We start from the raw sequence: 115,343 nt of genomic DNA on the forward strand, positions 1-115,343 counted from the left end.
CGTCTTTAAACAGTTTGCGCAGCGGCTCAATCAACTCAAACTTCAAGTCCTCAGGCAATCCGCCCACATTGTGATGCGACTTGATATTAGCCGTGCCGCTGCCGCCACCAGATTCCACCACATCGGGGTACAAAGTCCCCTGTACCAGGAACTTCACTTCCCCACCGCTGGCGCCAATCTCTGCCACGACCTCACGTTGGGCGGCTTCAAAAGAGCGGATAAACTCGCGACCGATAATCTTGCGTTTCTGTTCCGGTTCGCTCACCCCCGCCAGCGCTCCCAAGAAGCGGGCGGACTCGTCTACAGACTTGACCCGGATTCCCATGTTGGCGGCGTAGTCTCGTTCCACTTGCTCGCGCTCCCCCGCACGCAGCAAACCGTGGTCTACAAATATACATGTCAGCTGGTCACCGATAGCCTTATGAACCAGGGCAGCCGCCACGGAAGAATCCACCCCGCCAGACAATCCGCAGATAACCTGGGCATCGCCCACGCGCTGGCGAATCTCCTCCACCTGAGTGTCGATGATGGATTGTGGCGTCCACACCGGATCCAGCCCGACTAGGTCATGCAAAAAATGCTCCAGGATCCGTTGACCGTAGGCACTGTGACGAACTTCGGGATGCCACTGCACTCCATACAGCCCTCGTTCAGGATTCTCAAAGGCTGCTACCTTTGTATCATCCGTCGCCGCGGTAACTTGAAAATCGCTGGGAGCAGCCGAAACCGCATCCCCATGACTCATCCAAACTACCTGTTCAGAAGGGGTTCCTTCCAGCAGCCGACTGTCCGGAGTCACTTCCAAGTTGGTCCGACCGTACTCGGAAGTTCCGGTAGGGCTAACAGTTCCCCCCAGGGCTTGTGCCATGACCTGAAACCCGTAGCAAATGCCCAGTACCGGCACATTTGCCTGAAAAACTGCCGGGTCAAAGGTCGGAGCCCCCGGAGCATAAACAGAGGACGGTCCACCTGAGAGAATGATGGCTGAAGGCTGTTTATCCAATATTTCCCGGGCGGTCAGGTTATGTCCCACAATTTCCGAGTAAACTTTCGCCTCACGAACTCGGCGCGCAATAAGTTGGGCATATTGCGCACCAAAGTCGACAACTAAGACGGGTCCTACGGGTTTACCGTGTTGCAAGTTTTCAGCCATGGGTTAATCCTAAAACATTTCTTCGCTATAAATTGACTCCGAATTTCCCAGACTTTATTCAGGGATATTTCGTTGATATTTCAACGGTTTTCGCTAATGTAAAGGCATTAATTGTCGATACAATAATATGTAGGGTCAAAGGATAGACCAATGACATAAGGGAAAGGAGACCCGCCATGAGTCAGGTACCAACTTACTTCGAAGCTGACGTTCGACTGGATCGCAACTCCCCAGTTCCGCTCTACCATCAGATAGCTCAGCCGATTGAAGAATTGATTCTTTCTGGTCAGCTTACCCCCGGTACGCGCTTGGAAGATGAGCTTTCCATGGCACGACGCCTCAATGTCTCTCGCCCTACTGCTCGTCGAGCCCTCCAGCAGCTGGGTGACCATGGACTGCTGGTACGTCGCCGTGGTGTCGGCACTCAGGTAGCTCCGACCCGGGTACATCGCCCTAATGCCCTCTCCACCATCTTTGACCAGATGAAGGCGGACGGGCACAAGCCGTCTACGGAAGTTTTGTCTTACGGCGCCTCCCCAGCTAACCAGGAAGTCAGTGCGAAACTGGAGGTGGCTCCCGGCACCAACGTAACCACTATCCGTCGCCTGCGCATGATTGATCGGCAACCCGCGGGGCTCATGTTTGACATGATTCGTTCCTCGATTGCTCCGGCTGCCACCGCCTTAGAACGTGATTCTTTTGAAAGTGCCCTAGCCGAGCGTGGCGTTGTCGTGACGATGGCTCGTCAAGCGGTGTCTGCCCGCAAGGCCTGTGGTCCAGAGGCTCAGCTCCTGAGGATTCCTGCGGGTTCCACGGTGCTGAGCATCCAAAATGTCTCTTATGACGAATCCGGAAAGATTGCCGCCTACGGTGAATATTTGTTCCGGGCAGACCGCTTTGCCCTAAAGAACACACTCTTCGCACACTAGATTCTTCGAACCCCTTCTTCGCTCTGGCATCAAATGATGTCAGAGCTGGGTTTTTTATCGACTGTCGAGAGCGTTACTTTCCGGAATGTGAACGTGCCCTCGCCCCGTAGACTGTCGAAGGGCCACTGTGCTACGCCTTCACAAGTGTGGGTTAGGATTTGACCGGTTAGGGCAGGTTTTATGCAAAAAACTTCATCAGTCTGGGATAGGTTTGGGTTATCTGTGAAAACTGCAGCGCTGATTATCCATTTTTGAGTGTTTCGGCTTTCAGCTTCATCCCATCCTGCAGGCCAACTCACGGACATGTCAGCTGGGGGCTCCAGCGACGGGCGCGCCCCGGCTTGGGTAACCACACCCAAATGCTTTTGCCCGTCTTTCAAGGTCAAGTTCTTTCCGCAAGCTGTATCCGCGAGGGTGCAATATCCATCTGGCGTGTGCTGGACTCGCCAGGGTCCCTTTCCTACCGCGTCCAGTCCAGGTATCTCATACAGACCGGGAGACACGGTACTGCCCGCTATTGTGGGCACGGGGGGATAACTCATCCGGACGGCGCGCCAATCATGATTGCGTTTAGTGCCGTATTTACCCAACTCAGCGACCAGCATCAAGGAATCTTGAATGGCTTCCCAAACCTCATGCTCGGTCTGCCGATAGGACTCATCAGGCCAGATTGAAACTCGCAAGCCTCGCTGCCCGCTTGCACCGTCCCGTGGTGAGTCGGAGAGGTATTGATTGCCGATAAAAGTGCGGGCATCCCAGTTGCTTTCCCACAGTGCGGGAGCATCGACTCGATACGGGGGATGAGATCTGGACCAATATAGAACCTCGCTGTTATTAATAACCTCGTGTCCCCGCTGTCTAAAATCTGCTATCCGCAGACCTTCGTCTTTCCAGTATTCAATCAAAATATCGGTATCCAAATGCACCACGGAAGTTTCGCGTACTCCATCGTTCCAGGTTCGTAAACGCCTGCCCTGCCCTTTTACAAACTGGTTAACTTGATTAACAAAAGAGTTAAAAACATCGTATTCACTAGCATCGGGTCCGAAGTTCTGATGGGCATATTCCGCGAGGTACGGATAGTTAGTGAAGGAATCGTGAATCATGTATTCATCTGCACCCATATGCCACCAACGACTGGGGAAAATACGCAGGTATTCAGCAACTATCTGGAGATAGAACTCAATTGCTTGCGGATTGGTAATATCTAATCTGCCCTCCGGGTCTACACTTCCATCGGGTCGCCGCAAGGCATATTGCGGATAGTTTTCTAGCCAAATTCCCATATGCCCGGGCGCATTCACCTCGGGAATAACTTCAATCCCGAGTCGTTGCGCTAACGCTAATATCTGCGATACTTGCGATGAAGTGTAATAATGCCAGGTATTCGCGCGTTCCCAACGCGGTGATTTGAGTTTCAATTCCCAAATTAGCGTGTTTAGTTCGAGTTCATGCATCCGCTCCAGCAGAGCCTCAATAAACTCTATCGAAATACCAACTTGCGAAGCGCACAAAGTCACGCCACGCTCCGGGAAAGCAAAAGTCATGTTGTTCTCGCCACCTCTTGTGAAAGTTCTGAACCTTAGATAGTAGTCACCGCGGTAGGTAAGGAACGAAAATCAACCTTTGACCGAACCGGCAGCTAGACCGGACTGCCAGTACTTTTGCAGACCTAAGAACAGGATAATCAGCGGGATTACCCCGAACAGAGCACCCATCATAACGGCACCTTTTTCTGGGTTAAAGTAACTCATCATCCCGTACAGTCCTAAAGTGACCGGTTTCAGAGTATCGGTCGAAATCATCATCAAAGGCAGCAGGAAGTTGTTCCAGCAAGCCACAAAGATGAACAAGAAAATCGTGACCATAGCGGGAGCAAGGATGCGCAATACTATGGTAAAGAAAATGCGCGCTTCCGAAGCTCCATCAATACGTGCGGCTTCGATTAGTTCGGTAGGAACCGAAGTTTGCGCGTAAACTCGTCCCAGGAAAACCCCGAAAGGGGACACACAACACGGCACGATAATGGATGCCATAGTGTTAGAAATCCCCAGATGTAAAAAGACGATATACATCGGTACCGTCAAAAGCGCGGCAGGCATTAACAATCCCGCCATGATGATACCCGTAGACAAGTTCTTTCCCGGGAAAGTGAACTTAGCCAAGGAATATCCCGCCATAACCGAAATCAGAGTTCCGATTGCGGCTGAAGCCGTGGAATAAAGCAAAGAGTTCGCTACCCAGCGCCAAAAATTGCCTCGAGTCCAGCTCATTAACTTGTCATAATTGACGCCAATCGCCTCGATAAGACTTTTACTCTCAGTGTCCTCACCATGCGTTGTAAACCACAATCCAAACGTGTTAGCCAGCTCCGCGTTAGTCTTTGTGGCTGAGATGATGACCCAATAGACCGGGAATATGAAATAAAGGAGTACCAGAATCAGCATAAAGGTGGTAATTCCGCGGGAAATCATGGAGGGAGCAATAGCCCGAGGCGGCATTCCTTCTCGAGACGGAATATAGTCGAAGCCTTGCGGAGAATGCTCAGTCACCATATGCGAAAGTTTAGAATTACGATTCTTAATCATTTCCGCCCACCTTTCGATCGACAAAGAAGTATCCCACTGCCAACACACCGGCAATGAGCGCCATGACAATCGCCACCGCAGAGCCAGGTCCATCTCCGCTGGGAGTTAAAGTTCCCATAGTGGTGTTATATGCCATCATCATGGGCGTATAGGCTTTACCCATCCAAGTTTGAGTCGAGCTGATGACTGTTGGTTCGTTGAATAGCTGTATAGTGCCCACGATAGAGAGCAAGACTGCCAACAGCGCCGCTGGTCGCAGCAGAGGCATCTTTATTCGAGTCATAATTTGCAGCCCGCTGGCGCCATCAATACGCGCCGCTTCGGAGAGTTCCTGCGGGATTGCCTGGAGCGCTGCCAAAAAAATCAGCATGTTATATCCGGTATAGGTCCAGGTCGTCATGTTTGCCATAGAAGCTAACACGACGTTCCGGCTCAGAAAATTGACGTTAATCCCTATTGCCGCTAAACCCTTTACCAGGGGAGAAACCTCCGTGTTATACAGGTAGAGCCATATCATTGCCGCCACGACACCGGGGATGGCAAAAGGCAGAAAATAACCTAATCGATATATCGTCGCATGTCTCACTAAGAATGAATCCAGCACCAGCGCCAAAACCAAGGCAGCAATAATCATTACTGGAACTTGCAAACACGTATAGAGGATGACGCGACCAATCCCCATCCAAAAATCATGAGAGGTGATGACGTATTGATAGTTTTGCAGTCCTACAAATGTGTTAGCAGACTCGCCCCCACCGTACGCACCCCCACCGGTAGTCTTAAGCTGAAAAAAACTGGAGTATATCGATACCAGAATGGGAACCAGGAATACCAGAACAAATAAAATTACAAAGGGAGCTAAAAAAGCCCAACCCGCACGAATTTGGATTTTTGCCTGCGGTGATGTCTTTCGCCGTGTCTTCCCCTCGCTCCGAGACTCTCTAGACAGCGACGATTGTTTTTCCGGTGTCGTCAGCCGTGCTGACGTTGTTTCCTCAACTTGTTTTTTCATTCTGGTTCCCCATCAATTTGGTTCAAACAGAGTCATGGGTGTTCGCTGAAACTAACTGCTCAGTGAACACCCATGACTCAAAAATTTCGCTTTTTGTTCCGTTGGGAACAAAACACGCTACTTTTCAGAAACCTTCAAATTCAGATTGCTCAACGTAGACTTGGCGGTATCCGCGTTCCAGCTGAAGATATCAGCCACTTTACCGGAACCATCCGCAGCCTTAGCAGCAACTTCAGCGTTTGCCTGTACTGCCGACCAACCCGGAATGTAGGTGAAGGGTTTCATCGCACTGTTAGCTTTAGCCAGCTCTGCGAACACATCCTGACCTCCGTAGAATGCGGAGACCTTTTCGGGGGTAGTCATGGTGCCCTTGGCGGCTACTACCAGACCTTGAGAAACCAGAGCATCAATCTGCGTGTTGAACCAAGCGTTGAACTTCATAGCTTCTGCCGGGGCAGCGCATCCCTTGACCACAGCCACGCCGGAACCACCGTCAGGACCGGACGCAGCCTCATCCCCAAATTTCGGAAGTTGAGCTACTGCCCACTTGCCTTCGTTCGGAGTGCCAGCCATGTCACCTGCCAGCAGCGGAGCTTCCCAAGCTGCTCCGATGGTGCCAATCAGGTTGTTGTTCAAAGCTGCTTTCCAGGATTCTTCATCCCAACGCTGCACGGTAGCTGTCGCTTTCGCGTCAAGGAGTTTCTGCCAGAAGTCAGCCACCTTCGAGGAGCCAGCTCCAGCAGTATCAATCTTCCACGCATCACCGTCGACCTTGAACCACTGATCGCCAGCAGCGGCGCTCAGTGCCGGAAGCATATTACCGGCTTCATCGGTCTGGAAGTCCACAATGAACTTGCCCTTTTCAGCAGCCTTCTTGGCGGTCTCCACGAACTCGTCAGCGGTGGTGGGAACAGTCAGACCTAGTTCATCAAAGGCTGCCTTGTTGTAGTAGTACACCAGCGGACCGGTGTCCTGAGGCAGTCCAAAATATTTTCCATCGATACTCATGGAATCCAGCGGACCAGCGGCAAATTTATCGCGGTACTTATCGATTTCTCCGGAAACATCCTCTACCAGCTGTTTCACATAAACTTCAGCTAAATCTGCATAACCGACCTGTGCCAGACACGGCGCCGTGCCTGCTTTCACGTCAGTCTCAAGTTTCTTAATCAGCTCTTGAGCTTTACCATCGAATTTAACAGCTTCGACCTGAATATCCGGGTTATCTTTATTCCATTGCGCGACTACCTCGTCGACTTTGGTCATGCCTTCCCCGTCAGGCAAACGGTGCAGGTATTTAATCGTCACCGGTTTACCGGAAGCACCCGTATCGCCTCCCTTGCCTCCATCAGAGCACGCAGTCAGACCGGTCAAAGCTAGTGCCCCAACGCCCGCAAAAATCGCAGCAAAACGCAGTTTAGACGTTAATTGCATGTTTAATCTACCTTCCTCGGTTATTTATGAGCATGGCTTAAGGAAACCACACTTTAAATACAACCACAGTTTTTCCACCTTGGGGAGGGTTTTCTAAATTATTTCAGACAGCTTCCCAACGGGATTCTCGTGCCCCTAAAGTGACTTGGAAAGGCTTCGGTCCTCTCACATTGACACTCTGCGCAGTATCCGAGTTGTTATAGACAAAAGCTTTGTGAGCCTCCGGGTAGAAAGCCACCTCTACCTCTGGTCGATCCGCAAAATAGTTCTCCGTAAGGCGTTCCTCCGCGTGACCTGCCCAATAAATTGCACGATGCAATAACCGTGAGTTCACACTGTTGTAGGGTAGCCCCGCAAAGTAAACCGACCGACCTTTGCCATATTCGTGAACACTCAAGTCAACCGAACCGTCGATAAATTGCAATACCTGACCACCGGTAGGAATGATGCTCCCCACTCCGGGACCAATATCGAGCAGCGCTTGTTCCCGTCCGGGTTGGGGCTGCGACTCCACTTCAAGGACGTTAATCTCCTTTAATCCCCTGCCCCGACTGCGTTGTTCCAGGGCGTCAAATCCCTCGATAATAAAGTGGCTTTCGGCTACGTTAACGTACCTGTCCGTAGACAGCGTCCAACCAACTTCCTGATCCACCCCCAAAACGTCGCTCAGCTGGAAGAACGCTCCACTTCCCTCCACGAAACAGGCACTGGGCTGACCGACACCGATGAAACCGCCACCATCAGCTACAAACTCACGAATTCGCGCCGAAATATCGGGTCTAGCCCAGTAATCTCCCCCAGAAAATGCTGTGTTTGCCTGACCGGCATTGATGAGCACATCGACATCCGCGAGGGCTCCGCGAGACACATCGTTAAAGTTAATAAAACTCACCGTGAACGGCAGTCCTGCCAGTGATTCCAGCACGCCTTCGTAGGCATAAGTTTGGAAATACGGCTTGGCATGAGCCACCATCGACGTCATCCAGGAGCGCTTTTTCCCCCAAGCATTTAATACCGCCACTTTAATTGTGGACACTGCCGGTCTCGCACCCCCGCTGACCTCGTGGAGAGAACGGAATTCATCGGTGATTTCTGAGACTCTCTGGACAAACTTAGGGAATTTCACGGGCAGGGACAGGTATCCACCGTATCCCATCCGATCCAAAGGATTACGCACAATCGCGCGACGGGCTTGGGACCAACGCGCCTCTAGCTCAGGCACCGGGTCGGCTCCCTCGAAGAACACATCCGGGAAAAAATACGGCAGGAAACGCCCCTCATGATATTTCACCCCCGGAATATCAGAAATCATCCGACATGTCGCCGCTGACCCCACCGAGCCAACGACGGCGTCCAAACCTATGGAAGGGAAATCATCCCCGTAGGGTTCGGTTCCAATCCAGTGATCGCCCAGAAACATCATGGCTTCTTTACCAGACTGGTGAGCTTTGTCCACCATAATGCGCGCCTGCTCCGTGACGAATTCACCTAAAAACTCCATCCAATTGAGGAATGGCGAGCGAGGAAGCCGGAAAGGCGAGTTATAGTAACCCTCATCAACGAAATCCTCCGGAGTCAGCGCATACCCATATTTAGATTCAAATTCAGCCAGCGCTAACTTTGTTACGGAACCGAGATAGCCAAACCAGTCGACCATTTTTTCTTTTTCTCGATTGTTAAATACCAACGTGAATTGATAGAAAAAGGTCGTAAATCTCACCACGTCCACGTGTGGATGGTCCTTTAGCCATTTGTCCATGTGGGCTTGGGCATATTCCCAAGTTTCGGGATTACGGATGTCATAAGGTTGTTCGCGTATCCGCTGCGGATCGTCTTCCCAGTGATTCGTGATGTAGTTATACATTTGCACCGGATCCCAGTTTTGCCAAGCTAGGAAATCTACCGTATAGACGTGACCTGCTGCGGGCTTTGCGATACACACCTGGGTGTCCGCTCCCTTTCCTGTCAGACTCCACTTTTCAGAAGGGAGGGTTTCCCCGGTGGTGCGATCGATTACTTGCCAGTAGCGCTGGAGGTCAGCTTGAATATCCGGCTCGACCTGTTTATCCAGGTAACCATCCATGACAGAGATACGCAGCGGTTCCTCACCCAGGGCCGGGCAACGCTGACTCATCAGGAAAATTTGTGGCCTGTCCTGGGGATGAGCAGCAGCCCAATCATTATCTCCGCGTCCCACGAAATAGGTTTCATATACTTTCGCCCCCAATTCAGAAGTTATGGGGGGCAGCTTGGTTCCGTCCGAGTTGCGTACCGCATCAGCCCCCCAAAGCCTGGCTACCTGACGGATTTCATCGTCCATTCCATTTTCAATGGGCAGAGTAACGCGACCGGACATACGGATTCCTTTCTGAAATTGTCATCCCGCTGAGCAAAATTTTTACTAAGGCTACACCCCAAGACTGCACACCGGTCAGGTTTTCAACGGATTACCAATACCGGATTTAAATCTGTCTGGGAAAACGTTAGTAGGATTATCTCTAGACTTAGTCTAATCCCACCGGGGGTTTCCAAACCCTGACCAAAGAATTGGAGCTGGACGTGAGCGACTTCAAAACCTTATTTCTCAACGGCTTGACTAAAAAAGCTGCGGGCAGTCGAAAACGCATCGTGTTACCGGAATCAGACGATGATCGCGTGCTGCAAGCTGGCGCTCGAGTCTTGCAAACCGGCGCTGCGGACATTGTGTTCCTAGGAGAAACGGAACAGATTGCGCAATCTGCCAAACGACTGCACCTAGACCTGGACGCGGCTGAAATAGTTAGTCTCCACGATGGCGAAAAGCTGACACGATACACCGCCAAGCTGGTGGAACTGCGCTCGCATAAGGGTATGGACGAAGCCACTGCGCGGGAGACTCTGAAAGATGTTTCTTTCTTTGGCACCATGATGATTGTCTGCGGGGATGCCGATGGCATGGTTTCAGGAGCGGCTCACACTACCGCCCACACCATTCGTCCCGCGTTACAACTCATTAAGACCCAGCCCGGCGTGAAACTGGTTTCGGGGGCTTTCCTCATGGTTTTCGACGATCATTTTGACCTATATGCAGATTGTGCAGTGACGATTTCCCCGGACGCCGCCCAGCTGGCAGACATTGCGGTGGTTTCCGCAAAGACTGCGACCCAGTTTGGCTTGGAACCGAAAGTTGCCATGCTGTCCTATTCCACGCTTGACTCCGGTTCGGGTCCGCTGGTTGACCTGGTCCGGGAGGCGACGGCAAAAGCCCGTGCGGCAGCCCCCGAGTTATCCATCGACGGTCCGCTCCAGTTTGATGCCGCAGTAGTCGAGTCCGTGGCTGCCCAGAAAGCTCCGCACTCCCCCGTTGCCGGACAAGCAAACACGTTCATATTCCCCGATTTGAACTCCGGAAACATCACCTATAAAGCAGTGCAGCGCACCAGTGGCGCGCTGGCGGTGGGACCTATCTTGCAAGGACTAAACGCCCCGGTCAACGACTTGTCACGCGGAGCCACCGTGGATGACATCAGCAACACCATCATCATTACCGCTATCCAAGCCCAAGGCTAGGCTCCCGCGGAAAGAAACCCCACGAACGCCCTTGTGAAGAGAAAAAGGAACAATCATTATGCGCCACCAAACCATTTTTGTGATTAACTCCGGCTCGTCCTCCCTGAAGTACCAGCTAATCGAACCCATCAGCGGTGACGTGCTGGCCAAAGGTCAAGCGGAACGTATCGGCACCGATCGAGGGGAAGTTACCCACGAAGTCCATGCCAGCAAGTTCAGCGCGGCACTGCCCCTTCCGAGTCACAAGGAAGCCTTGACCCAGATTATCGAGATGTTCGCAGCCCACGGACCTGACTTGCAACACGTAGATTTATCCGGTTTTGGTCACCGTATCGTCCAAGGTGGCTGGCATTTCAAAGGACCGGCTATCGTGAACGATGATGTCCGCGCCAAGATTGAGGAACTGTGCGACTTGGCGCCTTTGCACAATCCCGCCCACCTCATCGGCATCGACACCGCTATGGAACTGTGGCCCGACCTGCCCCACGTAGCTGTTTTTGATACCGCATACTTTGCCGGTCTGCCCGAAAAATCCCGCAGCTACGCCCTCAACAAGCAGGTGGCGCATGACTACCGTATCCGTCGCTATGGCGCTCACGGTACCTCCCATGAATTTGTAGCCAACAAAGTCTGTGACTACCTGGGCGACGACACTGTCAAACAAATCACCCTGCATCTGGGAAATGGTGCGTCCGCCTGCGCAGAACTGGGGCGCCTGCCCATGGACACTTCTATGGGTTTGACGCCGCTGGAGGGTCTGGTCATGGGCAGCCGTACCGGCGATATTGACCCCGCTGTGGTGTTCCACCTGCTGCGCAAAGGAATGAGCGTGGATGAAGTCGACACCCTGTTTAACAAGCAATCCGGTATGAAAGGTATGTGCGGAGATAATGATATGCGCGATGTCTGGAAACGCCGTGACGAGGGCGATTCCGATGCCCTGCTGGCTTTGCAGACCTATCAGCAGCGCTTGTTGAAGTACATCGGTGCCTATACTTTTGAGTTGGGCGGCTTGGACGTGCTGACTTTCACCGCCGGCATTGGCGAAAACGATGACCGCATCCGGCGGCGCTTGTGTGAAAAACTCGAGTTCATCGGGGTCAAGATTGACCGCGAACGCAACGAAAATCGTGACCGTTCCAAGGCAATTTGGCGCATCTCTACCGATGACTCAAAAGTGCTGGTACTGGTGGTACCCACCAACGAGGAGCTCGCCATCGCGCGTCAGGTGGTTCGTTTGATTTGAGACATCTTTATGGAGTGAGCCTTGGATATGCCGAAATTCACTCAGTTTCAGAAAACCTGGCATCGACTCGGTATCTGGCAGCCGCGGAAAACTGCCCAGTTTAGTTATAATCACTTAACTGTCAATATACTTAACATCATGAGTGAGGTTACTAAAGTCGATAAGGAGCGCTCGGCGCTGAGTGAACAGTTGGTTTACGAGTTTCACCGCCTGGTGTTCTCCGCTAACAATTTGATTGCCAATATCTCAGCCGACTTAGGAATGCACGGCAAGGATGGCGATGGTCTGCTGATGATTTGGCGTTCCGAGATTGCCGGAAAGCCCCTCTCGCCCTCGGAACTCGCCGATGGGTTGCACATTACTCGCGCTGCCGCCAGCTATTTGGTGGATCGTTTGGTCAATCTGGGATACATCAGCAGGCAAACAGATCCAGAAGATCGCCGCCGGGCAGTGCTGCGGATTGCGGAATCTGGAGACAAGCTGGGTCACAACTTTGTCGGTTCCGTAAATGTGGACCTGAATGGCGTGTTCGCCGACCGTTCTAACCAGGAAATCAAACAGTTCACGGAGATGCTGTCAGAATTCACCGACCAGATTGGCGAGTCCCACCACACGAAATCTTCTCCTAAACCCCACAAAAACCAGTAACCTCTGAGGAAAACTTGCCTTTTCCCACAGCTCCGCTAGAGCCGTCTATTAATTTGATTAAGTTTCTTAACTATCAATATACTTAATCACATGACCGTGATTACTACCATTGATGAACCCGCAGCTGCCCCGGCACACAGTGAGGCAGAAACGCAAAATGACCACGAAAACCCCACAGGTTTAGCTTCGCTGGAACACACTGTGCCGAATCATTGGGGACTGATTTTGGCTCTGTACCTGGCAGGGATCTTCATGGGTGCTTTGGATATGGGCATCGTGAATCCGGCGCGTACCGTCATCCAAAACAGCTTAGGAGTCGATGACCAGGCTGGCGTCTGGGTCTTTACGATTTACACCCTGGCGTATGCCATTGCTATCCCCGTTATCGGCAAACTGGCAGACGTGTTAGGGCGCAAGCCGGTATATGTGCTAGCTATCGCCCTGTTCGGGATTGGTTCACTAGGGTGTGGATTCGCCCAAGACTTTCAATCTTTCGGTTTGCTGCTAGCCTCCCGAGTGATACAAGCCGTGGGTGGCGGAGGCATGATGCCAGTAGCTACCGCCGCTGCTGGGGTCATCGCTCCTCCCGCAAAGCGCGGTATGGCTCTGGGGCTGGTCGGCATGGTTTACGGCGTGGCCTCAGTCATTGGCGGCTCTGCAGGCTCTCTCATCATGGACATAGCTGGCACCGATAACTGGCAGTGGATTTTTTACATTAACGTGCCGATTGCCCTGGCAGTGGTAGTGCTGGGGGCACTGTTCTTGGACCGCGAGCGCGCCGAAGCGGGTCGCCACTTGGATATTCCGGGCACCGTCTTAATCGTCGTTGCTATCACTGCCCTGTTGTGGATGTTTCAGCACCTGGATTTCACCGACCTCGGTTTCTCTTTCCAGGATTCCAATGTCCGGGTTTCCCTGCTGATTTTCGCGATTGCGGGGATAGTGTTCTGGGTTACCGAGCATCGTGTCCATGACCCGTTAATCAACTTTGATTATTTCGCGAACATTCCGGTCGGGGTGACTTTGTTGCTCGGGATGGTTGCAGGCGCGCTCATGATGACCGTGATGTTCATCCCGCAGTTCGCCGAGAACTCCATGCGCCTGCCTACGGGTGATGGCGGCTACCCCACGATTATCATCGGGCTGGCTTCCGGTATCGCAGCACCGATTTCCGGACGACTCACCGATAAACTCGGTCCTCGCTTTGTGCTGGGGCTAGGAATGCTGATTTCCGCCATCTCAGGTCTGTTGCTAATCTTCTGGACTTCCCCGTATCCCGGTTTCCTGTCAACCAGCGTATCCATCTTTGTGATGGGCTTCGGACTGGGGTTCTTGATGGGAGCTCCCCTGACCTACCTGATTTTGCACCTGGTGCCCAGCCGTGACGCGAATACCGGTCAGGCGACGCTGTCCTTAACACGATCGCTAGCTACCACTCTCGCCCCAGCTATCATGGTGGGTCTGCTCGCCACCGCTATGGGTGGTCTGTCCGAAAAGGTTATGGATGTCCTGCCGAAGCCGGATATGCCTGCCCTGTCCAACACTATGGCAGCGGCTCCTGATGGAATGCCGGGGGTCGGCAATCAATCGAGCCAGGGGCAAATGCCCCCCTCAGCAGGGCAAGACTCCAGCAAAAACCAAACGTCAACCGGTAACCCCCGCGGTGACACGCAATCCTCTGTCCCTCCTCGAGACACAATCAACCCCAATTTTTCCATGTCTAACTTGCCTGATAAGTTGCTCAATCGCCTCCAGAGCGCGGATGTCACCAACATTGTGGCACGTTCCAAGGAGCTGGCGAATTACACGTTCGCCAGCCAAAGTAACGCCATGAAGAAACGGCTGGGTTTCGTCCCACCAGCTTTAGAGCAAGCCCGCCAGGATTATCTCCAGGACATCGACGCTCACGCGGACACTATCGAGTCGACGTTCCAGCTGGAGCTCAATCGGGGATTTATCCGCTTGTTCTGGTTCTATACCCTCGTGTCGCTGTTCGGAGTGCTGTTGCTGTTTGGGGTTCCCTCCAAGAAAACTCTCGACGCCCACATTATGAAGACAGCTAAAACCGCCGCCAAAAACTCACTCAGAGGGTAAACCGACCGGGCGCCCCGTATCTACGGAGCGCCCGGTTGTTGACCCGTAATTCTCGCCAAATCAGGCTGAAAGTCAGGGACTAAAACAGCTCAATCGCCGGCGGCGCCCCAAGTGCGTCCAACCGTGCCGCCAGAGTTTCTTTGGCGTCGCCTGGGAAAATCAGCACCCGTTCCGGTTCGGTTTCTGCCCGAGCATACAGCGGGTTTTCCACTCCGGCATAGCCCGGTTTCAAGTCGAAGTTAAAGATGGCCACATGAGCACAGTCCCCCACGTTCAGCACGGGCATTCCGTAGATTGGGGTGCCTTCAGCAGTGTTTGCCGCCGGGTTCATCACGTCGTTAGCCCCGATGACCACGGTCAAATCCGCACTCGCGAAATCATCGTTGATGTCTTTCATCTCCCGCAGCTTTTCGTAATCCACATCGACCTCAGCCAGCAGCACGTTCATGTGTCCGGGCATCCGTCCCGCCACCGGATGGATTGCGAAGTCCACGGTCTTTCCAGACTTTTCCAGGTAGTCCAACAGGCGTTTGACCTGGGCTTGAGCTTGAGACAATGCCATTCCATAGCCGGGCACCAGGATGACGCGCTGAGCATTTTCTACCCAGTCTGCGAACGTAGTTTCCGGATCCGCGACAGGCGCTGCGAGTGTCGGTCGGTCACCACGGGTGGTTTCGCTGGTGTCAGTCTCGCCTGCACAAGCCGAGTCGTCTGGTTTTTCCGATTCAGTTTCAGTTGGAGTTGCGGCAGCGGTGCTGACGGAAGTCTTGCCCAGCAAAATATCCATGAGATGCCGGTTCATCGCCCGGCACATGATTTGGGTCAGCAGCAAGCCAGAAGCTCCCACAATAGCCCCGATAGCCACCAGCAGCAGGTCAGAAATCGCCAAGCCGGCGATGGCTCCCGCCACCCCGGACAGGGAGTTGAGCAGGGAAATCGTGATGGGCATATCGGCTCCGCCTACCCGTACCGCCAACAGGTAACCAAACAGGTTGGCAGCCACAATCTGGACGATGAGCAGCACTGTTTGTGCCCCACCCGGACTGCTGAACGGTGGAAAAACGTAAGCGAGGGCAGCGCCTAAACTGACCAGCAGGCTCAGCCCCACCCACACGGAGTGCGCGGGGAGCACTTTCGGGTGCTGATCGAGTATCTGGTGCAACTTCCCTGCTGCAATGAGGGAACCAAAGAAGGTAGCGCCACCAACAGCGACCGCTAAACCGGCAGTGAACTGGGCAAAAGCATTGTTATCGGCGTGCCCAGTCAGGGCCAGCGCCCCGGCGAGCATCGAGGCCATACCGCCCAAGCCATTGAGCAGAGCCACGGTTTGCGGCATCCGAATCATCTGAGTTTTACGCCAAATGATGACCCCGAATAGCGATCCGACCAGCATCGCGGCATAGAGTTCGACCGCGCTGAGAATCCCGAAGTTCCACAGCGTCGCTACGATAGCCAAAGCCATCGCCAAGGCGCCCAAAAGATTTCCGCGCACTGCCGTCTGCACTCTCGACAGCATGTTTAATCCCACCAGCACCAGTATCACCAACACTACCGAAACGGCATAGTAGAGCAGGCTGTTCGGGGCTGGTGCTCCCACCAGAGCCAAAGCGTTATTCATAGTCACTCACCCTCTCCCGACTGAGCGCCTCCATCAGCAACGGACTTGGGTTTCTTGTCGAACATCCGCAGCATCCGGTCAGTAACCCCAAACCCGCCGACAATGTTCACCATCGCCAGCGCTACTGCCAGCAAGCCCAGTGCTTTTGACCCCAAACTCACCGCTAATGCGGCTGCACTGAGACAGCCCAGCACGGTTACCCCAGAAAAAGCATTCATCCCGCTCATCAGCGGAGTGTGTAACAGACTGGGAACTTGACTGATGATTTTATAGCCGACCAGGGTAAACACCACCAGTACGACCAATAACACACCTTGGAATGGAGTCATCGGTTTCTCCTTGAGTTACGGTTTTGTCAGGAATGTATTTAATTTGACTCAACGGTGGCGGCGGGACGAATCTGTCACCACATCCCGTGGTACCGATTAGGGCGACCTCACCGTGGACCGGTCGGTCGCCCTAATCGGTACGATCTCGAGTCAGGCTATGCCAGGCCCATCGCCTCGCGCGCACCGACGTGAACAATTTCTCCGTCGATAGTCGTGAGGGTCTTGGCAATAATTTCATCGCTACGATCCAGGACGATTTGACCGTCCTTCACCAGGAAGTCCACGAAGTTGGCAATGTTCTTGGCAAACATGAAAGTCGAGCTCTTCGGCAGCATACCGGGGATGTTCTTAATCCCCACCAGGGTGACATGGTGCTTGACTTCCACCTTTCCCGGAGGCGTAATTTCACAGTTACCGCCTTGGTCAATAGAAATATCCACGATAACTGAACCGGGCTTCATAGTTTTCACCATGTCCTCGGTAATCAGCCGTGGTGCCAAATGACCCGGCACCAGCGCCGAAGCGAAGATAATGTCCATATCCGGAATGACCTGTGCCAGAGCGGCACGTTCCTTGACCAGTTCATCTTCCGGCAGAGCCTGGGCATAGCCGCCTTCACCGATAGCCTTTTCAGGATCCACCCCGAGTTCTACCGGCTTGGCACCCAGAGAAGTGGCCTGTTCGGATGCCATCGGGCGAATATCCGCCGCGTACACCACCGCACCTAAACGCTTCGCGGTAGCCAGGGCTTGCAAACCGCCCACGCCCACCCCGACGACCAGCACCTTCAGCGGATCAATCCGCCCGATAGCACTGTGAATCAGGGGCATGAAGGACGGCTGATAGTTCGCCGCCAACAGGATACCTTTGTACCCGGCACAGGTACTCATCGAAGTCAGGGCGTCCAAGTTTTGCGCCCGAGAAATACGCGGCACACCATCCAAAGTCAGCGAAATGACACCCTGCGCCGCCATCTCCTTGACCATCTCGTGATTGGGTGGAGCCGCCGGGTGAATAAAGGTAATCAAGTATTGACCTTTATGCATCATCGAGACTTCGGAACGCCCTTTAGCCTCGTTAAACAGCGGTTCCTTAACTTTCAAAATCAGGTCCGCTCTCTGGTAGATTTCCTCCGGGTCACTAACCATCTCTGCGCCTGCAGAGACATACTCCGGGTCATGGAAGAAGGACCCTTCCCCGGCACCTGTTTCGACCAGAACGGTTAAGCCTTTGCCGACCATATCCGCCACCGTTTCGGGAGTGGCAGCCACACGGTCTTCACCGTTCATAATTTCCTTGGGTACACCAATAATCATCTTAAAACCCTCCGCGAATACCTCGTTGTACACACAGCTCATGGGTTCATGAGTTGGACGATACAAAGTGTACCGCATGGAAGTTGTTTTTATCAGTGTATTTAGCCCCGGATTTTCGCGTGAAGCGCGTTCAGGTGTTGGGTGTATTGTTCAGCACCAGTCTGTTCCGTAAACCAATTCCACCAACAGCTATAGGGCGCGGGCATCCCGCAGAGAACTCCCTTCGAGACGCCCGCCCGGAAACAAATCGCTAATGACTACTTCTTTGGCGGCACTTTCAAGGTGAGCACGACCTTGTCCAAGCCCTCAAAGAAATTGTTGCCCTTATCGTCCACTACGATGAAAGCCGGGAAGTCCTCGACGTCAATCTTCCACACGGCCTCCATCCCCAGCTCGGGGTACTCCAGAACCTCGACCTTCTTAATGGAATGAGCTGCCAGCTCCGCGGCGGGACCGCCGATAGAACCAAGGTAAAAACCACCGTGTTTGCGACAAGCATCGGTTACGACCTGACCACGATTGCCCTTGGCCAGCATAATCATCGAGCCACCGTGAGCTTGGAACAAGTCCACGTAGGGATCCATACGTGAAGCCGTGGTCGGACCGAATGATCCGGAGGGCATTCCTTCCGGAGTTTTCGCCGGTCCTGCGTAATATACCGGGTGGTCTTTGAAGTACTGAGGCAAGTCCCCTTCCTTTTCCAGACGGTCGCGGAGTTTCGCGTGGGCGATGTCACGAGCCACGATGAGGGTTCCGGTCAGGGAAAGCCGCGTCTTGATGGGGTATTTGGTGAGTTCGGCGAGGACGTCCTTCATCGGGCGGTTCAAGTCAATCTTCACCGCTTCGTCCCCGCCGAGTTCCGCGGCTGTGGGGTCGGGCATGAAGCGTCCCGGATCGGTGTCCAGAGCTTCGATGAACACTCCATCCTTGTTAATCTTTGCCACGCACTGCCGGTCTGCTGAGCAAGAGACTGCGATTGCTACCGGCAGAGAGGCACCATGGCGCGGCAGACGCACCACCCGCACGTCGTGACAGAAATACTTGCCGCCGAACTGAGCACCGATGCCCATGTGGCGGGTCATATCCAGGACTTGTTCCTCCATCTCGAAGTCACGGAACCCTTGCGCCTGTTCGCCGCCGTGAGTGGGCAAGCCGTCCAGGTAGTGCGCCGAAGCGTACTTCGCGGTCTTGAGCGTGTATTCCGCGGAAGTGCCACCAATGACGATTGCCAAGTGATAGGGCGGGCAGGCGGCGGTGCCGAGGGAACGAATCTTTTCCTCCAGGAACTGCATCATATGTTCGGGATCAAGAATCGCCTTGGTCATCTGGTAGAGGTAGGACTTGTTGGCTGAACCGCCACCTTTGGCCATGAACAGGAAACGGTACTCTGCTTCGTGTCCTGGGGCGGTCTCAGCATATAACTCCACCTGCGCCGGGAGGTTGCACCCGGTGTTCTTTTCCTCATACATGGACAGGGGGCTGTTTTGGGAATAGCGCAGGTTCAGTTTCGTGTAGGCGTTGTAAACCCCACGGGACAGCGCTTCTTCATCCGGACCGGGTGTCAGCACGCGTTGACCGCGTTCTCCCTTGATGATGGCAGTACCCGTGTCCTGGCACATGGGCAAGACCCCCGCTGCCGCGATGTTGGCATTGCGCAGCAGGTCCATCGCTACGAACTTGTCGTTGCCCGACGCCTCCGGGTCATCGAGAATCTTGCGCAGCTGTTGAAGATGAGCGGTGCGCAGGTAGTGGGAAATGTCGTGGAAAGCTGTCTCAGACAGGAGAGTCAGTGCTTCGGGGGAAACTTTCAAGAATTTGGTGCCATCCGGTCCCTCGACTTCGCTAACCCCCTCGGATGTCAGCTTGCGGTAGGTATAGGTGTCTTCGCCGTGCGGCAAGATGTCAGCATAGAAAAAATCGGTCACTGTTGCCCCCTTGCTCTGGTGCTTTTGTGCGATTTGATTCTAACGCTCCGGCTGCAGCGCCTTTTTTATAAGGCTTTAAACCGGAGAATTCCGGGTCTGCAGACCGTTGTGCTATGCTTCGATTTTCGCAAGTCTGACTAAAGAAAAAACGTTCCCGCTCTTCGAGCAGCGTAGCGAAAGGCTAAAGTAGAATCATGTCTGATTTATTTGCGGATTGGCGTCGCCCCACGTTTATTACCTCGGTGAATCCGGGGATGCTGGGCTATGACCGGCTCATCCGCGATATGCATCCACGAGTCGAACTGGTCGAGATTCGTCTGGATGGGGTGTGGCTGTCCCGTGGATCTTTTCAAGGTACAAAACGTGACTTTGCCGAAATCGAAAATCTCTTGCGACAAGCTCGCGAACAGGTAAAACGCCCGATTTTAGCGACTTTCCGGACCGAAGGCGGGCACGTCTCGATTACTGCGGAAGTCTATGAAAGCCTCGTGGCACAAGCCGCGAAGTGCGCTGACTGGGTGGATGTCGAGTCAAACTATCCCTACCTAGGCATGACCGCGGAACAAGCCACCGCCGCGGCCGAGAATCCCCACGTCCAAGAGGACAATGAGAAACGTTTGACCAGTTTGTTGCGCAACATACACGGCAACGGTACGGGCGTTATTTTGTCCCGTCACTGTTGGGAGCCTTCCCCGAACAGCGAAAAAGAAGTCAGCGACCTGCTCATTTATCAACTCAATTTGGGAGCAGACGTGTCCAAAGCAGCTTTTTCGCCGCAAACCCCACAACAGCTAGCAAACCTTCAAAAGGGCGGGAAGACCACTTTCCTGCTCACTCACCGACCCACGATTTTGATTGGGATGGGCGCGCTGGGTCAGCCTACTCGCCTAGCAGGTCCGCAACTGGGTAACTGGGGTACTTTCGTCACCGTAGGAGGTCCACAGTCCGCACCGGGACAACTGCCGTTGGCACAGCTCGAACTGCGCTATCCGGCATCTGGTTTTTAGGTTGCCTCCCCGATTTTCCCTAACTTTGAGATATTTCGGCTCGTGGCGAAACGTTATGTGAGGGCGCAAATTTTTCTAACCCGACCGTACAGAGACATAACAGTTCAGAATTCGGGGTTCAGTTCGCGCATCCGATTTTCCAGATTGATGAGTTTGCCAAATACTTCCGCCTTTTCCGGGGAATTGGAATCGAGACGTCGCAACTGAGCTTTCAGACTGGCAATTTGAGCGTTCAGACCCTTGCGTTCCATGGATTCTACGGCGTTTTGCACCCAAGATTCCGCCGCGATGCGAGTTTCTTCCGCGGACTGATTCGCTTCATAGAGAGGAGCCGGACGAGTCACCAGGTTCGTCAACGCTCCCACTAAAACGGATCCAGCCTGGGCTTTCACTGCCGCCGCCCACCGGTTTAGAGCCACGTTTCCCGGATGGGGTTCTCCCGCTGCTTGAGCGACCTCCGCGAGACGCCGATATTCCCCCGCACCGCCCACCGCCGCGATGACTTCAAAAATGGCTCGCAATGTGGGTTGGGTGAAGCTCTGCGGATCCAGGGTGTCGAAAGCGGTCTGGGCTGCGAAACCCGGAAACTGTAAAGCTGCTATCAGCACGTCACGTTCGACTCGCCACACCGGGTCAGTGTTTACCGCCGGGTCCAGCCGAGTTTGCGGAATCACCTGTGGGCTGCCGGACGCGTCTGACCCGGTCAGATTTCCCAGGTTGGCGCTTTTTTCAGAACCACCCGCGGCATTGCCGGGTCCCCCGAGTCCCCCTGGCTGAGAACTGCTAGCGCTGCTGGCGCGCTGTTGGGAGCGAATCCTTCGCCACACTTCATTCACTGTGTACCAAGTGTCTCTGACATTAACCCCCAGCCAACCGCTGACCTGTTTCACATATTCAGTTCGCAATGCCTTGTCACGAATTTCTGCCAGCACCGGAGCGGTGGCACGCATAGCCTCGATGCGAGCCGCGGGGCTATCTAAGTCGTATTTCGAGATGATGGTTTTCAACACGAAATCGAACAGTGGTTTGCGACCCTCAATCAGGTCCCGTACGGCTCCCGGTCCGCGCTGCATCCGTAAATCACAGGGATCTAAGCCATCGTCAGCCACCGCCACAAAAGCCTGAGAGGCAAAGTCCTGGTCAGTACGGAAAGCTTTGAGGGCTGCGGCTTGTCCGGCAGCGTCACCGTCAAAAGTGAAGATGACCTCACCGCCGCGCGGGGGCAGACCTCCAGGGAGTTTCAAAGACGAAGCGCTATCCGCAGAAGTCCCGATAAACCGACGAATCTGTTTGGCATGTTCGTCCGTAAATGCCGTACCGCAGGTCGCGACCGCGGTGGTGATTCCGGACAAATGCGCCGCCATCACGTCGGTATAGCCCTCGACGATGACACAGCGCCGCTCTTTCCCGATGTTCGGTCGCGCCAAATCCAGTCCGTAGAGCACGGAAGATTTGTGATAAATCGGGGATTCTGGGGTATTGATGTATTTCGGGACTTGCGGATCTGAATCATCCAAACGCCGTCCGCCAAAGCCTAAAACTGCCCCGGTTACATCTTTGATAGGCCACATGACACGGTCGCGAAACACGTCATAAATCCCGCGCTGTCCCGGTTTGCCCAGACCGACCGTCACAATTTCCTGGTCAGTAAAGCCTTTCGAACGTAAGTAATCGGTGAGGTTGTTCCAGCCCGGCGGCGCGTAGCCCATCCCAAAATGAGCAGCATCCTGGGAGGTGAAAGCTCGCCCCTCGACAAAATCCCTCGCTCGCTGCGCCTCCGGAGACACAAGTTGAGACACAAAAAAATCCTGGGCGACCCGATTGCATTCCAGCAATCGCTGTCGAGTTCCCGGCTCCACGCGCTCTTTCGTAATAGCCGCGCCTTCCACGTAATGCATCGTGATGCCGGCTCTCGCGGCTAAAAATTCGACCGCCTCGGGAAACGTCAACCCTTCGATGAGCTGCACAAAATCAATGGTGTCCCCACCTTGAGAGCAGCCGAAACAATGCCACATGTTTCGTACCGGCGTCACGCTAAAAGATGCTGTTTTTTCGTCATGGAATGGGCACAAGCCCAGCAGTGAACTGCCTTTGCGCTGCAGGCTCACATAGTCGCTGACCACCGACTCTATGGGAATATCACGGACCTTTTGCAGGTCCTCGGGGTCGAACTTGGAAACCATGCAATCATACTAGCCTAAGTTTTAGGTCAGACAGGTTGTGTAATCATCCCCACCAAACGCGCATGCCAAGCGCCTGCCGACAGGTCAGTCAAGCTCGCTACCTGGTCTATTACCGCCCGGAGACGACCCGCATCTCGACCCAAATGATGTTCTTCCGCGCGCAGCCACTCGGCGCGGTAAGGCTCTTGCAAGACACGCTGCCCCGTAGCTTCCTGTTCCAATAGTGCCCACACCAGGTCGGAGAGAATTTGTTTCTGACTGAGGTGGTCATGAGTCGTTTCGCGCGGAGCCATGACATAGTACACGGCAATGCCTTTCAACAGGAGTATTTCTGCTTGAGTTTCAGGAGGCACGATTACGTCCGCGTCGTAACGCACCAGGGGACGGTCTCCGTATCGTTGGCGGGTAGCGTCATGACAGGCTAGCGCAAAGCGCCCGATGAGCTGTGACGTCATATCTTTCAGAGTGGCTTGGGAACGGTAATCCGACACTGGCTCGGTGAGCCAGAAAGGCATTTGCCGCAGCCTTTCATGAGCTGCCGCTAAGTCGTCTGCGCTGAACTTGCCCGGACCGAACGACCCCGCGTACCAACGCCTCGTTATGTCAACCACGTCAACAAAGGTTTCTTCATTTTCCAAATCACCCAAGTTGGCTGATCCTAGGGCAACAGCATCCTCGACATCATGGACTGAGTAACCAATATCATCAGCGAGGTCCATTACTTGAGCCTCTATACAGCGATGATTATCGGGAGCGCCAAGCCGCAGCCATTGAAAGACCTCCCGGTCTTCGGCATAGACCCCAAACTTGGGGGAATCCGCACCGTGCGGTCCCTCCCCCCGCAGCCAGGGATATTTCGCGATGGCATCGAGAGTGGCACGAGTCAGGTTCAACCCCACCCACTGCCCTTGTGAACCGATAACTTTCGGCTCTAGGCGGGTAACCAAGCGCAACGTCTGAGCATTGCCTTCAAACCCGCCAATATCTTTAGCCAAGTCATTGAGCACCCGTTCTCCGGAATGCCCAAAAGGTGGATGCCCCAAGTCGTGCGCCAGGCAAGCGGCATCGACCACGTCCGGGTCACAGCCCAGTCCCTTACCGAGTTCGCGCCCTACCTGGGCAACTTCTAGGGAATGTGTCAGGCGCGTCCGTGAAAAATCATTGGCAATCGGTCCCAAAACCTGAGTTTTTTCACCCAGGCGGCGCAGCGCCGAGGAATGCAAGATTCGCGCCCGATCACGCTCAAAGTCCGTGCGGTTACCCCGCTTGTGGGTCTCCGTAACAAAACGTTCGTGTACCTCCCGGGGATATGCTCCAATTTCACTCACTTATCAAGCCTAACCGCTGGGTACGGTTCCGCTTCTGATTTGGCGTAAGGGTCATCGAAATCGTCTGCTGCCAGGTGCAGGGCTTTGGTCGCCGCCGCGTCGATTTCGCGGGTGTCGAGCCAGCCTTCGGGTAGTTTGACATGACGCTGAGCGCGCGAACGTCCGTGTTTGCCCTGCGCCGCCTCGGGGTAAGGGGTGTTGGGGTCGAGCGTTTGCAAAAGGTCGTACAGACGTCTCTCCAGGTCATCCAACGTCTCGACGCGAGTGAGTTCCGCGCGAGTATCCCCGCCCAGGTGGAAACCTCGCAGGTACCATCCCACATGTTTACGCATATCCCGCAGCGCCGCTTTTTCATTACCGAAATGTTCCACTAAGCCACAGGCGTGAGCGCGAATGACCTCGACGATTTCCCCCAAAGTCGGACCCGCGGGAATCGGCTGACCCCACAGAGCTGCCGTGATTTCACGAAAAATCCAGGGACGACCTTGCACAGCCCGACCAATCTCGATACCTGCGCACCCCGTTTGCGCAAACATTTCCAGTGCGTCTGAGGCAGAAAACACGTCGCCGTTGCCCAACACCGGAATATCCAGCGTGTTGACCAGCTGACCTATCCGCGACCAATCAGAGTGCCCGGAATAATACTGATTCGTGGTGCGGGCGTGCAACGTGAGCGCGGCTGCTCCCGCGTCCTGTGCTGCCCGTCCCGCGTCCAGCATTGTTTCATGACTTTCGTCAATTCCGACCCGGATTTTTACGGTTACCGGCACCTCGACCTCGCGTCGGGCTGCCTGCGATGACTCCTGCGCCGCCTGAACCACCTGACCGATGAGGTCGCCAAAATACGCGGTCTTCCACGGCAGAGCGGCTCCCCCACCCTTGCGGGTGACCTTGGGGACCGGGCAACCAAAATTCAAATCAATGACATCCACCAGATCCCGGGCAATTAGTTCACGAGCCGCCCAGGCCAAATCAGCTCCCACTACTCCGTAAAGCTGCAGCACTCGAACAGTTTGCCCCGGACCGGATTGCGCCATGACCCACGAGCGAGTCGAGTTCATCATGAGCGCTTTCGCGGTAATCATTTCGTTGACGAACATGCCCTCAACGCTACGAAACGCCCCCGTTTCGCCGTCACGACGAAGCGAGCTATCAGACTCAGACGGCAAACCTTGGCGGGAAAATGCCGCGCATAAATCACGAAACGGTGCATTCGTCACCCCTGCCATTGGCGCTAGCGCAATGGGGGTCACAAACTCCACCCCACCAATTCGCAGGGGCGGATATTTACACTGTGGATACTGTGGAGCCAAAAACGCCTCCGACCGGTATTTCTGTCGTGGAAGAGACTCGCCGCAACACTAGCAAGTCGGCAGACGATCACGCAGATACGCGAGCAGATTATCCCGCCCAATGCGTTCCTGGGTCATGGTGTCTCGTTCACGCACCGTCACGGCTTGGTCCTCCAGAGAATCAAAATCCACCGTGACGCAGTAGGGCGTACCAATTTCGTCTTGGCGACGGTAGCGGCGCCCCACCGCACCCGCATCGTCATATTCCACATTCCAGTGCTTACGCAGCTCAGCAGCGATATTGTGGGCGATTTCGGGCAGTTCGTCCTTACGCGACAGCGGCAGCACCGCCACTTTCACCGGGCTCAAGCGCGGATCGAGACGCAGCACGGTCCGTTTGTCTACCCCACCCTTGGTGTTCGGGGCTTCGTCCTCGGTGTAGGCCTCGATTAGGAAAGCCATCAGGGAGCGGGTCAGACCGGCAGAAGGCTCAATAACGTAGGGAACCCAACGCTTATCGTTGGCCTGGTCATAATAATCAAGTTTCTGACCACTAGCCTTCATATGTACGCCCAGGTCATAGTCAGTACGGTTGGCGATACCCTCCAGCTCACCCCACTTGGAGTTTTCAAAGCCGAAGGCGTACTCGATGTCTACCGTACGCTTGGAATAGTGCGAGAGCTTCTCTTTCGGGTGCTCATACAACCGCAGGTTTTCCGGCTTAATACCCAGGTCGGTGTACCACTCAAAGCGGTGATCAATCCAGTATTGATGCCATTCTTCGTCGGTACCGGGTTCCACAAAGAACTCCAGCTCCATTTGTTCAAACTCACGAGTGCGGAAGATAAAGTTGCCCGGAGTGATTTCGTTGCGGAAAGACTTACCAATCTGACCGATACCGAAGGGTGGACGCTTGCGGGCAGTCGTCATCACATTGGCAAAGTTGATAAAGATGCCCTGAGCCGTTTCCGGGCGTAGGAAGTGCAAACCGGATTCGTCATCCACCGGTCCCAGATAGGTCTTAAGCAGTCCCGAGAACGCCCGAGGCTCCGTCCATTTACCTTTTACGCCACAGTTCGGGCAGGGTACGTCATCCATACTGACATCGTCTGGGTTCTCAACGCCGTGTTTCTCGGCGTACTCTTCTTGCAAGTCGTCCTCACGCAGACGCTTGTGACAGCTGAGACATTCAATGAGGGGATCAGTAAAAGCCTTGAGGTGACCGGAAGCGTCCCACACTTTCGGGGGCAAAATCACCGAGGAGTCCAGACCCACCACATCTTCGCGGGAACGTACCATATAGTTCCACCAGGCCTTTTTGATGTTTTCCTTTAGCTCCACACCAAGGGGACCGTAATCCCACGCCGCGCGCGTCCCGCCATAAATGTCACCACAGGGGTAAACAAAACCGCGGCGTTTCGCCAAAGATATTACTGAATCCATCGTTGATGCCACTTGTGCTCCTTATTGGTGTTGCTTTTCGTAATCCCACGTTTTCTCATGTTTTCAGCGGGAGGGTACGCGCCCATTTTAGCCGGCAAATCTCCGGGAACGAATTCGGTATCTCCGCCGGACCTCCCGGTATCAAAAATAAGGGAGCAGTTTGGGTTAAATAACGAAAAACACTCGGGAAAACCGCTGCACAAATAACAGGTTCCACACTATAATTGCATTTGCCAAGTAAACACAAAACACACGACGAGGTGGGTTTATGAATCAAACTGCTATGGCTGCCGTCAATCTTAGGGCAGTTTTGCGTACACTCGAGAAGCTCCCAGAGCTCGATCCCAAGTCGAAACAGCTCTTGGAACATGTCCCGCTGACCTTACAATTCAAGGCAGCGAACGTCGGTTCAGTCCGGCTCAAACTGGGCGACGGCAAAATTGAGTTCTTCCCCGGTGGCGGACCGGCTGATATCAGCTTGGGTTTCCCCGTGCCGAGCATGGTCAACAAAATGTTCGACGGCAAAGGGATTCCGGTACCACTCAAGGGCTTCACCAAACTGAAGTATCTAACAGGTACGTTCACCGAGATTACGGACCGGCTTTCCTATTACTTGCGGCCGACCCCCCAACTGCTGCAGGACCCCGAGTTCGCCAGAATCAACTCCCTGCTGACCCTGCACGTCGCGGTCTATGCGATGGCGGAGATTGCCAACCAGGACCCCAAGGGTATCCAGGTCGCCAAAGGAATGCGCGACGGCACCATCGGACTAAAGATTGCCAACGGTCCCGCTTTGACCATGGTTATCAATGACCATCACGCGCGCATCGTCGACGGCGATGCGCCCAAGGCCGCAGGCCCCAACGGACGTCACGCCTTTATGGTCTTTTCTGATTTGGATACCACCGGTCAGGTCCTGCGCGGCGAGCTCGCGTCCTATCCCGCTATCGGTCGTGAGCTGATTAAGTTGGGCGGATATGTTCCCCTGTTGGACAACATGAACAAGATCCTCGGCATGGTGCCGTTCTACTTGAGCTAGAAAACGCGCGTGAGGAAGGACTATACAAAATGATGAAAACTTACGAACACACCAAGAGCCACGAATGGTACGAGCGCGCAGTTGAGGTCATTCCCGGTGGCGTCTACGGGCACTTGGGACCGGCGGAAGGCTGTTTCATGCCTATCAGCGCTTACCCCCTATTCGCCTCGAAAGCACAAGGTGCCTACTTCTGGGATGTGGACGGCAACAAATACGTTGACCTGATGTGCGCTTACGGTCCGATGGTTCTGGGCTACAACGACCCCGACGTGGACAAGGCCGCTGCGGAACAGGCAAAGATTCTAAACTGTGCAGTGCAGCCCGGCACTCTCATGGTCAATCTGGCAGAACTGATGGTGGACACAGTAGATATGGCAGACTGGGCGTTCTTTGCCAAGAACGGTGGAGACGCCACAAACTACGCCCTGATGGTGGCGCGCGCCGCCACCGGACGGGATAAGTTCATCGCTGTCAATGGCGGCTACCACGGCGTGATTGGATGGACCCAAGGCTGGGGCGCCCCCGGCGTAGGCAAGAAAGAAGTCGAGGACAAACTGCTGGTGGATTGGGGCGACACCGCCGCGGTGGAACGTCTCGCGGCTGAATACAAGGGCGAGATTGCCGCCTTTATCGCCACCCCGTACCACCATCCGGTCTTTGAGGACAGCATCTTGCCACCGGCTGGCTACTGGAACAAGATTCGTTCTATCTGCGATCGCGAAGGCATCGTGCTCATCGTTGACGATGTGCGCTGCGGGTGGCGCCTGGATATGAAGGGTTCCGACTACCACTACGGTTTCAAAGCCGATTTGGAGTGCTTCTGCAAGGCTATCGCCAACGGACACAATATCTCGGCAGTGACCGGTATCGAGTCCCTCAAGGACGCTGCCGCCTCCGTGATGTGTACCGGTTCATACTGGATGAGTGCCCCGCCGATGGCAGCGGCTATCGCCTGTATCACCAAGATGCGTGAAATCGATGCGCCAAAGATTTGCCACGACCACGGCGTGAAAATCATTGAGCGCCTGACCGAGATTGCCAAGCATCACGGCTTTGATTACCGCTTCAGTGGCGAACCTGCCCTGTTCTTCCACCAAATCAGAGGTCTCGAAGACAAAGCAGACCCCAACCTGCTGCTGCACCAGGCCTTCGTGGGTGAATGCGTGAAGCGTGGCGTGTTCATGACGAACCACCACAACCACTTCACGAACACGGCTCTCACCGACAAGGACATCGACTTCATCGCAGACGTGGCTGACGAAGCGATGGGCGTAGTGAAAAACAAGTCACGTGAGATTCTGGCTCAAGCCTAAGCAAAGGAGGAAAGATGGCTTTATCGGCTAAAGAACACAAGGAACTCGAAGAAACCGCTAATCGGCTGCGTCTGCTCACCCTCGATACGGTGAATTGGGCAGGTGGCGGTCACATTGGCGGTGCCATGAGCTCCATGGATGTACTGACGGTTCTGTATCATCACGAGATGAACTTCAGCGCCGACAAGATGGACGACCCTGATCGCGACCGTTTCGTGCTCTCCAAGGGGCACATCGGTGTGGGGATGGGACCGGTCCTCGCCGACTTGGGGTGTTTCCCCAAGGATTGGCTGCCGACCTATTCGCATATCCTCTCGCACCTGGGCATTCACTTGGATGCGGGCAAGGTTCCCGGTCTGGAAGTTTCTACAGGTTCGCTGGGTCACGGTCTGTCTCTGGCTGTGGGCATGGCACTCGGGGCACGTCAGCTTGGCAAAGAATGGCGTACTTATTGCCTGATGGGAGACGGTGAATGCAACGAGGGCTCCATCTGGGAGGCCGCTATGAGCGCCGGTCAGTTTAAGGTAGACAACCTGGTAGGCATCGTAGATGTCAACCACGCCATGATTGACGGCATGACTGCCGATGTCATGGGTCTGGAGCCTTTCGCGGACAAATGGCGCGCTTTCAACTGGGAAGTCATTGAGGTCAAAGGTAACTCGATACCCGATTTGGTCGACGCTTTTGATCGGGCGCGCACTATCAAGGGTAAGCCCACCATGCTGCTGATGGACACGGTGAAGGGCGAAGGCATCGACTACATGGAAGGCGACTACACCTGGCACTACGGCGCTGTTGATGACGAAAAGTATGCCAAGGCGGTCGAATCTCTCAAGCGACACCTGCAGAAACGACTCGAGCTAGTGAAGGGAGCCTAAACATGGCTGGAGGATTAACTTACACTTCGATTGACGCGGTTAATCTGACCACCGCGGAGGTATACGGTCAGACTTTGGTGCAACTGGGCAAAGAAGACTCCACCATCGTGGGGCTTTCGGCAGACTTGGCAAAATCCACCAAGATTTCCGTGTTTGCCAAAGAGTTCCCCGAGCGTTTCTATAACGTAGGTATCGCGGAACAAAATATGTTCGGTATCGCTGCAGGGTTAGCAAAAGCGGGGCTGCTACCGTTCGTGTCTACGTTCGGGGCGTTCGCAGCCCTGCGCGCTTGCGAACAAATCCGCACCGACATCTGCTACCAGAATCTCAATGTAAAGATTATTGGTACGCACTCAGGATTGTCTTTCGGGGCTGCCGGTACGACCCACCATGTCACCGAAGACATCGCTATTCTGCGTAGTTTCGCGAACCTGGTGGTCATGTGTCCGGCTGATGGTCTGGAGGCTGCGTACTGCGTACAGGCTGCTTATGAGCACCAGGGTCCGGTCTATATCCGTCTGAACCGCGGATTTGACCAGATTGTCTACCGTGACGAGATTCCTACTTTCGAGTTTGGCAAGGCAAATACTTTGCGAGAAGGCACGGACCTCACGTTTATCGCGACCGGATCTGGCGTGTGGCGCGCCCTGCAAGCTGCTGACATCCTCGCCAAGGAGGACGGTCTGAGCGTGCGCGTGCTGGACATTCACACCCTGAAGCCGATTGATGAAGATGCCATCGCCAAGGCGATTACCGAAACTCGGCGTATCATCACCGTTGAGGATCACAACATCATCAACGGTCTGGGAACCGCGGTCGCTGATGTTGGCGCTACCACCCGCAAGGGCTTCGTGTTAAAGAAGCTCGGTATCCCTGACGAATTCTCGGTCATCGGTCAGCCTGAGGACCTGTACTCTCATTACGGCTGGGACGAAAACGGTTGTGTGGTCGCCGCTCGTGAAGTCATGCATATGGACTTCGAGGAGGACGACGACTGGGAAGACGAGTTCTAAGGTAGAGCGCCATGACTAAAGAAACGAAACAAAGCTCCGCCCCGCCTCAGGCAACTCAGACCGACAAGGCGTGCGGAGAATCTTGTGAAAAGAAAACGAAAGCCAAGCCGTTCCCGATGGGTCCCAATTCCAGCATTGACGACGAAGTTCGGTACGCCAACGTGGTGTTCCTCAACGCGGTCATTCCGCTGTTGAAACCAATTGTAGCCGAAAAGCCGGAGTTGGCGGCAGCCTTTAAAGGCAAGGAAGGCGTGGTCCAGATTTCTTGTCTGACCCCGGCGGGCACGTCGATAGACGGACGTCCGGAACGTTACGCCACGCACCTGATTATTCACGGTGCGAGCATTACGCCGAAGCTGGGCGCACACCCGCTGCCGAACGTGGAAATCGAGTTCCCTTCCCCCGAGAAGCTCAACGACTTCTTTAAAGGCAAGGTGAACCTGCCCAAGATTCGCGGGGGGCTGAGCAATCCAGGACTTTTGGTCGCTACCGTGAAGGCTCTGTTGGCGATGTCCAGTCTGCTGGGCGCAACGGCGGCACCCAAGATTGAGGATGACCGGAAACTGCTGACGAAGTGCATGTTCTACCTGCTGACCACCGGCATGAGCCAGCTGAATAAGGCGGGGCATCCCGGTGTGCATGCGTGGACGGATCCTTCGCCGGATCGCGTTTACGCCTATGTCGTGGATGGACATCCCGAACTGGGTGCATACATCCGCATCAAAGCCGGGAAGTCAAAGGCATTTCGCGGGGAATACACACGCAGCGCCGCGTTCTTTACGATGCGCTTCGACTCGGTAACCTCCGCATTAGGGACCTTACTGCAGACAGATGACCTTCTGGATGCCCAGGCATCGGGTCGCATGTCGATGGAAGGTTCGCCCGAATACGGTGCCGAACTAGGCGCGCTGATGATGGCGGTGGGTGACTATGCGAAGTAAAGCAGCCAAAACAGTCAGTTGCAAGCGACGTTTTATGAAGACAACCTGCCGGAAAGCGACCAAACTCGGCGCGTTGGTGCTGCTGGGTTACGGCGTAAAGCTGGCTGTGGACAACGCACTAGAGCTGAAAAAGCTGGGCAAGGAAGAATTCCTGGAACGCAAGCAGCGGGAATGTCGCAACAAAATGAACAGCATCGGTATCAACTGGGGTCTGGGTCATGTTGGCGTTACCGTGGCGAACTTCGAGCGCGCCGTCCAATGGTATGACCGGGTGTTCGGGCTGAAACTGATGAACTATCTGGAAATCACTGGCGATGATTTGAAGCCTGTCGAGCGGTTGTATCACGTGGAGGGCATTAAGCGAGTTCGCCTGGGCTTCATGTGTTCCCGTTCCGGCAACATCCTGGAATTGTTCGAGTTCGATCCGCCCGTGGTGACGGACGAACGCGAGACTTGGAATCGACCCGGATACTCCCACATCGCCTTCCATGTCTCCAACGTGCCCGGTTGGGTGAACCGCCTGCGTCGGGAAGGCGCGGAGTTCATGAATGAACCGGTGCATTCTTCCGGTGCTGATTGGGCATTCTTCCGCGACCCGGACGGGAACCTCGTCGAGCTCATCGATCTCCACGCGGCTCGTCTCGGTTTGGGGCGCCTCGGCGTGCTCATTGGTACCGTGATGAAGCACACCGCACTCAAGGGGTTCTACCGCAAGGTTTGAACGCCGCGCTCTGTGACTAAAATTCAACCGTGTGGGCTGGGGTTTTCCTTAGCCCACACGGTTTTTATCTGACAAAGGCACGGGTTTGAGGCTCGGTCGCGACAATGGTTCTCGAAAAACTTCTCCCATATATCATCGAGAAGACCAATGTCATCTACCCTGCCCTGCTGAAGTGGGTGAAAACTCGCCTTCAGATGGTTTCGGGTCCACGGGGTGGCCAGGGGAATACACGATTTACGCGAGCTGCGTATCTGGCGTACTGAGCACCAAACTTTTGCTGCAACCAGCGTTCTTCGGTGTGTTTCAATAAAATACTCAATGCGAGCCAATAAACGAACGGCAAGGCCATCAAACACCAGTTTGTTTGTGAGATCAGAATACCGGTGTTGAGCAGGAAGAAAGCTGTGTAGACAGGATGACGCACCCAAGCGTAGATTCCAGTGGTCATTAATTGACCGGTTTTGACGCTTTCTACCATGTGCGAGCCAAACACGGCTAAGCACCACACGGTTATAGCCTCCACCATCAAAACAATGCCAATCAGAATCAAAAGTTTTCGGATCCATAAGTTATCAATCGTCCCAATCCTCAGCCATCCCAGATATCTGAAAATGGTTGCGGAGATCGTGACGATGAAAATACCAGAAACGTAGAATGGTCCTACCCCAAGCACGGGCAGGTGGGAGGGGGATGCCTTACTCACGAATCTATTTTTGCATACCTCAGCCCGACAAATGAACTTGTAACAGCAGGTCATAAACCAGGCAGACAAATAAAAACCACGCTACTCACACCAATCACCCAACAAAATCCGGTAAAATAAAGCTGCAAAAATTTACAGTTTAAAACCAAATATAATCAACTGCTGTCAACAACTTTATATAAGCAGTAAGAATACCGACTAGATCCAGCCCTGGGAGAATCTTATGAACTATTTGCGCAGCGAGTATCCTCGCCCCCAATTCGAGAGAGAAAATTGGCAGAATCTAAATGGGACATGGGATTTCCGCTTTGACGATGACGATAAGGGTCTGCGGGAGCGTTGGTATATGCCAGACTCTCCTTTCCCTATGCAGATTAATGTTCCCTTTGTGTATGAGTGCGAGCTGAGTGGTATTAATACTCGGGAGCAACATGACATTATCTGGTACAAACGCAACTTTGATGCTCCGAGTTTAACCCCACAACAGCATTTATTACTGCATTTTGGGGCAGTTGATTATCAAACACAAGTTTTTTTAAACGGGCAAATGGTAAAAGAGCACACCGGCGGTGAAACTCCGTTTTCCGTCGACATCACACCTTTCCTTACCGAAGGAACCACTCAAAACCTTTGTTTACGCGTTTATGACCCGCTGACTAACCAAGAAATACCGCGCGGGAAACAGTTCTGGGAATTCAAACCCAAAGGAATCTGGTACACGCGGAGCAGTGGAATCTGGCAAACAGTTTGGACGGAAGTTGTCAACGAACAGCGCATTGAGTCTTTAGCCATTAAGCCAGCCCTGGACAGCGGATCTGTTGAGTTCACAGTGCATACGAAAACCAGCTCCTCAAATACCTGGCTAAAGGTACAGATTCATTACCAAGATAAATTATTCGTTGAGACACAAATCAAATGCGTCGGTCCCACGCTGAAGTTTTCTGTGGATATTTTCGGGTCAGATATTTTTCGTACCGGATTTCATGGTGCCGATGAATACATATGGAGCCCAGAATACCCCAATCTATTTACAGTAGAGCTAACCTTATCGGATATTAATTCAAATCTCGAGCTAGATTCCGTCCGCAGCTATTTTGGAATGCGAAAAATCCATACCGAGAATGGAATTATTTATTTAAATAATAAGCCCTACTATCAAAAGCTAGTTCTTGACCAAGGCTATTGGCCGCGAAGCCTGCTCACCGCCCCTACCGATGATGACTACCGACTTGATATTTCGCTTGCGAAAGAGATGGGATTCAACGGTTGCCGCAAGCATCAAAAACTTGAAGATCCCCGTTTTCTCTATTGGGCAGACCAACTTGGGTTTCTAGTCTGGGAAGAATGTTCTTCTACCCCGCTATTCACCACAGAGTCACAAATAGCCATTTATGATTCTTGGAAATCTGTTTATCAACGCGACCGTAATCATCCGTGTATCGTGGCATGGGTGCCTTTGAATGAAAGCTGGGGAGTCCCACAAATTCATTCGAACCAGCGACAGCAGCATTGGGCACAAGCCCTGTACCACCTCTTGCGGTCACTAGACGACACTCGTCTGCTGAGTTCCAACGATGGCTGGGATCAAACAATCACCGATATCTGCGCCATCCACAATTACAAGCTGGGTAAGGATGCAGACGATTCCGAATTCGCCCAGTTTTGCGAAACTTTAACTTCCAAGGAAGCGTTAGTGTCCCAATTTGTCAGCGGTCATCCTGTGTACGCTACAGGGTTTGGCTACCGAGGAGAGCCCATCTTGATTACTGAATGCGGAGGTATCGGATTTGCCACCAATCAGATTTCAGATTGGAGTTACCTCGGTGTATCTTCAGCGGCAGAATTTTTAGCCACTTATCGTCGCCTAATTTCAACCTTACGTTCTTCGCAATACGTGCAAGGCTTCTGTTACACCCAGCTCACGGATGTCGAGCAAGAGGTCAACGGACTGCTGACCTACGAACGAACACCTAAATTCGATTTAAAGGAACTCCGACAGATCAACGCGATTAACGATTTACCTAGTCAGAATTTAACCTAACTCGCGCAACCTAAGCGTCTCAACGATTACCAAGCAAACTGCGAAACCCTACAAAACCTAGCAGATTATGAGCAAATTGAGTCGGTCAGGCAGCAGGTAAGAGTCGGGCGCCCCTACCGCAACAGCGATAGGGGCGCCCAAAAATGAAATCTTCCTTTTACATCACCTAACGCTTCCCCCGATTTGCGCTCATCAACGCATTAACCCGTCGGTTCGCTTCAGTCAGGCTTGATGGTTCGCTTTCAAACGACATCACACTGGCCATTGCCGGTTTCATGAGGGCATCGACCTGTGCCCAACGATCAACCACCAGCGAGGGGACGGTAGTTTTGTCTTCCAGATGAACTGAGAAGGCGCGAGCGTCATATCCCATATCTTCGAAAGTTTTAATCGCCTTATCGGTCGACGTAGTAATGGCGGGGAATACGGTCCCCTGCTCAGCAATCACATCCTGGCATTTTGCTGACCCCAGATATTTAACCCAGCGCCAAGATTCTTGAGGATGCTTAGTTCCCACCCAAATTGAATCTGCCAGACCATTAGTAACTGAAGCGCGATGTCCATCAGGTCCAATCGGGGTCGGAGCGACTTGAATCGGTAAATCAGTTGCGTTATCAATGGTAGAAATATTCCAGGAACCTTCTAACAAGGTCGCGTACGATCCCGACCCCAACGACTCTACTGTCCCCACTCCTGAAGTAGCAACTGACAACGGCGGCATATAGCCTTTCTTGATTAAGGAAATCCACCATCCGATAGTTTCTTGGAATTTCGGATCATCGTAGTTAAAGTGCATTCCCCAAGGGTTTTTCTCGGTCCATCTCCATTCTCCATTGGACAGGGCATAAGGCGACCATTGAATCTGACCGAGACCGCCACCAGTGTCGTTGTAACCGGTTCCATAAACTTTCACATGTTTCTTATCAAAGCCAGGTTCATCGCCGTGAACACCATTCACGTCAACGGTCAGACGAGCCAAAAACTTCTCAAAACTGCCTCCGTCCTGAGGATTCCACTCGAGTTTCCATAAATCGTCTTTGGTGTAACCAGCTGCCTTAACCATGTCTTCGTTGTAGAAAATAGCCTCGGTGTCCCAGTCTTTGGGAAGACCATATCGATGTTTTCCATCTGCTGATTTCCACTGATCGGCCAGACCTGCCGCATAATGACTCAAGTCGTAGTTATCCCGCTTAACGTAAGGATCGATATCTAGAAGCTGTCCCAAAGCAGAGTACTTACCGAACTGAGAAGTATGGTCAGTAAATACATCGGGCGCATTTTCAGCCACCATCGAGGCGGTAATTTGCGTCCAATAATCGTCCCATCCGAACTGTTCAATTTGGATATGAACATCGGGATTTTCTTTTTCAAAATCCGCCGCGCATTGCCGGTATCCGGGAAGTTGCCCGGAATCCCACAGCCAATACCGCAGGGTGGTTTGCCCTGGTTTACCGCTGACTTGAGAGCTACATGAAGTTAATCCGACCGTTAAGATGCCAGCCAGTACAACAGCAAGAGCTGCGACCATAAACCGTCGCCCGGATACAGCAATCACAGAATTTTTCATGTCGAGCCTCACTTAATTCCAGAGAATCCAACAGAGTTCACGATCCTCTTTCCGAGGATGGTGAACAAAATGATAATGGGAAGTGCGGATACCAGAGCCGCCGCCATCAGTGCGGTCCAGTCTGGTGAACCTTGAGGCTTTTGCGACCGGAAAATTCCCAGGGCAACCGTCAATACCCGGACCCGATCAGATTGTCCCACTAACAGAGGCCACATGTAATCGTTCCAAGCATTGATAAAGGTAAGAACCGCTAGAGTGATAATCGGGGCAGAAGTCATAGGGCAGATAACCCGGAAGAATACCTTGAAGGGACCTGCCCCATCAATCATGGCAGCCTCGTCAATCTCTCGCGGGATTCCCAGGAAAAATTGCCGGAGGAAGAATATAGAGAAAGGGGTCATAAAGAAAGTGGGAAGCACAATGCCGGCAAAAGTATTTAGCAGTCCCAGTTGTTTAATCAAGACAAAGTTCGGGATAGCAGTAAAAATTGCCGGAACCATCAACGCTGACAGGAAAATCGCGAATACTACTTCCCGACCTCTCCACCTTAATCGTGAAAAAGCATAGGCCGCCATAGCTGAGAACAAGGTTTGTCCCACCATTACAGTAGAGGCCACTATGCAAGAGTTACGCAGATATAACCAGAAGTTTATAGAGGCACCAGCTCCCCCCTGGACCAGAGATTCTTCCGGAGTGGTCATACCGAATACTCGCCGATAGGCATCAAAAGTCGGATTCTTTGGCCAGATAGTTCCAGGATGTGCCAACAGTTCAGTGTTGGTCATGAGAGAAGATCGCAACATCCAAAGGAAGGGGAACACCGTAATAATCAACAGAATAATCAAGCAGCCCCAGGCGCAATAAAATCCCAGCCCATGATGTTTCTTTGAGCCAATTTTTCCGGTGTGCCCCATATGAGGGTGTTTATCCGTTTGTTTGGTAGCAGTTTTCAAAGTTGTGGTAGTCATTTTTAGTTCCTCACAGTTCATCTGATTCGCCGGCACGCATCAGCCGCAGCTGAATGAGTGAGATTCCAAATAACAGAACGAACAGCACCATGGCAATAGCAGAGGCGTATCCAAAGTCAAGTTGCCCAAATGCCAAATCCCAAATGTAGTAATAAATAACGCGAGTAGCATTAATCGGACCACCTTTGGTGGTAATCGCAACAGTATCGAAGATTTGGAATGATCCGGTGATGGTAACGACCATGACCATTGCTAGCACCGGTCGCAATAGAGGCAAAGTGATGGAGAAGAATTTGCGTATCTCTCCAGCTCCATCAATATCAGCAGCCTCCCACACCGTTCGATTGATGGTTTGCAAACCCGCAAAAATCAGCAGTGCCGTGTAACCCATGTGGCGCCACACGTTCACAAAAGCAACCGTGGGAATCGCCCAAGCAGATTCTCCAAAGAAAGCCACTCGGTCGAGACCAATCCAGTTAAGCATTTCATTGACAATACCGATTTGGTAGTCCATCATGAAGTACCAAACCAAAGCTACCACTACGTTCGCTATGAAATAGGGAAGCAAAGCCATCCCTCGAATTAGCGTTGAATTTGTCAATCTCTGTAGCAACACTGCCAGCCCAATAGCAATAATGGTTTGGAAACCAATGTTTAGCACCACATAGTAAACCGTCACTTTTACGGCATTCCAAAACAGAGGATCAAAAATCAGACGCTGATAGTTTGCCAGCCCTGTCCACCTGGCCGGGGTTAGCACCGCATAGTCCGTGAATGAAAAATAGAATCCACGCACTGCGGGTAAAAGGTAAAAGAAAAATAAACCAATTCCGGCAGGAATCAGAAATATCAACGCGTATCGCGCTTGACGTGAAATAATCACGGGACGTTGTTTCCTCGTCGAAACAACATCTGAGGATGTTTCCATCCTGGTCTCCTTTCTTAACATGAAAAAATTGGATAAAAAATGGATTATCTAGCAGATACTTCTAATAACACTGTTTGCAGGGGATTTAAATCCGGGAAACGAATTCCAGAGTGTTCAAGGACACTCCCCGGCAGCTCTAAGCCTGTTCCCCACCAAGGTACGGAACCCTGTCCGTTACCGATTTCTGATTCGACACCTTGTGGGAGCAGTTCGCGTACTCGATAAGTAGTTGTGGCTTCCAGACCTGGCAGGCATAGTGCCGGCGAAGGGCGTTGGGGGGAGCTATGTAAACGGGTCACCGCATAGACTGCACGCGTTTGATCAGCGGATACTACCCCATGCACCCAATATCCCCGGTCAGGGTGATCTAGATGAACGACTCGTCCGGAGTGCAACATCGGGCGCAGCTCCTTGTGAAGCGCTACCCAGCTGGCGAGTTCTTTAAGCTCTGACGCACTAGCCGTTGTCAAGTCCCATTCAATTCCCATGTGAGAGAACAATGCGTTAGATGCGCGCAACGACAAATTTAAGGTTCGACCGGTCTGGTGCGACACGGGGGAAGCCACGTGGGAGCCGATTAGCTCTGGGGGAAGCAGCAAACAGGTACCCGCTTCTATCTGCTTACGCTCAATCGGATCTGTACAGTCAGATCCCCAAATTCGCACCGCATATTCCATTATCCCTAAATCGATGCGTCCTCCTCCTCCTGCACAAGACTCAATTTCGAGATGCGGATGGGCTTCTTTAATATCGCGCAGTAAGCGATAGGTCGCTAGTGTTTGCTGATGGTACACCGGACAACCGGTAGTGGGAGAAACCGCTTCGTAGAGGTCACGATTGAAGTCCCACTTAATATATTCAATCTGCGTTGAATCCAAGACTTCCAGCATTTGCCCCTTAACATGCTCAAAGGCTTTGGGATTGGTCAGGTCCATGACCTGCTGATAGCGCGCTTCTTGCGGACGGTGGGTACGTGGAGAAAGCATCCAATCTGGATGTTCGCGCGCCACTTGGGAGTTAGGGTTCACCATTTCGGGTTCAAACCACAAGCCGAATTGCATCCCTTTACTGTGCACCGCGTCAGCCAGCGGAGAAAGACCGTCAGGCCACACTTCTGCGGACACAGTCCAATCCCCCAAACTTGAGGTATCGTCACGGCGTCCCGAGAACCATCCGTCATCGAGCACAAAACGTTCTGCCCCGGCTTCGGCTGCCAAATCTACCAATTTCAGCAAACGCGGCAAGGACTGGTCAAAGTAGACCGCTTCCCAAGCGTTGAGGGTAACGGGGCGTTCGGTAGCAGGATGGGCAGTCCGACTGCGGACAAAACTATGCATCCGGGCTGCTGCCTCATCGAGACCGTGTCCCCAGGTTCCCACAATCCAGGGTGAGCAGTACTCTTCACCGCGTTTAAGTACCACCTCGCCAGGGAACAGCAATTCTCCCGCCAATATGCCCTGATAACCCTGCGTGTCTTTTTCTGCGATAGTGCGAGTATTGCCCGACCACGCCACATGCACATAGTGAACGAGTCCGTCCTGCCAAGAGGTATTCGGCTGGCAGGTGCCATGAATGCTGGAAATAGTATGTCCGCGAGCAACATTAATTTCTCGCTGGTGAGAGCCAATAGTGAACTCATGCTTTTGAATATCACGTTCTCGCAGATGGTGCCCCGTTTGGTCCAATACATAGGTTTCACTTGCCGGAGTGGGCAGCCCCAGCAGTAGCGATTGAACCTCGTAGCCGTCAGCTCCGGTATTAATCACTTTCGCTTGCCCGCGGATGACCCCAGAGGGGGTGACTTCTACCGCAATGGTTAAATTAATATCGGCTTCTTCGTCATGGAGAGTTACCGTTACTTCCGAGGGCGCTCCATTGGTTCCCTGACCATCGGTTTGGACATCAATCGGAATGAAAGCAGAAAAGAGTGCCCCTGACTGCCGAGATCCAATCAGACCAGGAGTTCCAATCCACCCCTCACTTTGTTGCGGAACTAAAGAAAAGAGCGGCGGAATATCTGAAGTCCCCGAGACCACCGCAGAATACTGCGACTTTGAGATTTCTTCACACTGCGCCGAACTGAGATACCCGAGATCGGTTCCCCAATAAATAACCTGAGGAACTCCCCGTTCTGTAATGCGTAAACAGAGCGATGTTCCCCCATTGCGTAAATGAATTAAACGTGAAAAATTCGCCATTGAACCCTCCCAGGATTTTTAGCCGCCGCCACCTCGCGCCGACATATTTTCACTACTAAAGATAGTAGCGCATATGTAAACTGGGAACAAGGAGTTTTGAAGCACTTTCCACATATTTTGTTCCGGTTCAGTGTAAAGACCGCTGCTACCCAGAGGGAAAAGGAAACTATGACGCGACTTTTTGACGACTCGTCACTAGCTACTGCTGCCCACATTCTGGCGCACGGTCCCCTTTCTCGTGCCGACACCGCCCGAGACCTAGAACTATCTCCCGCTACGCTGACGCGTTTAGTACGTCCGTTGATGAAGAGCGGGATGATTACCGAAGTGCGTTCTGGAGTCTCAAAAACCGGCATGGGGCGCCCCACCCAACTATTAGCGGTGCCCCCAGATCAACATGCTTTCATCGGGGTTAATCTGACGGGAACGATGATTCATTGTGTGCGTACGGACGCCAACGCACGGATTTTGTCGCGGGAAGCAGTGCCGGTAGAAAGCCACGCCCCCGAAGATTGCTTACACCAGCTCTGCGCTGTCATTCGTAGACAAATCGGAAATCAAGATGATTCCCAGTTGGAGGGAATTGGGATTTCCTTAGGGGGAAAAATAGATTCCTCTAGGATTAAAGAAAATCGGTTTTTAGGCTGGCAAAACGTTGATTTACATAGCATCACCTACGAAATAAATTCATCTTCACACCCGGATATTGAGTTCGTTAACGATGTCACCGGCTTGACCATGTTAGAGCAATGGTTCGGACTCGGTCGCAAATGTGAAGACTTTGTGGTTGCCACTATTGGGGCTGGCATCGGGAACGGCATGGTACACAATTTAAGAGCGGTGCGTTCTCCTCTCAGCGGACTGGGAACCACTTCTCACATCCCTTTGGCAGGAGCTCACGGGGTCTGCCAATACGGGCACGTGGGTTGTGCTAATGGCGCTTTAACTTTGCCAGCAGTTTTATCGCGCGCACAGGCCGGTAGAGCAATCACCAACAGCGATTCTGCCCCCACTTCTGCTGAAGAGCTCATCAATCTGGCAGATTATGGCGATAAATCATGCCGCCGCGCAATTATAGAATTCACTGAGAATCTAGCTATTTATGTGCAAACGGTAGCCTCAGCGGCGTTAGTACTTGACGTAGTTTTAGACGGAGAGGGCGTGTGCCTCCTGGAATCACGATGGGCTGATAACTTTGACAAACATTTGAAATCATATGGTCGCCCTAACGATCCCCGGATCAGAGTTCATCGGCGCTCAGGTAGCTTCGACCGCTGGGCACAGGGTGCCGCAGTAGCGGCGATTGTAAAATGGCTAATCCGCACGACCGGCAGCACGAAATGGTGATACACGCAGAGCAACCCCGCTTCTGGGCACAATGATTCCGTCCAATTGCAGCTAGCACCCATTGTTGGTTTCGGTAGGTAAAGTGTGCTGATTTTCTCCCGCGTATGTGAGCTGTAAGGATGACGGTTCTGACGGAAAATTTAATCATGCATCGAAATCAGACTCTTAACCTGACAGAGATGACCAAATTTCAGACGCCATCAGCAGGAATCACCTGCGCGACTCACGGACAGGTCACGGACGACCTGGAGTCGACGAAATACATTTAGTCATCTCTGTGACCTTCGGAGCCTAGTCTGCACACGATAGAAACTGTGGCTAATACCGTGCCAGCGCAAATTGCAAAGAACTTTACAGCACGTAAAAGCGATCAAACAGGGTTTGGAGCTTTTCCACGACTCGTTGGCGCAGACTGGCGCGGTCTTCAGCAGCAGCGCCGAACAGAGGCACGTTAGGCAACATTGGGATTATCCCCGCGAGTGCGGAGACCACCAGACAAACCAGTGGGAGCAATCCGAACCCCTAGGCTCATCCCCGCGAGTGCGGGGACCACTGAGAATTATCCCTGTTCAAGACGCGACCCTCAGTCTCATCCCCGCGAGTGCGGGGACCACTAGATGAAGCTAAAAGGCAAGCGCTACAACGCGGGCTCATCCCCGCGAGTGCGGGGACCACGCTGAGGAGGCTTTGAAAGCGTCCGCGCTCACAGGCTCATCCCCGCGAGTGCGGGGACCACTCTGTAGATTTCTACCAGGTTGAAACCGAGGACGGCTCATCCCCGCGAGTGCGGGGACCACTACACCGTAGCGCTCGATAGGGTCGCGTTCACCGGCTCATCCCCGCGAGTGCGGGGACCACAAGTGGGCGATTCATCAATGGATTCTCAGGGGAGGCTCATCCCCGCGAGTGCGGGGACCACCAAGGTTGATTTCGCCAAATCCTGACCTCATTAGGCTCATCCCCGCGAGTGCGGGGACCACTTTCCCTCTCGCTGCTATCGTGGGTGTTATGGGGGCTCATCCCCGCGAGTGCGGGGACCACAGCTTACTGCCAGACCCCGCCGCTAAAAGCTGCGGCTCATCCCCGCGAGTGCGGGGACCACTAGCCGGGTCGCTATCGATAGCTGTGAGTAGCCGGCTCATCCCCGCAGGTGCGGGGACCACCTCCACCGTTCTCATTAGTGGTTTAGTGCGCCCGGCTCATCCCCGCAGGTGCGGGGACCACCTCCCATAGCGCGCCCTCAATGCTCTCGATGAGGGCTCATCCCCGCAGGTGCGGGGACCACTGTGGCAGCGCGGGCATTCGTTTTCCATGATTGGGCTCATCCCCGCGAGTGCGGGGACCACGTGCCCTGTCCCCAACGGCGTATCGTGCGTTCAGGCTCATCCCCGCGAGTGCGGGGACCACGCGTAGTCGGTTACTGCGTCCAGCATTGACCCGGGCTCATCCCCGCGAGTGCGGGGACCACAATGGTGGCTCAGTAAAACCTTGCGTGTTATGGGGCTCATCCCCGCGAGTGCGGGGACCACCCCAGCGAGCAACACAAAACCTAGCAAGCCCACGGCTCATCCCCGCGAGTGCGGGGACCACTTGGTGCCGAAAGACCGCCCGGTAGCGTGGGAGAGGCTCATCCCCCGCGAGTGCGGGGACCACTGCTCGCTGGGTTTTTCGTGTTTATCGGGCTGAGGCTCATCCCCGCGAGTGCGGGGACCACGGCTTTTTCTTTTTCGTGTCTTAGGTGGATTTGGGCTCATCCCCGCGAGTGCGGGGACCACCCATTCGCTAAGATTCGCGAACTCGGCGGCTTGGGCTCATCCCCGCGAGTGCGGGGACCACGTTACCCAGATAGACATTAAACCAGACAAACGGGGCTCATCCCCGCGAGTGCGGGGACCACAAAAAACATGGAACGCTATCAAGGCCTTCTTCAGGCTCATCCCCGCGAGTGCGGGGACCACTTAGGCATTCTTGCGCGGCTTTAACGTTGAGTGGGCTCATCCCCGCGAGTGCGGGGACCACTGTTGGGGCCGAGTTGGGGGCGGCTCCGGTTGGGGCTCATCCCCGCGAGTGCGGGGACCACAATTTTAGATAGCCTACAAAGATTGCTTTGATGGGCTCATCCCCGCGAGTGCGGGGACCACTGGATTGTTGGATAACTATTGAACATAAGGGTGGGCTCATCCCCGCGAGTGCGGGGACCACTAGATGAAGCTAAAAAGCAAGCGCTACAACGCGGGCTCATCCCCGCGAGTGCGGGGACCACGTTGGGGTTTTTGCTGTTGCTGGGACTGCCACGGGCTCATCCCCGCGAGTGCGGGGACCACATATAGCCGCGCTGAAAATACGCTTTTAGCGTGGGCTCATCCCCGCGAGTGCGGGGACCACGCGTCTCGTCTGATGGGGCATACGAGATTGAGAGGCTCATCCCCGCGAGTGCGGGGACCACTGCTGGTATTGCCCAGGCGGTCTTTATCGGGGGGGCTCATCCCCGCGAGTGCGGGGACCACAAGCCGCATGGTATCTCGACCAGCTGAAAACAGGGCTCATCCCCGCGAGTGCGGGGACCACTTAGCGCCGGTGAAGTTGAGTACGGCTGGAGGGGGCTCATCCCCGCGAGTGCGGGGACCACAACACGCACACCCCTATAAACTAAAACCAGTGGGGCTCATCCCCGCGAGTGCGGGGACCACCGACCGCCGGGGGTGGAGAAATACGGCAGCGGGGGCTCATCCCCGCGAGTGCGGGGACCACTGACTAGGAACGAGTTTAACGAGCTTGGAACCCGGCTCATCCCCGCGAGTGCGGGGACCACTCGGCAGCGGTAAGGATTTCGCCGTCATGAAAGGGGCTCATCCCCGCGAGTGCGGGGACCACGGATGTGATTGCGAAGCCTCGGGGGGCGATTTGGGCTCATCCCCGCGAGTGCGGGGACCACGCTCGCGTAAAGTTGGGGGGTAGGTTTGGGTCGGGCTCATCCCCGCGAGTGCGGGGACCACACTTAGTGAACAGCTAATTCACTACGTATTTAACCAGTGTACATACAACTGCTAATTTCTGAAATCGGTTCCGTGCTGTACTTAATACAATCCAAATCCGTATCCGCAGGAGCTTTGTATATCCGAACGGAATCTAAACACCTCTGCGCTTTCTTCCCTGGTGTCTGGCTATAGACCATCCGGTTCTGCGCGAGTAATACTGTTGTCCATCCCCCGATGGTCTCATCATTAGGGTTACCCCATCGAAGTCTGTGGGTATCCAACTGTGGCGGTGGGTGCGGAACTCCATTCCTTGCTCGTTGTTGGACGAAAAAATCAGCAGAGCGCGTCCATCTTTGCACAGGGCTACCGTGCGTTCCCATAGCAGATCGCGTACACGCGCACTAGGGTTTCCGACAAATACTCCAGGCGCAATTTCGATTAGCCACTTTGTGAGGTCTCCGCGAAGCCCTGCTGGAACTGCAGTCACGTTTAAAACCATCATCGGAGCACACTATCCTCATCCGCCCAGTTAACCCCCGCAGCGATGACTTCAAGTTCATCCCACAACAACAGATTTGCATCTATATATGCGTCGTCGGTAGGAATCTCCATGACATACTGTAAATCCCTGACCATTCGCTGCATGAGCCTGGTAGTCACTACTTTGTCGCGAATCCTTTTTCGCACATTCAATTCATCCCCCTCCGCGCTGGCGGCAACAGCCTCAAAGGCAGCCGGAATAGAGATCTCCGCCTTGTATAAATCCGCAACATCATAGACAAAAGCACGATCGGTGCCACTGTGAATAATTCCCAAGGAAGGAATAAAACCTAAACCGACCACAACCGCATGCGCAATTCCATAGAGAGCCGCAGCCCCTTCAGTCAGTGCACAGTTAATGGGGTCGCCCGCACCAAAATCGTTCGGATCATAAGAACGCCGTGTCCACGGAACTCCGGTACGTCTGGATTGTTCCGCATAAATCCTCTTCATTCTGGCACCTTCTCGCCCACGTAACTGGGAAAGGGGCAAATTCGAGACATCCTCACCGGGGAACCTCATACTGTACATGCGCCTGGCGCATCGCAGCCGAGAACGCTGATTCGCCCAGAGTCGTGCATGGGCTTCAGCCATTCGAGAAGTCTTGGCAGCAGGTCTTCCGTGGGCGTAGTAGCGCACTCCTTTCTCTCCGACCCAAACGGCGGAGCAACCGGCGTCACCCAGTAAAGCCATCGCAGCGTAGGTAACTTTTGTCCCTGGTCCTAAGAGCACCACTCCCACTTGGGTTGCGGGGATATGCGCTATGCCTCTGGAGTCTTGAATGGTCAAAGCGTTGCCTTCCCGGTTGAGGATCGCCCGTTCGACGTAAAGAAAAGACAGGCGATCCTCCATCCGGGAAAGACTTTGGCGTTGCAAGGGCGTGCTGCCCGGAGTGTTCAGCATGACTGTTCACTGAATGCGTGCCAGGGTTAGCAACCCACAACCGTATCCCTTGGCGCGTCCTACTCCCCCAACTAAAGTTTGACGGAGCTTTTCAGCGTCAATTACCTCGAGATATCCTCGATAACGGACCTTGACTAAATGCACCTTGGGACTGCTTTCAGCGGAAAAGTTCCTTTTGAATGAGATTGATTCCCTCTCTCCCACTTGAGCAGTACTTTCCTCTAGCGTGCCGAAACTAACTCCCATAGACTCTGCTTTGGAGTGAAGCCAGGCAAGTTGATCCGGTGCGCTCAAAAGCGCGACCACTCTGCCGCGTTGTTCCCCACCTCGCCTCAGAGACTTCGTCGGGTTAGCAACCAGTTCAAAGTTCCATTGTTGACCTTTCTTTAGCTGTCCCAACAATCGGTCGTATTCCGCGGACTGTGCCGGACGCGTATCCCAGCCAGCCTGCTCTACGATATGTACTGCCGTTGGTTTTTCCGGTCCCACGATATACAGAATATTTTCGTGGGAACGCTGGTCCAAGCGCCACAGGACGCGCCCCTGATTCTGGTTCATATCAGGAGGAAAACACGCGCATACCGCCGCATGAACTGCTTGTGGATTAGTCAATAGCTTTCTTCCCTGCCGGCGAGCCGGATTGAGCAGAATTTTCGTGAAGGTAGCCATCAGGAAATCACCGCCTCAAAGAAAGGATCTAGGCTGGTGCCGTATTCGTTTTTTATTTCCTTTGCACCTGCGTAAACAACTGTTCGCCAGCCGTAACGGCGGTGCTCTTGAGAAAACGAGATGGGCACGTCCTGGCGTGGTGTCCCAACTTCGCCGGGTTTACCATCCCGATAGATTGGCAGCAGGACTTCCTCACCTCGTTCTTTCTTATGAGACAAAGTCGCGTGCCATTCCTCGTGTTCCATAAGGGCAGTGACCACGTTGCCTTCGACAATCCCTAAATCAAGATTTGCTGGGGCGGGACACGAGCGTCTCCCTAGGAAAAGTGGGTAGGCAGGCTGGTACAGATTTCCTTGCAATCCTTCCAGTATCGAGCGGTTTTCGGCACCTATTGCAGCTACAAAAGCAGCGTCTGATAGGAAATACCGAGAAACCAATTTAGCCGATGCATCAGGATCTTTTTGCCATGGTTGCGAAGTCTGATAGTCACGCAACAGCGCCCCTGATTGGTCGACCCTCACGGCGTAGTCCAATCGAACCAAATCTTCTAACGGATCGGTTCGGTGGCGTCCTTGAGCAGCCGCAAGCAATCCAATAACTCCAGATTTGGAGGGAGTGGAACCGGTCGCGCGCGTGGTGTAACGCGATTCATCACCCCAGGATTGCAGAGGTCCTTTCAGCAACAATAGAAGTGAATAGGACATCGCTTATGCTACTTCCTGGGAAGCCAGAACTTCCACAATCAGGGAAGTCAGTTCCGGCACAGTGACCTTGTGAGCAATATCCTCTAGCTTCGCAGCATAATCTTTCGGATCCACCACGAACGCAGCCAGTGGTTTCATCCCATAGGCATCCTCGATAGCGGTTTCCTCGTTCGCCAAGACCTCAACAGCAGCTTGGACACGACTCCCCCGCTCGCAGGCAACAGGTTCTTCAAAAGCGTTGACCAGAGACACCGAACGGGTATCCCGCACCGCCACATATACCAATTCAGGCAGAGTGTTGTTTGCGAAAGTATTCTGTTTCCCGGTCGGCATGGACTCGATAAATGCTCGCACGAACAACGCGGAAGCTTGACGCGCAGCCTCCACATCTCCCAAGTTTTCCGCTAGGGCTTCTACATTTACGGAAGCGAAACGATACAGGGTAGAGGACATCATCTGCACGGTGCCAATCATTGCCGCTCCCGTTTCTTCCCAATCCTCCGTGACGTCATCTACTGCCGTGAAATAGTCAAATTCGGGCTCTGACTCATGCACCCCGATAGCATGAGCCACCTGCACGGCAGCATCGATATTGTAAGTGGGAACGTCGGCCAGCATCCGCCCAAACATCGCCATATCAATAGAATGTGCGGTGTCCAGAATACCCTGGGCTTCTGACTTGGTGAATTTTTCGTCTCCCTTTTCCACAATAGCGCGAGCCGCACGTTCTATCTGCTGGGGGCTTAAGAACAACAAGGCTTTAGTGGTCGGATAACTGTGTGCATCTCCTTCAACTTCGTCCTCGGTCTTTTTAGGATCTTCTAGGGAAATTCCGTCCTTACTCCCAGTAGCTTTGAATAATTTCTTCAGTCCTGCAACTGCATCATCTTCGGACATCTCAGGAGAAAATTCCATTGCTTTCTTAATAATGACTTCAGGGAGGTTGCGCGAACGTTTCCCTATTGATTCCGCTCCGGCTACATGCTCAAAAAAATTGCGGATTGCACGTTTCCAAGCCTGCGATGATACGCGCTGTCGAGGCACACCGCCGAAGACTGCCGTCTTCGGGGCGCCGGTATCATCGCGGTTAATCAAGCTGGGCGGAACGGTTTGGAGGGCATGAATATCAATAATCAGTGTCATGGTATTACCTTTCTAAGTTGTCAGATGTTTTTGTTTCAGAGATGGATTCAGTTTGGAATGAGCCGTTAGCGAAATCTCGACCCCAGCGTAGCTGTACACCGGGACGACGTTTGGGGTTCATGAGAGCGCGAAGGTCGCTCGCAAGCTTTCCATAATCGCAAGGAAGTTCTTTGGAACGCAACAAGGAAACTAACGAACGAATCTGCAAGAGACGAGATTTCTCGTCCCTCGCGAGCAACATGGCATCAACTCGAGACTTTATCGAGTCGCTAGTACCTGTCGCATATAGCCTTCCACACGCTCTAGCAAAGCTGATTTCGGCAGTGTGCATAGGTTTCGTGGCTGACTGCATATGTAAGCCGAACAGAGTCAGTGCTGCAAAAGCTGCCTGTTCCGAAGGAGAAGGCTGATCCGTTTTTCCAGCCAACTTCTCAACAAAGTCTCCTCTCATGATGAACAATACTTTCCCCAGAGCTAACGGATTATCCATAATGTTGAGGCTCGAGCTTTTCCTCAATTCAGCGAGTTGAGCGCGGGCGAGATGACTCTGTGGCGAATCATAGGGCATGAAAAAATTTTCCTGCAGCCTATGACAGGTCAACGAAATCGCATTTCTGAGGGCATCAGAATTCTTCGGCTCTTTACTTATCGGAGTATCGTCACTCATGATTTACCTTCCTTTCCTGTTCGATTTCATTCTTATACTGCTTAGACGTGAGGGGCAGTACCTGATCTAGGTACCGCTGTAGTTTTTGGTAGTAAGTACCTGCCGAGACAACTTTTTTCGTCCCCTCACCGTTGGAATCCGTGACGATTTTTCCTACCATGGCTTTGGGACCAGCGCCACGCAAGAGAATCAACGCTTGACTGACAATGATTTCACGCACTTTTGATTGCCAATCCTGTACCAGCCGAACTATGTCGTTCTCTGTATCGTCGCCATTCCCACTCACTATCTCAGAGACGAAATTCGCGAGATTTTGCAACCAGGCATTGAAAAGGGGTTCCAGCTCAGCTAGCACTTGATCGGTCGGTGCGGGGGTGAATTCGTATTCTTTTCCTGCTGCTACCAGCAGGTTTGCCGCAAATCTCCCCAGACCTATAGCGGCCTCGCTGGTAACACTCGCAGCGTCTCGAACCGCCTGACGCAACTGACCTGATTGCTCGAGAAGCAACACCAGCGGCATTCCCATCTGAGCAGCGTAGGTGCTGGCCACAGACGAAGACTGCGGACCATATTCCACCGCCACCAAATCAACGTTGAGCACACTTGGTATTCCATCAATATATTGGGACAAATTCGCTAAGTTGTCGAGGTTTTGCGGACGCTTAGGGGCTTTTACTTTCCCGTTGAACCCTCCGTCGGTCTCAGCAACAATCAGCGCATCTAAAGCACGCCATACGGTTCTTTGCGGCGAGAATGTCGCCGGATAATAAATATCCATATTCTTCTTGGATTTGTTGGTTGAGTACCGATACGGGGTCATTGGGTCACCAAAGACGTTTGCCCCGGCGTCAGGGATTTTATCTCCGTTGCTCAGGATTACACCGGTTACTCGATTCCCTTCCGAGTGCAGTCTGATACGCCTAGACTGCCATGTCAGAAGGTCGGATGGACCCTGAGGATAGGCATTCTCACCGACCTTTTCTCGAGTGTCGGACCCGTCAGGTTGGCGTTCCCAGACGGGTTTATCCTGTGGAATGGTTAGCGCTGAACTGCAGGTGTTCAAGATGAGGGTGTCCAGGAGATTTTCGCCAACCACCAGAACGCCGCCGGTCATTCCGGTCCAGCCCGTCCCGATGGGATAGCCTTTGCCGCCTTTCACACGGCTGTCCCCCACTGCTCCCGATTTAATTCCCGAATAGTCATAAGCCTGCGCGTAAACCAGCCACCGAGCAGCTTCTGCGTAGCTCAGAGAATCACGAGCTTTTCCGGCACGCATGGTGAAGTAGTCCTCTTGCGCCTCAGGAACGATAGTCGTGACGTGTTTTAATTCCCCTGAGGGAACCGATAAGTCCGCTACTTGCATGAAAGGAGTGGGACTGTCGAGCAGTTCGAAACGATCCCGGTAATGTTCCAGATAATCCAACACCGCGTCATCTCTGCCGTCTCGTTGCAGCTGCGCACGCAGACGCTGGAACCAGGCTGCAAAATTGAACGTTTTGCCCGGATCGACTTTGCTTTCTCTGCTGTGCGCTCTCCAAAAAATGGCCAGTAGTAATCGCACTATCGCGTAGTTTTGCGCCGGAGACTCGCCTTGTAAGGAAGCAACCTTCACCTCCCCTGCAAAAATCTCTCTGATCCCCACGGTCCGCTGATTGCCGTCAGTGTCGACTACCAGAATCCAGGGATCATCTATAAGTGAAAACATGATTCTCTTTCTCCTCTCGGTGTAGGTTCGTTTCTTGTTACGAATTTATCACACAATTTTATATTTTCAAATGATTGTAAGTTAAATTTTTACTCTTCAGCTTTTTCCTCTAACAGTCATCCAACCTCTCAGGTTGCGGTGCATTTAGATTCTTTCCTACGATAGAAGTAATCCCCGCTATGCAGGGATGAGCCTTTACATTCATTGGAAAAGCTCCCTTCCCCGCACTGGCGGGGCTAATTAGAAGTCGACGGCGATTCCATTCGCCGCTAGATTTGGCAGGGGAACGCGCGTAGTGGTGAAAACACTTCGCCATTCCTCCTGCCGAATTTTCAATCAACATTTTGAGCCTCAGTTTCCGTGACAACAAGACCGAGTTCAGAGGTGTAGCTGAGCGAAAATCTACCCAGTTCAGCCCTGCCAGCCCTATCAAAACGCAACGCTACCTGGCCTTTTAACAGCGCTGACTCTTTCCATTCCGCCGGAGTCTGTTTCTCTAGGGCAGAAATGACTTCCTCAAAATCTGTGTCACCGCGAGTCATGCGTGCTGGCAGACGCACCGTGTTTCCAGCCAGCACACGTGCTTGTGCAAAGGTGGGAGCCTGACCATCCAGAATCTCAACGTCTGCACCAAAAGGAGTGTAGCCGTACTCGGTAGTTTGGATGGTCACCAGTTCCACGGTGAAATCCGCATCCCGCACCTGGGCTAAACCGCGCTCTTCCACGCCAATACCCACGGAGTTGTTGTAGGTCTTTTCGAACAAACATCCGAGATCTGGCGCATTGGCGGGGCTGGGAAAACGGTAACTTTCCGCTCGGTCGACTGCCTTGTCACGCTTTGCCGCAGCGTCCTCACAAGCCTTTTGCCAGACTTCTGTCCAATCGTCAGGAATCTCTGGGTTGTCCGCGTAAACCTTTCGTACCAGAGGCGCTACGTCATCGGGACGTCGAAACACTTGCGGGATATATGCCATAGTCGCGAGCAGCAACTTTTCTCCGTAAATCGCTCGTGCTCCCCCGTCAAAGTCCGGCACTTCCGCGTCGCGGTTCACTCCACGAATAAAGAGCTGCGGCTCGCGCACACGTACCGGTCGATCCTCGCTGGGACGAACGTGGCGATGAACACGCCCAATACGTTGAATGATCAAATCTATCGGTGCAATATCGGTAATCAACACGTCAGCATCGATATCTAGGCTTTGCTCTGCGACCTGGGTGGCCACCACAATTAAACGCTGCGGGCGCCCCTTCCCCCTCCGGGATTTCGGACCAAGTTTTTCGCGCAGTAGGTCCTCTTTTTCGCTACGTTGGCTGGCAATGAACGCCGCGTGATGCAATTCAACTTCACCGGGGAAACCAGCAGCCAGAGCGAGATAAGCATCTTGTGCTCTCACTACCGTGTTACAGATAACCAGCGCGATTCCACCATCATCGAGCAGTTCCTGCAGTCTAGAGGTGAGCTCCGGGAGCGAATCACCTAAGAAATTGGTTCTGATTTCAGCATCGGTGGGGCGCGGAGCGACTTTAATCGAACGAATCCCCGCCGCGTTCACCACGCTAACCAACGGATAGGCTGGGGTGTCAAGTACTCCCTCATCCACTCGATTGTCTCTCGGTATCTGTGAGTTATATGCCTGCGCCAAGGCGAGGCGCTGGGCTGGCGGGAGGGTGGCAGACATCAGGATTACGCTTGTGCCGTAGCGAGCCAGCCATTCCAAGGTTCGGTAAAGGTACTGAGACATATATGCGTCGTAGGCGTGAACCTCGTCAATAATGACTATCTTGCCGGCTAGAGCCACGTGTCGCAGCATTGAGTGACGTGCTTGCAAAGCCATCATGAGTACCTGATCTACTGTCCCCACGACAAAATCGGAGAGCACTCCGGTCTTGCGTCCGGACAGCCACTGGGTGGCGACCACGGTTCCTTCGCTCTCGGCAGTGTCATCCTCTCCTGGTTGATCAATACCAATCCCGGAGTAGCGCAACTCCTGGTAGGGCTTGGACAACTGATTCTTTGAGTGCGCCAGGAACATTGAAGCAACCTGACCACCGCGAGAACTGTGCTGAGCCCACTGGGTTGCCCTTTCAAACAATCCATTAGCTGTCGCCATGGTAGGGGCGGCTAGAAATACGCCTTGAGAGCCAAATTTTTCGCCCAACACATGAGCCGCCGCCAGCCCCGCCTCGGTTTTCCCTTCACCGGTGGGAGCCTCAATAATCATCAGAGTAGGACCGGGGGCATCCATAGCAGCCTCAACCGCAGCCCGTTGTACTGGGCGGGGCGTAATATCCATCCCCCATGCAAAGGTTTTGCGGAAGAGTTCCGGTAAATCATCGGGAATATCCTGCGGCTTCCACGGTGCAGGCAGTTGAATGTAGTCCATAGCCCGCGAAACGCGCTCAACCTGCGGTAAAACCGGTTCGTAAGGAAAGGCATCCTCGTTGGAAGCAATCCAGTCTGCCATCACCACCATACCGGTCATCAGCTGCAGAGCAGGAGCAGTCGGAACCTCACCGCTGTCCTGCAAGCGCTCAAGAACGGGGGCGATTGCAGTAATTTCAGCCATTCCGTCCAACAGCTGGAAAGCGATGGTGTCAAACTGAGTTTCACGTTTTTTGATGCCGTCCTCCCGCAGCCTAAGCGTCATGGGATTAGAGGTGAAACCGTGGTGCGCGTCTGGAACTGCCGAAAGAACCACCCGCAAGAATTTACAGATTCCCTGTTCCTCCAGCCACTTACGCAACAGCAGACCGGAAGCAGTCCCGTGCGGGAATGAGACGTTCGAACCCTCGCCGCGCGGCCAGTCCAACGACAACCCCGCCTGTTCTAGTGGCGGCAGCAGCCAAGCAGCGTCGGGGCGATTCTCAATCTGTCGCTGGAACGTCACAGTTGCCTTACCGACATCATGAGTCCCCGCATAGAAACAGTAAAGCGTGCGCACTTCCGATTCGTTCAAGCACCATAGTCGGGCAAGCGTAGCCTTTAGCACGTCGCAAACCCAGTTATCCCACAGCCACTGTGCCACGCAGGCAGCATCGATTAGGTGCTGTGGAAGGGATAGGTGGGCACGTTCGTCGCCGGATTTCGCCCACAAGGCCTTGGCCTGTGGGGAACACATCTCCTCCCACCAATCAGCTCTGTTAGCAATGTTCATAGCGCCTCCCAGTTAGAGTTCCATCATTTGTTTCTCATCATAAACTGGGGGTGGTTAACGAAAATTTCGCTCCTCCGACTTAGCTCCGCGACCACGGCAAACGGCCTGGATTACCCCTTCACGGAGCCAGCCATCATGCCGCCGACGAAGTACTTGCCCAGCGCGATGTAGACCAGGAGCGTCGGGACGGAGGCAATCAGGGCGCCTGCCATGGAACCGCCGTAGTCAGCCATAATCGAACCGTGCGCCAACTCATTCAAGGACAGCGTGACCGGACCGCGCTGGGAACCGCCACCAAAGAACAGGGCAAACAGGAAGTCGTTCCACGCGGAAGTAAACTGCCAAATCAGCACCACCACGAAAGACGGAATGGAAATCGGCAGCACCACGTTAAAGTACGTGCGCAGCATTCCTGCCCCATCAATACGCGCGGCCTCGATGAGGTCCCGCGGGACGCTCTCGTAATAGTTACGGAAAATCAGGGTCGTAATCGGGATGCCATAGATGATGTGCATCAAAATCAGGGTGTGAATCCCGAAACCAATCTGGGACGCCACCACCATGCGCATCATGGGAATCATCACGGCTTGGTAGGGAATGAACATGCCGAACAAAATCAGGGTGAACACCACGTTCGCTCCGGGGAAACGCCAGCGAGACAGGACGAAACCGTTAGCGGAACCGAGCATTGCCGAAATAATCGAGGACGGAATCACCAGCATCAGGGAGCGCAACAGCCCGCCCTGCAACTGGTCCCAGGCTCGCGCCCAGTTATCGGTGTTCCATTCCGCAGGCAGATACCAAGTCCGGGAAGGGTCGGCATCCCCCGCCCCTTTGAAAGATGTAATCAACAGCACGTACACCGGCATGAGGACCATGGCGAGGAAGAAAATCAAAAGCACGTAGCGAATGACTTTGCCGACATTCACCCCACCTCGTTTCTTTCCTACCGAACCGTTAACGTTGACCTTTTTTGTCGTAATCGCGGCAGCACCCGCGTCGATTGCTGTGGCGGAACTCATCGGCTGGACTCCTTCGCATCGTGAATCAAGTAGGGCACGACCAGTAGCGCCACAATCACCAACAGCACCGTGCCGACCGCGGCCGCGTTCGAGTAATCAGAAACAGTCATGAAGTTATACATATCAATGGCAGGGACCTTGGTCTGGTAGAAGGTCTGATCCGCCACTGCCATAATCAAGTCGAAAGATTTCAGTGACATATGCCCGATGATAATGACGGCGCTGAGCGCTACGGGTGCGAGCTGCGGAAATATAATGTAACGGTATAGTTGCCATTCATTAGCACCGTCCACGCGCCCGGCTTCCCTCAGGTCATCAGGAATTCCCCGGAATCCTGCCAAGAACAGGGCCATGACATAGCCCGAGAGCTGCCACACGGCGGGAATCCCCACCGCCAGCACCCCAAAGGTAGGGTTCGAAATCCAGTCGTTTTGCAGCCCACCCAGACCAATCATCTGGAGCAAACGGTTCAAACCGGAAGCGTTCTCACCTTGCGCGGAGTTCAGCATCCAGCGCCACACCACGCCGGAGGCGATGAACGATACCGCCATCGGGAACAGGAATACGGAACGGAAGATTCCCTCCCCTTTAATCGGTTTATCCAACAGCCAAGCCCAGATGAAACCGAAGAATAACGTACCCACCAGGAACATTACCGTGAACATCAACAGGTTAATCAGGGAGTGTTGAAAATCCTTGTCCGCAAATAACGCCACGAAGTTTGCAAACCCCACAAAGTTAACCGGCTGCACCCCCGAGACTTGTGGTGCAGAGTGGTTATCTTGCAGGGATGTGAACAAGTTAGAGCCCAACAAGCCGTAGACAAAAACTGCCACGAGGATGATAGATGGTGACACCAGTAACAGTCCGGGTCCCCACTGCTTAATACCGTTTGAACTGCGCGTCCGTTGACGCTTCTGTGGTGTTCGAGCCTTTTCAGGTGTCTTAACGGCGACGTTGCCTGACATTTTGTCCCCTAATTAGTGGTCGATGTGATTGAAATTTGCGGGGTTCACCTCGGTGTGCGCAAGGTTCTTCACTCGCCTCTACCGACTGCACAAGGTCGGTGGGTGCGCCCCAGTTCAGTCTTACGCCGGCGGGTTTTTACGGTTATGAAAACCCGCCGGCGTAGAGACATTTGCCTGTTTACGGACTACTTTGCAGCAGCCGCAGCAGCCAGCTCACTCTGGAGAGCCGCAACATCCTTGCTGGAGTTGAACTTGCCCAGAGCGCTCTTCATCTTTTCGGTGGCTGCCAGAGGCAGGGCCGCACCGTGAGCGATAGAGGAAACGATGGTGTCCTTACCGAAGGATTCCATCGCGGAACGCTGGTAGTCCGAGAACTTAGACAGTTCATCGTCGGTCAGGTCGGAACGAGCCGGGATGGAACCCTTGACCGAGTTGAAGGCAATCTGACCTTCCTTGGAGGAAATGGTGTTCAGCCACGCCTTCGTACCGTCGGGATGCTTCGCACCTACCGGCAGGGTGAAGGAGTCAGCCAGGAAGTCGAAGACGCCTTCATTACCCGGAACGGGGAAGGTCACGTAGTCCTTGCCCCAGGTCATCTTGGCGTTCTCCCAAGCCGGCGGCGCCCAGTCGCCCATCACGTTGTAGGCAGATTTACCTTCAATGACCGGTTTCATAGCAGGCTCCCAGTCCTCTGAGAGCAGGGACGGATCAGCGTAGGTCAGAATCTTGGCGTAGTCCTCCAGGGCAGCCTTGACTTCCGCACCCTTCCAGTCAGTCTTGCCATTCATCAAGCCGTTGTAAGCATCGGTACCCAAGTCCGAAATCAGCACGGTTTCGAGCAGTTCCAGCTGGGTCCAGGTGGCGCCGACGGTAATCGGGTACTTCACACCGGCGGCCTTAAGCTTCTCCATATCGGCAATCCAGCCCTTGATATCTTTCGGCGGAGCCTTGGGATCCAATCCAGCCTTTTGCATGACCTCAACATTGGCCCACACTACGTTAGCGCGGTGAATGTTGGAGGGGATGGAGTAAATCTTGCCGTCCACGGTGAGCAAATCAATCAGGTCAGCCGGGAAAGCATCGCGCAGCTTGAACTCATCGTAGAGAGCAGACACGTCCTCAAGGTACCCAGCGGCAATATCCGAGGATAGCTCGGCGCCAGCGTGTGCCTGGTAGGTGTCTGGCGGATTCTTTGCCGCCAAATCAGCAGCCAACTTCTGCTTTGCATTGGAGCCGCCACCACCGGACTCGGACTGCTTAACCAGTTCCACATCGGGGTGCTGTTCCGCAAAGACTTTCTTCAAGGCATCGAAGCCCTCTTTCTCAGAGCCTTGCTCCCACCAGGTCACCACTCCAACTTGAGAGGCACTGCCGGCAGCGTCGCCACCGTCTTTGCCGGCGTCAGAGGCCTGAGAGCAGGCTGTCATAGTTAGGCCGAGCGCCAGCGCGCCCGCAGCCGCAATGAGCTTTCGCATTGAAACTCCAATCAGTTAACTTCATTGTCATTATTTCCCGGAGGGCGTCATTACCCGTCAGGGACAATTAACATTCTCTCATACATTCCTGTGGGTCTTAATGAAAAAGAGCTGGAACATTACGTTTTTCCTGTCAGGACTCATCAGCACCGGGATTTGAGAAATGTTTGTCAGGTCAAAGCCTGTCTCCCGACCAGTCATGGCTAGCCAGCAATCCACACCGACCTAAACCAGCAGAGTCCCCCAAGCTGCCCCGAGCATGAGCAGCAGCGGATAGACCGCGTAGCAAAACCATCGAGTATTGCCATTTCGGTAGCCCAAGGTCTCATTACGGTAGTGCAGAAAAGCCACTCCAATCGCCGGTGTCACCAGGCTCACAGCCCCCAGCAAGCCAGCCGTCATCATCATGGTGTTTTCCCGCAACCTCAACAGATAGAAAATCAACGCGAAGCCAATCAGCAAGCATCCAATATTGATGACACCTTGACGAGTTCCCAAATGCAACAGCAACGCCCAGAGCGCTCCGGCACCAGCCACCGCCAACGCGCCCATCCAGGCTTGTGCACCCGACCACCGGCGGCGAATGAAATCGATGAGAATCAGCACCAGCAACGCCAGAGCCAGACCGAACACCGGGTTCTGCGAAGCCCAATCCACGGGTCGGTGGAAAGTCACCAGGTCGTAGGGAACTTCACAGACCAGAGCCAGAATCACCAAGCGCCACAAATAGTGCCAGCGGTTAGCGGTCCACGTGAACCCCTCCGCGAGAAGCCACGCATAAATCGGCACGGCACACCACGAAACCACTTCGCTGAGCACCACCGCGGTGAGCGCCCCGAAGTTATTTTTCAAATCCGTTCCGAAAAAATACGGAATCACCGTAGTGGACGCCACCTGGAAGGACAGAAAGACTCCGGCGATGACCTTGAGACGAAAGTTGCTCAGACCACGCAACCGCCCCGGTCCTGTTTCCGGCACACCGTTGGTAGACGACGCCATCTAGCCCTTCACCGAACCGGACATGGACTCCTGATAGAAGCGCTGCATGACGATGAACAGGATGGCAATCGGCACCGAAACCAGCACTGCCCCCGCTGCGAAACGCGCAAACCAGGTATGGATGTATTCCTTTTCCAGCATCAGCCACAAGCCCAATGCCACGGTGTAGTCAGATTGGGTGCGGGCGATGACTTTCGCCATCACGAAGTCCAACCACGGTCCCAAGAAGCTCACAATGGCCTGGTAGACAATCATGGGTTTACAGATAGGCAGGATAATCTTCCAAAATACTTGTGAGCGAGTGCAGCCGTCCAGAATCGCCGCTTCGTCCAAAGAGTTCGGGATGGTATCCATGTACCCTTTCATGACATAGAAGCCCGCGCCGGAACCAGCGGAATACACCAGAATCAAAGCGAGAATTGTCATCCCACCACCGGTCAACCCCACCGCCTTTAAGATGAAGTAAATCGCGGAAACGGCCATAATGCCGGGGAACATACCCAGGATTAGCACCACGCTCATGAAAGTGCGACGCAGACGGAACCGCATCCGGCTCATGACGTAAGCCACCATCAGCACGAAGAACACGGAAATCACGCAGGTGAAGCAGGCAATGATAAAGGTGTTCAGGTACATCCGGGGAAAGTCCATGACGGAACGATCCGTGAAAATCTTAATGTAGTTATCCAGCGAGAATTCTTTGGGAAAGAACGTCTTGGTGTAAGGGGCGGGATCCTTGTTAAAAGACTCCGCAACTACCCACACAATCGGCAGCATCCAAATGACTGCCATAATAGCCAGGAACGTGTGCACCACGATGTCCCCAACCATGCGGCGTTTGCTGAGACTGCCCATGATAGAAGTCTTGGACCCGGCACGAGGGGTGACCTCAACTGCTGTGCTTGGAGCGGATGTGTTCATCGGAAGGCCTCCTCATTCTTAAAGGAACCGGATCTCCGGTAGGTAATCAGCGACACCGCCGCTAGTACGATGAAGGTCATGATACCGATGACCGCACCGAGGTTGTAGTCGTTCTTATCAACTGTGAGTTTGTACAGCCAGGTAATCAAAAGGTCGGTTTTGCCGGCAGAATCCCCGACTGGCACGGGCGCGCCCCGCGAAAGCAGGTAGATAACGTTGAAGTTATTGACGTTACCCGTGAAAGTCGTAATCAGGTAGGGGGTGAGCACGAAGATGATGTAGGGCATGGTAATCTTGCGGAAAATCACCCAAGAGTTAGCGCCGTCAATCCTGGCAGCTTCATATTGGTCGGCGGGAATGTTTTGCAAAATGCCCGTAATCTGCATAATCGTGAAGGGAATACCGACCCATAGGTTCACCACGATGACCGTGACACGAGCCCAGGTGGCATCTGTGAAGAAGGGCAACGCTTGGTCAATCCATCCCCAGTCCATCAACAGCCGGTTAATGGCACCCTGGGGCTGCAGCATCAGGTTGATGACCAGCAGGGACACGAACTGCGGCACCGCGATGGACATAGAGAAACACGCTCGCCAAAAATTCTTAAAGCGAGTGGTCTTGCGGTTGATGAGCATAGCCATAAACATGCCCAGGAAGAAATTTAAGAAGGTCGCGAAAATCGCCCATATCAGGGTCCAAATCAGCACGGAGCTAAAGATTCGCAGGTTCACGTCTCCGGAAGAGTTTGCAAAAATCGCCCCAAAATTTTTCAATCCAACCCAGTCAAAGAGCACCAGATGCTTGTGGTCGTAGCTGGTGAAAGCCATGGAAATCATGAATATCAACGGCAGAACGCTGAAAGTGAGGATGCCCAGAGTCGGCAGGAACAAGAAACCGACATGGGAACGATTGTCCAGTAGGTCCGCGATGTCTTCACGTATTGAGGGCGCCCGACCGGATTTTGCGGTCAGTACTTGGGCCTTGTATGCCGAGCGGACCGAGAGATTCCACACGCCGATAAACGCCAGAATAATGAGTATCGTGGCTACACCGTAGAGCAGGATAATGACCGAGTTATCCCCGGCACTGTACTCCCAATAGCCGTTGACCAGCACTTTACCTTGTTCCTGGTCACCAAGTCCGGGAAGTTTCGCGAGGAATCCTAAACCGTTGGTAAACAGGAAGGCAAAGAACGCTATCTCTAAGAGTAGGAAAATCACGCCCTTCACAATTTGGCGGTGCGTCAGGTTACCCAGTCCGAAGATGACGGCGGACGCTTTGGTGATTGCGTCGCCTTCCCGGAAGGCAACTTTTAAGCTATAGGGCGAGGGCGAAACGTAGTCTTTTCCAAGTTTCTTACGTAACCTTGCCTCGCGGTTTGACGTTTGCGTTGCGTCCATTTAGGTTTCCCTCTCAATGAAAAGGCCGACAGTAAAAGCCCCGACCGGGCTGCGGGGCCACTGGAAGAAAGCGCCTCTTTCCAGTGGCCCGACAGCTTCGAGATGTAGTTATTTAGCCAACCATCTTGGCCAACTGCTCAGACCACTTCTGGGTTTGAGCTTCCGCAGTAGCCTCGGTGATTTCCTTGTTCAGGATACCCTTGCCGAAAGCCTGTGCCGGATCCCACCAAGAGCCCATCGCAGAAATGGTCGGCTGCAGGATGGAAGCCTCGGAAATAACTTCCAGCTGAGCCTTGGCGGCAAAGTCATCATCAGTAATGGAGTCAGCCAGAGACTTGTCCGTCGGGACAATACCACGCATCTCGTAGTGAGCCTTTTGAGCTTCAGTGGAGCCCAGGAATGCTGCGAACTGAGCGGCAGCCTTGGCGTTCTTGGCGTGCGGGTTGTAAGCCACAGCCTTGGAGCCAGCGAAAGCCTCCATCTGGACATCTTTGCCGTCCAGCTTGTAGGTCGGCAGCTTGGCAGCTGCGTAACCATCACCCAAGGCCTCCTTCACACTGGCGGCGTCCCAGGTCCCGGAGAACACCACATCGGTGTCGCCAGCCTTCAGCGCGCCCAGACCGGAGCCTTCTGCATCATCCATAAAGTTCGGGTTATTGGCCAAGCCAACCAGATACTTCGTCACCGCGGTAGCGGCGGCATCACCGTCAGCAAAGGTGATACCCTTGGCGGCATCGTTGCCCTTATCACCAAAGAACGTCAGTCCTGCACCCTTGGTGTAGAAAGACTGGATGAACCAAGAGTTGTCGAGCGGGAAGGACACCTTGCCCTTCTCGAGCATCGTGTCCAAAGACTTCACATCATCAGCTGAGAACTTCTTTGAGTTGTAGTACATGAACCAGGTGTTTGAAGTAAAAGGAACACCGTAAATCTTGCCATCAGTGCCGGTGACCGAGTCCACCATGGAGGCTTCGTTTTGTTCCTTAACCTGCTTGGCTTCGTTCTCACCCAACTCACCGATAGCCTCAGCGTCGAGCAGACCGCCCAGCTGATCATTGGCGAACATGTAAACATCAGCGGCAGCGGTCGGATCGGTTTCTACCTTAGTCTTGGCATCGCCCTCAGAGACAACGTCATTCTTCCAGGTAATCTTGTATTCCGGATGAGCTTTCTCGAAGGATTCCTCCATCTTTGCCAGCCAGCTGTTACCGTCCGCTTGATCCTCTTGGGGAGCCCACACAGACAGCGACACATCTTCAGTCTTACCGCTAGCGCTATTCCCGCCAGCACCACCGCCACAAGCACTCATGGACAGGGCTACCGCAGAGGCGGCAATCAGACCAAAAGCTTTCTTCCACGTCATGGACATTAATTTTCCTTTCGACAGGCGAGGAGGATTTCTCCCCGGCTCGGAAAGCTCCGCAAAATGACGGGCAAAATACCCTCCGCTTTTCGAAGCAAACATTAATCTAGATGCTAGCATTTTCTTCCCTGCGGCTTTGGGGAAATCTCAATATTTTTTTAATATTTTTTCCCCGTCACCAGGTCACTAATTTACAGGGTGTTTACATCATCTTTGGTGCGCCAGATTCACCCCAACCACGAGAGCGTTCTGTAAGATATTTTGAGGTCTTTGTGACCTATCTATTACCGCATCCCAAGGAAAGGATTTTTGTGAGCACCTCATACCCCCGTCCCAAATGGCTGAATAACGCGGTTTTCTATGAGATTTATCCCCAGAGTTTTCAGGACTCTAACGGAGATGGCATCGGGGATGTTCCCGGCATCATCTCCCGCTTGGACTACCTCCAAGAGCTAGGAATTAACGCGCTGTGGCTCAATCCCCTGTTCGATTCACCTTTCAAGGACGCGGGATACGACGTGCGTGACTACAAGCTGGTGGCTCCCCGCTACGGCACTAACGAGGATTTGGTACGTTTGTTCGAGCAAGCGCACGCCAGGGGGATTCACGTGTTGCTGGATTTGGTACCGGGGCACACCTCCGAGGAACACGCCTGGTTCCAATCCAGCTCCCGTCCCGAGCCCAACGAGTTCTCGAATCGCTACGTGTGGACCGACTCCTGGATTGCCGGAGGCGACGGCTATCCCTTTATCGGTGGAGAAACTGAACGCGATGGGACGTATATCCTCAATTTCTTCAAATGCCAGCCTGCGCTGAACTACGGTTGGGCGCACCCGAAGTATCCCTGGCAAGACGAGGCTTTAGGTGAAGCTGCCCGGAAGACCTGTGACGCGATGGTGGACGTCATGCGCTTCTGGCTCTCTGCCGGCGCCGACGGATTCCGGGTAGACATGGCAAATTCCCTGGTGAAACATGATGACGAAGGTAAGCCGTACACTATCAAGACCTGGCATTACATGTTTGACCAGATTCGCCCTGAATTCCCCGAAGCCGCGTTTGTCGCCGAGTGGGGGGTGCCCCACGAAGCGGTGCAAGCCGGGTTTGACATGGACTTTTATCTAGATTGGCGGTGGGACAATCACCCGAACGGCTACAACATCCTGCTACGCAACACGAACACCCCGTATGTGCGGGAAAACGACCTGAGCTACTTCAACGCGGACGCACCCACCGACATCTGTGGTTTCTTGGAGCAATACGAGCCACAACTGCGTGACTCTGAGAAAGCCGAAGCATTCTTTAGCCTCATTACCTGCAATCACGACACCTGGCGGGCTGCGCCTCGTCTGAGCGAACGCGAACTCAGTCTGTCGTGGGCGACAATACTGACCCTGCCGGGAGTGCCATTTATTTATTACGGAGACGAAATTGGTTTGCGTCACCAGCTGCTCCCCACCAAAGAGGGCGGTTACGTGCGTACCGGAGCCCGCACCCCGATGCAGTGGGATAGTACTGACAACCTGGGATTTTCCACTGCTCCAGCAACGGATCTCTATCTGCCGGTCGATGCTAGCGCGGATGCTCCCACCGTGGCGGCACAGCGCGCCCAGCCGGATTCTTTGTGGCACACGGTGACGCGCGTGTTGGAATGCAAACGAGAACTCCCGGCTTTGGCAGCCGACAGTGGCTTCAGCGTCCTCTCTGCGGAGCCAAATCAACGTCTGTTCGTTTTCAAACGGGAAAATGCCGCGCAAAGCCTGATTGTGGCGGTCAATCCCGCACACACTGACGCGGAATACGATTTGTCACAAGAGCGTTCGGTGCGTTTCAGTATCGGCTCCGCCCAGTTGACGGGGACCACGCTACGGATGGGACCCCAGAGTTTCGCGATTTTGTAAAGCAATCCTGCCCCCGGATGGCAGGCTAACCGCATCCGCAATGGTGTTAAATCGGTGTGGGAGCCAGAATCTGGCTCCCACACCGAGATGTTTTATCGGAGATTTACATAATGCCCAGGGACTTTACGGTGTCGATTTCCGCAGCCGCCTTGTCCGCATTGAACTTAATCTTGGACTGAGTCTTTTCTGAAATTTCCAGACCTTCCACAACCTTCCATTCCTTGCCGTCGGAGGTCACGGGGAAACCGTAGGAAAGACCCTCGGGAACGCCGTACTGACCAGCTGAAGGAATAGCGGCGGTGACCCAGTCGCCCGCGGGGGTACCGCAAGCCCAAGAATGCATGTGATCGATTGCCGCAGCAGCCGCTGAAGCCGCGGAGGACTTGCCCCGGGCCTCAATAATGGCAGCTCCGCGCTTTGCCACGGTCGGGACGAAGTAATCATCCAGCCAAGCTTCGTCAACCAAGCCACATGCCGGCTTGCCGTCAACCTCACAGAAAGAAATATCCGGGTACTGGTCAGCTGAGTGATTGCCCCAGACAATCATCTTTTTGACACTGGACACCGGCACGTTGAGCTTTTCTGCCAGCTGGCTGAGAGCGCGGTTGTGATCCAGGCGCATCATGGCGTTAAAGCGAGAAGCGGGAACATCCGGAGCGGAGGCCGCAGCAATGACCGCGTTGGTGTTCGCCGGGTTACCCACCACCAAAATACGTACATCATCAGCGGCGTTATCGTTGATGGCTTTACCTTGCGGACCAAAAATACCGCCGTTGGCGCTAATCAAATCTGCGCGTTCCATGCCCTGCTTACGCGGCATCGAACCTACCAACAGACCAAAGTTGCAGCCTGAGAACGCCACATTCGGGTCATCGGTAATATCGATACCATCCAACAGAGGGAAAGCGCAGTCATTCAGTTCCATGGCAGTGCCTTCGGCAGCCTTCAAAGCCGGAGTGATTTCCAACATTTTGATTCGAACCGGCTGATCCGGACCAAGCATTTCACCGGAGGCGATACGGAATACCAGCGAGTACCCAATATTGCCAGCAGCACCGGTGACGGTAACATTTACAGGACTTTTAGCCATTGATTTAACTCCTTTGCATTGTGTTAAACGCTTCCACTCTGAGCGTCAGCATTCATTACTTTAGCGCAAAAAGCCACGCTGAGGGTAAACCAAAGCCCTTGAAAAAACGCAGAATTTCACCGGCTTACTTGTGTGCGAAATAGTATTCCAGCAGCTCTCGGGTCGACGCATCCGCCTGTGCCAACGCCTCGGCATCCCCGCTAATGGCTGGTCCCAGATTAATCGCCATCGCTTTGCCCAGTTCCACGCCCCACTGGTCGAAAGAGTCAATACCCCAGACTGCGCCTTGAACCAGCGTAATCATCTCGTACAGGGCGATAAGCTCCCCCAGCACTTTCGGAGTGAGGGCAGGTGCCATGATGGAAGTAGACGGACGGTCTCCGGGGAAAGTTCGGTGCGCTACCAATTCTTCCGGTGTACCTTCCGCCCGCACCTCGTCGGGAGTCTTCCCGAAAGCCAACGCCGCACTCTGGGCAAAGAAATTACCCAAGAACAGCTCGTGCTGACGTTTCCCCGTCTCGCTGTCAGTGAGATCCCAAGTCGGACGGGCAAACGCAATAAAGTCCACCGGAATCAGCCGAGTTCCCTGGTGAATCAGCTGATAAAAGGCGTGCTGACCGTTCGTGCCGGGTTCTCCCCAGAACACTTCGCCGGTATCGTAGCTGACCAGAGTGCCATCTCGACGCACCCGTTTCCCGTTGGATTCCATCGTGAGCTGCTGCAGATAGGCGGGGAAACGGTGCAGATATTGGGAATACGGCAACACCGCATGAGTTTGGGCATGCAGGAAGTTGGAGTACCACACGTTAAGCAAGCCCATCAGCAACGGCACGTTCGACGCTGGCGGGGTGTTGCGGAAATGCTCATCGATAGCACGGAAACCAGCCAAAAATTCTTCGAATCCTTCCCGGCCGATAGCTACCGCAAGCGACGTTCCCACCGCGGAATCCACGGAATAACGTCCCCCCACCCAGTTCCAAAAACCAAAAGCATTGCGGGGGTCAATACCAAAGTCTGCGACCTTTTCCAGAGCGGTGGACACCGCCACGAAATGCTTGGAGATGGCGTCTTTTGCGGCGGCATCAGTTTCATCAATAACACCGCGTTCCTGCAGACCACGCAGCAGCCAGGTGCGGGCGGCTTTCGCGTTGGTGATGGTTTCCAAGGTGGTAAAGGTCTTGGAAGCGATGATGAACAGGGTCGTTTCCGGGTCCAAGTCGCGGGTTTTTTCCGAAATATCGGTGGGGTCAATGTTGGACACAAAACGGCATTCCAGACCGGGCTTCACAAAAGGTCGCAACGCCTCATAAGCCATGTACGGACCCAAATCAGACCCGCCGATACCAATATTAACTACGGTCTGGATGCGTTTGGAGCTAACCCCGACCCAAGACCCGTCACGCACCGAGTCAGCAAAATCATAAATCCGGCTCAAGACCTCGTGTACTTCAGCGATGACATCCTTGCCGTCTACCATCAACTGAGTCCCCGCGGGAGCCCGCAACGCGGTGTGCAGCACAGCCCGGTTTTCCGTGTTATTGATGTGTTCACCATTAAACATGGCTTCGCTCAAGTCACGCACCCCGGCTTGGGCAGAAAGCTCTAAAAGCTTTTCAAAAACTGCCCCGGTAATCAGGTTCTTTGACAAGTCCACGTGCAAATCTGCCGCCGCAAAAGACAGGTTCTCTGCCCTGGCGGGGTCTGCGGCAAAGGCTTTCCGCAAATCCAGGTGGAATCCCGCAGCCATCGTGGTGAGGTCTTTCCATGCTGCCAGAGTGGTCGGGTCTTTCGTTTCCATTAAGGTTTCCCTTCTGTTCAATAGTCTGCCTGGGGTTGTTCCCCGGGGGTTATGTTCCTGTTTTTACGGTTTGTGTTGCGATTCTGTGCAAAACACTAAAGTTACGACCTCGGTCCGCTCATGTCGATGACCGGCAGGGGGAAGTCTTTGATTGGCGGATTCGAACTGGCCATCACTTCAATCAGCGGTCGCAACCCCATCCACCATTGATTGATAGGGCGACGTTTCTCTGGATTGACTTGTTTCTCCATTTGAGAAATGTCGTGGTATGACATCTGACCATTTTCTTCGCCGATATATTCAATGGCGCACTGTCCAGAATCTAGGGCAACATCAATGTGACGCATAGTCTCCCACATCAGACGTACCGCGAGAAGCCGGTCAAAAGGCGAGGGCGCCCCGCCTTGCTGCAGATACCCCACCGAATCTATACGAACGTCGAAGTGTCCCAGGGATTCCTGCTTGAACACGTTGGCCATAAACTTCAGGTCATAATGTCCCCCAGCCAGTTCGTTGCGAACCACCAGGGCGAGGCGACGACCTTTTGCAAAAGCTTCACGCATTTCAGTGGCGTGTTTGCCCAGCGTCTCTAGGCTGATGTTTTCTTCTTCCAGGTAAACCCGCTCTGCCCCGGCAGCAATGCCACTCATCAGGGCCAGATAGCCACAGTGGCGACCCATAGTTTCAGTGATGAAACAACGCTTTGAAGCGGCTGCTGATTCTTTCATCAAATCCATGGACCATACTGCGTTGTTTAGCGCGGTGTCAGCCCCGATAGAAATTTCGGCTCCCGGAAGGTTGTTATCAATGGAGGCCGGGACGATGACCATAGGTATTTGTAGAGCTGGATAATGTTTCAGTTCCTCGCTGATGGCTTGGGCAGACAGGTACGCGTTATATCCCCCGATCAGCACCAGCGCATCAATATGGTGGTTTTCAATCGAGCGACCGATAGCATAGAACTGTTCTACCGTGGGCACTTCCCGTTTGGTTCCCAGCTCGGCACCACCCCGGAAGTCCCAGCCCTCCACATCTTTCCACCGCAGTTTGTGGACTTTTCCGTCGATGAGTCCTTGCCAGGAACCCTCTATCCCTAGGACTTCCAAGCCGCGCTGCAGTCCGAAGCGAACTGCGGCTCGAGCCGCCATGTTCATCCCCGGAGCCAAGCCTCCCACGTGCATCACCGCAACTTTTTTCGCCTTGCGAGGCAGAGGTTTCAGCAATGAGGGCGGGGTGGACAGAACCCGGAAAATCTCTACCATATCGGTAAAGGAAGTCCCCCGTGAGGCGATAGCTTGGTCGTATTCTCCAGACTTAATCAGTTCGTGGACGTTTGAGGTCGCCGCCACGGTCTGAGTCAGGTCGAGTCGGGCAATTCGGTTGTAACGCACCCCCATGACTTTGGCAGGATCTCCCGGTTGTGCCTCGATGACGTCCTGTACCGCAGCGTACCCCAGCAGGGTGGGCATCCACCGGTCGTAAACCGAGGGCGTCCCGCCCCTCTGAATGTGTCCCAAAATGGTAACTCGCGCGGACTCTCCGGTACGCTGTTCGATGGCCTCAGCAACATAGTGCGCAGTGATGGGCTGACCATCCCGGTCTTTTGCCCCTTCCGCCACGACCACGATGGAGTCGCGCCGCCCGTGCTTGCGACCTTCGCTGAGTACCGTACACATGTCTTCTTCCCAGCCGGGAGCCGGAGGATTTTCGGGAAACAAGACATAGTCAGAACCACCCGCTACAGCGCTCATCAAAGCTAAATAACCGCAGTTTCGTCCCATGACTTCCACCACGAAGGTGCGTTGATGCGAAGCGGCAGTGGACGAGAGTTGATCTAGCGCTGCCAAGATTCGGTTCAAGGCAGAATCAGTGCCGATAGTCATATCTGTGCCCGCCATGTCATTGTCAATAGACCCGACTAAGCCGACAATTCGCAAGGACGAGTGAGCTTTGGCTTCCTCAGGGCTGAGACGTTTTTCCTCTACCAACTGTGCCAAGAGCTTGGGCCAATCTTGGCGCAGTTCCTCCGTCCCCCGCAACGACCCGTCACCGCCGATAGAAACGAGCCGGTCAATGCCGTTTTTAACCAGGTTTTCGCAGGCTTTCAGCCGCCCTTCCCAGTCCCGGAACTCAGGGCAACGAGCCGTACCGATGATGGTACCGCCCTTGGAAATCGTATTGGAGACATCCCCCCAACTCAGTTCGTGAATGCAGGAGCCACCCTGGACTGCACCCATCCAGCCTTCGCGTATCGCGAACGGCTTGGCTCCCAAAACTATGGCGGAACGCACCGCGGAACGTACCGCTGCGTTCATGCCCTGTGCGTCCCCTCCCGAAGTGAGAATGCCGATGCGTTTTTCCTGACCCGACTGTGCCGTTTTCGGTTTCGCGCCAGATTTTCCAGTTTTTGTCGTCTTTGCGGACCCGCCCATCTATATTTCTCCCCTCGGTTCTGTGCCGGTAGCCCGACCCGGTTTTATTCTCTCGAATTATTCACCCTTTTGGGTGTTAAACGTGAACTTTCCCGCCCTTAAGCTAAAAAACAACCTACAATAATTAGCCCCTGCCTGGTTGGAGTCCCGTTTTTACTCGACCGATAAAAAAGGGGCGAGTTTTGCCCCCTCGCCTGCTATTTTTGGGAATAATGGAATCATGAGTTTCGTACGTAAGCCGGCAGTAGCAGGATCTTTTTACCCTCAGGATCCTGGTGAACTGCAAAAAACGGTAGACGAACTGCTGAAAAAAGCCACTGCCCTCATCACCAACGATGTTTCGCGAGACTCACAAGGCAGACCTCTCCGTCAGCTAATGGGGGTACAGGTTCCTCATGCCGGATACATCTATTCCGGTCTCATCGCCGCGGTCGGGTTCCAGCTCGTCTCAACTTTACGTCCCCGACGCGTCATCATCGCCGGTCCCACTCACCGTGTTGGATGTCACGGTATCGCACTGAGCGAAGCTACTGCTTTTGCCACTCCCTTGGGGGAAGTTCCGGTGGATCAAGTCGCCCAGCAATACCTGGTGGAGCATAGTTCCGTCGCGAAGTTTTTCGAGCCCTCCCATGTGGATGAACATGCCTTGGAAGTTCAGTTGCCTTTCCTGCAGACCGTTTTCCGAGACGTAGATTTTGCCATCGTCCCCATGGCAGTTGGAGATTGCACCCCCGAAGATGTTTGTGACAGTTTACAAACACTACTTTCGATTCCGGGGGAAAATCCTGACGATACTTTGATTATCGTATCCTCGGATTTGTCCCACTACCTGGGCTACGATGAGGCACGCAAACTCGACACCGCGACTTTGTCTCAAGTCATGTCGTTGGAGTACCCCCTCGACCCGCGCCAAGCCTGCGGAGCTTATGCCTGGTCCGGGCTGATTCGTTTGGCACGTCGGGTGCAGTGGCATCCTCAACTGTTGATGAATGCCAGTTCCGGAGACACCGCCGGGGATAAATCACGAGTCGTTGGTTATTCCTCCGTGGCTTTTTGGAAATACAACTCACCTGAGGACGAATCCGGAATTCCGGATCGTTACGGAGCTTTGCTGCCCCAGATAGCCCGTGAGATTTTGACCGACGCTTTCCAGGACGATAATCAGATTGGTTCAATCAACGCCATCAGTAAAGTTAGCGCGTCAGATCGCGCGTTGCAACTGCTGTTGCGCTCCATCGGCGCTTCCTTCGTAACCCTGACGAATCACGGGCAACTGCGCGGATGCATAGGTTCACTTGCCCCGCACCGAATGCTCGGCGAGGACATCGCCGCAAATACTTTGGCTGCCGCTTTTGAAGACCCACGTTTTCCGCCTTTGCAGGCCTCAGAACTCGACCAGATTCAGATTGAGGTTTCTGTCCTCACCGAGCCCAAGCCGCTCGAACGTTTCGAAGGGGAAAGCAATGAATCCTACCTGTCCCGGCTGCGTCCCGGTATAGACGGGGTCATTTTGCGTCGTGATTTTCACCGGGCGACTTTCCTACCCCAGGTCTGGAGCGAGCTGCCCGATGTTCACGTTTTCATCTCGCAGCTAATGTATAAAGCCGGACTGGGTGGCGCAGAATTCGGACCGGAAATCAAGCTCGAGACTTATCAGGTGCAAGCCTGGGGTGAAGCCAAGGCTTGAAGACACGCGGACAGCGCGGGACAGGAACACAAGAAACAGCGGAGCTTTTCCACCACATCTTTCGGAAACACGCCCCCCTCGGAGACCACTTCAACAGCCAAACCGTCGATAGTAGAGATTACGACACTAGGCGAACATGAACAGTCAGCGGCTTTTAAAATATCCGCGACATATTCATCAAACCGAGCACGTCCCTCGCGATTCTTTTCCACAATTACCTGATGCTCAGCCAAAACTAGTGCGTGCAGAAAGTAGGTACGGATGTACTGAGTGTCAGTAGTCTGCGGAAGTACCGCGGCTACTAAAACCTCAGGCAACTTGTCACGCAATTCTGCTGAGGAGAGCTGCACCGCGTCGTCACGGATTTTACGAGCCCGTCCCACCCAGACCTCCACGTTCAGGCTCGCTGCTTCCATCAACAAGTCATCGCGCGTGGGGAAATGGTATTCAATCGTGGAATGGGGCAATCCGGCTTGTTTCCCCAGAGCGCGATAGGTCAGTGCGCTAGGAGAGGACTGGCGCAGCATCTGCGAAGCTGCTTTCAAGATTCTGGTCCTGGTATCTGGTTTTTTAGAATCGTTGACAGTACTCAAGCGCGCGATGTCCTCCCCTAGTCTGCTAGTGAAATAAATTTTCCGGTCGTTTAGTCAGGTCGGTCTATTTTCGTCCCAATTTTTCAATTCTTTCAAGCAATTGCGAGACCTCCGCAGATTCAGTCTCCAGCGGATTCAGCAGGTCAATCTGCGGGCTGGGCGGGTCGTCCAACCGGACGTGAGACCATCCAATCGACGCTGTCCTACCAGCTAGGTCACAAGCTTCTACCACCTTTCCACGCAAAAATGCGCGCGTATTGGCAGGAGGAATTGTCTTAGCGCGGTTAATGCTACTCTCATTTACCAGTAACTTCACATTTCCCGATTTCAAGAGTTTCTCACGCAGCCCGTATTGCCTCGATAAATCGTGGAATACTAAATCGGCGCGCCGGGCTCTGACCCCACCAAAATTCGTCTCGCCAGCGGACACGTGGGAAAGTAACTGATATTTCAGTGACCAATCAAGCTCACTGCTCAGAGCCGCGAAATCGCCTTCACTCAGGGCTGCTAAGCCACGGGTAGCCACATCCCGCAAACCGAATTCGTCGTCTTCCTCCGGTAATAACTCTATGCTTTCTCGCAAAAGGTCTGGGCAGCTCACCTCGACTGCGCTGTCCCCACGGTGTGCCGACATCCGCACATTTGGGTCGTAATTCCAGGTTTTCACCGCTGTCACGGGATCGTCGAGGACGATAAATTCCTCCTCTTTTCCGCTCTCCAAAAGGCTCAAAAATCGATCCGCCAAAAAAGCTCGCAGGGCAACCGTCACCGGCAGCATGGCTGAATCCACGCAGGTCACATGCAAACGACGCCAGTGGGAAGCATCCGCGTGCGGTTCCTCTTTCGTGTTGATGAAAGCCTTGTGATGCGTAGGGTCAGCCGAAGTCGCCTCGGTAATGTATTGCGCTCGCGCGCTAAAGCAGTATTTCCCTTCCTCGTCTATGCAGCCACTTCCGCACAGAATCTGTCGAGCCGCCAGGAATGACACGAAAGCCGGCAGAGAAATCGGGGTGTGCGCCCCATATTGATAGTTTTCGTGGCAGCCAAAGCTGTTTCCCCAAGAGTCGGCATTCGTTTTTAAGACGTGAATCCGGATACCGCGATTCCGCAAATTATTATTGGCAATATCGACTAAATCTTGGATAATCGCGTCACCCGCCAGGTCTTGAGCCACGACGTCTTCGAGATCAAGGCATTCGGGACCGGCATATTCGGGGTGCTCTCCAATATCGACATAGAGCCTCGCCCCGTTGGAGAGAAACCCGTGAGGAACCCGCACAGATCGTTCCGTACTGGCAAAAATCTCTCTCACTGCTTCTTCTACACCGAGGGGCGATTCCTCTGTGTTGGAGTCATCAGAAACATAGACGCTGGTAACGCCATATTCAGTTTCGAGTCCACAGACCCTTCCGAGACGTGTCATTGTCCGCCCTGCTGTTTGAAGTTTTGGACAAAGCTCAAGGCGTTGACGTTTAAGACATCTTCGATGTCTTCGATTAACGCGTCTAGTTTGTCTTCTGAGATTTTATTCTGAGGAGCCAGTTCGACTTCTTCGACCGATTCGTTCTCGCTGGTGGAGTGGCTCTCTTGAATCTGTTTCGCCATCTCATTTCCCTTTCTCAAATTGTTCTTTAAAACTTTCGCTGGCGTAGTAGCCCTCGTCCCAAGAGTAATATTTCAAATCCGCGGGCAATTCTACCCCCAGTGCTTGCAGGACTTCAGTAACGAGTTTCTCCCGATTCTCGCTTTCGGAGCCCAGCTTGGCTTCGCACATTTCCACGGCTTTCTGGACTTCATGGCGGGTGGGATGGTGCGGATCGGGGAATTGCACCCGCACCAACTGTGGTTTCCCGATGTCAACCAAAATCGCCATCCAAGAAGCCGCCCAGAGCTGGTCAGGGAACCGCCGGAGCAGCTCAGCGCGACCTCCAGCACGGGTTTCTGCCGGGGCTTCCCGAGATGCCTGCTGAATCTCATCAAGGGCAAACAGAGACTCGAAGCCGCCTTTTTCCAGAGCACGAGCCAGAGACATGCCCTCATCAACCATAGAAAATCTCAGATTCAACAAGGCTAATCTGGGGTCGTCCCAGCCGCAATCGAGTTGATTCCGCTTACGGTCCAAGAGAGCGAGTTTCGCACACCATTCCACGAGGGCAGTGGCTTCATGCCAGCCTGCCTTGAGGGATTTCAAGACCCGTTCCCAGTTCTCGATAACCCACTTGGTTTCGCTGTCTGCCTGCTGGTATCCTGCTGCGCCTGTCTCGAACCCAACTTCACGAATGAACTCCAGATACCCTTGCTGAATTTCTAACGCGGTGGCAGCTCCCCCCGCCTTCAGAGGACAGGTTTGTTGCAACGTAACATCGCGTGAAAAAGCCTTGATTGCCGCCACTGAATCCGCTAGCGCCCATCTGTCAGCGAGTTCACGAGCCTGTTCGGGGAAGTTTTCTGCCAGGCTCAACAGCAGCGCGGCAGTCCCGGTGCGTAACGCCGTGGAATAGGGGAACATCGAGGAATCCGCGGTGATGACGTGGAACCTCCGATAGCGGCGGGTCGCGTGGGGTTCATCACGGGTATTGACGATAGGACGTTCCCGTGTCGTCATGAGGGAAACTTCGGTTTCGATGAAATCCGCACGTTGGAAAATCTGGAATCCCGCGGTTTCGCTGTTTTGCCCCAGCCCGAGACGTCCCGTGCCGCAAAAAATCGGGCGAGACACCAAGAACGGCATGAAGAGGTCGACCAGCAGTTGCCACTCCACGCTGCGTTCTACCAGGTAATTTTCGTGTGCGCCCCAAGCCGAACCGTGTGCATCGGCGTTGTTTTTTAAAATTAAAGCCCTCGCCCCAGCCTCGTCAGGGGAAGTATTGTCACGCAGAGCCTGAGCGGCACGAACCATAATCTCATCTCCAGCGCGGTCGTAAAGCGCGGTTTGGAGAGGTCCGAGACATTCCGGGGCAGAATACTCGGGGTGACCGTGGTCGACGTAAAGTCTCGCTCCGTTGGGTGCAATAGTGGAATTGCCGCGGTAGTAGTGTTGACCAAACGCATCGACTTTCGTAATCCAGCGCGTTTTCACGCCGGTCAGGACGGCACCGAGTTCCTCGTTCGTCCTTGCTTCAGGAGGTAAGTTCCGGTGTTCTTTGCCTTCGGCATCGAGTTCCGGATGTTCTCCTGAATAGTCGAAACGGGTACCGGCTCCGGGGAGCATCCGCCATGAGACAGCAGCACCTGCCGGGTCGGGTACGTGATTAGTCACCGGCACTCCCGGTGTTTTCGCTTCTTCCAGTGCCCAAGAACGCAACAAACGTTGTGCCAAAACTTCGGCTTGCTCTGCCGCTTGGGTCTCAGCAGCTGCCGGCGCTTCACTGCCGGGAAAATCGCTCAAGGCATATTCAGTTTCTATCGACATGATGCGTTTTACACTCAGCATGTGTCTCCTCCTTTGTGCGGTCTCCCGCGGTGATTTTAGTCCTGTTGAATCGGGGTGATGTCTACAATGGGGTCTAACCGTTTCGAACGCCCCACAATCCGGGCCCATTCTTCGGGGTCTGAAACTCCCGGCAGGTCTTGGTGAGCTGCAGTTTCATCCCGTATTGCCGCCACCAGGTGTTCGAGACGAATCCCCGGCTCGCCCCGGAGTGCTTGTTGAACCGCCCGTGCCTTAGCTTTTTCAACTATCGAAGCCAACATTGCCCCGGAGACTAAATCAGAGAGATACCAGGTCTCTTCCTTACCAGATCTGCGTGTCACTCGCAGGATGGCAGTGGTGTCGTCGCGAGTAAAGACTCTGTCGATGACCTCATCCCGCAAGGCAGCAGGCTGAGCTCCGGATGCATAGGGCAGATTCTCACGTAGATATTTTCCGAGAATTTCGGCGCAAGCTTCTTTATTGGGGCGCGGGATGCGAATATGCATGTCCAGCCGACCAGGACGAACAATTGCCGGATCAATGAGGTCTTCACGGTTAGAAGCGCCAATTATCACCACATTGCGCAGCTCTTCCACCCCGTCAATCTCGGCGAGAAGTTGCGGAACGACGGTCGTCTCGACGTCACTTGAGACGCCCGTGCCACGGGTCCGGAACAGAGCCTCCATTTCGTCGAAGAACACGATAACCGGAACCCCGTTTGCGGATTTGTCCCGAGCCCGGGAAAACACGGCACGGACTCGGCGCTCGGTTTCCCCCACGTATTTATCAAGCAGCTCCGGACCCTTAATATTGAGGAAGTGGGCTTTTTTGCCAAGCATCTCGCTCAGAGAGGTGGCGATTGCTTTAGCAATCATGGTTTTCCCGACGCCCGGTGGACCGTAAAGCAAAATGCCCTTAGGCGGACGCAGCTGATAGCTTTCGTAAAGCTCGGGGTGAGTCATCGGCAGTTCGATGGTCTCCCGAATGAGCGTCAAGACGGATTCCAATCCGCCAATTTGATTCCAGTTCACACCTGGATCGTCATCAAGCTCCAGTCCCTCAATCTCGGGGCGTGCCAGATATTCCTGAGCGAATCCCGATTGGAGGTCCACCAGCAGAGTGTCGCCGGGACGAATCCTCGTGCCACGGAGCTGGTCGCTCAGTCGCAGCAAACGAACACTATCGTTATTGACCGTAACCAGGATGCGGTCTTCGTCCACGTGTTCGAGGATGACCGCGCTCACTCCGGTATCGGCAGCAGTTTCTCTTCCGATGCCGACCATTTTGTCGTTCAACAGAATGGTGTCTCCGAGTTGGAGTCTCCCCCAAGTAATCGTGTTGCCCAGAGTGACACGAAACCGCCGTCCCATGACAGAAACATCCACGAGTCGCTGGGCAGAATCGACGAGTTTAACGACAGTTCCGTGAGTGAGAGGCGGTTCTTGTAACCGCTGAATCTCTTTCCGCAGGTTCTTCAACTCACTTTGAGCCTGCGTCAGCGCAGAAGCCAGCAAGGTGTTCTGGTTTTCCAAGCGCTGTGGCTCACTGGTCTGACCGTCAGGGTTGCTCGAAGCAAGGCTATTCGACATGATTACCTCCTAGCTGAATCAGAGAGCAATGGCGAGACATCCGCTGTGCCCCAAAAAAATTTCGGCTTTGTCCCATCATCGAGTTGATGATGGGACAAAGCCGAAATAATGTTACGCGTCACTTCAGTTCTTTATCCTTGTATTCCTTGGCGAAAATCATACAGATGAGAGCGAAGATTGCGATAACACACATATAGTATGCTGGCGAGATGGAATTTCCGGTGGTTTTTATCAGCAGGGTGGAGATGAAACCAACCGTGCCGCCGAAAATCGTGTTAGCCAGGTTGAACGAAATGGCAAAACCGCTGTATCTCACTTCTGTAGGGAGAGTCTCCGAAAGGAAGGATGAGAGAGTTCCGTCATTAAGTGTGAGGCAATATGCCAAAATCAGCTCAATAATCAGAATAACAACAGCTTGACCTGTATTGAGAATATGGAAAGCCGGCACGGTAAGCAGTATGAATGATACCGAAGCCGCAATCATCAGTTTCTTTCGTCCAAATTGGTCCGATAGCTTTCCTGATGAAAATATCATCAACACGTAGGCAATCAACGTGATGTTGGTGATGATATTACTTTCAACTGTGCCGAGCTTCACTTCAGTTTCAATGTAGACCGGTAGGTACGTGAACACCATGTAGAAGCCGATGGCATTGAGGGAGGAAACCCCGAAACAAATCAGAGTTTCCTTCAGGTGCTTAGTGAACAGCAGCCGCAGCGGTGAAGACATTTGTTTGCCGGATTCCTTGAGATTATCAAGCATCCGCAAATACACCTCGGAGTCCTCCAGGCGGAGCCGGAGAGTCAGTACCACTACCCCGAGTGGGAAAGCCAGCAAGAACGGTATCCGCCACCCTATTGACTGCATCATCGAATCCGACATGGTCAGCGTGAGAATCGTTGCCAGGAATGAACCACACATGAGTCCGACAGCAGTAGACGCCGGAACCATGGAACAATAGAAGCCCCGACGATTAACCGGTGCATATTCTGCAATAAAGATAGCTGCTCCGGCGTACTCACCAGATGCGGAGAACCCTTGGGTAAGCCGCAGCAGCAGCAGCAGCAGTGGAGCGGCTATCCCAATGGTTGCGTAACTTGGAATCAAACCAATGAGACTGGTAGAACCCGTCATCACCAAGATTGAAGCCGTCAGGGACCACTTGCGCCCCTTCTTATCACCCATGTAACCCCAGAAGAATGCCCCTATGGGGCGTGCCAGGAAGGAGAGCGCAAAAACAGCGTAAGTCGCTAGGAGTTTGACGCTAGCATCCCCATCTGGAAAGAATACTACAGCAATTACAGTAGCAAGATACGAATAGGAACCGTAATCCATCCATTCCGCAAAGTTCCCCAGGAACGATGACGATAGTACTCGACGTACTATAGTATCGTCTGTTTCCAATTTTTCGGTTTGGTTATTATCTGACATATCAATCCCGAACTGGTTATTGGATAAAATCCGAATCCCAAGGTCAGGATACGGTCGTGTCCTCAACCTCTGTTGGTTGATCCGCGCCCGATAAACGACTCTGCTTGCGGTTCTTTCGGCTCTGGCGCAGCATACTGATGCTCGGGTACATCCCTCCTCCTACTACCAGTATAAAGCCTAGAACCGTGTTAATGGTCAGAGCTTCGCCAAATATCAGCAAACCAATGAACAAGGCAACGGGTACTTCCCAGTAGGCAATAATGCCGTAATCTGCAGCCGGCAAGTTACGACCCGCAACCAAAAGGAACCCTAATGCGATAGGTCCACAAATAATCCACAGCAGAACCGTGCCCACCCAGTTAAAGGGGGTCAAATGGAGGTCTAGCGCCCAACCGGGTACGTGACCGATAGTGCCGACGAGGTGCAGTATCAGCGCCAAGCTACCGGCCGCTACCGTGGCAGCAATGAAGTTCCAAACACCGCGGGCTGCTGTGTCTGCATCTTTGCGGTAGCCATTAAAGAACATCGATGCGCCATAGAAAATACCAGACAAGAAACCAAAAATGTTGCCCAAACCGGCAAGAGGAAATTCAGGACTGGAGGCTGCCAAGTTGAAATCGACGAAGAATCCTTTGTCACCAAAGCCAATCAGCTGGTTACCGAACAACATACCGGTGAACACCGCCACCAGACAAATGTATTGAACCACGCCCATAGGCTCTTTGCGGAATATCCGAGCCAACACAATACAGACGACCGGTCCGATATAGATGAGCAGCACGGCGTTAGCCACAGTGGTCAGCAAAGTCGAGGTTACATAGCAGCCCAAGGACAGACCAATCATCGCGCCGCCCATGATGATGGCTGGGGAAACTTTTAGTTCTTTCCAGACTTGAACCTTTTTTGTTAACAGGACTATGCACACGAAAAAGATAATGCCCATAGTCATACGGCCGGCTGCCATGAGGGCCCCGACACTGTTCCCGGCGTTTAAGCCTTTAGTTCCGTCAAACATATCTGTACGCGTAGCCCACCGGCTAAACAGTGGTACCAACCCCATGCCTGTTGCGGAAATCAGCATGGTAATGACACCCAATTTTGTGTTCATTACATAGTTATTTTCAGTGCTCATTGTCATCACGACCTTTGCGAATTATCAACTCGTCCTCCTCTTCTTTGAGGAGCTCACAATATGTGTATTTAGTAGAAAAGAATAATCAGCGCTACTTCACGCTTATATCACATTGGGGCTGCGAAAAATCTTTCCGCAGCCCCAACATGAACTGTCATCGTGTTAATTCTAGATTGAATCTAACTCGAGTTAGACGAGAGTCGGATCAGCAACCTGGTTCGGGAAGTAATCCTCGCAGGTGCCCTCGCGGTAAACGTCCGCGGTGGAGCAGTGCAGACCGCCGCCGAACGGGTAAGCGTCGCGGAACGCAACCGGAATCACGTTCATGCCCAGCTTGTCCATCTGCTCGAGCTGGTTGGTCTCGGAAGCCTCGACGATAACCGTCTTGTGATCCAGAACCAAGCAGTTCATGGACAACCACACGGAGGAGTAGCACAGAGGCGGCGGGGTGGTGTGAGACGGCTGAGCCGCATCCACAATCTGCCAATCGTTAGCTTCGAAGATCTTGCGCTGTTCTTCGGGCAGGCGACGGTGCGGGTTGTTGATGATGAGACCCGGACGCAGCGGCACGAAGGTCGCGTCGATGTGAATCGGGTAGGGGTCGCCGGGGAAGTTCACGGCGTGAACGCGCAATTCGGGGTAGTAGCGCTTGAACCATTCCATAGCCTTGCGGTTGGTGGTCAAACCATGCTGAATGAACAGGTCCTTGCCCAGACGCATCACATCAGCAGCATCCCACAAGGGCTCAACTTCGGTGGTCACGAAGTCTTTAGCGGCGGTGCGCTCCAAGCGCTCCTCCAGAGAAATCCTCTCATCATAGTAGTTGTGCTTGTAGGACTTGTCGGTCAAACGAGGACGAGGAGCCTGGGTCCACTTGAACTCAGGATCTTCCTCGAAGTACTGGTTCATCAAGGGCCAGTATGCCAAGTACTCGAAGTAACGGCAACGGAAGGAGTTCGCAGCCGACATGATTTCGTTACCAATGGTGAGCAAGATGTCGCGAGGAGGCATGCAGGTCATCATGGAGTCGTTGCGGAAATCCGGAGTGCCGATGGCCTGGTTCCACTGCAACGGGGTGGGACGGTCAACGATAACGCCGTGATCTTCCAGAATCTTTGCCAAGTTGTCGAGCTGAGCATTAGCCTTTTCCACGGTCTCGAGCGGGCGCATACCCCACATACCGCGCATCTCAGAATCGACAGGAACCTTCTCGGAGGTCGCCGGTTCCTCCGGGGGAATCATGGAGTTGTCGGCACGACCGACAATCACGCGCTTCAAAGGATCAAAATCGTTCCAAGAACTAACGATTTTCGCCATATCTGTCTCCTTTTGCTACGATGCGCTGCCTCGCGCATCTGCTTTGTTGTTGTTCAATATTTCGCTGGAAGTTGACCATCTTCGGCTTGCTCCCGGCGTTCATTCCGTGCAAAATTCACGAAATGCAAAGTTGGATTGCCAACTTTGGTATTTATCCCCATTGGAACCCAATGAGGGGCTCTGTAGCGGTGCCAAGGCATCTCTCCATCACCTGATGGTACAAGTGTACAGTCTTTCACTCAGAATGTACAGAGATATTTTTAAAAAAATCCTAATTGCTTAATTTGCCCGTGAAAACGCGATTCTAAGCCAAATGTGGCGCCCCAGAATCCGGGGCGCCACATTTCTCGATTACTTCACCGCGCTGGTTTTATCTGCCTTTTAAGAAGGCCTTGCCCAGCTGACGGTTCAAGAAACTAATGCAATCCATGGGAATCTGCTTCGGACACGCCGCCGCACACTCGCCGATATTCTGGCAAGCGCCGAAGCCTTCTGCATCGTGCTGGTTCAACATCGCCACCACACGCTCGTAGTTCTCCACCTTGCCTTGCGGGAGCAACCCCAGATGAGTGACCTTGGCAGAAGTGAACAGCATAGCCGAGCCATTCGGGCAAGCCGCCACACACGAGCCACAGCCGATACAGACCGCAGCTTCAAATGCTCGATCCGCATCGGGCTTCGGCACCGGCACCGAGTGAGCTTCAGGGGCAGAACCCGTATTGACCGAGATATAACCGCCGGCTTGGATGATGCGATCCAGCGCGGCACGGCTCACCACCAAGTCGCGCAGAATCGGGAAAGCCCGCGAACGGTAAGGCTCTACCGTAATCGTGTCGCCATCCTTAAAGGTACGCATGTGCAGCTGGCAAGTTGTGGTGCGGTTCTTGTGCGGACCGTGAGGCACGCCGTTGATGACGATACCGCACATCCCGCAGATGCCTTCGCGGCAGTCCGAATCGAAAGCCACCGGTTCCTCACCTTGAGCGAACAGCTGCTCGTTGAGAATATCCAGCATTTCCAAGAAGGAAGCATCCTCGGATATGTCAGTGAGATGATACTCATGGAGCGCGCCCTTGTCGGACGGACCCTTTTGACGCCAAACTCGTAATGTAATGTTCACTTGTAACTCCGTTGCTTCAGCTGAATATCTTTGTAAATGAGGTCCTCTTTGTGCAGGATAGGCGCAGCCTCATCAGACCCGCCGTATTCCCAAGCCGCCACATAAAGGAACTCGTCATCGTGACGCAGCGCTTCGCCTTCCTCCGTTTGAGATTCAGCACGGAAGTGACCACCACAGGATTCCTTGCGGTGCAGGGCATCAATACACATGAGCTCACCGAGTTCCAGGAAGTCTGCCAGGCGGCAGGCCTTTTCTAAGGATTGGTTTAGCTCGTCGGCGCGTCCGGGGATGCGCAGGTCCTTCCAGAACTCCTCGCGCAGCTCGCGAATCTCGGTAATAGCTTCACGCAAGCCCGCATCGGTACGTTCCATGCCACACTTTTCCCACATAATTTGACCCAAACGCTTATGGAAAGAATCAACCGACTGGGTGCCTTGAATGGACATCAACCGTTCCACCTTGCTGGTGACACGCTCCCGAGCTTCCTGAACGACCGGGTCATCCTGGTTCAACTTCGGCATCGCGCCGTGAGACAGGTAGTCCGAAATCGTCGCCGGCAACACGAAGTAACCGTCAGACAAACCTTGCATCAAAGCCGACGCGCCCAAACGGTTCGCGCCGTGATCCGAGAAGTTCGCCTCTCCTGCCACGTACAGACCTTCGATGTTGCTCATCAGGTCGTAATCGACCCACAAGCCACCCATCGTGTAGTGCACTGCGGGGTAGATACGCATCGGTACTTCGTAAGGATTGTCTCCGGTAATACGCTGGTACATGTCGAAAAGGTTGCCGTACTTTTCCGAAACCTTATCCCGCCCCATGCGCTCGATGGCCTCGCTGAAGTCCAAATAGACACCGCGAGCCACCCCGTTAATCTTGGGTCCGACACCACGACCTTCATCACACATGTTTTTGGCTTGCCGAGACGCAATGTCGCGAGGCACCAGGTTTCCGAAGGAGGGGTAGATACGTTCCAGGTAGTAGTCACGATCTTCCTCGGGGATTTCACGAGGATCCTTGGAACAATCCTCCGCTTTCTTTGGCACCCAGATACGTCCGTCGTTACGCAGCGACTCACTCATCAGCGTCAGCTTGGACTGGAAGTTGCCATGCTGTGGGATGCAAGTCGGGTGGATTTGGGTGTAACACGGGTTTGCCATGTAAGCGCCATGTTTATATGCCATCCACGCGGCAGAAACGTTGCAGCCCATCGCGTTGGTAGACAGGAAGAACACGTTGCCATAGCCGCCGCTGGCCAGCACCACCGCGTCAGCAATCCACGTCTCGACCTGTCCGTTGGTCATGTCACGGGTCACGATGCCGCGGGCTTTACCGTCCTTGATGATGAGGTCCATCATTTCGTGACGTTCGTGCGCGATGACCGTGCCGGCTTTAACCTGGCGGCTCAATGCCTGGTAGGCGCCAATCAGCAGCTGCTGACCGGTCTGACCACGCGCATAGAACGTCCGCGCGACCTGCACGCCACCGAAAGAACGGTTGTCAAGCAAACCGCCGTATTCGCGAGCGAAAGGTACGCCCTGAGCAACACATTGGTCAATGATGTCGGCAGAGACTTCCGCCAAACGGTAAACGTTATTTTCCCGGCTACGATAGTCACCGCCCTTTACCGTGTCATAGAACAGTCGAAAGACCGAGTCGTTGTCGTTGCGATAGCCCTTAGCAGCGTTGATACCGCCCTGAGCGGCAATCGAGTGAGCCCGTCGCGCCGAGTCTTGATAGAAAAATGCGTCCACGTGGTAGCCAAGTTCACCCAAGGAAGCAGCTGCGGCGCCGCCTGCCAGACCAGTACCGACCACAATAATGTGCAGCTTACGCCGGTTTGTGGGGTTCACCAGACCGCCACGGAACTTGCGGGTGGACCAGCGCTCGGAGATAGGAACGTCCATCGGTGCCCGAGTATCGGCGATTTTATCGCCTTCGGTGTAGTAACCGTCAATCAGTTCAGTCATTGTCTTTCCTTACCTTCCTCACGCCAGCATCGGCATTCCGGCGAGAATAGCCACCGGCGGAGCCAGGAACATTGCGAACACCAGCAGACCAATCAAGCCTGAAATAATCTGAACCGTGTACTGGGTGTTGCGACGCAACCAGCCCATAGATTGCAACGCGGACCAAACGCCGTGAGCGATGTGCAAGCACAGCGCGCCTATCGCGATGGCGTAAACCAACACCATCCACCAATTCGAGAAGGTTGTGTACATCATGGCGTAGGGATTGCCTTCCATCACGGAGATAATCCCCGGTCCGGCAGCATCAACGACATTTCCCATCGGATCCAGGAATACCTGGTGCGATGCGTAGGCTGCCGCGTCGCCAACCTTGGCAAACTTCATGGTGAAGTGCGCCAAGTGAAAAATTAAGAACAGCAACAGGATGATGCCACCCCATCTGACGGTGCGTCCCGCGTAAGCAGTCGCCAACGACTTTTTAACCATGTAGCGAGAACCGCGCGCGAGCCTGGCGCGACGCCACAGGACAATAGCGGAAATAACGTGCACCAGGGCGCAAACTACCAGCAAGCCCCGGAGAATCCACAGCAACCCTTCATAGGGCAGTATGGGCATGAGAAATGTGCGCAAATGCAGCGCATAATCGTTATACACGGTCGCCCCGAAGAACACTTTGAGATTCCCGTAGGCATGCAAAATCACGAACCCCACAAAAAACGCGCCAGTAATCGCCATGGCTTGTTTGATGATAACGGTGGTCTTGATTGCTTTGTTATCTGTAGTTAATGTTGTATTGGCCACGATGTCGAGCCTATAAGATTTTCTGAGGGCGGCTTGGCTGAATCAGGTCAAAAGTTTCGTTTTACAACCCTTAAAATGGTCTTGAACTGCAAATTTACCTGTATGCTCAGGTCGAAAGTCCCTATTTATCCAGTTGCGCATGTCAGCACGTAAGCAACGGGGATAAAATTTTTTCGAAACATTTGAGTTTAGAAAAACATTTTCACCATGATGAGACCGTTCTCTGCCGGGTTTTGAAACCAGAACGGCAACTGCGCCCGCACCTGGAATCCTTGACTTATATAGAGACTCTGAGCTGCCTTGTTGCCAGATCGAACCTCTAACACAGCTCCGACGTATCCCCAATCTCGCCCCCGGCGCAGACCATCTGTTAACAGCTGCGTAGCGTAGCCTTTTCGTTGCCAAATCGGGCGGGTCGCCAATGATAAGACTCGTATCAATCTGTCTCCACGAGCTTCAGTCGGAATCGCCTGATTGCGGTCAGCAGGAGGGAGGTCCCGTAGCGGAACGCTCATCTCTCCCAGACCCCACACCGCCCACGCTGCCAAATCCCCAGACTCGCTAAAACTCAACCTAACACTGACATCCGGATGCACCAGCAGGGACGCCACCGCCTCCCGTTCCCAGGCGTCTGCCCCGAAGCACTCCCGTTCGGCTCCCTCCAGGCATACTGCATCTGCAATTACCCCGTCACGAAGCATGGCTCACCAGTGATTTTGGCTTCGGCTATGACTTTTGTTGAATGTCCGGGCGGCGCAGGTACTGCGGCTCGGTGCTCTGCAAAGCCAGTTCCTGTGGGGCTTCGGTATCCCCTGCTGCCCCATTCACAAGGGAGGTTGCCGCTCGAGCCAGGTCAGCAAACCTTACGTCTACGGTCTGCCCCGTGATTTGGGTGGCAGCGTTGCCGACCAAGAACACTCTCCCGTCAGCAAACCCCGTAAAGTCGCGGTCCCACCCTTGGGTAATATCCTTGAGAAGTCCCGCCGAACCAACCCAGTCGGTCCCGCATTGCGACACCGGTCCGCCCGCCGGATTCGGTCTGAACAGCCCAGCATAGACTTCGTGTCGGCGGGCATCCATTAGGGAAACTATCCAGCGTGGAGTCTCCCCCCGTGCCCGAGAGGGGCAATCAGCGCCGGACAGCACGCCAGCGGCTGCCTGAGCCTGCAGCAAAAGCTCATCCACCCCCAAGACCGGGACGTCCCAAGCAAAGCCCAAGGTACGAGCTGTAACCAGACCGACCCGCAACCCGGTAAACGGAGCAGGTCCGCGCGAAACCACAATTTTTTCCGGTCTGCCCCCCTCCTGGACTACGTCAGCAACCAGCGATGAAAGGGCTTCTACCTGAGCTTTTCCATCAGGATTAACTTTCACCAGCGTCTCGCTGGGGTCTTCGGGATTCACCAGGGCAACCCCCGCCCCGGCACAGGTATCGATAAACAGGTAACTCACAGAGACAATCCTAATGCGCTTCTCCCGCAGAACCATTCACAGCTAAAGTCGGGACGGCGGAAGTAGGTGGAGACATCGGCACCAAAATCAGTTCCAGATCCGGCAGAGAGAGCACCTCTGCCGATTCCTCGGTGCGGGATTGCCACCGAAAAGTCAACCACACCACCAACAATGCGATACCCACAATGGCGACCGCCAAGACTACCACCCACACCAGAGTATTACTGCTGGTCGGCAAGGCTTCCGTTGTTGGCGTGGGAGTGGGGTTGACAGTCCCCCACCAAGATTGCACGGCTTCTTGGACCTGCGCCAAAGTCACGGCACCGACCACGCGGGCACGCGCTGCGTTAGAAACCGGCAACAAACGTTCCTCATCTAACATGAACCAACCGTGAATGATTGGGTCATACACAGGACGATTGTGATGAGCAGCATCCGGCGCGGTGGTCAATAGTTCATGCGCCAACTCAGGCAGCGCATAGCTGGCACCCGGCTCGTCAAGCCGGACAGGAAGATGAGAATTTTTTGGTTCCAAAACAACCCCGCTCATAACCTGCGGATTATTTTCACGTGAACTCAATGTCGGTTCCGGAACCCCGGCAGTGGTTTTGGGAGCCAAAGCGTCAGCGCGTGATGGTAGCCGCAGGGGATACAGGTCTTTTTCTTCCTCCGTATAGACCACCACCCCAAGTTCGCGGTTCTCGATGCTCACCGGGGCGACCCACATATCAATCGGGGTTACCGCGCTTTCCGAATTGTAGGTGCCCCGCAGCAATCGAGCAGACCAGGTCGCCACTTGGGTCGGAATTCCCACTTCAATCTGAGCATCTGGAGAAACTTTCGCGTTATCCGGGAGGTATCCCCGCAAGGATTGCCCTAGAGTAGCGGCTTTGCTGTTAAACCAAACCCGGACATCATCAGGGAGGTCGCTCCGGAAGTCCCGCGACGCCAGCCCCTCCAGAATCTCACCGTCCGGAGTTGCCCTCACAGTTGCACTACCGCCCGAAAACCTGGGCGCGGTATCAGCTACTGCCTGCCCGGTACCTGGCGCAGCAAAACTCATCACCACCGCGCTCAGCAACACGATGATCCCGACCAGTACGGACTTATGCCCGCGACGCACCGGAAGAACGCTTAGCATAGAATTCCTATCAGGCTTTTTACGATTCCACCTCAGCATGGCAAACTTCAGCGGACGCACCTGGTTCGAGACTCGCGTTTTCCTGTGCCCGCAGAGCCTCCCACTTTTGCACCAAACCTGACAGGTCCCAAGTTCCCTCCAGACCGTGAAAAACAACTCGACAAGTCGTATCTTCGGGCAAATCCACGATGGTTCCCGTAATGGGACCTTCGGCGGTTTCAGGACGGCTCAGGGAGAGTTTCAGAGTGTGCGCACTCAAGTCCTCCACCTTACCGGTCCCCCATTCCACCACCACCACCGCGGTTTCAAGTGCCGATTCCAAATCCAGAGTTTCTACATCGTCGCTACCGGCTAAACGATAGGCATCCACGTGAACCAAGTTCGGTCCCGGCGCGTCGGGGGACTTGGTGTGATTGCGAGCCAGGATGAAGGTCGGGGAGGTGACCCGCTGGTTGACCTGCAATCCCACACCAAGACCTTGGGTCAAAGTGGTTTTTCCAGCTCCTAAATCCCCTTCCAGAATCACCAAATCGCCAGCTTGCAGAAATGGTGCCAGCGCTTGCCCCAACAGACGGGTGTCAGCTGCGGACCTCGTTTCGACTTCCAGCAACAGGTTTCCCTCGTGACTCATCGTTCCTCCTCAGTAATTCAACAGCCCCGGCGTCAGCTCTCTGTGTTCAGCGCTCCGGTTCGTCTTTAACATAAACCCGCGGCACATTGGGGGAAATGCTGGTAATGACTTCATAGTTGATGGTATCCGTCCATTCCGCCCAGTCATCGGCAGTTGGAAGCGCGGGAACTCCCGGAATTCCCCCCAGCAGGCGATCCTTCGGGTCGCCAAAAATAATCGCCAACTCGCCGGGTTCAACCGGACACGGCACGGAAGTCCCCGTATCGTCCACCGCCGGACCCAGGTCAACCACGATTTGATCCATAGGAATCCGTCCCACAATCGGGGCGCGCCGACCTTTAATCCAGGTTTCGCCGCGATTCTTTGCCAGGCGGTGCAAACCATCGGCATATCCGACCGGCAACAGCCCTAACCAGCGCGGTCCCGGCGCCACCCATTCCCCGCCGTAGGAAACTGCGGCGCCCTTTTCAACCCTTTTCACCTGAACCACGTTCGTTTCCAGTCGCATCACCGGACGCACCCCCAGCTGCCACGATGACGCGATTTCAGGATTCGGGCTCAAACCGTATCCCGAAATCCCCACCCTGACCAGGTCATAGTGACTCTCGGGATACCAAATAATCCCGGCAGTGGCGGCGATGTGACGCAGCTGGGGGCGCAAACCCGCCTCTTGGGCGACCTCCCAAGCCTCATCAAAAGCCTTCAATTGCGACTTGGTGAAAGCCTCAGCGGCAGCGGTGTCTTCATCCGCGCGCGCCAAATGCGACCAGACCGCACTAACTTCAACGAGCCCGGCGCGTTCTCGTGCCCGCGCCAACTTGCACAGCACCGGGAAATCTTCATCCGTGGCTCCCGCGCGACACAGTCCGGTATCGACTTTCAGGTGTAACCGCGCACGTTTTCCTGCCGCATCACACGCTCGCGACACCTGGTCGAGCTGATCCAAAGTGGAAACAGAGATGTCGATTTCTGATTTCACCACCGGTAGCAAATCCGTATGCGGGGCATACAACCAGGTCAGAATGCGGGGGCGGGTAGCTGAAGGCAGACCCATCGCTGCGGTTTGATATAGGCGCGAACGCATCATCGCGGAAGTGGGAGTGTCGACCAGATGGTCACGCGGCACCCCGTGCTTATCGAGGTATTTGCGCAGCCGAAAAGCCTCACTAGCCTTAGCCACGCCCAACCATTCCGTGCCGGCACCGAGCGCAGCCAGAGCCATCCGCTCAATACCGTGTCCGTAAGCATTAGCTTTGACGATTGCCATTTGTTGACTGTGCGGGGCAAAACGCCGCATTTGGGCAAGATTTTCCTGGTATGCACTCAGATTTACCACGGCGCGCACCGGCCACTGGGAAACATCCACGTTGGTCATAATCTTCCTTTACAAAAATTGTTTTCGCACTTCTTAGTTTGTCACGTTTAGCTACACCGAGATAGTTTATAGCCCCGCTAAAGCGTGGGGAATTGCCTTCACGATTGCGGTAGCGCGAGGGGTGGGGGCAGCTAAACGACCCGCTTCGGTATGTAGCCAGGCTCCCACTGCCGCCATTTTTCCCACATCCAAACTTTCTCCGCGAGCTTCGGCACGGGCAGTTGCCGCGGCGAAAACATAACCCAAAATTCCTGCCAGGACATCCCCCGAACCAGCCGTCGCCAAATCTCGGGTGCCGTGAGTCAAGGAATAGACCGTTCCCCCCGGATTGGCGATAGTGGTGGTGGGTCCTTTCAAAAGGACGGTGGCGTGCGTGTCCACGGCGAGGTGCGATGCCCAGGCATATGGATTTCTCTCGATAGCTTCTCGGGTAGTTTCCCGACCAAGCTGGGCAGCCAGGGCAGCCGCTTCCCCAGCGTGGGGGGTCAACAGGCAGTTCGCATCCGGTTGGATTTCTGTTCCGATAAGTCCCAGCGCGCCGGCATCGAGAATCACCAATTCTCCGGGATTACGACGGCGCCAAGCGTCAAGCATTTGTTCGCGATGCTGCGGTGAACCTGCCACCAAACCGGGACCAATAATGCGGGCTTGGCACCGACCTTCTCCCAGTACGACTTCTGGACATGCCTGTAACACCACTGGTTGCACCGCAGGTTCGCCCAGGTAACGCAAGAAAGACTCCCCCGCATTCAAGGCGGCACTGGTGACCAAGACACCCGCTCCAGGATAGCGCGATGCCCCTGCCATTACACCCAAAACTCCGCGGGAATACTTGTGATCAGCAAAATCCGGCCAAGGCCACAAATCGCGAACGTCAGCGCGTTCTACCAAACCAACGCTGGGCTGCATCGCCGGCTCGGGCAGCCCAATACCTTGAATTTGCAGGCTACCTACCGTAAGCGCACCGGGACCGACCAGCATCCCGGTTTTTGCCGCCCCCATCGTCACGGTCAGATCGGCTGGCAGCAATCCCGGTTCTGCCCCCGACTCAGCGCCCTGGTACAGATCCAGACCGGAGGGATGATCGCACGCCACCACCAGAGGTCCTGCCCCGTCCGGCAATCGGCTGCGCCACTCCCTTATGCCCCGGACCAGGGATAACGCCGGCTCGCGCAGCGGTGGCAGAGCTCCGATACCGATAATCGCGTCGATTATGGCAACGGGTTTCCATGCCTGTACCAGGTCTAGAGTCGCCGCAACCGTCTCGGGTAACACACGGGGCCAAAACTCTACCCCAGCTTGCCGAGCCGCGGCCGCACCACGTTCGTGAATATGGTTCGAGGTCGGCAAGACCACCACCGGATACCCGCGCCGTCGCAGATATGCTGCTCCATACAAGCCATCGCCGCCGTTATTGCCTGCCCCGACCAAAACCAGGACACGTCTCCGTCCTCGCGGAGCCGGCGTTGCGGTGACGTCCGCGTAGTCTCCAGACAGGGTCCGGTGCGTATGGTGGGCCAGCGCGTAGGCAGCTCGCCGCATCAGCGCATCCGCGCCCTGCTCACGGTCAGCTTGCGCAACCAGAGGTTTTTCCATTTGTGCAATCAAATCCGGCGCATATCCCCAAATCACGATTTCAGCCTAGACGAAAATCGGCACCGAGTCAGAAACTTAGAGGCGCTTGCGGTTTTCAACCGACAGGAAAACTGGGTAATCTTAAAGCTAGGAAATCCCGATGACTATACAGCGGGGTCACTGTGTTCACGAAAGGTAGCCATGTCAAAAAAAGACAGCCTGCAACTGTGGCTTCTTTCCACTCCAAAACGCCTGGTGGCAGGGTTGTTCCTGCTGGCTGCAGCAGGCATTTTACTGGTGTTGGTGACGCTATTCATAGTTGCACCACAAATCGCCGCCATGCCGAATCAGACCCCCTCTGAATCGAATCACTCTCGGTCCACCACAAAACTATCGTCCCCGCTTTTGGTGGAAGTCACCGGCTCTAACTTCCGCACCAACTCCACTCTTAAGATGACTCCCGCGAAGTCGGCTCCCGAAGATACTCCCGAGCCACCCCCGGCGGCACTCAACCTCGAAGGTCTGCAAGACCTCACGTACCCTGAATCTTTCAGCAATGTTTCCGAGGTTTCGACGCGCCCCAGCCCCAGCCAGACTGCACGGCGGATGCCGACTCCCACTCGTTCTGCGGAAACCAGCTTGAAGAAAGAATCCATTGAGTCGGGCGACCCGGTCCAGTTCACCGGAATGCAGGCTTTCTTTAAGGACTTACAGACCGGAAATTTTGGCGCTATGCAGCGCAGCTGTTGGCTGATTACCCCGGAAGTGTTTACCGACCGCTACACGACTCCGCCCGCTCAAAAGGTCCTGTTGCACGCCTTGTCGCAGACTCCGAAAGCTACCGATGACGGGGTGTCTTGGAGCGACTCTAACGTGGAGGTGCGCGCCAGCTGGAGCGAGTTAGCGGATCGATATTCCTGCCCGACGGCGATTTATGACGGCAAGATGGATTCGGTCACTCCCGAGGACGTGTCTTACCTGATAGCGAGGATTATGGCGCGTTCTAGCTACCCGTTCAACGGTGCGGACGCGGAGGAAAACTATCCGACCTTGTGCGAAAAGTGGAGCCCTCCACCGGGTATCACGAAATACACCCCGGAGGCTGCCCAAAAACTGCATTACACCGAACGGGGACTCCTCGACGATGACACGTTTAAGACTTTGCAGGAGCTACGTTCCGAGTCCATCCACCTTTACACGGTGAAAAACACCTACCCCATGTATATCCGCGCAGCACACTCGCAGTTGGAAGAACCTTCCGCCTATTTCTTCCGTGACAAGGACGGCAGCCTGTGCTTGGGGTCGGTGGTCAAAAAGTCATGAGGGATAATTTCGGCGCTCCCACCACCGAGTTGATGGAGGATTTCCTGACGGATCCGCGCGGCACTCAAGAAAGGCTGCGCGATTATCAATACGGTTCGGCGATGCGCGAGATTATGGCAGCTCGTCCACATCAGGCACCCTCGGGGCTGGAGGAAACCGCCTCACCTTTTGTTATGTTCACAAGGGAACAGTGGTCGGCTCTCTCGGATCAGACCCCTCTACCCTTGGCGCAGGCTGATGTGGAGCGTTTGCGCGCTTTGGGCGACCCTATCGATTTGGCTGAGGTTGACGCGATTTATCGCCCTTTGACCGCCCTGCTACAGATTTATGCCGCCGGAACTATCAAGATTCGTTCCCGACGCGCTGATTTTTTAGGTGAATCCGCGGTCCAGCACACTCCCTTTGTGATTGGAGTGGCAGGTTCGGTGGCGGTGGGAAAGTCCTCTCTGGCACGGCTGTTGCGCGAGTTGATGAGCCGCTGGCCGGGCACTCCACGGGTCGATTTGGTCACTACGGACGGTTTTTTGTACCCCAATGCGGAGCTGGTAGCACGCGGGATTATGAACCGCAAAGGCTTTCCTGAATCTTATGACCGGCGTGGTCTGTTGCGTTTTCTGGCAGCAGTGAAATCCGGGGCACCAGAAGTGGCAGCCCCGGTATATTCGCACGTCACTTACGATATTGTGCCGGGTAAGTCCCAGCTGGTTTGCGCCCCGGATGTCCTCATCCTGGAGGGGTTGAATGTGTTGGCCCCGCCTCTGATTGCCGACGGGGGTAATAATTCCCTAACAGTATCGGATTTCTTTGATTTTTCTATCTATCTGCACGCACGCCCCGCAGATATTGAACAGTGGTATCTGTCGCGTTTCCACCAGTTGCGCGCCACTGCTTTCAAACAACCCGACTCTTTCTTCCGAGAGATTGCCACCTGGACCGACGCGCAGGCAGACTCTCATGCTCGCCAGATTTGGCGGGAAGTCAACCTGAAAAATCTGCAGGAAAACGTGGCTCCGACCCGTTCTCGTGCCACCCTCATCCTGGAGAAAGATACCGACCACCGCGTACACCGTCTGCACCTGCGCAAGATTTAGGACCTGCCCTCAACCAGCCCCGCCACTCCATTCATTCAGCCGGAGTGCTATCACCCGATTCTGGTGTCGAGTCCAGATGCCCCCACTGAAACCGTCGTTGCAGCCAGTCGACTAAACGATCCAGCAGCAGACTGAGGATTACTCCTCCGGTCATCCCCACCACCGTCGCTAACAACGGATTGACCGGCCCCAGGATGCTCCCGGACGTAAAACCTATGCACATTCCGTACGCCACCCAGCAGATTACGGCAGCCAGGTCGGTGCGCAAGAATCGACTGTAGGGAAAACCAGTCGCCCCGGCACACATGTTGACCGCTACTCGCCCACCGGGGACGAAACGTGCCGCAAATATGAAGGACGTACCGCGCTTGTGCAAAAGTTTCGTGGTTCGCGCGAAAGCCCGTTCGCCCTTCCCCTCTCGCCACGATTTGATGCGCTGCACGTGGATGCGAGTGCCCAGGAAGAAAGCGAAAGAATCACCCAAGGTCGCTCCGATGACGGCACAGAAAAATATGCCGGGCAGGGGAACCACATTGCCGGGGGCAGCGAAATACCACGAAGTTAATCCGATGACGATTGATTCGGCGGGCACCGGCGGGAAGAAAGCGTCCGTAAAGCACAGACCCGATAGAAACAACAAAGCCAGTGGGGAACCGGCAAAGCTGTGAATCCATTCCGTGATAGTTTGCGAAATCGGCATCCAACCACCGTTCCCGCCCGCGGTGAGCAGCAGGACCGGGATGAGAGTCACGTTCGGAAGCGCTGGGGTCAGCATGTTACCCGCGCGCCCCTATTCCACCGTGACTGATTTAGCCAGGTTACGCGGCTGATCCACGTCATATCCCAGATGCGCCGCCATCCGCAAAGCTAACAGCTGCAACGGAATCACATCGACCAGGGGACGCATCAACGTGGGCGTGGGTGGCACCCGCCACACTACGTCCGCAAACTCGTTGACGGAATCGTCCCCGTCCTCTGCCACAACCAAGGTCACGGCCCCGCGTGCTCGGACTTCTTCGATATTGGACACAACTTTACGATGTAACTCGGGTCGCCGCGGGGTAGGAACAATAATGACGACCGGCTGCCCAGACTCTACCAGGGCAATAGGACCGTGCTTCAGTTCCCCTGCCGCGAAACCTTCAGCGTGCAGATAGGCAATCTCTTTCAGTTTGAGTGCCCCTTCCAGCGCCACGGGGAATCCGACGTGACGCCCCAGGAAGATGACTGACTTAATGTCGTCAAGGTTCGCGCCCAAGTCCAGCGAGCTGGCGTAACGATCCAAAACGGTCTGCATCCGTGCCGGCATCTGACCGAGCTTTTCCAGGTAATCTTCGATTTCATCAGCATACTTGTTGCCGCGTACCTGAGCCAGGTACAGACCTAACAGGTAACATGCCGCAATCTGGGCGGTAAACGCCTTGGTAGAGGCCACTGCGATTTCGGGTCCGGCATGAGTCAGCAATACCGCATCGGCTTCGCGAGAAATCGTAGAGCCAGGCGTGTTCACAATTGCCAAGACTCGTGCCCCCTGTTCGCGGGCATGACGAATTGCCATAATCGTGTCCATGGTTTCCCCGGACTGAGAAATCGCCACCACCAGGGTGCGCCGGCTCACCACCGGGTCCCGATAGCGAAACTCGTGTGCCAGCTCCACCTCGCACGGAATCCGACACCAGTGCTCGATAGCGTAGCGCGCCACCTGACCGGCATAGGAGGCGGTGCCGCACGCCACAATAATCACCGAGGTGATGGAACGAAACACTTCGGATTCAATCCGCAGCTCATCCAAGGTCAGTGCCTCGGCAGCATCCAGGCGTCCCGCGACGGTGTCGCCCACCGCCCGTGGCTGTTCCCGGATTTCCTTTTCCATAAAGGTATCGAAGCCTTCTTTGGTGACGCGGTCGGTCGCGAAATCGACTTCATAAGCCCGTTTGCGCTGGGCGGGATCCTGAGCGATAACGTCCAGACCTTGGGTGTGCAGAATCTCACTCCCCTGCTGGTCCATGACCAGTACTCCGGCGGGAGCCACGACCACGACTTCATCCTGACCAATTTCCAAGGCTTGTTTCGTACGGGCAGCGAAAGCCAACACATCAGAACCGAGGAAGTTCATCCCTTGTGACAACCCGAGCACCAGCGGAGAGGACCGACGTGCTGCCACAATGACCCCCGGCGCATCCGCATGTTCTACCAACAGGGTAAACGAACCTTCCAAATCCCTGGTGACCTTTAGCATTGCCCGCGCTAACCGAGTTGCTGCTGCCGCACAACCCAGGTTGGGGTCGAGATTACACAGCGGGATAGTACCGGGAGCAATCGGCTGTTCCCCAGCATTTTCGGCGTTCCCGCCCGGTTCGGCCAGGTAGGCACGTTCCAGCAGGTGAGCGACCACCTCGGTGTCGGTTTCGCTGACGCATTTGATGCCCAGGGTCTCCAGATGAGCGCGGTAAGGTTCCGCATTTTCGATAATGCCGTTGTGTATCAACGCCAATTTTCCGTCATAAGACAGGTGGGGGTGGGCGTTTTCACGAGTGACGCCCCCGTGGGTCGCCCAGCGGGTATGCCCGATTGCGGTGGTCGCGTTGGGCAAGGGACGCTTCTCTAAAGTCTTACGCAGTTCAGAGAGTTTTCCGACTTCCTTTTCGACCGTAATTTCGGGGCTCGCGCTGGTTGCGTCGACCACCGCGATTCCGGCTGAATCATAGCCACGATATTCCAGACGAGACAGCCCTTCCAGGACCGTTTCCTCAGCTACCTTGGTGCTCTCACTTCCGACGGCACCGACAATTCCACACACATTTCCTCGCTTTCGCGGCGCAAATTACAGCGCTAATAGTTCCTGCACCCGGTTGGCGAGTGTTTGGGCCTCTGCGTCAGCCTGTTCCTGAGTCGCGGCTTCTACCATCACCCGCACCAGGGGCTCTGTACCGGATGAACGCAACAGAACCCGACCGGTATCCCCGAGGCGGGCTTCTGACTGTGCGATGTCCTCAGCCAACCGTGGGTCATTCACACGAGTCTTGTCCACTCCGGGAACATTAATCAGGGTTTGGGGCAGCTTTTGGATGGGCGACACAAGCTCGGTCAGTGGAGCTTGGTGAGTAGCCACTGTTGCTGCGATTTGCAGAGCAGTGAGAATACCGTCACCGGTCGTAGCGTAGCGGGCATTGATCACATGACCGGACTGTTCGCCACCCAAAATATAGCCGTGAGCGCGCATTTCTTCCAGCACGTAACGATCCCCTACCGCGGTGGTGGGGGTCTTAATTCCCGCCTGTTGCATCGCTAAACGCAGCCCGAGATTACTCATCACGGTCAGCACCAGAGTGTCATGAGTCAGCATTCCTGACCGGTGCAAATCCAAAGCCAGCATCCCCATGATTTGATCACCATCAACCAGGTTGCCGACACCATCCACTGCTAGGCAACGGTCAGCGTCCCCATCGAACGCCACCCCGAAGTCCGCCCCAGCGGCTACCACCATGGATTGCAGCTGCTTGGGATGAGTTGAACCGCAATTCAGGTTGATGTTGCGCCCGTCAGGAGAGGCGTTAATCACGATGACGTCCGCACCGGCTTCTCGCAGCGCCCGCGGACCGATCTCCGAAGCTGCCCCGTTGGCGCAATCCACCACGATTTTCAACCCATGCAAAGATACCGGAACCGTATCGACCAGGTGATTGACGTAGGCATCGTCAGCAGCTTTGCCGTTAGCTACCACATCGCCGACCCCGGATCCGAGGGGTCGTTCCCAATTCTGTCCCAGCATGGCTTGGACTCGGTCCTCCATCTCGTCAGGGAGTTTATAGCCGCCACGGGCAAAGAACTTGATACCGTTGTCTTGCATCGGGTTGTGCGACGCGCTGATGACCACACCAAGTTCAATGTCCTGCGATTCCGTCAGATACGCCACGCCCGGAGTGGGGATGACGCCGACCCGAGTGACATCCATCCCGGCGCTGGACAGTCCCGCCGCTAGGGCGTGATCCAAGAATTGCCCCGAGACCCGCGTATCGCGACCGATAATCGCGCGCGGCTTGGCAGGTTCTTCCGGAATCAGGCGGGGTCGTTTAATCCCCGTGCGCGATTCCGCCATAGCCGATTCACGCTGCTCTTTCAGCAGGTCTTTCACGATGGGCATCTGACCGGTGGCCATAATCTTTTCTTCTACCACCAGGCGAGCCGCTGCTACCCCTAAGTTCAGAGCCAGTTCCGCGGTGATGTCTTCATTGGCCAGCCCGCGAACCCCGTCAGTACCGAAAAGTCTTTGCGACATAGTTTTGCCTTTCTCGTGTTCTAACCTCACCATTATTCCACGGTTAGCAAATAGGAAATAACTCAAAGTCCTAAAATTAGCGGATTATCAACCTTTTGTGGGAAGTTAGGAAATGCCGCGGGCAAAAAACTGGTGGGGTCCTCACCGGAGAACCCCACCAGCATAAGTCTCGATTGTTTTTAGCGCTTCGAGTACTGTGGTGCCTTGCGAGCCTTCTTAAGACCAGCCTTCTTGCGCTCCACGGCGCGAGCGTCGCGGGTCAGGAAACCGGCTTTCTTAAGCGCGGGACGGTTGGCGTCACGATCGATTTCGTTCAGAGCGCGGGACACGCCGAGGCGCAGCGCACCAGCTTGACCGGAAATGCCGCCGCCATCAATACGAGCCTTGACGTCGAAACGACCCTGCAAGTCCAACAGCACGAAAGGTGCCATCACCAATTGCTGGTGCAACTTGTTCGGGAAGTAATCTTCCAGGCTGCGACCGTTGATAGTCCAATTGCCGTTACCCGGAACCAAACGCACACGGGCTACGGCTTCTTTGCGACGCCCTAACCCCGTGCCCTTGTCGATGCGAGAATTCCCACGACCCGGTTCATCCTGAGCCGTCGGAGTCTCGGTGGTGTATTCGCTGGGGACTTCCTCCAGCTCTTCGATTTCTGCAGTGGTCTTCGCCACGATACTCCTTGAGGTTTTGCGAACCGCGTTTATTGCGCGATTTGCGTGAGTTCAAAAACTTCCGGGTTCTGGCCGGCGTGCGGATGTTCCGGTCCGGCGTAAACCTTCAGCTTCGTCAATTGCTGTTTCGAGAGACGGTTACGGGGCATCATTCCCTTAACTGCCTTTTCGATAATTTTTTCGGGTTGCTTGTCCCGCAGTTCCTGGTAAGAGGTTGCCTTCAAGCCACCGGGAAAACCCGAGTGGTGGTAGGCAGTCTTTTCAGTCCATTTGTTGCCGGTCAACACGACCTTTTCCGCGTTGATAACGATGACATAGTCTCCGTTATCAAAGTTGGGAGCGAAGGTCGGCTTATGCTTGCCGCGCAGCAAGGTAGCCACCTGGGAAGCCAGACGTCCCAGTACGATGCCGTCGGCATCAACTACATGCCACTTCGCGTCAACGTCACCAGCCTTGGGTGAATAAGTACGCACTTCTTTAGCCTTCAATTCTTAATCGTCGGTCTCATCACTTTTGTGATGATGAAAGTTTGCGTGTGCCCTGGGATGACAGCGGTATGAGTGGGAATAGTCACCAACTCAAGGGCATACAACCGTTTAATCTTAACGATTCCGCGCGCCTGGGTCAAAATCACGGCGTAATTCACGTATTTTGAGCGCGAAAATAAATCGTTCGTATGACACGCCCACTCGCCGAACGACATAGTAAAGCGTCAATTCAGTTCATCAACTGCCCAGTCTGCCTAGCTTCTAGCCTGCTTAGGCTCAAGTTTGGGTTCAAAAAACCGGGGATAAGCGTCATGGGAGCGGGCAATGCTCCCCTACTTGTGTTAACTTAGCTGGGATTAGAATCCCGATTTTCCAATCTAGCGGTGGACACTCTAATAGACGGTTATTCCCCGGGCGCGAAAAATCGACCGTATCTGTTCGATGGATTTTTCGTCGGGAGGTTGGACCGTCTCTAGTTTGTAGTCTAGATTCAGTTCTTCCCACTTGTCCCGACCCATTTGGTGGAACGGCAGCACTTCCAGCCGTTCCACGTTACTCCAGTTAGCCACAATATCAGCCACGCGTTTCACGTTGTCCGCGTCATCGGTCCAGCCCGGAACCGCTACGAAACGAATCCAGGCGGGAATCCCCGCTTGAGCCAAACGATTCCCAAAGTCAATAGTGGGTTGCAGAGGTCTGCCGGTGACTTTTTGATAGGTGTCGGGATTGCCGGATTTTACGTCCAGCATCACTAAATCCAACAGTTCAAGTTCTTGGTCGCTAAAGCTGAATCCTAAAGATCCAGAAGTATCAATATTGGTGTGAATGCCCTCGGCTTTGGTATCGCGCAGCAGTTTTTTTAGAAATCGTGGCTGCATCATTGGTTCCCCTCCGGAAAAGGTGACCCCGCCGCCAGTAGCTTTATAAACTGCCTTGTATCGAACAATCTTGTCCAACAGGTCTTTGGCTAAAATCGGAGTGCCTTCGCGCATTTGCCAAGTATCAGGATTGTGGCAGTACACACAGCGCAGAGGACAGCCGGCCAGAAAAATTGTCAGCCTAGTGCCCGGACCGTCCACTGCGGTTACCAATTCCCAAGAATGCACCGAGCCTAGTTCTCCGGCGTTAACCAGCTTTGAATGTGTGCTCCGATCCATCTCCGGGGCGGTAGCAATACCGTCCAGCCCCTTACCACGAACCCGTGGAACTTCGATTTCAGAGGGTTCGGGTCGATACTCCCCGGTGGAACCTTCGGTTCCAAAGATGGTATCGACCCGAACCCGTTCTAAAGTGAGGTTCACTGCTGCCAGACTATTTCTTGTTGTGGAACGTACGAGAAATAATGTCTAGCTGCTGTTCATGCGTCAAACGCACGAAATTCACGGCATACCCGGAAACTCGCACGGTCAATTGGGGGTATTTTTCCGGGTGTTCCATGGCGTCTTCCAAGGTGTCCCGGTTTAGCACGTTAATATTCGCGTGGTACAGACCTTTCACACCTCCGCTGGCGCAACGATTTGCTTTCATGTCTTTGAGTCGCTCATCGAAAGTTTTAACTGCCATAATTCTTTTCCCTTCAGTTATTAGTTATCAGTTTTAGAGTTAAAGATTAGCCTTTGCGGACAAAGCCGGCATCCATAATGCCGACCAGGCTGGTGACTTGTTCGTCAAGGTTACGTCCCAATGAAGAGGGAACAATCGTGTTGGTCAGCGAGATACCGTCCAGGGCGTCGTCGTAGTCCAGTTTGCCCACAGAAAGCATGGATGCCAGCATTCCGTGAGTGTCGACACCATTTTCTGGGTTAGCGCCAGGGGCAAATGGAGTCCCTTTCATGTGACCTGAGGGGAAGGAACCGGTGAACTTGCCGTAAACCACATTGGAAGTGATGGTTAATACCGATTGAGTGGCAATCGCTCCGCGGTACATGGGAATGGCTTTAATCTTGCTCATAATGGTGTGAACCACGGTAGCGGCAATATCGTCAGCACGGTCATCATCGTTGCCATAAGTTGGGAAATCCCCTTCGGTGCGGTAATCAACGATTAGACCAGTCTCATCCCGAACCGGATAAACTTTAGCATACTTAATGGCTGCGAGTGAGTCGGCAACGATGGACAGTCCCGCAATCCCACAACCCATGGTGCGCACAATGTCAGAATCATGCAAAGCCATTTCGATAGCCTCATAAGCGTAACGGTCGTGGCAGTAGTGGATAATGTTCAATGCTTCTACATAGGTTTCGATTACCCAATCAAGCATTGCCTCGTATTTGACCCAGACATCGTCAAAGTCAAGCGCTTCATCGCCCGAGATACTTTCATATCCGGGAGCCACTAGCTTACCGGTCATTTCGTCGCGACCTCCGTTAATGGCATAAAGCAATGCCTTGGCCGCATTCACGCGCGCTCCGAAAAATTGCATCTGTTTGCCAATACGCATGGGAGATACACAGCACGCGATGGCAGCATCGTCTCCCCAGTGGTCACGAATTTGCTTGTCTGCCTCGTATTGAATAGAGGAAGTTTCGATGGAAATTTTAGCGCAGAATTTCTTGTACCCTTCCGGCAGGTTTTCGTTCCAGAAGACCGTGATGTTCGGTTCCGGCGCTGGTCCCAGGTTGACCAGGGTTTGAAGCAACCGGAAGGAGGTCTTGGTGACCAGGGTACGACCGTCCTCCCCGAAACCGGCATCTGACCAAGTTGCCCAGTAGGGATCGCCGGAGAAAATTTCGTCATAGGCTTTGGTGCGCAGGAAACGTACAATGCGTAGTTTCATTACCAGGGCATCGATGATTTCCTGGGCTTCAGGTTCGGTGAGGATGCCTTTTTTGAAATCTCGTTCAAAATAGATGTCAAAAAACCCGGAGAGGCGTCCGATAGACATAGCTGCCCCGTCTTGTGATTTGACGGAGGCGAGATAGCCGAAATAAGTCCATTGGACGGCTTCTTTGGCGGTTTTAGCCGGACCGGAAATGTCGAATCCATATGACTGTGCCATGGTCTTAAGCTTGTCAAGGGCTTTGATTTGTTCAGCGTGTTCTTCACGGTAACGTGCCCAGTGTTCAGAGAAGGGTTCATTGACTACTCTGTCTTTGGCTTTGAGTTTTTCTTCGATGAGTTTATCCACACCGTACAAGGCAACCCGGCGATAGTCTCCGATGATGCGTCCGCGTCCGTACGCATCGGGGAGTCCGGTGATAATGTGGCTGGAACGCGCCGCCCGAATCCTGGGGGTGTAAATATCGAAAACCGCGTCATTGTGGGTCTTTCGATAGTGGGTAAAAATACGCTTGATTTCAGGATTCGCTTCTTTACCGGCTTCTTTGATGGCAGTTTCCACCATGCGCCAGCCACCGTTTGGCATCATGGCTCGTTTCAGCGGAACATCGGTCTGTAAGCCGACGATTACGTCATCGTCGTCACTGATGTAGCCCGGACCAAAGGCGTCGACATCGGCGGGAGTATCTAAGTCAACATCGTAAACACGCTGTTTACGTTCCACTGACAAGTAGTTTTGATCCAGGTGGTTCCACAGACGTTTAATTTTTTCCGTAGGCTCAGCCAAGAAGGAGTCATCTCCTTCATAGGGTGTGTAATTTTTCTGGATAAAATCGCGAACGTCGATTTCCTCGCACCAGTTGCCGGGAACAAATCCTTCCCAGGCTGGCGGTTTCTCTGCTTTATTCTCAGTTGCAGTAGGTATTTGCGACATCGACAACAGCACTCCTTTTGCCTTTACTTTACTGATTCTTGGTTTTTACAACCTGTCAGACAATTCGTCCCAGGTAAACGACGTATATTGTATCTTGTGGTAATGGAGCTTTTCAACTGCTCTGCCCCCATACCTCCCTCCGAATCGTAAGGTAAGACTTTGCAGGTCAGGTGACAAAAAGCCCACTAAGGACACTGCTCTTTAGCCCTTACTAACAGCATTAAAGAAAGGGGTTACTGATAGAATTCATGGCTTTCTCGCCACTTTTGACACTTTTTGGAAATGGTGCTGGGCGCCGGTCGGAACGTAATTATCTTCGGTTCGCTATGTTTTTTGGAAAAAAAGCGGGAGTGAAGCGTACTGTGTAGGCTCAAGTGTGGGGACAAACGCTCCGTGGTGCCTCATATCAATGCGAGCGGGTAAATAAATTGTTGGCATGAATGTTGGAGTGGTTTCAATAGGTTCCCTCGGCTACAATCCCCGCCTGGTTACGCGACCAGAGGGGACTTTTGAAAGAAAAAGACCCCGCTGAATCAGCTGGTGCTGACCGGCGGGGTCTGTTGCAGGGCAAGCGTTACTTATCCTTGAGCTTGGAGTACTTCAGCTTATAAACCCCGCGCATAATCGTGCCATCCATCATGCGGATGGGCTTTGCGCCCGTTGTCTCTGCCACCAAAGCTGCCAACGCATTCTTCTGCGCGACCGAGAACACTGCCTCCGCCTCGTCAAGGTCCGCGCCCAGGAAATACGTCGCCTTGCGCCCGTAAATCATGTTCTTGCCAAATGTTTTGCCGACTTTCAAGCCCACCAGCTGACTGAAATCGTCCAGGTATGCCTTCAATCCGGTCTCGCGGAACTTCAAGAACAGCGGATCGTCCGTGGCGACCACTGCCCCGGCGTCATCGCGGCGCATAAAAATATGAATAACCTGAGGCGGCAATCCAATACCGTCACGTTCAAATCGACGCACTCGCACGGTCTCGCCCGCCCTGCTCCACCCGGTCATGAGCTCAAACTGAATCTGGCAGGCGGATTCCACAGCCTGCGCCAAATCCACCAATTCATCCGCGTCCCGACCGAACAACACCGCCCCATGCCCCTGCATCAAGATAGCCCTGGCAGCGGTGTCACGTAGCGTGGTCAACACGGACTTATGCAGTTTCCCCGTGGAGGGCAACCCGTAATCCGCAATCGGCAAAGTCTCTGAACCGATGCGTTCTGCCAGCTCAGTTGGGATTTCTACCGGCGCGCCACCCACGCTCAGAGCCGAGGCATAAGGCTGGTGGGTGTGGATGATGAACTGCACCTGGGGCAGTTCCCGATAGATTTCCGTGTGTAGCCCGCGTTCACCGCTCGGTTTCAACTCCCCGGACCATTTGCCCTCAAAATCCACCTCTACCAGGTGATCCGGAGTCATTGTCTCGTAATCTCGCCCTGATGGCGTAATCAGATACCGGTCATGACCGCTTCGTTGAGACAAATTTCCCCAAGTCCGAGCCACTAGCCCTTCCCGCAACAAGACACGTGCGGTGTCTATGATCGCATTTCCGGTTTCATCGTCTCGCCCAGCATTCCCGGTCATTTTTATAGTCCTTTCCTCGCCACTGCGACGGTCTGCGACTGGCTATTTCTTAGTTACCGGCTTCATCTCAACCTTTTGAAACACCCGCTCGAAACGGTTTAGCGCCTCGTCAATTAGCTCCGGGGTATAAGCCGCGGAAGTGTATAGGCGCGAACCTGCCAAAGTAATCAGTCCTTCAGCAGTATAAGCCGCTCCCATGTATTCCATTTCTTTCTTACGTTTCGAGGTTTCACTCAACACGTGCGGGATGGTCCACGGTTTGCTCCAATCAATGGAGAAATGCATGGTTCCAACCGTCTCTAAGTGGCATACGCTGCCTTCGTTCCAGCATACGAACGGCAGATTGTATTTCTTAACCAGGGCTTGCAGACCATCAGTCAAGCGGTTGCCCATCTCTCCGGCGTATTCACAAGTATTGGTCTCAACGATGCGCTTAATCGTGTGGTATCCCGCCACGCAGCTAATCGGGGTCGCTGCCATCGTGCCCCCAATCAATGCCTTCTTAACCTTGTCTCCGGTCTGGATTCCCGCCGCGAGGTACTTCATGTATTCCTTTTTGCCACCTAAACCGCCGGCGCCGGGATACCCTCCGGCGATGACCTTGCCAAATACCGTCAAATCAGAGTCAATCCCAAACAGACCCGAAGCCCCGCGGTCAGAAATCCGGAAAGCAGTAACAACCTCGTCAAAAATCAGCAGCGCCCCGTAACGACGGCACAGCCGTTCCACCCCTTTCAGGAAAGCCTGATCGATTGGCCACGTTCCCGACTCCGGTCCGATAGGTTCAATCATGACCGCGGCCGTACCGCCGTGGAGCTTCTTCAGGCGCAGTTTGCGTTCCAGGTCACCCAAATCGCCAGGCATGAATTCGTCTACGTAACGGAACATGGTCCAAGGCACCCCGTGGGCTTGGGTGAACTTGGATCCGGGAATCCGGATGCCGTAGCCCAGCTGGTCAGACCAGCCATGATAGGCTCCGCCCATCTTGAGGACGTGCTTCTTTTTAGTCGCGAGGCGGGCGACCCGGATTGCTGCCATGCATGCCTCCGTGCCCGAACCCAGCATTCGGAACATATCTACTGTCGGCACGCGCGAGGCAATGAGGTCTGCCAGCTTGTATTCGTATTCGTGGAACAGCCCGGTAGACGGTCCCCCATCGTGCAAAAGTTTAATGACTTCCTCACGGACTTCGGGAGGGTTAGAGCCCAGCACGGTCGGACCGCCTGCCTGTAGAAAATCGAAGTACACGTTGCCGTCGATGTCCGTCAGTTCGTGTCCACTAGCTTTCGTGATGACCAGGGGGAAAGGATGGTTAAACGCCAGATTGTGCTGTACGCCACCGGGAATGCGGTCCTTGGCGGCTTCAATCATAGATTTCGAACCTGAGCACTTGGCTTCAAAGTAATCACGCTCGTAATCGCGCAAAGCTCCGGCACTAATGGAGTAAATTGGTTTTTTGATAAGGTCATCCAGTTGCTTGTTAATGGCGCGAGTGCTGGGTTGGTTGATCCGCATTTGATTTTCTCCTCACCGAGCCGAAATCATTGCCCCCAATCTTACAACTCTTGAACGAAAGAATTTAGTATGTTAATACTTGCTTACGATGTCGGAACGTCAGGAGTAAAGACTTGTCTGTATCGTGCGGGGTCAGAGCTAAATCTGGCGAATTCTCGGTTGGGCACCTATGACCTGACAATTTTCCCTAATGGAGGCGCGGAGCAAGACCCGGACCAGTGGTGGGACGCCATCGTAGAGACCACTCGTGAGCTCACGCGGGAAAATCCGCGAGAAATGTCAGCAGTGCAAGCTATCAGTTTTTGCTCCCAGATGCAGGCTTTGGTCCTGGTAGATGAATCGGGGCACCACCTGCGTCCGGCAATGAGCTACATGGACCAGCGCGCTGCCGAGCAAAAGCGCCGCGGGCTGGAAACCGGCGTGAAAATTGCGGGAATGAACGCGAAAAAGTTATTGACCAGCCTGTACCGGACCTCCGCGGTTTCCGCTTCCGTCAAGGACCCAATGTGGAAGTACCTGTGGGTACGTGACAACGAACCGGAGATTTATGCCAAAGTCCACAAGTGGCTTGACGTCAAGGAATACCTCATTGCCCGTCTGACGGGGCGTTTCGTCATGTCCGTAGACTCGGCGTTTGCCACGTTACTCTTAGACGTGCGCGCCAGCCGTCCCGCGTGGGCATCGCGGTTAGCTCAATCTTTCGGGGTGAATCCGCGACATTTGGCGCCTATCGTCACGTCTGCGACCGCGGTCGGGACGTTACTTCCGGAAGTTGCACAAGAGCTCGGGCTGCCGCAAACTGCTACGGTTTATGCTGGCGGTGGGGATGCGTCACTCATTGGGGTAGGTGCTGGAGCTTGCGCGGTCAGTGACACCCATATTTACTGGGGAACCTCGGGATGGGTTTCTACCGTCACCGCTAAGCGCGTGGTGGATGTCAACTCCATGATTGCCACCGTCGATGGTGCCGATCCTGGCAAGTACAACTATTTCGCCGAATTGGAAACGGCTGGAAAATGCTTCGAATGGGTCCGCAAGCATTTGGCAGAAGATGAGATAAATGTCTATCTGTCTCATAGGGATCAAGCTGCGGACATGGAGACAAAATACACCTCCCTTTACGAGTACCTCTCGGAGGTCATCGAGAGGTCCCCCGCGGGCAGCGGCGGGGTGATTTTCGCCCCGTGGCTACACGGAAACCGCTGCCCATTTGAGGACGCGAATGCCCGTGCCATGTTTTTCAACATCTCCCTGGAGACCGGCAAGACCGAAATGCTGCGTTCCGTCATCGAAGGCGTGTGTTTCCATCTGCGCTGGTTTTTAGAAACTGAAGGTAAAAAAATTCACACCTCCGACACGGTCCGTTTCGTCGGTGGCGGAGCCCTCTCGCCGGTCACTTCCCAAATTCTGGCTGATGTGCTGGGGCGAGCGGTAGAGACGGTACAGGACCCGCAAAACGTGGGGTCGGTCGGTGCTGCCCTGGTCGCCCTGGTAGGGGCAAAAAAAGTCGACAACCTGGTTCATGCCACTCAGAGACTCGTGAAAGTTCAGCACCGGTACGTGCCTAACCGGGAAAATCGCGCTGTCTATGACCGCCAATACGAAGTATTCAAAGGTTTGTACCGAGCTAACCGCAAAGCCTTCAATCTGCTCAACAATCACAACCGACCGCAATAACGAAGGGTTACCACCATGACACAGACGGATTCTCCCACCTCGCCGGAGCCGCAACCGGAACAGCCCAGTAATTCCCCCGCGACCCTTTCGGAAGCCAACCCCTCTCGTGCTGACGATTCAGCCCCGGCTCTTGGCTCGCCCAACCCCGACGCGGTAGTTGTCGGTCAGGCTTCCAAGGGCAAAGCCGCCCTGATTCAAGCTATCAAGTTTACCTTGCTGTCCATCACCGCCGCCGGCGTTGAGGTCGCCAGCTTTGCCCTGATGGCGTGGATTAACTCTCTGACGGGATGGTTCCCGTTCTGGGTGTCTCAATCGGTTTCTATCGCTCTGTCGGTAATCTATAACTTCACGGTAAACCGCCACTTCACGTTCAAGTCAGCAAATAACGTTCCAATCGCAATGCTCAAGGTCGCCTTGTTCTATGTGTTCTTTATCCCCCTAACGTCCTGGGGTGGACAGGTTCTCTCTGATTTGGGTTGGGCAGACTGGCTGTTGAAGGGCATAAGTTTGTTGCTGAACTTTGTTGGTGAGTTCGCCTGGTGGAAGTTTGTGGTGTTTCGGGGTTCAGAAAATACGAATGCTCTGGCAATCAAGCAGGCTGAAATGAGCCAGCAGCATAGCGCTACAGCAGCGGAGTGAACCAGTAGCAACCGTTATATCCTGCGCTGGGGAAAGGGCTGTTCAACGGCGTTCTGGGCACCCGCAGTCTCGCCGGGCTCTCGTGGTTTGTTGGCGAGTCAGCAGTTCCGTCTCGGTTTGTGGATAGTCAACCTGAGTCAGTGTCAGTCCCAAGGCAGGGGCAACGGGAATCTCTGGGATACGTGCCTTGGCGGCAAGCGCGTCTGCCAGCCAGGCTGTGTCACGTTTAGCGCGCCCCACTTCAGTCAGCGCACCGACCAAGGAACGCACCATAGAGTGGCAAAAGGCATCGGCACGCACCCGGATCTCCATCATTCCCGGTGCCGTGCGCAGGGTTTCTAGCTGTTGCAGGGTTCGAATTGTGGTGGCGCCCTCGCGGGGTTTACAAAAGGCAGCGAAGTCGTGTTCCCCCAACAGCACCGCGGCGCTTGTGTTCATGGCAGCTGCGTCCAACTGGGTGGGATACCACCAACAGCAGTTACGGGATAACGGGTTACGCGCTGCCAAATCATCCACGATACGGTACACATAATGGCGCGCCAGAGCGGAAAACCTCGCGTCGAAGGTCTCGGGTACCACCGTGGCTGCGGTGACCACCAGGGCATCTATGGCGTTCGGAGGGTAGGCGGCAGGTGAATCAGGGAGCGGGCTAGCCAGATTCCCACTCAGCACCGCTCGTAATACCGCCCCCAGCCGAGGCGCTAAAGTGTCGGGGGAAACGATGCGGTCCCCCACCTCGGGCACGGTGAAATGAGCAACTTGTCCGCTAGCGTGAACCCCAGCATCGGTACGTCCCGCCACCGTAAGCTCAACTGTTTGACGGTAAATCACTGTCAAAGCAGACTCCAAAGCGCCTTGCACCGTAGGTAATCCGGGTTGGGCGGCCCACCCGTGAAACGGCGTCCCGTCATAGCGAATATCCAGGCGTATGCGCATTACTCCCCTCCTGAGCCCCTCTGCACTGACCGGGTGACGGTTTCCTGCGGACGCACCGCATCCATACTCGGGCTGCTGGAAATAATATCCGTCCTGCTGGTGCAGTGGCGAATTTATGGTGCAGCGCTCAAAAAACCGGAGGGTCGGGTTCAAATGAACCCGACCCTCCCAGAAATTTGAGTTGGCTTACTCAGCCTTTTCTTCCGGAGTTTCCTCAGTCTTGGCTTCTGCCGGTTCCTCGGCAGGAGCTGCGGGCGCGTCCGCAGCGGCTTCCTTCGTATCGGATTCCGCCTCAGTTACCTCCGGCTTGGCAGCGTCCTTCTTCGGCGCAGCCGGCTTAGCCTTCTTCTTCTTTTCGACGCCTTCAAGCACCAGAGAGATTTCCGCCAGAGGTGCATTGTCGCCCTTGCGATATCCCATCTTTACGATGCGAGTGCAGCCACCTTCGCGCTCTTTATCGATGGCGGGAGCGATTTCCTCGAACAACTTGGCGACTACAGCCTTGTTACGCAGCTTGGCCAGCACCTGGCGACGAGCGTGCAAATCACCGCGGCGAGCCTTGGTGATGAGCTTCTCAGCCAGCGGCTGCAGGCGCTTAGCGCGTGCTTCGGTGGTGGTTACAGATTCATTCTCAAACAGGGCGCAAGCCAGGTTCGCGAGCATAATCCGCTCATGAGACGGGCTGCCACCCAAACGGGGGCCTTTCGTGGGCTTAGGCATGATTCTTAATTCTCCTTATATCGTGTCTCAAAAGTTAGTTTTCATCACTGAACTGGGGAATGTCTGCGCCTTCGACAGCAGGCATCGGGGTGTCTTTCAAAGACATTCCCATTCCAGCCAGTTTTTCCTTGATCTCGTCAATGGATTTTTGACCAAAGTTGCGAATATCCAGCAAGTCTGCCTGAGAACGAGCCACCAGGTCCCCTACGGTATTGATGCCTTCACGAGTCAGGCAGTTCAACGCGCGGGAGGTCAGATCCAGGTCCTCCACCGACATAGCCAAATCTTCAGCGAGAGCTGCGTCGTTACCGGACGGTCCCAATTCGATACCTTCGGCATCGTGGTTCAAGTCACGAGCCAGCCCGAACAGCTCTACGAGGGTCTTACCCGCGGAAGCCATCGCGTCACGTGGCAGGATGGCTTTCTTGGTTTCCACGTCAACAACCAAACGATCGAAGTCGGTACGCTGTTCCACACGAGTGGCCTCCACTCGGTAGGAAACTTTCAGCACCGGGGAATAGATAGAGTCCACTGGAATGCGAGAAATCTCCGCTTCTGGGTCTTTGTTCTGAGACGCAGAGACGTATCCGCGACCGCGTTCCACTGTCAGCTCGATTTCCAACTTGCCGTCTTTGTTCAAAGTGGCAATGTGATGCTCCGGGTTGTGAATCACCACGCCCGCGGGAGGCATAATGTCACCCACGGTGACCTCGCCTTCCCCAGTCTTGCGCAGGTACATCACCACGGGCTCATCGTTATCCGAAGACAAGACGATTTCCTTGATGTTCAAAACAATCTGGGTCACGTCCTCTTTCACGCCCGGCAGGGTCGTGAATTCATGCAGAGCTCCCTCAATCTTGATGGAGGTCACTGCCGAGCCAGGAATCGAGGACAGCAGGGTGCGACGCAGGGAATTACCCAGAGTGTACCCGAAACCTGGTTCCAAGGGCTCAATCGTGAAACGAGAGCGCTGGTCATTAATAACTTCTTCAGTCAGCTTCGGTTGCGCTTGAATAAGCACTGTTGATTTCCTTTCCGGCATCCGCCACCACACCGGTTCAGGCTCCAAATCCTTGGCGAGGGGATTTGAGTATTTTGGGTTGAAAGTTTATTTGCCGAATCCCGGTCAGCCGTCGTACGTTCCTGGTGAGGACCGCCAACGGCTCAACCGGGTCGGACACAAGCGCAATCAGACGCGGCGACGCTTCGGAGGGCGGCAGCCGTTGTGAGCCTGCGGAGTTACATCCTGGATGGAACCAACTTCCAGACCGGTAGCAGTCAGGGTACGAATCGCAGTTTCGCGACCGGAACCCGGACCCTTAACAAACACGTCCACCTTCTTCAGACCGAATTCCTGCGCGCGACGAGCCGCGGCTTCGGCAGCCAGCTGGGCTGCGAACGGCGTCGACTTACGCGAACCCTTGAAACCGACCTGACCGGAAGACGACCAAGCGAGAACGGCACCGGACGGATCTGTAATAGACACGATGGTGTTGTTGAACGTGGACTTGATATAAGCGTTGCCCTCGGTAACGTTCCGACGTTCCTTACGGCGCGACTTAGTGGCTTGAGACTTACCTGCCATGATTTATCCCCCTTACTTCGCTTTCTTCTTACCAGCAACGGTGCGCTTGGGTCCCTTGCGGGAACGCGCATTAGTCTTGGTGCGCTGACCGTGAACCGGCAAGCCCGCGCGGTGACGACGCCCCTGATAGCAGTTGATTTCAATCTTGCGGCGAATGTCGGCAGCAACTTCACGACGCAAATCACCCTCGACCTTGTAGTTGGCCTGAATGAAATCGCGCAGGGCAATCAATTCGTCTTCGGTAAGATCCTTGACTCGCGTATCCGGACTCACACCGGTCGCTGCCAAGGTTTCCGTCGCACGGGTACGTCCAATCCCGTAAATATATGTTAAAGCGATTTCCATGCGCTTCTCGCGCGGCAAATCCACACCTACCAGGCGTGCCATGTATTTCTCCTGTATTCTTGTCAGAGGCCGTCACCCGACCTTCCACGCTTTCAGCAGCGTAGCCTCGGCCCCTGATACCGAGGGTTACGGCGCTCGTTACACCTGAAACAACAGGTACACGACCAGCCGCTGGCGGGTGCTTGACCCAAATCGGGTCATGCGTCGAGAGCAACGCGTCGGGACTTAGCCCTGACGCTGCTTGTGACGCGGGTTTTCGCAAATCACCATCACGCGACCGTGCCGGCGAATTACCTTGCACTTATCACAGATGGGCTTAACGCTGGGGTTAACCTTCATTTTTTCCTCCGAGTTAGGCCATTTTACTTGTAGCGATACACGATACGGCCTCGAGTGAGGTCGTAAGGACTCAACTCGACTACCACGCGATCCTCAGGCAGGATACGGATGTAATGCTGGCGCATTTTTCCTGAAATATGCGCCAAAACCACGTGTTCGTTGGCCAGTTGCACCCGGAACATCGCGTTGGGCAAGGCCTCAACTACCGTACCTTCAACCTCGATGACTCCGTCTTTTTTCCCCATAGGGCTAACCAATCCTCCGCAAAATGTCTTTTGGATCATCAGACTCTATCCTCAGACAGGTATTCCTGCCATCAGACAGTCCAAAAGTTGATTCTAAACCTTTTATTCAAAGAACACCAAATTTGAAAGTCTCTCCGTAACGGCAGGACATTGCCGCGCGCGGAGAAACCGTGGACGCCTCTGGAGCAGACTACTTAAGACCTTGTCGGCGCAACCGCTGGCGTGTGGTCTCCAAGTTCCCGGCTAGGGCGGCAGTCCGCAGTCGCGCTGCGCGTGCCTGACGCTGCGGGTCGCGGGCATTAATCATAGACGTACCGATTTGCCATCCGGCATAAATCAGCAGCAACTGGGCGACAAAAATCAGCATGTATGAAACCGCCGGAGGTGGAAGCAACGGGGTTACGGTACCGCAGAATGGCACCTTGTAACGCAACGTCCCCCGCACCATATCCAGTGTCACAGTTCCATCACTAGATTCCGCCTGAGGATTATCAAACTTCACCCCAAACTGCATGTCTTTACCGGTCCCCATGACTTCGCTGATTCGCGCAATCTTATATTTCACCGCTTCGGTGGGCTGGTAAGCGATGATGTCATTGGGGTTGAGCTTTTGCGCGCCCTCCTGGCGTATCTTTTGGAACAGCAGCAAATCTGACCGGGATAACGTCGGACTCATAGAGTCGTCGGGAACCACGGTGGCGACATAACCTTGAGTCCGCGGAATCACTGTGGTCACGATAAAGACCACGCCCACCAAGATGAGGATGACCCAGCCAATCATGAAAATAATTGCATTGCGCAGAGGGTGCTGCGACTGCTTGTTTAGCAGCGAAACAATGCGGTTAGACTGCATGGTCATATACTGGGCTCACCTCCCTGAGCGTACTGGTATTTTACCTGTTATTAGCTTCTGCGTATGGTCCTTCAACCGGCGTTCTTTGACTTCTTGGAAAAAAGTCTCGAAAAGAACCCTTGTTTGACGGGCTGTGTCTCGTATTCTCCCGCTTCGTACTCTGCCGCAAACAATTCTTCATCGGCTCCGGGCATTTCTTCAGCGTCAGCGGCAGGGTCCCATTCGGGGTATCCCTCTTGCATCGCTTCGGGAATGTCGCCCTGCACCTGAGGAATATCGAAAGGTACCTGTTCTTCGGAATAAACCGGCTCGGTTTGATCGACTTGGGTCAGCATTTCCTCGGCGTTTTCCCCCCAGTAAGGCTGGTTCGCAGCGTCAACCGCAGTTTCTGCATATCCCTCAGCGACATCGCTCTCAGTCAGCTCATCTGAGGAAGCAACGGACAGCTCTGTCGGAACTTCGGAGTCTGTATCAGCAAAATCCCCCAGGTCAATTTCATCCTGGTCTACCAACTCTGGATCTGAGGCAAAGTCTGCCGCAGGCTCCTCCATCCCAATGGCCTCGCTGCCAGGCAAAGCCGTTTCTGCGGAGGCTTCGGTATCTTCAAGCTGATCAGTTGGGAGTTCTTCCTCTGATTCAGCGGTATCCGCCAGCCCATCAGCAACAGATTCCTCAACCTGTTCGGGATGACCGGATTCTGGCATAGTCTGCATGTCAACCGGCTCAATCTCGGAGGCTAAATCATCCAAATCACCAAAATCTAAATCCCCCAAGTCAACGTCAGTCTCAACAAAGGCATCTTCCGTCTCGGTGATTGGAGCCGCCGTCTCGGAAAGTTCTTCTGGAAGTCCCTCGGGAAGTCCCGCAGAGAGTTCCTCGGAGGGCTCCACGGTGGAATCAGTTTCCGCGGCAGCAGGCTGTTCTGCCTCTGCAGCGGGAGGTTCTTCGGCAACCTCAAGTTCCTCTTCCGCCACAGGCGCGGTGGAGACGGCATTCTGCTGAGTCAGTTCTGTCTCCAACAGTGGCTCATTAATTTCCGTTTCCTCCAGCAGTGCGGCGGGAGGTAGTTCCTCAGCAACTTGCGAATCTGGGGACGCTGCGGTTTGCTCAGAATTGGTCACAAGGTCGGTTTCGGATAGCTCTTCTGTCGCCACAACTTCATCAGCAGTCACGGTTTCATCTGTCGTTGTGGCTGGTTCCTCCGCTGCCATCGAGACTTCTTCAGGTTCTTCAGGATTGACGACCCAATGTGCCATCTCACCTTCCACGTCACCTACGAAGCGTTCATCGTCATTTCCTTCCGCTTCGAGCACGTTATCGTCGTAGACACGTTCACTGACCAGGTCTTCTGCGGCAGAAAGCTCTGCGGAGAGAGTCTCGTCCGCGATTTCAGTTTCTGTTTCTGCAACGGGAAGCTCCTCGGGCGCCACCTCAACAGGCTGTTCCTCGGTAAGTTCCGCGGACGGATGTTCCACAGCATCCTCGGGACTCTGTACATCGGGGTTCTGTGCAGGCGATTCCTCAGTTACCTC

The 115,343-nt window shown here is 54.1% G+C and carries 93 protein-coding genes and 2 CRISPR repeat arrays (2 of these 95 only partly in view); of the genes, 20 read left to right on the plus strand and 73 right to left on the minus strand.

What is annotated here, in order from left to right:
• Positions 1-1,153: the 5' portion of a glutamine-hydrolyzing GMP synthase gene (gene guaA / locus HMPREF0574_RS07945; protein ID WP_004008218.1), read on the minus strand. The gene continues 434 nt to the left of window position 1, outside the view; the window shows 1,153 of its 1,587 coding nt (coding positions 1-1,153); it begins with the start codon at positions 1,151-1,153; its stop codon lies beyond the left edge, outside the window.
• A gap of 176 nt (positions 1,154-1,329) precedes the next feature.
• On the opposite strand from guaA, the gene HMPREF0574_RS07950 reads away from it, so the two are divergent.
• On the plus strand, positions 1,330-2,082 hold the full coding sequence (locus HMPREF0574_RS07950) for a GntR family transcriptional regulator (RefSeq protein WP_004008219.1): 753 nt from the start codon (positions 1,330-1,332) through the stop codon (positions 2,080-2,082).
• Positions 2,083-2,111: 29 nt separating this feature from the next.
• Here the strand turns inward: HMPREF0574_RS07950 and HMPREF0574_RS07955 are convergent, their stop codons facing one another.
• The 5 genes from HMPREF0574_RS07955 to gnpA all read right to left on the minus strand — a co-directional run bounded on the left by HMPREF0574_RS07955 (position 2,112) and on the right by gnpA (position 9,472).
• Positions 2,112-3,629 (minus strand): family 20 glycosylhydrolase, encoded by a 1,518-nt coding sequence (locus HMPREF0574_RS07955; protein ID WP_004008220.1) that lies wholly within the window; start codon positions 3,627-3,629, stop codon positions 2,112-2,114.
• 72 nt (positions 3,630-3,701) lie between these two features.
• Positions 3,702-4,670 (minus strand): carbohydrate ABC transporter permease, encoded by a 969-nt coding sequence (locus HMPREF0574_RS07960; protein WP_004008221.1) that lies wholly within the window; start codon positions 4,668-4,670, stop codon positions 3,702-3,704.
• Positions 4,663-5,682 carry a carbohydrate ABC transporter permease gene (locus HMPREF0574_RS07965; protein ID WP_004008222.1) on the minus strand — a complete coding sequence of 340 codons (1,020 nt, stop codon included), beginning with the start codon at positions 5,680-5,682 and terminating at the stop codon, positions 4,663-4,665. The genes HMPREF0574_RS07960 and HMPREF0574_RS07965 overlap by 8 nt, the downstream gene beginning before the upstream one ends.
• A gap of 117 nt (positions 5,683-5,799) precedes the next feature.
• Positions 5,800-7,116, minus strand: coding sequence for an ABC transporter substrate-binding protein (locus HMPREF0574_RS07970; RefSeq protein ID WP_004008223.1), 1,317 nt, complete (start codon positions 7,114-7,116; stop codon positions 5,800-5,802).
• Positions 7,117-7,219: 103 nt separating this feature from the next.
• On the minus strand, positions 7,220-9,472 hold the full coding sequence (gene gnpA, locus HMPREF0574_RS07975) for a 1,3-beta-galactosyl-N-acetylhexosamine phosphorylase (protein WP_004008224.1): 2,253 nt from the start codon (positions 9,470-9,472) through the stop codon (positions 7,220-7,222).
• A gap of 203 nt (positions 9,473-9,675) precedes the next feature.
• Here gnpA and pta point away from each other — a divergent pair, with 203 nt between their 5' ends.
• The 4 genes from pta (at position 9,676) to HMPREF0574_RS07995 (ending at position 14,653) form a co-directional block, all read left to right on the plus strand.
• Positions 9,676-10,665 (plus strand): phosphate acetyltransferase, encoded by a 990-nt coding sequence (pta, locus tag HMPREF0574_RS07980; RefSeq protein ID WP_236585921.1) that lies wholly within the window; start codon positions 9,676-9,678, stop codon positions 10,663-10,665.
• 58 nt (positions 10,666-10,723) lie between these two features.
• Complete coding sequence (locus HMPREF0574_RS07985) at positions 10,724-11,911, plus strand: acetate/propionate family kinase (RefSeq protein WP_004008226.1); 1,188 nt, start codon at positions 10,724-10,726, stop codon at positions 11,909-11,911.
• A 138-nt stretch (positions 11,912-12,049) separates the two neighbouring features.
• Positions 12,050-12,559 carry a MarR family winged helix-turn-helix transcriptional regulator gene (locus tag HMPREF0574_RS07990; RefSeq protein ID WP_036325100.1) on the plus strand — a complete coding sequence of 170 codons (510 nt, stop codon included), beginning with the start codon at positions 12,050-12,052 and terminating at the stop codon, positions 12,557-12,559.
• A gap of 90 nt (positions 12,560-12,649) precedes the next feature.
• Complete coding sequence (locus HMPREF0574_RS07995; protein ID WP_004008228.1) at positions 12,650-14,653, plus strand: MFS transporter; 2,004 nt, start codon at positions 12,650-12,652, stop codon at positions 14,651-14,653.
• Between the two features lie 79 nt (positions 14,654-14,732).
• On the opposite strand, the gene HMPREF0574_RS08000 is transcribed toward HMPREF0574_RS07995, so the two are convergent.
• The 4 genes from HMPREF0574_RS08000 to HMPREF0574_RS08015 all read right to left on the minus strand — a co-directional run bounded on the left by HMPREF0574_RS08000 (position 14,733) and on the right by HMPREF0574_RS08015 (position 19,841).
• On the minus strand, positions 14,733-16,271 hold the full coding sequence (locus tag HMPREF0574_RS08000; protein WP_211574648.1) for an NAD(P)(+) transhydrogenase (Re/Si-specific) subunit beta: 1,539 nt from the start codon (positions 16,269-16,271) through the stop codon (positions 14,733-14,735).
• A 2-nt stretch (positions 16,272-16,273) separates the two neighbouring features.
• Positions 16,274-16,600, minus strand: coding sequence for an NAD(P) transhydrogenase subunit alpha part 2 (locus HMPREF0574_RS08005; protein ID WP_004008230.1), 327 nt, complete (start codon positions 16,598-16,600; stop codon positions 16,274-16,276).
• 155 nt (positions 16,601-16,755) lie between these two features.
• Positions 16,756-17,994: an NAD(P) transhydrogenase subunit alpha gene (locus tag HMPREF0574_RS08010; RefSeq protein WP_236585922.1), complete on the minus strand. Its 1,239-nt coding sequence runs from the start codon at positions 17,992-17,994 to the stop codon at positions 16,756-16,758.
• Between the two features lie 179 nt (positions 17,995-18,173).
• Positions 18,174-19,841, minus strand: coding sequence for a fumarate hydratase (locus HMPREF0574_RS08015; RefSeq protein ID WP_004008232.1), 1,668 nt, complete (start codon positions 19,839-19,841; stop codon positions 18,174-18,176).
• A gap of 194 nt (positions 19,842-20,035) precedes the next feature.
• Here HMPREF0574_RS08015 and HMPREF0574_RS08020 point away from each other — a divergent pair, with 194 nt between their 5' ends.
• On the plus strand, positions 20,036-20,848 hold the full coding sequence (locus HMPREF0574_RS08020; RefSeq protein ID WP_236585923.1) for a type I 3-dehydroquinate dehydratase: 813 nt from the start codon (positions 20,036-20,038) through the stop codon (positions 20,846-20,848).
• A gap of 104 nt (positions 20,849-20,952) precedes the next feature.
• Here the strand turns inward: HMPREF0574_RS08020 and dnaG are convergent, their stop codons facing one another.
• The 4 genes from dnaG to HMPREF0574_RS08040 are packed head-to-tail and all read right to left on the minus strand — an operon-like array spanning position 20,953 to position 27,106.
• A complete protein-coding gene (dnaG, locus tag HMPREF0574_RS08025; protein WP_004008234.1) occupies positions 20,953-23,031 on the minus strand; it encodes a DNA primase in 2,079 nt (692 codons plus the stop codon).
• Between the two features lie 26 nt (positions 23,032-23,057).
• Positions 23,058-24,359, minus strand: coding sequence for a deoxyguanosinetriphosphate triphosphohydrolase (locus HMPREF0574_RS08030; RefSeq protein WP_004008235.1), 1,302 nt, complete (start codon positions 24,357-24,359; stop codon positions 23,058-23,060).
• Positions 24,356-25,672 (minus strand): tRNA dihydrouridine synthase DusB, encoded by a 1,317-nt coding sequence (gene dusB, locus HMPREF0574_RS08035; RefSeq protein ID WP_004008236.1) that lies wholly within the window; start codon positions 25,670-25,672, stop codon positions 24,356-24,358. The genes HMPREF0574_RS08030 and dusB overlap by 4 nt, the downstream gene beginning before the upstream one ends.
• Positions 25,673-25,720: 48 nt before the next feature.
• The gene (locus HMPREF0574_RS08040; RefSeq protein WP_004008237.1) at positions 25,721-27,106 is read right to left on the minus strand and encodes a glycine--tRNA ligase; all 1,386 of its coding nucleotides are present in this window, start codon (positions 27,104-27,106) and stop codon (positions 25,721-25,723) included.
• Positions 27,107-27,362: 256 nt separating this feature from the next.
• Here HMPREF0574_RS08040 and HMPREF0574_RS08045 point away from each other — a divergent pair, with 256 nt between their 5' ends.
• The 6 genes from HMPREF0574_RS08045 to HMPREF0574_RS08070 are packed head-to-tail and all read left to right on the plus strand — an operon-like array spanning position 27,363 to position 32,999.
• Positions 27,363-28,133 (plus strand): hypothetical protein, encoded by a 771-nt coding sequence (locus HMPREF0574_RS08045; RefSeq protein ID WP_004008238.1) that lies wholly within the window; start codon positions 27,363-27,365, stop codon positions 28,131-28,133.
• A gap of 29 nt (positions 28,134-28,162) precedes the next feature.
• On the plus strand, positions 28,163-29,446 hold the full coding sequence (locus HMPREF0574_RS08050) for an aminotransferase class III-fold pyridoxal phosphate-dependent enzyme (RefSeq protein ID WP_004008239.1): 1,284 nt from the start codon (positions 28,163-28,165) through the stop codon (positions 29,444-29,446).
• Positions 29,447-29,460: 14 nt separating this feature from the next.
• Positions 29,461-30,324 carry a transketolase gene (locus HMPREF0574_RS08055; protein WP_004008240.1) on the plus strand — a complete coding sequence of 288 codons (864 nt, stop codon included), beginning with the start codon at positions 29,461-29,463 and terminating at the stop codon, positions 30,322-30,324.
• Between the two features lie 2 nt (positions 30,325-30,326).
• Entirely contained in the window at positions 30,327-31,337 is a 1,011-nt protein-coding gene (locus HMPREF0574_RS08060) for a transketolase family protein (protein ID WP_004008241.1), read from the plus strand.
• An 11-nt stretch (positions 31,338-31,348) separates the two neighbouring features.
• On the plus strand, positions 31,349-32,278 hold the full coding sequence (locus HMPREF0574_RS08065) for a hypothetical protein (RefSeq protein WP_004008242.1): 930 nt from the start codon (positions 31,349-31,351) through the stop codon (positions 32,276-32,278).
• A 34-nt stretch (positions 32,279-32,312) separates the two neighbouring features.
• The gene (locus HMPREF0574_RS08070) at positions 32,313-32,999 is read left to right on the plus strand and encodes a VOC family protein (protein WP_004008243.1); all 687 of its coding nucleotides are present in this window, start codon (positions 32,313-32,315) and stop codon (positions 32,997-32,999) included.
• Positions 33,000-33,189: 190 nt separating this feature from the next.
• Here HMPREF0574_RS08070 and HMPREF0574_RS08075 read toward each other — a convergent pair whose 3' ends face one another.
• The gene (locus HMPREF0574_RS08075) at positions 33,190-33,702 is read right to left on the minus strand and encodes a methyltransferase family protein (protein ID WP_236585924.1); all 513 of its coding nucleotides are present in this window, start codon (positions 33,700-33,702) and stop codon (positions 33,190-33,192) included.
• Between the two features lie 223 nt (positions 33,703-33,925).
• Here HMPREF0574_RS08075 and HMPREF0574_RS08080 point away from each other — a divergent pair, with 223 nt between their 5' ends.
• On the plus strand, positions 33,926-35,743 hold the full coding sequence (locus HMPREF0574_RS08080) for a glycoside hydrolase family 2 protein (protein ID WP_004008245.1): 1,818 nt from the start codon (positions 33,926-33,928) through the stop codon (positions 35,741-35,743).
• 166 nt (positions 35,744-35,909) lie between these two features.
• Here HMPREF0574_RS08080 and HMPREF0574_RS08085 read toward each other — a convergent pair whose 3' ends face one another.
• From HMPREF0574_RS08085 to HMPREF0574_RS08100, 4 genes are read right to left on the minus strand one after another with little or no spacing between them, the layout of a single operon-like run.
• A complete protein-coding gene (locus HMPREF0574_RS08085) occupies positions 35,910-37,310 on the minus strand; it encodes an ABC transporter substrate-binding protein (protein ID WP_211581182.1) in 1,401 nt (466 codons plus the stop codon).
• Positions 37,311-37,318: 8 nt separating this feature from the next.
• A complete protein-coding gene (locus HMPREF0574_RS08090) occupies positions 37,319-38,299 on the minus strand; it encodes a carbohydrate ABC transporter permease (RefSeq protein ID WP_004008247.1) in 981 nt (326 codons plus the stop codon).
• Positions 38,289-39,227: a carbohydrate ABC transporter permease gene (locus HMPREF0574_RS08095; protein ID WP_004008248.1), complete on the minus strand. Its 939-nt coding sequence runs from the start codon at positions 39,225-39,227 to the stop codon at positions 38,289-38,291. Before HMPREF0574_RS08095 ends, HMPREF0574_RS08090 begins: the two co-directional genes overlap by 11 nt.
• A gap of 23 nt (positions 39,228-39,250) precedes the next feature.
• The gene (locus tag HMPREF0574_RS08100) at positions 39,251-41,404 is read right to left on the minus strand and encodes an alpha-galactosidase (protein WP_004008249.1); all 2,154 of its coding nucleotides are present in this window, start codon (positions 41,402-41,404) and stop codon (positions 39,251-39,253) included.
• Positions 41,405-41,572: 168 nt separating this feature from the next.
• Here HMPREF0574_RS08100 and HMPREF0574_RS08105 point away from each other — a divergent pair, with 168 nt between their 5' ends.
• Positions 41,573-42,751, plus strand: coding sequence for an ROK family transcriptional regulator (locus tag HMPREF0574_RS08105; RefSeq protein WP_236585927.1), 1,179 nt, complete (start codon positions 41,573-41,575; stop codon positions 42,749-42,751).
• A gap of 464 nt (positions 42,752-43,215) precedes the next feature.
• A CRISPR array of direct repeats spans positions 43,216-44,342; the repeat unit is 28 nt; unit sequence GGCTCATCCCCGCGAGTGCGGGGACCAC.
• A gap of 95 nt (positions 44,343-44,437) precedes the next feature.
• Positions 44,438-45,747: direct repeats of the CRISPR family, unit length 28 nt; unit sequence GGCTCATCCCCGCGAGTGCGGGGACCAC.
• A 133-nt stretch (positions 45,748-45,880) separates the two neighbouring features.
• On the opposite strand, the gene cas2e is transcribed toward HMPREF0574_RS08105, so the two are convergent.
• From cas2e to HMPREF0574_RS08175, 15 genes are all read right to left on the minus strand, one after another.
• Positions 45,881-46,231 (minus strand): type I-E CRISPR-associated endoribonuclease Cas2e, encoded by a 351-nt coding sequence (gene cas2e, locus HMPREF0574_RS09560; RefSeq protein ID WP_041797867.1) that lies wholly within the window; start codon positions 46,229-46,231, stop codon positions 45,881-45,883.
• Positions 46,228-47,172: a type I-E CRISPR-associated endonuclease Cas1e gene (cas1e, locus tag HMPREF0574_RS08110; RefSeq protein WP_004008256.1), complete on the minus strand. Its 945-nt coding sequence runs from the start codon at positions 47,170-47,172 to the stop codon at positions 46,228-46,230. Before cas1e ends, cas2e begins: the two co-directional genes overlap by 4 nt.
• Before the next feature lie 6 nt (positions 47,173-47,178).
• A complete protein-coding gene (gene cas6e / locus HMPREF0574_RS08115; RefSeq protein ID WP_004008257.1) occupies positions 47,179-47,841 on the minus strand; it encodes a type I-E CRISPR-associated protein Cas6/Cse3/CasE in 663 nt (220 codons plus the stop codon).
• Positions 47,841-48,545, minus strand: a complete 705-nt coding sequence (gene cas5e, locus HMPREF0574_RS08120; RefSeq protein ID WP_004008258.1) for a type I-E CRISPR-associated protein Cas5/CasD — start codon at positions 48,543-48,545, stop codon at positions 47,841-47,843. The genes cas6e and cas5e overlap by 1 nt, the downstream gene beginning before the upstream one ends.
• A gap of 3 nt (positions 48,546-48,548) precedes the next feature.
• Positions 48,549-49,688 carry a type I-E CRISPR-associated protein Cas7/Cse4/CasC gene (gene cas7e / locus HMPREF0574_RS08125; RefSeq protein WP_004008259.1) on the minus strand — a complete coding sequence of 380 codons (1,140 nt, stop codon included), beginning with the start codon at positions 49,686-49,688 and terminating at the stop codon, positions 48,549-48,551.
• A gap of 4 nt (positions 49,689-49,692) precedes the next feature.
• Complete coding sequence (gene casB / locus HMPREF0574_RS08130; protein ID WP_004008260.1) at positions 49,693-50,355, minus strand: type I-E CRISPR-associated protein Cse2/CasB; 663 nt, start codon at positions 50,353-50,355, stop codon at positions 49,693-49,695.
• Positions 50,348-52,060 (minus strand): type I-E CRISPR-associated protein Cse1/CasA, encoded by a 1,713-nt coding sequence (gene casA, locus HMPREF0574_RS08135; protein ID WP_004008261.1) that lies wholly within the window; start codon positions 52,058-52,060, stop codon positions 50,348-50,350. The genes casB and casA overlap by 8 nt, the downstream gene beginning before the upstream one ends.
• 332 nt (positions 52,061-52,392) lie before the next feature.
• Entirely contained in the window at positions 52,393-55,215 is a 2,823-nt protein-coding gene (locus HMPREF0574_RS08140; protein WP_004008262.1) for a CRISPR-associated helicase/endonuclease Cas3, read from the minus strand.
• A gap of 110 nt (positions 55,216-55,325) precedes the next feature.
• The gene (locus tag HMPREF0574_RS08145) at positions 55,326-56,237 is read right to left on the minus strand and encodes a carbohydrate ABC transporter permease (RefSeq protein ID WP_004008263.1); all 912 of its coding nucleotides are present in this window, start codon (positions 56,235-56,237) and stop codon (positions 55,326-55,328) included.
• Complete coding sequence (locus tag HMPREF0574_RS08150) at positions 56,234-57,205, minus strand: carbohydrate ABC transporter permease (protein WP_004008264.1); 972 nt, start codon at positions 57,203-57,205, stop codon at positions 56,234-56,236. Before HMPREF0574_RS08150 ends, HMPREF0574_RS08145 begins: the two co-directional genes overlap by 4 nt.
• 185 nt (positions 57,206-57,390) lie before the next feature.
• Positions 57,391-58,680: an ABC transporter substrate-binding protein gene (locus tag HMPREF0574_RS08155; RefSeq protein ID WP_004008265.1), complete on the minus strand. Its 1,290-nt coding sequence runs from the start codon at positions 58,678-58,680 to the stop codon at positions 57,391-57,393.
• A 225-nt stretch (positions 58,681-58,905) separates the two neighbouring features.
• On the minus strand, positions 58,906-59,679 hold the full coding sequence (locus tag HMPREF0574_RS08160; RefSeq protein WP_004008267.1) for a TraX family protein: 774 nt from the start codon (positions 59,677-59,679) through the stop codon (positions 58,906-58,908).
• Positions 59,680-60,600 carry a sugar ABC transporter permease gene (locus tag HMPREF0574_RS08165; protein WP_004008268.1) on the minus strand — a complete coding sequence of 307 codons (921 nt, stop codon included), beginning with the start codon at positions 60,598-60,600 and terminating at the stop codon, positions 59,680-59,682.
• Positions 60,597-62,000 (minus strand): carbohydrate ABC transporter permease, encoded by a 1,404-nt coding sequence (locus HMPREF0574_RS08170; RefSeq protein WP_004008269.1) that lies wholly within the window; start codon positions 61,998-62,000, stop codon positions 60,597-60,599. Before HMPREF0574_RS08170 ends, HMPREF0574_RS08165 begins: the two co-directional genes overlap by 4 nt.
• A 112-nt stretch (positions 62,001-62,112) precedes the next feature.
• A complete protein-coding gene (locus tag HMPREF0574_RS08175) occupies positions 62,113-63,369 on the minus strand; it encodes an extracellular solute-binding protein (protein ID WP_004008270.1) in 1,257 nt (418 codons plus the stop codon).
• Between the two features lie 305 nt (positions 63,370-63,674).
• Here HMPREF0574_RS08175 and HMPREF0574_RS08180 point away from each other — a divergent pair, with 305 nt between their 5' ends.
• The gene (locus HMPREF0574_RS08180) at positions 63,675-65,261 is read left to right on the plus strand and encodes an alpha-amylase family glycosyl hydrolase (RefSeq protein WP_036324982.1); all 1,587 of its coding nucleotides are present in this window, start codon (positions 63,675-63,677) and stop codon (positions 65,259-65,261) included.
• A 103-nt stretch (positions 65,262-65,364) separates the two neighbouring features.
• Here the strand turns inward: HMPREF0574_RS08180 and HMPREF0574_RS08185 are convergent, their stop codons facing one another.
• The 3 genes from HMPREF0574_RS08185 to HMPREF0574_RS08195 all read right to left on the minus strand — a co-directional run bounded on the left by HMPREF0574_RS08185 (position 65,365) and on the right by HMPREF0574_RS08195 (position 70,581).
• Entirely contained in the window at positions 65,365-66,351 is a 987-nt protein-coding gene (locus HMPREF0574_RS08185) for a malate dehydrogenase (protein ID WP_004008272.1), read from the minus strand.
• 124 nt (positions 66,352-66,475) lie between these two features.
• Positions 66,476-68,149 (minus strand): glucose-6-phosphate isomerase, encoded by a 1,674-nt coding sequence (pgi, locus tag HMPREF0574_RS08190; RefSeq protein WP_004008273.1) that lies wholly within the window; start codon positions 68,147-68,149, stop codon positions 66,476-66,478.
• A 101-nt stretch (positions 68,150-68,250) separates the two neighbouring features.
• Complete coding sequence (locus HMPREF0574_RS08195) at positions 68,251-70,581, minus strand: 6-phosphofructokinase (protein WP_004008274.1); 2,331 nt, start codon at positions 70,579-70,581, stop codon at positions 68,251-68,253.
• Positions 70,582-70,801: 220 nt separating this feature from the next.
• On the opposite strand from HMPREF0574_RS08195, the gene amrB reads away from it, so the two are divergent.
• Positions 70,802-72,268 (plus strand): AmmeMemoRadiSam system protein B, encoded by a 1,467-nt coding sequence (gene amrB / locus HMPREF0574_RS08200; RefSeq protein ID WP_004008275.1) that lies wholly within the window; start codon positions 70,802-70,804, stop codon positions 72,266-72,268.
• Here the strand turns inward: amrB and HMPREF0574_RS08205 are convergent.
• The 17 genes from HMPREF0574_RS08205 to HMPREF0574_RS08285 all read right to left on the minus strand — a co-directional run bounded on the left by HMPREF0574_RS08205 (position 72,235) and on the right by HMPREF0574_RS08285 (position 91,829).
• Positions 72,235-72,861 (minus strand): TetR/AcrR family transcriptional regulator, encoded by a 627-nt coding sequence (locus tag HMPREF0574_RS08205; protein ID WP_004008276.1) that lies wholly within the window; start codon positions 72,859-72,861, stop codon positions 72,235-72,237. The two genes, amrB and HMPREF0574_RS08205, sit on opposite strands and share 34 nt — an antisense overlap.
• Before the next feature lie 64 nt (positions 72,862-72,925).
• On the minus strand, positions 72,926-74,284 hold the full coding sequence (locus HMPREF0574_RS08210; RefSeq protein WP_004008277.1) for a proteasome accessory factor PafA2 family protein: 1,359 nt from the start codon (positions 74,282-74,284) through the stop codon (positions 72,926-72,928).
• Positions 74,281-74,466, minus strand: coding sequence for a ubiquitin-like protein Pup (locus HMPREF0574_RS08215; protein ID WP_004008278.1), 186 nt, complete (start codon positions 74,464-74,466; stop codon positions 74,281-74,283). The genes HMPREF0574_RS08210 and HMPREF0574_RS08215 overlap by 4 nt, the downstream gene beginning before the upstream one ends.
• A 1-nt stretch (position 74,467) precedes the next feature.
• Complete coding sequence (locus HMPREF0574_RS08220; protein WP_004008279.1) at positions 74,468-76,294, minus strand: proteasome accessory factor PafA2 family protein; 1,827 nt, start codon at positions 76,292-76,294, stop codon at positions 74,468-74,470.
• 35 nt (positions 76,295-76,329) lie between these two features.
• Complete coding sequence (arc, locus tag HMPREF0574_RS08225; protein ID WP_004008280.1) at positions 76,330-77,862, minus strand: proteasome ATPase; 1,533 nt, start codon at positions 77,860-77,862, stop codon at positions 76,330-76,332.
• Between the two features lie 118 nt (positions 77,863-77,980).
• A complete protein-coding gene (locus HMPREF0574_RS08230; RefSeq protein ID WP_004008281.1) occupies positions 77,981-79,294 on the minus strand; it encodes an MFS transporter in 1,314 nt (437 codons plus the stop codon).
• A 43-nt stretch (positions 79,295-79,337) separates the two neighbouring features.
• Positions 79,338-80,426 (minus strand): DMT family transporter, encoded by a 1,089-nt coding sequence (locus HMPREF0574_RS08235; protein WP_248612675.1) that lies wholly within the window; start codon positions 80,424-80,426, stop codon positions 79,338-79,340.
• 189 nt (positions 80,427-80,615) lie between these two features.
• Positions 80,616-81,743 (minus strand): serine/threonine protein kinase, encoded by a 1,128-nt coding sequence (locus HMPREF0574_RS08240; protein ID WP_004008283.1) that lies wholly within the window; start codon positions 81,741-81,743, stop codon positions 80,616-80,618.
• 370 nt (positions 81,744-82,113) lie between these two features.
• Positions 82,114-82,863, minus strand: coding sequence for a succinate dehydrogenase/fumarate reductase iron-sulfur subunit (locus tag HMPREF0574_RS08245; protein WP_004008284.1), 750 nt, complete (start codon positions 82,861-82,863; stop codon positions 82,114-82,116).
• Entirely contained in the window at positions 82,860-84,833 is a 1,974-nt protein-coding gene (locus tag HMPREF0574_RS08250; RefSeq protein WP_004008285.1) for a fumarate reductase/succinate dehydrogenase flavoprotein subunit, read from the minus strand. Before HMPREF0574_RS08250 ends, HMPREF0574_RS08245 begins: the two co-directional genes overlap by 4 nt.
• An 18-nt stretch (positions 84,834-84,851) precedes the next feature.
• The gene (locus HMPREF0574_RS08255) at positions 84,852-85,634 is read right to left on the minus strand and encodes a succinate dehydrogenase cytochrome b subunit (RefSeq protein WP_004008286.1); all 783 of its coding nucleotides are present in this window, start codon (positions 85,632-85,634) and stop codon (positions 84,852-84,854) included.
• 188 nt (positions 85,635-85,822) lie between these two features.
• Complete coding sequence (locus HMPREF0574_RS08260) at positions 85,823-86,335, minus strand: GNAT family N-acetyltransferase (RefSeq protein WP_004008287.1); 513 nt, start codon at positions 86,333-86,335, stop codon at positions 85,823-85,825.
• 25 nt (positions 86,336-86,360) lie between these two features.
• Complete coding sequence (gene tsaB / locus HMPREF0574_RS08265) at positions 86,361-87,086, minus strand: tRNA (adenosine(37)-N6)-threonylcarbamoyltransferase complex dimerization subunit type 1 TsaB (protein ID WP_004008288.1); 726 nt, start codon at positions 87,084-87,086, stop codon at positions 86,361-86,363.
• 10 nt (positions 87,087-87,096) lie between these two features.
• Positions 87,097-88,227 carry a hypothetical protein gene (locus HMPREF0574_RS08270; RefSeq protein WP_004008289.1) on the minus strand — a complete coding sequence of 377 codons (1,131 nt, stop codon included), beginning with the start codon at positions 88,225-88,227 and terminating at the stop codon, positions 87,097-87,099.
• A 19-nt stretch (positions 88,228-88,246) separates the two neighbouring features.
• A complete protein-coding gene (gene tsaE / locus HMPREF0574_RS08275) occupies positions 88,247-88,858 on the minus strand; it encodes a tRNA (adenosine(37)-N6)-threonylcarbamoyltransferase complex ATPase subunit type 1 TsaE (protein WP_004008290.1) in 612 nt (203 codons plus the stop codon).
• A gap of 46 nt (positions 88,859-88,904) precedes the next feature.
• Positions 88,905-90,233, minus strand: a complete 1,329-nt coding sequence (gene alr, locus HMPREF0574_RS08280) for an alanine racemase (protein WP_004008291.1) — start codon at positions 90,231-90,233, stop codon at positions 88,905-88,907.
• A 66-nt stretch (positions 90,234-90,299) separates the two neighbouring features.
• Positions 90,300-91,829: a bifunctional ADP-dependent NAD(P)H-hydrate dehydratase/NAD(P)H-hydrate epimerase gene (locus tag HMPREF0574_RS08285; RefSeq protein WP_236585929.1), complete on the minus strand. Its 1,530-nt coding sequence runs from the start codon at positions 91,827-91,829 to the stop codon at positions 90,300-90,302.
• Between the two features lie 180 nt (positions 91,830-92,009).
• Between HMPREF0574_RS08285 and HMPREF0574_RS08290 the strand changes: the two genes are divergently transcribed.
• Together HMPREF0574_RS08290 and coaA are read left to right on the plus strand one after the other, a co-directional pair.
• On the plus strand, positions 92,010-93,131 hold the full coding sequence (locus HMPREF0574_RS08290; RefSeq protein ID WP_004008293.1) for a hypothetical protein: 1,122 nt from the start codon (positions 92,010-92,012) through the stop codon (positions 93,129-93,131).
• Positions 93,128-94,222, plus strand: a complete 1,095-nt coding sequence (coaA, locus tag HMPREF0574_RS08295) for a type I pantothenate kinase (protein ID WP_004008294.1) — start codon at positions 93,128-93,130, stop codon at positions 94,220-94,222. Before HMPREF0574_RS08290 ends, coaA begins: the two co-directional genes overlap by 4 nt.
• Positions 94,223-94,253: 31 nt before the next feature.
• Here the strand turns inward: coaA and HMPREF0574_RS08300 are convergent, their stop codons facing one another.
• From HMPREF0574_RS08300 to HMPREF0574_RS08350, 10 genes are all read right to left on the minus strand, one after another.
• Positions 94,254-94,997, minus strand: a complete 744-nt coding sequence (locus HMPREF0574_RS08300) for a DedA family protein (RefSeq protein ID WP_004008295.1) — start codon at positions 94,995-94,997, stop codon at positions 94,254-94,256.
• A 15-nt stretch (positions 94,998-95,012) separates the two neighbouring features.
• On the minus strand, positions 95,013-97,022 hold the full coding sequence (gene glmS, locus HMPREF0574_RS08305) for a glutamine--fructose-6-phosphate transaminase (isomerizing) (protein WP_004008296.1): 2,010 nt from the start codon (positions 97,020-97,022) through the stop codon (positions 95,013-95,015).
• 24 nt (positions 97,023-97,046) lie between these two features.
• The gene (gene glmM / locus HMPREF0574_RS08310) at positions 97,047-98,534 is read right to left on the minus strand and encodes a phosphoglucosamine mutase (RefSeq protein ID WP_004008297.1); all 1,488 of its coding nucleotides are present in this window, start codon (positions 98,532-98,534) and stop codon (positions 97,047-97,049) included.
• A gap of 146 nt (positions 98,535-98,680) precedes the next feature.
• Entirely contained in the window at positions 98,681-99,175 is a 495-nt protein-coding gene (gene rpsI / locus HMPREF0574_RS08315; RefSeq protein WP_004008298.1) for a 30S ribosomal protein S9, read from the minus strand.
• A 29-nt stretch (positions 99,176-99,204) separates the two neighbouring features.
• A complete protein-coding gene (rplM, locus tag HMPREF0574_RS08320; RefSeq protein ID WP_036324458.1) occupies positions 99,205-99,648 on the minus strand; it encodes a 50S ribosomal protein L13 in 444 nt (147 codons plus the stop codon).
• 407 nt (positions 99,649-100,055) lie between these two features.
• Positions 100,056-100,964, minus strand: coding sequence for a pyruvate formate-lyase-activating protein (gene pflA, locus HMPREF0574_RS08330; protein ID WP_004008301.1), 909 nt, complete (start codon positions 100,962-100,964; stop codon positions 100,056-100,058).
• 10 nt (positions 100,965-100,974) lie between these two features.
• Entirely contained in the window at positions 100,975-101,226 is a 252-nt protein-coding gene (grcA2, locus tag HMPREF0574_RS08335; RefSeq protein ID WP_004008302.1) for an autonomous glycyl radical cofactor GrcA2, read from the minus strand.
• Positions 101,227-101,272: 46 nt separating this feature from the next.
• Positions 101,273-103,375, minus strand: a complete 2,103-nt coding sequence (locus tag HMPREF0574_RS08340; protein ID WP_004008303.1) for a pyruvate formate lyase family protein — start codon at positions 103,373-103,375, stop codon at positions 101,273-101,275.
• Between the two features lie 574 nt (positions 103,376-103,949).
• A complete protein-coding gene (locus HMPREF0574_RS08345; protein ID WP_004008305.1) occupies positions 103,950-104,957 on the minus strand; it encodes a class II aldolase/adducin family protein in 1,008 nt (335 codons plus the stop codon).
• 42 nt (positions 104,958-104,999) lie between these two features.
• Positions 105,000-106,472 carry an aspartate aminotransferase family protein gene (locus tag HMPREF0574_RS08350; RefSeq protein ID WP_004008306.1) on the minus strand — a complete coding sequence of 491 codons (1,473 nt, stop codon included), beginning with the start codon at positions 106,470-106,472 and terminating at the stop codon, positions 105,000-105,002.
• Between the two features lie 69 nt (positions 106,473-106,541).
• Between HMPREF0574_RS08350 and HMPREF0574_RS08355 the strand changes: the two genes are divergently transcribed.
• Positions 106,542-108,149: a xylulokinase gene (locus HMPREF0574_RS08355; protein WP_004008307.1), complete on the plus strand. Its 1,608-nt coding sequence runs from the start codon at positions 106,542-106,544 to the stop codon at positions 108,147-108,149.
• A 15-nt stretch (positions 108,150-108,164) separates the two neighbouring features.
• Positions 108,165-108,788 (plus strand): GtrA family protein, encoded by a 624-nt coding sequence (locus HMPREF0574_RS08360; RefSeq protein WP_004008308.1) that lies wholly within the window; start codon positions 108,165-108,167, stop codon positions 108,786-108,788.
• A gap of 42 nt (positions 108,789-108,830) precedes the next feature.
• On the opposite strand, the gene truA is transcribed toward HMPREF0574_RS08360, so the two are convergent.
• The 9 genes from truA to HMPREF0574_RS08405 form a co-directional block, all read right to left on the minus strand.
• Positions 108,831-109,724: a tRNA pseudouridine(38-40) synthase TruA gene (gene truA, locus HMPREF0574_RS08365; RefSeq protein WP_004008309.1), complete on the minus strand. Its 894-nt coding sequence runs from the start codon at positions 109,722-109,724 to the stop codon at positions 108,831-108,833.
• A gap of 186 nt (positions 109,725-109,910) precedes the next feature.
• Positions 109,911-110,444, minus strand: coding sequence for a 50S ribosomal protein L17 (gene rplQ / locus HMPREF0574_RS08370; RefSeq protein WP_004008311.1), 534 nt, complete (start codon positions 110,442-110,444; stop codon positions 109,911-109,913).
• 34 nt (positions 110,445-110,478) lie between these two features.
• Complete coding sequence (locus HMPREF0574_RS08375) at positions 110,479-111,465, minus strand: DNA-directed RNA polymerase subunit alpha (RefSeq protein ID WP_036324112.1); 987 nt, start codon at positions 111,463-111,465, stop codon at positions 110,479-110,481.
• 168 nt (positions 111,466-111,633) lie between these two features.
• A complete protein-coding gene (gene rpsK, locus HMPREF0574_RS08380) occupies positions 111,634-112,029 on the minus strand; it encodes a 30S ribosomal protein S11 (protein WP_004008314.1) in 396 nt (131 codons plus the stop codon).
• A gap of 12 nt (positions 112,030-112,041) precedes the next feature.
• Positions 112,042-112,416: a 30S ribosomal protein S13 gene (gene rpsM / locus HMPREF0574_RS08385; protein ID WP_004008315.1), complete on the minus strand. Its 375-nt coding sequence runs from the start codon at positions 112,414-112,416 to the stop codon at positions 112,042-112,044.
• Positions 112,417-112,599: 183 nt separating this feature from the next.
• The gene (gene rpmJ / locus HMPREF0574_RS08390; RefSeq protein ID WP_004008316.1) at positions 112,600-112,713 is read right to left on the minus strand and encodes a 50S ribosomal protein L36; all 114 of its coding nucleotides are present in this window, start codon (positions 112,711-112,713) and stop codon (positions 112,600-112,602) included.
• A gap of 23 nt (positions 112,714-112,736) precedes the next feature.
• Positions 112,737-112,958, minus strand: coding sequence for a translation initiation factor IF-1 (gene infA, locus HMPREF0574_RS08395; RefSeq protein WP_036324108.1), 222 nt, complete (start codon positions 112,956-112,958; stop codon positions 112,737-112,739).
• A gap of 190 nt (positions 112,959-113,148) precedes the next feature.
• The gene (locus HMPREF0574_RS08400; RefSeq protein ID WP_236585930.1) at positions 113,149-113,811 is read right to left on the minus strand and encodes a S26 family signal peptidase; all 663 of its coding nucleotides are present in this window, start codon (positions 113,809-113,811) and stop codon (positions 113,149-113,151) included.
• A 71-nt stretch (positions 113,812-113,882) separates the two neighbouring features.
• Positions 113,883-115,343 carry the 3' portion of a hypothetical protein gene (locus tag HMPREF0574_RS08405; RefSeq protein WP_236585931.1) on the minus strand. Its footprint extends 867 nt past the window's final position, so only the last 1,461 of its 2,328 coding nucleotides appear in the window; its start codon lies off the right edge, out of view — the gene reads right to left on this strand; its stop codon occupies positions 113,883-113,885.

Source organism: Mobiluncus curtisii subsp. curtisii ATCC 35241 (genome assembly GCF_000146285.1).
Lineage (GTDB): Bacteria > Actinomycetota > Actinomycetes > Actinomycetales > Actinomycetaceae > Mobiluncus > Mobiluncus curtisii.

Coding starts and splice junctions, on each gene's coding strand:
- HMPREF0574_RS07950 (WP_004008219.1), top strand. CDS start 1,330: ATGAGTCAGGTACCAACTTACTTCGAAGCTGACGTTCGACTGGATCGC.
- HMPREF0574_RS07955 (WP_004008220.1), bottom strand. CDS start 3,629: ATGACTTTTGCTTTCCCGGAGCGTGGCGTGACTTTGTGCGCTTCGCAA.
- HMPREF0574_RS07960 (WP_004008221.1), bottom strand. CDS start 4,670: ATGATTAAGAATCGTAATTCTAAACTTTCGCATATGGTGACTGAGCAT.
- HMPREF0574_RS07965 (WP_004008222.1), bottom strand. CDS start 5,682: ATGAAAAAACAAGTTGAGGAAACAACGTCAGCACGGCTGACGACACCG.
- HMPREF0574_RS07970 (WP_004008223.1), bottom strand. CDS start 7,116: ATGCAATTAACGTCTAAACTGCGTTTTGCTGCGATTTTTGCGGGCGTT.
- gnpA (WP_004008224.1), bottom strand. CDS start 9,472: ATGTCCGGTCGCGTTACTCTGCCCATTGAAAATGGAATGGACGATGAA.
- HMPREF0574_RS07985 (WP_004008226.1), top strand. CDS start 10,724: ATGCGCCACCAAACCATTTTTGTGATTAACTCCGGCTCGTCCTCCCTG.
- HMPREF0574_RS07990 (WP_036325100.1), top strand. CDS start 12,050: ATGAGTGAGGTTACTAAAGTCGATAAGGAGCGCTCGGCGCTGAGTGAA.
- HMPREF0574_RS07995 (WP_004008228.1), top strand. CDS start 12,650: ATGACCGTGATTACTACCATTGATGAACCCGCAGCTGCCCCGGCACAC.
- HMPREF0574_RS08000 (WP_211574648.1), bottom strand. CDS start 16,271: ATGAATAACGCTTTGGCTCTGGTGGGAGCACCAGCCCCGAACAGCCTG.
- HMPREF0574_RS08005 (WP_004008230.1), bottom strand. CDS start 16,600: ATGACTCCATTCCAAGGTGTGTTATTGGTCGTACTGGTGGTGTTTACC.
- HMPREF0574_RS08010 (WP_236585922.1), bottom strand. CDS start 17,994: ATGCGGTACACTTTGTATCGTCCAACTCATGAACCCATGAGCTGTGTG.
- HMPREF0574_RS08020 (WP_236585923.1), top strand. CDS start 20,036: ATGTCTGATTTATTTGCGGATTGGCGTCGCCCCACGTTTATTACCTCG.
- dnaG (WP_004008234.1), bottom strand. CDS start 23,031: ATGGTTTCCAAGTTCGACCCCGAGGACCTGCAAAAGGTCCGTGATATT.
- HMPREF0574_RS08045 (WP_004008238.1), top strand. CDS start 27,363: ATGAATCAAACTGCTATGGCTGCCGTCAATCTTAGGGCAGTTTTGCGT.
- HMPREF0574_RS08050 (WP_004008239.1), top strand. CDS start 28,163: ATGATGAAAACTTACGAACACACCAAGAGCCACGAATGGTACGAGCGC.
- HMPREF0574_RS08055 (WP_004008240.1), top strand. CDS start 29,461: ATGGCTTTATCGGCTAAAGAACACAAGGAACTCGAAGAAACCGCTAAT.
- HMPREF0574_RS08060 (WP_004008241.1), top strand. CDS start 30,327: ATGGCTGGAGGATTAACTTACACTTCGATTGACGCGGTTAATCTGACC.
- HMPREF0574_RS08065 (WP_004008242.1), top strand. CDS start 31,349: ATGACTAAAGAAACGAAACAAAGCTCCGCCCCGCCTCAGGCAACTCAG.
- HMPREF0574_RS08070 (WP_004008243.1), top strand. CDS start 32,313: ATGAAGACAACCTGCCGGAAAGCGACCAAACTCGGCGCGTTGGTGCTG.
- HMPREF0574_RS08080 (WP_004008245.1), top strand. CDS start 33,926: ATGAACTATTTGCGCAGCGAGTATCCTCGCCCCCAATTCGAGAGAGAA.
- HMPREF0574_RS08085 (WP_211581182.1), bottom strand. CDS start 37,310: ATGAAAAATTCTGTGATTGCTGTATCCGGGCGACGGTTTATGGTCGCA.
- HMPREF0574_RS08090 (WP_004008247.1), bottom strand. CDS start 38,299: ATGAACTGTGAGGAACTAAAAATGACTACCACAACTTTGAAAACTGCT.
- HMPREF0574_RS08095 (WP_004008248.1), bottom strand. CDS start 39,227: ATGTTAAGAAAGGAGACCAGGATGGAAACATCCTCAGATGTTGTTTCG.
- HMPREF0574_RS08100 (WP_004008249.1), bottom strand. CDS start 41,404: ATGGCGAATTTTTCACGTTTAATTCATTTACGCAATGGGGGAACATCG.
- HMPREF0574_RS08105 (WP_236585927.1), top strand. CDS start 41,573: ATGACGCGACTTTTTGACGACTCGTCACTAGCTACTGCTGCCCACATT.
- cas2e (WP_041797867.1), bottom strand. CDS start 46,231: ATGATGGTTTTAAACGTGACTGCAGTTCCAGCAGGGCTTCGCGGAGAC.
- cas1e (WP_004008256.1), bottom strand. CDS start 47,172: ATGCTGAACACTCCGGGCAGCACGCCCTTGCAACGCCAAAGTCTTTCC.
- cas6e (WP_004008257.1), bottom strand. CDS start 47,841: ATGGCTACCTTCACGAAAATTCTGCTCAATCCGGCTCGCCGGCAGGGA.
- cas5e (WP_004008258.1), bottom strand. CDS start 48,545: ATGTCCTATTCACTTCTATTGTTGCTGAAAGGACCTCTGCAATCCTGG.
- cas7e (WP_004008259.1), bottom strand. CDS start 49,688: ATGACACTGATTATTGATATTCATGCCCTCCAAACCGTTCCGCCCAGC.
- casB (WP_004008260.1), bottom strand. CDS start 50,355: ATGAGTGACGATACTCCGATAAGTAAAGAGCCGAAGAATTCTGATGCC.
- casA (WP_004008261.1), bottom strand. CDS start 52,060: ATGTTTTCACTTATAGATGATCCCTGGATTCTGGTAGTCGACACTGAC.
- HMPREF0574_RS08140 (WP_004008262.1), bottom strand. CDS start 55,215: ATGAACATTGCTAACAGAGCTGATTGGTGGGAGGAGATGTGTTCCCCA.
- HMPREF0574_RS08145 (WP_004008263.1), bottom strand. CDS start 56,237: ATGAGTTCCGCCACAGCAATCGACGCGGGTGCTGCCGCGATTACGACA.
- HMPREF0574_RS08150 (WP_004008264.1), bottom strand. CDS start 57,205: ATGTCAGGCAACGTCGCCGTTAAGACACCTGAAAAGGCTCGAACACCA.
- HMPREF0574_RS08155 (WP_004008265.1), bottom strand. CDS start 58,680: ATGCGAAAGCTCATTGCGGCTGCGGGCGCGCTGGCGCTCGGCCTAACT.
- HMPREF0574_RS08160 (WP_004008267.1), bottom strand. CDS start 59,679: ATGGCGTCGTCTACCAACGGTGTGCCGGAAACAGGACCGGGGCGGTTG.
- HMPREF0574_RS08165 (WP_004008268.1), bottom strand. CDS start 60,600: ATGAACACATCCGCTCCAAGCACAGCAGTTGAGGTCACCCCTCGTGCC.
- HMPREF0574_RS08170 (WP_004008269.1), bottom strand. CDS start 62,000: ATGGACGCAACGCAAACGTCAAACCGCGAGGCAAGGTTACGTAAGAAA.
- HMPREF0574_RS08175 (WP_004008270.1), bottom strand. CDS start 63,369: ATGTCCATGACGTGGAAGAAAGCTTTTGGTCTGATTGCCGCCTCTGCG.
- HMPREF0574_RS08185 (WP_004008272.1), bottom strand. CDS start 66,351: ATGGCTAAAAGTCCTGTAAATGTTACCGTCACCGGTGCTGCTGGCAAT.
- pgi (WP_004008273.1), bottom strand. CDS start 68,149: ATGGAAACGAAAGACCCGACCACTCTGGCAGCATGGAAAGACCTCACC.
- HMPREF0574_RS08195 (WP_004008274.1), bottom strand. CDS start 70,581: ATGGGCGGGTCCGCAAAGACGACAAAAACTGGAAAATCTGGCGCGAAA.
- amrB (WP_004008275.1), top strand. CDS start 70,802: ATGAGTTTCGTACGTAAGCCGGCAGTAGCAGGATCTTTTTACCCTCAG.
- HMPREF0574_RS08210 (WP_004008277.1), bottom strand. CDS start 74,284: ATGACACGTCTCGGAAGGGTCTGTGGACTCGAAACTGAATATGGCGTT.
- HMPREF0574_RS08215 (WP_004008278.1), bottom strand. CDS start 74,466: ATGGCGAAACAGATTCAAGAGAGCCACTCCACCAGCGAGAACGAATCG.
- HMPREF0574_RS08220 (WP_004008279.1), bottom strand. CDS start 76,294: ATGCTGAGTGTAAAACGCATCATGTCGATAGAAACTGAATATGCCTTG.
- arc (WP_004008280.1), bottom strand. CDS start 77,862: ATGTCGAATAGCCTTGCTTCGAGCAACCCTGACGGTCAGACCAGTGAG.
- HMPREF0574_RS08230 (WP_004008281.1), bottom strand. CDS start 79,294: ATGTCAGATAATAACCAAACCGAAAAATTGGAAACAGACGATACTATA.
- HMPREF0574_RS08235 (WP_248612675.1), bottom strand. CDS start 80,426: ATGAGCACTGAAAATAACTATGTAATGAACACAAAATTGGGTGTCATT.
- HMPREF0574_RS08240 (WP_004008283.1), bottom strand. CDS start 81,743: ATGGCGAAAATCGTTAGTTCTTGGAACGATTTTGATCCTTTGAAGCGC.
- HMPREF0574_RS08250 (WP_004008285.1), bottom strand. CDS start 84,833: ATGACTGAACTGATTGACGGTTACTACACCGAAGGCGATAAAATCGCC.
- HMPREF0574_RS08260 (WP_004008287.1), bottom strand. CDS start 86,335: ATGCTTCGTGACGGGGTAATTGCAGATGCAGTATGCCTGGAGGGAGCC.
- HMPREF0574_RS08270 (WP_004008289.1), bottom strand. CDS start 88,227: ATGCTAAGCGTTCTTCCGGTGCGTCGCGGGCATAAGTCCGTACTGGTC.
- tsaE (WP_004008290.1), bottom strand. CDS start 88,858: ATGAGTCACGAGGGAAACCTGTTGCTGGAAGTCGAAACGAGGTCCGCA.
- alr (WP_004008291.1), bottom strand. CDS start 90,233: ATGACCAACGTGGATGTTTCCCAGTGGCCGGTGCGCGCCGTGGTAAAT.
- HMPREF0574_RS08285 (WP_236585929.1), bottom strand. CDS start 91,829: ATGGAAAAACCTCTGGTTGCGCAAGCTGACCGTGAGCAGGGCGCGGAT.
- HMPREF0574_RS08290 (WP_004008293.1), top strand. CDS start 92,010: ATGTCAAAAAAAGACAGCCTGCAACTGTGGCTTCTTTCCACTCCAAAA.
- coaA (WP_004008294.1), top strand. CDS start 93,128: ATGAGGGATAATTTCGGCGCTCCCACCACCGAGTTGATGGAGGATTTC.
- HMPREF0574_RS08300 (WP_004008295.1), bottom strand. CDS start 94,997: ATGCTGACCCCAGCGCTTCCGAACGTGACTCTCATCCCGGTCCTGCTG.
- glmM (WP_004008297.1), bottom strand. CDS start 98,534: ATGGTGAGGTTAGAACACGAGAAAGGCAAAACTATGTCGCAAAGACTT.
- grcA2 (WP_004008302.1), bottom strand. CDS start 101,226: ATGGCAGTTAAAACTTTCGATGAGCGACTCAAAGACATGAAAGCAAAT.
- HMPREF0574_RS08340 (WP_004008303.1), bottom strand. CDS start 103,375: ATGTCGCAAATACCTACTGCAACTGAGAATAAAGCAGAGAAACCGCCA.
- HMPREF0574_RS08345 (WP_004008305.1), bottom strand. CDS start 104,957: ATGACCGGGAATGCTGGGCGAGACGATGAAACCGGAAATGCGATCATA.
- HMPREF0574_RS08350 (WP_004008306.1), bottom strand. CDS start 106,472: ATGCGGATCAACCAACCCAGCACTCGCGCCATTAACAAGCAACTGGAT.
- HMPREF0574_RS08355 (WP_004008307.1), top strand. CDS start 106,542: ATGTTAATACTTGCTTACGATGTCGGAACGTCAGGAGTAAAGACTTGT.
- HMPREF0574_RS08360 (WP_004008308.1), top strand. CDS start 108,165: ATGACACAGACGGATTCTCCCACCTCGCCGGAGCCGCAACCGGAACAG.
- truA (WP_004008309.1), bottom strand. CDS start 109,724: ATGCGCATACGCCTGGATATTCGCTATGACGGGACGCCGTTTCACGGG.
- rplQ (WP_004008311.1), bottom strand. CDS start 110,444: ATGCCTAAGCCCACGAAAGGCCCCCGTTTGGGTGGCAGCCCGTCTCAT.
- rpsK (WP_004008314.1), bottom strand. CDS start 112,029: ATGGCAGGTAAGTCTCAAGCCACTAAGTCGCGCCGTAAGGAACGTCGG.
- rpsM (WP_004008315.1), bottom strand. CDS start 112,416: ATGGCACGCCTGGTAGGTGTGGATTTGCCGCGCGAGAAGCGCATGGAA.
- rpmJ (WP_004008316.1), bottom strand. CDS start 112,713: ATGAAGGTTAACCCCAGCGTTAAGCCCATCTGTGATAAGTGCAAGGTA.
- infA (WP_036324108.1), bottom strand. CDS start 112,958: ATGGGGAAAAAAGACGGAGTCATCGAGGTTGAAGGTACGGTAGTTGAG.
- HMPREF0574_RS08400 (WP_236585930.1), bottom strand. CDS start 113,811: ATGCAGTCTAACCGCATTGTTTCGCTGCTAAACAAGCAGTCGCAGCAC.